Annotated in this window: 102 protein-coding genes and 2 riboswitches (2 of these 104 running past the window's edge); of the genes, 49 read left to right on the forward strand and 53 right to left on the reverse strand. The window is 72.0% G+C overall.

The features are described from left to right. From ACZ4TO_RS31630 to ACZ4TO_RS31655, 6 genes are all read right to left on the reverse strand, one after another. On the reverse strand, positions 1-434 hold the beginning of the coding sequence (locus tag ACZ4TO_RS31630; RefSeq protein WP_468026029.1) for a hypothetical protein. 466 nt of this gene lie to the left of the window's left edge; the window shows 434 of its 900 coding nt (coding positions 1-434); its start codon is at positions 432-434; its stop codon lies off the left edge, out of view. Between the two features lie 46 nt (positions 435-480). Continuing rightward, positions 481-1,461, reverse strand: a complete 981-nt coding sequence (locus ACZ4TO_RS31635; RefSeq protein ID WP_468026030.1) for a ScbA/BarX family gamma-butyrolactone biosynthesis protein — start codon at positions 1,459-1,461, stop codon at positions 481-483. A 10-nt stretch (positions 1,462-1,471) separates the two neighbouring features. Beyond that, positions 1,472-2,416 (reverse strand): nucleoside-diphosphate kinase, encoded by a 945-nt coding sequence (locus ACZ4TO_RS31640; RefSeq protein ID WP_468026031.1) that lies wholly within the window; start codon positions 2,414-2,416, stop codon positions 1,472-1,474. Then, positions 2,413-3,501, reverse strand: coding sequence for an SDR family oxidoreductase (locus tag ACZ4TO_RS31645; RefSeq protein ID WP_468026032.1), 1,089 nt, complete (start codon positions 3,499-3,501; stop codon positions 2,413-2,415). The genes ACZ4TO_RS31640 and ACZ4TO_RS31645 overlap by 4 nt, the downstream gene beginning before the upstream one ends. 113 nt (positions 3,502-3,614) lie before the next feature. Then, entirely contained in the window at positions 3,615-5,267 is a 1,653-nt protein-coding gene (locus tag ACZ4TO_RS31650; RefSeq protein ID WP_468026033.1) for a nucleotidyltransferase family protein, read from the reverse strand. Beyond that, positions 5,264-8,146, reverse strand: a complete 2,883-nt coding sequence (locus ACZ4TO_RS31655) for a phosphoenolpyruvate synthase (protein WP_468026034.1) — start codon at positions 8,144-8,146, stop codon at positions 5,264-5,266. The genes ACZ4TO_RS31650 and ACZ4TO_RS31655 overlap by 4 nt, the downstream gene beginning before the upstream one ends. A gap of 505 nt (positions 8,147-8,651) precedes the next feature. Here ACZ4TO_RS31655 and ACZ4TO_RS31660 point away from each other — a divergent pair. After that, entirely contained in the window at positions 8,652-10,544 is a 1,893-nt protein-coding gene (locus ACZ4TO_RS31660) for an arabinofuranosidase catalytic domain-containing protein (protein ID WP_468026035.1), read from the forward strand. 206 nt (positions 10,545-10,750) lie between these two features. Continuing rightward, entirely contained in the window at positions 10,751-11,608 is an 858-nt protein-coding gene (locus tag ACZ4TO_RS31665) for a ribonuclease BN (RefSeq protein ID WP_382778651.1), read from the forward strand. Between the two features lie 40 nt (positions 11,609-11,648). Here ACZ4TO_RS31665 and ACZ4TO_RS31670 read toward each other — a convergent pair whose 3' ends face one another. The 5 genes from ACZ4TO_RS31670 to ACZ4TO_RS31690 form a co-directional block, all read right to left on the reverse strand. Next, entirely contained in the window at positions 11,649-12,482 is an 834-nt protein-coding gene (locus ACZ4TO_RS31670) for a hypothetical protein (RefSeq protein WP_468026036.1), read from the reverse strand. Positions 12,483-12,649: 167 nt separating this feature from the next. Next, complete coding sequence (locus ACZ4TO_RS31675) at positions 12,650-13,066, reverse strand: hypothetical protein (RefSeq protein WP_468026037.1); 417 nt, start codon at positions 13,064-13,066, stop codon at positions 12,650-12,652. After that, positions 13,000-13,980: a hypothetical protein gene (locus ACZ4TO_RS31680; protein WP_468026038.1), complete on the reverse strand. Its 981-nt coding sequence runs from the start codon at positions 13,978-13,980 to the stop codon at positions 13,000-13,002. The genes ACZ4TO_RS31675 and ACZ4TO_RS31680 overlap by 67 nt, the downstream gene beginning before the upstream one ends. Positions 13,981-14,128: 148 nt before the next feature. Next, positions 14,129-14,866 carry a YoaK family protein gene (locus ACZ4TO_RS31685; RefSeq protein ID WP_468026039.1) on the reverse strand — a complete coding sequence of 246 codons (738 nt, stop codon included), beginning with the start codon at positions 14,864-14,866 and terminating at the stop codon, positions 14,129-14,131. Positions 14,867-14,981: 115 nt separating this feature from the next. Further along, a complete protein-coding gene (locus tag ACZ4TO_RS31690; protein WP_382778655.1) occupies positions 14,982-16,103 on the reverse strand; it encodes a PP2C family protein-serine/threonine phosphatase in 1,122 nt (373 codons plus the stop codon). A 203-nt stretch (positions 16,104-16,306) separates the two neighbouring features. Here ACZ4TO_RS31690 and ACZ4TO_RS31695 point away from each other — a divergent pair, with 203 nt between their 5' ends. Both ACZ4TO_RS31695 and ACZ4TO_RS31700 read left to right on the forward strand, forming a co-directional pair. Next, the gene (locus ACZ4TO_RS31695) at positions 16,307-20,041 is read left to right on the forward strand and encodes a S8 family serine peptidase (RefSeq protein ID WP_468026040.1); all 3,735 of its coding nucleotides are present in this window, start codon (positions 16,307-16,309) and stop codon (positions 20,039-20,041) included. 137 nt (positions 20,042-20,178) lie between these two features. Further along, complete coding sequence (locus ACZ4TO_RS31700; protein WP_468026041.1) at positions 20,179-21,186, forward strand: helix-turn-helix domain-containing protein; 1,008 nt, start codon at positions 20,179-20,181, stop codon at positions 21,184-21,186. Positions 21,187-21,369: 183 nt separating this feature from the next. On the opposite strand, the gene ACZ4TO_RS31705 is transcribed toward ACZ4TO_RS31700, so the two are convergent. Beyond that, positions 21,370-23,397, reverse strand: a complete 2,028-nt coding sequence (locus ACZ4TO_RS31705; protein WP_468026042.1) for an AfsR/SARP family transcriptional regulator — start codon at positions 23,395-23,397, stop codon at positions 21,370-21,372. A 154-nt stretch (positions 23,398-23,551) separates the two neighbouring features. Here ACZ4TO_RS31705 and ACZ4TO_RS31710 point away from each other — a divergent pair, with 154 nt between their 5' ends. Further along, positions 23,552-24,433, forward strand: a complete 882-nt coding sequence (locus tag ACZ4TO_RS31710) for an alpha/beta fold hydrolase (RefSeq protein WP_468026043.1) — start codon at positions 23,552-23,554, stop codon at positions 24,431-24,433. A gap of 211 nt (positions 24,434-24,644) precedes the next feature. Here the strand turns inward: ACZ4TO_RS31710 and ACZ4TO_RS31715 are convergent, their stop codons facing one another. Further along, a complete protein-coding gene (locus ACZ4TO_RS31715; RefSeq protein ID WP_468026044.1) occupies positions 24,645-26,243 on the reverse strand; it encodes a glycerol-3-phosphate dehydrogenase/oxidase in 1,599 nt (532 codons plus the stop codon). After that, a complete protein-coding gene (locus tag ACZ4TO_RS31720; RefSeq protein ID WP_382778661.1) occupies positions 26,240-26,839 on the reverse strand; it encodes a TetR/AcrR family transcriptional regulator in 600 nt (199 codons plus the stop codon). The genes ACZ4TO_RS31715 and ACZ4TO_RS31720 overlap by 4 nt, the downstream gene beginning before the upstream one ends. Positions 26,840-26,911: 72 nt before the next feature. On the opposite strand from ACZ4TO_RS31720, the gene ACZ4TO_RS31725 reads away from it, so the two are divergent. Beyond that, positions 26,912-28,501: an FAD-binding oxidoreductase gene (locus ACZ4TO_RS31725; protein WP_468026045.1), complete on the forward strand. Its 1,590-nt coding sequence runs from the start codon at positions 26,912-26,914 to the stop codon at positions 28,499-28,501. Positions 28,502-28,636: 135 nt separating this feature from the next. Further along, a complete protein-coding gene (locus ACZ4TO_RS31730; protein WP_468026046.1) occupies positions 28,637-29,518 on the forward strand; it encodes a YegS/Rv2252/BmrU family lipid kinase in 882 nt (293 codons plus the stop codon). A 28-nt stretch (positions 29,519-29,546) separates the two neighbouring features. Here ACZ4TO_RS31730 and ACZ4TO_RS31735 read toward each other — a convergent pair whose 3' ends face one another. The 3 genes from ACZ4TO_RS31735 to ACZ4TO_RS31745 all read right to left on the reverse strand — a co-directional run bounded on the left by ACZ4TO_RS31735 (position 29,547) and on the right by ACZ4TO_RS31745 (position 33,364). Then, positions 29,547-30,488, reverse strand: a complete 942-nt coding sequence (locus ACZ4TO_RS31735) for a L,D-transpeptidase (RefSeq protein ID WP_382778664.1) — start codon at positions 30,486-30,488, stop codon at positions 29,547-29,549. 221 nt (positions 30,489-30,709) lie between these two features. Beyond that, positions 30,710-31,645, reverse strand: a complete 936-nt coding sequence (locus ACZ4TO_RS31740; RefSeq protein WP_451076109.1) for a GNAT family N-acetyltransferase — start codon at positions 31,643-31,645, stop codon at positions 30,710-30,712. Positions 31,646-31,906: 261 nt separating this feature from the next. After that, positions 31,907-33,364 (reverse strand): MFS transporter, encoded by a 1,458-nt coding sequence (locus ACZ4TO_RS31745; RefSeq protein ID WP_468026047.1) that lies wholly within the window; start codon positions 33,362-33,364, stop codon positions 31,907-31,909. Between the two features lie 250 nt (positions 33,365-33,614). On the opposite strand from ACZ4TO_RS31745, the gene ACZ4TO_RS31750 reads away from it, so the two are divergent. After that, a complete protein-coding gene (locus tag ACZ4TO_RS31750; RefSeq protein WP_382778667.1) occupies positions 33,615-34,409 on the forward strand; it encodes an SAM-dependent methyltransferase in 795 nt (264 codons plus the stop codon). A 403-nt stretch (positions 34,410-34,812) separates the two neighbouring features. Here the strand turns inward: ACZ4TO_RS31750 and ACZ4TO_RS31755 are convergent, their stop codons facing one another. The 9 genes from ACZ4TO_RS31755 to ACZ4TO_RS31795 form a co-directional block, all read right to left on the reverse strand. Beyond that, on the reverse strand, positions 34,813-35,352 hold the full coding sequence (locus tag ACZ4TO_RS31755) for a DUF6328 family protein (protein WP_468026048.1): 540 nt from the start codon (positions 35,350-35,352) through the stop codon (positions 34,813-34,815). A gap of 42 nt (positions 35,353-35,394) precedes the next feature. Beyond that, positions 35,395-35,721 (reverse strand): plasmid stabilization protein, encoded by a 327-nt coding sequence (locus ACZ4TO_RS31760; RefSeq protein WP_468026049.1) that lies wholly within the window; start codon positions 35,719-35,721, stop codon positions 35,395-35,397. A 135-nt stretch (positions 35,722-35,856) separates the two neighbouring features. Continuing rightward, positions 35,857-36,393, reverse strand: a complete 537-nt coding sequence (locus tag ACZ4TO_RS31765; protein WP_468026050.1) for a DUF3618 domain-containing protein — start codon at positions 36,391-36,393, stop codon at positions 35,857-35,859. Further along, on the reverse strand, positions 36,390-36,761 hold the full coding sequence (locus tag ACZ4TO_RS31770; RefSeq protein ID WP_382778885.1) for a phage holin family protein: 372 nt from the start codon (positions 36,759-36,761) through the stop codon (positions 36,390-36,392). Before ACZ4TO_RS31770 ends, ACZ4TO_RS31765 begins: the two co-directional genes overlap by 4 nt. Before the next feature lie 175 nt (positions 36,762-36,936). Next, positions 36,937-37,350: a hypothetical protein gene (locus tag ACZ4TO_RS31775; protein WP_382778671.1), complete on the reverse strand. Its 414-nt coding sequence runs from the start codon at positions 37,348-37,350 to the stop codon at positions 36,937-36,939. A gap of 60 nt (positions 37,351-37,410) precedes the next feature. Further along, complete coding sequence (locus tag ACZ4TO_RS31780) at positions 37,411-37,722, reverse strand: hypothetical protein (RefSeq protein WP_468026051.1); 312 nt, start codon at positions 37,720-37,722, stop codon at positions 37,411-37,413. Positions 37,723-37,960: 238 nt separating this feature from the next. Then, positions 37,961-38,992: an NAD(P)/FAD-dependent oxidoreductase gene (locus tag ACZ4TO_RS31785; protein ID WP_468026052.1), complete on the reverse strand. Its 1,032-nt coding sequence runs from the start codon at positions 38,990-38,992 to the stop codon at positions 37,961-37,963. Beyond that, positions 38,989-39,528, reverse strand: coding sequence for an isoprenylcysteine carboxyl methyltransferase family protein (locus ACZ4TO_RS31790; protein ID WP_382778674.1), 540 nt, complete (start codon positions 39,526-39,528; stop codon positions 38,989-38,991). The genes ACZ4TO_RS31785 and ACZ4TO_RS31790 overlap by 4 nt, the downstream gene beginning before the upstream one ends. A 40-nt stretch (positions 39,529-39,568) precedes the next feature. Beyond that, the gene (locus tag ACZ4TO_RS31795; RefSeq protein WP_468026053.1) at positions 39,569-40,627 is read right to left on the reverse strand and encodes a type III polyketide synthase; all 1,059 of its coding nucleotides are present in this window, start codon (positions 40,625-40,627) and stop codon (positions 39,569-39,571) included. 142 nt (positions 40,628-40,769) lie between these two features. Between ACZ4TO_RS31795 and ACZ4TO_RS31800 the strand changes: the two genes are divergently transcribed. Further along, positions 40,770-41,642 (forward strand): UbiA family prenyltransferase, encoded by an 873-nt coding sequence (locus ACZ4TO_RS31800; RefSeq protein WP_468026054.1) that lies wholly within the window; start codon positions 40,770-40,772, stop codon positions 41,640-41,642. A gap of 196 nt (positions 41,643-41,838) precedes the next feature. Here the strand turns inward: ACZ4TO_RS31800 and ACZ4TO_RS31805 are convergent, their stop codons facing one another. Next, positions 41,839-42,420, reverse strand: a complete 582-nt coding sequence (locus ACZ4TO_RS31805; RefSeq protein ID WP_385047150.1) for a lamin tail domain-containing protein — start codon at positions 42,418-42,420, stop codon at positions 41,839-41,841. Positions 42,421-43,261: 841 nt separating this feature from the next. Next, on the reverse strand, positions 43,262-43,465 hold the full coding sequence (locus ACZ4TO_RS31810) for a cold-shock protein (RefSeq protein ID WP_037622929.1): 204 nt from the start codon (positions 43,463-43,465) through the stop codon (positions 43,262-43,264). Positions 43,466-44,063: 598 nt separating this feature from the next. Between ACZ4TO_RS31810 and ACZ4TO_RS31815 the strand changes: the two genes are divergently transcribed. The 7 genes from ACZ4TO_RS31815 to ACZ4TO_RS31845 all read left to right on the forward strand — a co-directional run bounded on the left by ACZ4TO_RS31815 (position 44,064) and on the right by ACZ4TO_RS31845 (position 57,368). Beyond that, positions 44,064-45,575, forward strand: a complete 1,512-nt coding sequence (locus tag ACZ4TO_RS31815) for a hypothetical protein (protein ID WP_382778678.1) — start codon at positions 44,064-44,066, stop codon at positions 45,573-45,575. A gap of 257 nt (positions 45,576-45,832) precedes the next feature. Beyond that, a complete protein-coding gene (locus ACZ4TO_RS31820) occupies positions 45,833-50,011 on the forward strand; it encodes a molybdopterin-dependent oxidoreductase (protein WP_468026147.1) in 4,179 nt (1,392 codons plus the stop codon). A 65-nt stretch (positions 50,012-50,076) separates the two neighbouring features. Next, the gene (locus ACZ4TO_RS31825) at positions 50,077-50,658 is read left to right on the forward strand and encodes a dihydrofolate reductase family protein (protein ID WP_468026055.1); all 582 of its coding nucleotides are present in this window, start codon (positions 50,077-50,079) and stop codon (positions 50,656-50,658) included. A 481-nt stretch (positions 50,659-51,139) separates the two neighbouring features. Further along, entirely contained in the window at positions 51,140-52,951 is a 1,812-nt protein-coding gene (locus ACZ4TO_RS31830) for a methylmalonyl-CoA mutase family protein (protein WP_468026056.1), read from the forward strand. Further along, positions 52,951-55,125 carry a methylmalonyl-CoA mutase gene (scpA, locus tag ACZ4TO_RS31835; protein WP_451076250.1) on the forward strand — a complete coding sequence of 725 codons (2,175 nt, stop codon included), beginning with the start codon at positions 52,951-52,953 and terminating at the stop codon, positions 55,123-55,125. Before ACZ4TO_RS31830 ends, scpA begins: the two co-directional genes overlap by 1 nt. Then, complete coding sequence (gene meaB, locus ACZ4TO_RS31840) at positions 55,122-56,105, forward strand: methylmalonyl Co-A mutase-associated GTPase MeaB (RefSeq protein ID WP_382778683.1); 984 nt, start codon at positions 55,122-55,124, stop codon at positions 56,103-56,105. The genes scpA and meaB overlap by 4 nt, the downstream gene beginning before the upstream one ends. Before the next feature lie 411 nt (positions 56,106-56,516). Next, a complete protein-coding gene (locus ACZ4TO_RS31845; protein WP_385047130.1) occupies positions 56,517-57,368 on the forward strand; it encodes a COG4705 family protein in 852 nt (283 codons plus the stop codon). Between the two features lie 84 nt (positions 57,369-57,452). On the opposite strand, the gene ACZ4TO_RS31850 is transcribed toward ACZ4TO_RS31845, so the two are convergent. The 3 genes from ACZ4TO_RS31850 to ACZ4TO_RS31860 form a co-directional block, all read right to left on the reverse strand. Beyond that, positions 57,453-58,211 (reverse strand): CbtA family protein, encoded by a 759-nt coding sequence (locus ACZ4TO_RS31850; protein ID WP_468026057.1) that lies wholly within the window; start codon positions 58,209-58,211, stop codon positions 57,453-57,455. Between the two features lie 20 nt (positions 58,212-58,231). After that, positions 58,232-58,453, reverse strand: coding sequence for a CbtB domain-containing protein (locus ACZ4TO_RS31855; RefSeq protein ID WP_355775546.1), 222 nt, complete (start codon positions 58,451-58,453; stop codon positions 58,232-58,234). A 71-nt stretch (positions 58,454-58,524) separates the two neighbouring features. Further along, positions 58,525-58,635, reverse strand: a riboswitch (cobalamin riboswitch). 64 nt (positions 58,636-58,699) lie between these two features. Then, a complete protein-coding gene (locus ACZ4TO_RS31860; RefSeq protein WP_468026058.1) occupies positions 58,700-59,830 on the reverse strand; it encodes an enoyl-CoA hydratase/isomerase family protein in 1,131 nt (376 codons plus the stop codon). Between the two features lie 667 nt (positions 59,831-60,497). Here ACZ4TO_RS31860 and ACZ4TO_RS31865 point away from each other — a divergent pair. Beyond that, a complete protein-coding gene (locus ACZ4TO_RS31865) occupies positions 60,498-63,029 on the forward strand; it encodes a CHAT domain-containing protein (RefSeq protein ID WP_468026059.1) in 2,532 nt (843 codons plus the stop codon). A gap of 61 nt (positions 63,030-63,090) precedes the next feature. Here the strand turns inward: ACZ4TO_RS31865 and ACZ4TO_RS31870 are convergent, their stop codons facing one another. The 3 genes from ACZ4TO_RS31870 to ACZ4TO_RS31880 all read right to left on the reverse strand — a co-directional run bounded on the left by ACZ4TO_RS31870 (position 63,091) and on the right by ACZ4TO_RS31880 (position 64,541). Then, positions 63,091-63,315, reverse strand: a complete 225-nt coding sequence (locus tag ACZ4TO_RS31870; protein WP_468026060.1) for a hypothetical protein — start codon at positions 63,313-63,315, stop codon at positions 63,091-63,093. Beyond that, positions 63,312-63,977 (reverse strand): DUF6338 family protein, encoded by a 666-nt coding sequence (locus ACZ4TO_RS31875; protein ID WP_468026061.1) that lies wholly within the window; start codon positions 63,975-63,977, stop codon positions 63,312-63,314. Before ACZ4TO_RS31875 ends, ACZ4TO_RS31870 begins: the two co-directional genes overlap by 4 nt. Positions 63,978-64,148: 171 nt before the next feature. Continuing rightward, positions 64,149-64,541 (reverse strand): RDD family protein, encoded by a 393-nt coding sequence (locus ACZ4TO_RS31880; RefSeq protein WP_382778690.1) that lies wholly within the window; start codon positions 64,539-64,541, stop codon positions 64,149-64,151. Between the two features lie 342 nt (positions 64,542-64,883). On the opposite strand from ACZ4TO_RS31880, the gene ACZ4TO_RS31885 reads away from it, so the two are divergent. Beyond that, positions 64,884-65,399, forward strand: coding sequence for a DUF6210 family protein (locus tag ACZ4TO_RS31885; protein ID WP_468026062.1), 516 nt, complete (start codon positions 64,884-64,886; stop codon positions 65,397-65,399). Positions 65,400-65,459: 60 nt separating this feature from the next. On the opposite strand, the gene ACZ4TO_RS31890 is transcribed toward ACZ4TO_RS31885, so the two are convergent. After that, positions 65,460-65,969 (reverse strand): cupin domain-containing protein, encoded by a 510-nt coding sequence (locus tag ACZ4TO_RS31890; protein WP_468026063.1) that lies wholly within the window; start codon positions 65,967-65,969, stop codon positions 65,460-65,462. A gap of 139 nt (positions 65,970-66,108) precedes the next feature. Here ACZ4TO_RS31890 and ACZ4TO_RS31895 point away from each other — a divergent pair, with 139 nt between their 5' ends. The 12 genes from ACZ4TO_RS31895 (at position 66,109) to ACZ4TO_RS31950 (ending at position 78,216) form a co-directional block, all read left to right on the forward strand. Next, positions 66,109-66,543 (forward strand): RrF2 family transcriptional regulator, encoded by a 435-nt coding sequence (locus ACZ4TO_RS31895; protein WP_468026064.1) that lies wholly within the window; start codon positions 66,109-66,111, stop codon positions 66,541-66,543. A gap of 95 nt (positions 66,544-66,638) precedes the next feature. Then, positions 66,639-67,547 carry a DsbA family oxidoreductase gene (locus ACZ4TO_RS31900; RefSeq protein WP_468026148.1) on the forward strand — a complete coding sequence of 303 codons (909 nt, stop codon included), beginning with the start codon at positions 66,639-66,641 and terminating at the stop codon, positions 67,545-67,547. A 723-nt stretch (positions 67,548-68,270) separates the two neighbouring features. Continuing rightward, positions 68,271-69,845 (forward strand): ABC transporter substrate-binding protein, encoded by a 1,575-nt coding sequence (locus ACZ4TO_RS31905; RefSeq protein WP_468026065.1) that lies wholly within the window; start codon positions 68,271-68,273, stop codon positions 69,843-69,845. Positions 69,846-69,876: 31 nt separating this feature from the next. Beyond that, positions 69,877-70,905, forward strand: a complete 1,029-nt coding sequence (locus ACZ4TO_RS31910) for an ABC transporter permease (RefSeq protein ID WP_382778695.1) — start codon at positions 69,877-69,879, stop codon at positions 70,903-70,905. Positions 70,906-70,907: 2 nt separating this feature from the next. Next, on the forward strand, positions 70,908-71,804 hold the full coding sequence (locus ACZ4TO_RS31915; RefSeq protein WP_468026066.1) for an ABC transporter permease: 897 nt from the start codon (positions 70,908-70,910) through the stop codon (positions 71,802-71,804). Beyond that, positions 71,801-72,847 carry an ABC transporter ATP-binding protein gene (locus ACZ4TO_RS31920; RefSeq protein WP_468026067.1) on the forward strand — a complete coding sequence of 349 codons (1,047 nt, stop codon included), beginning with the start codon at positions 71,801-71,803 and terminating at the stop codon, positions 72,845-72,847. Before ACZ4TO_RS31915 ends, ACZ4TO_RS31920 begins: the two co-directional genes overlap by 4 nt. Next, positions 72,844-73,671 (forward strand): ABC transporter ATP-binding protein, encoded by an 828-nt coding sequence (locus ACZ4TO_RS31925; RefSeq protein ID WP_382778698.1) that lies wholly within the window; start codon positions 72,844-72,846, stop codon positions 73,669-73,671. The genes ACZ4TO_RS31920 and ACZ4TO_RS31925 overlap by 4 nt, the downstream gene beginning before the upstream one ends. 29 nt (positions 73,672-73,700) lie before the next feature. After that, positions 73,701-75,041 carry an LLM class flavin-dependent oxidoreductase gene (locus ACZ4TO_RS31930; RefSeq protein ID WP_468026068.1) on the forward strand — a complete coding sequence of 447 codons (1,341 nt, stop codon included), beginning with the start codon at positions 73,701-73,703 and terminating at the stop codon, positions 75,039-75,041. 130 nt (positions 75,042-75,171) lie between these two features. Further along, on the forward strand, positions 75,172-76,248 hold the full coding sequence (locus tag ACZ4TO_RS31935; protein WP_468026069.1) for an LLM class flavin-dependent oxidoreductase: 1,077 nt from the start codon (positions 75,172-75,174) through the stop codon (positions 76,246-76,248). Position 76,249: 1 nt separating this feature from the next. Next, positions 76,250-77,026: an alpha/beta hydrolase gene (locus ACZ4TO_RS31940; protein WP_385047091.1), complete on the forward strand. Its 777-nt coding sequence runs from the start codon at positions 76,250-76,252 to the stop codon at positions 77,024-77,026. Between the two features lie 204 nt (positions 77,027-77,230). After that, entirely contained in the window at positions 77,231-77,788 is a 558-nt protein-coding gene (gene ssuE, locus ACZ4TO_RS31945) for an NADPH-dependent FMN reductase (RefSeq protein WP_468026070.1), read from the forward strand. A gap of 62 nt (positions 77,789-77,850) precedes the next feature. Next, complete coding sequence (locus ACZ4TO_RS31950) at positions 77,851-78,216, forward strand: YciI family protein (RefSeq protein ID WP_468026071.1); 366 nt, start codon at positions 77,851-77,853, stop codon at positions 78,214-78,216. Between the two features lie 99 nt (positions 78,217-78,315). Here ACZ4TO_RS31950 and ACZ4TO_RS31955 read toward each other — a convergent pair whose 3' ends face one another. The 10 genes from ACZ4TO_RS31955 to ACZ4TO_RS32000 form a co-directional block, all read right to left on the reverse strand. Beyond that, entirely contained in the window at positions 78,316-78,987 is a 672-nt protein-coding gene (locus ACZ4TO_RS31955) for a hypothetical protein (RefSeq protein ID WP_468026072.1), read from the reverse strand. Between the two features lie 224 nt (positions 78,988-79,211). Then, complete coding sequence (locus ACZ4TO_RS31960; protein WP_468026073.1) at positions 79,212-80,339, reverse strand: MsnO8 family LLM class oxidoreductase; 1,128 nt, start codon at positions 80,337-80,339, stop codon at positions 79,212-79,214. A 67-nt stretch (positions 80,340-80,406) separates the two neighbouring features. Beyond that, positions 80,407-81,783, reverse strand: a complete 1,377-nt coding sequence (locus ACZ4TO_RS31965) for an NtaA/DmoA family FMN-dependent monooxygenase (RefSeq protein WP_468026074.1) — start codon at positions 81,781-81,783, stop codon at positions 80,407-80,409. A gap of 19 nt (positions 81,784-81,802) precedes the next feature. Further along, positions 81,803-83,014, reverse strand: coding sequence for an LLM class flavin-dependent oxidoreductase (locus ACZ4TO_RS31970; protein ID WP_468026075.1), 1,212 nt, complete (start codon positions 83,012-83,014; stop codon positions 81,803-81,805). 73 nt (positions 83,015-83,087) lie between these two features. Beyond that, entirely contained in the window at positions 83,088-83,201 is a 114-nt protein-coding gene (locus ACZ4TO_RS31975) for a putative leader peptide (protein ID WP_382778708.1), read from the reverse strand. Between the two features lie 104 nt (positions 83,202-83,305). Next, positions 83,306-84,091 (reverse strand): GNAT family N-acetyltransferase, encoded by a 786-nt coding sequence (locus ACZ4TO_RS31980; protein ID WP_468026076.1) that lies wholly within the window; start codon positions 84,089-84,091, stop codon positions 83,306-83,308. A gap of 93 nt (positions 84,092-84,184) precedes the next feature. Further along, the gene (locus tag ACZ4TO_RS31985; RefSeq protein ID WP_382778710.1) at positions 84,185-85,210 is read right to left on the reverse strand and encodes an ABC transporter substrate-binding protein; all 1,026 of its coding nucleotides are present in this window, start codon (positions 85,208-85,210) and stop codon (positions 84,185-84,187) included. Positions 85,211-85,358: 148 nt separating this feature from the next. Then, positions 85,359-86,123: an amino acid ABC transporter ATP-binding protein gene (locus ACZ4TO_RS31990; RefSeq protein WP_468026149.1), complete on the reverse strand. Its 765-nt coding sequence runs from the start codon at positions 86,121-86,123 to the stop codon at positions 85,359-85,361. Positions 86,124-86,275: 152 nt separating this feature from the next. Further along, the gene (locus ACZ4TO_RS31995) at positions 86,276-87,280 is read right to left on the reverse strand and encodes an amino acid ABC transporter permease (RefSeq protein WP_382778711.1); all 1,005 of its coding nucleotides are present in this window, start codon (positions 87,278-87,280) and stop codon (positions 86,276-86,278) included. Between the two features lie 418 nt (positions 87,281-87,698). After that, positions 87,699-87,833, reverse strand: coding sequence for a hypothetical protein (locus tag ACZ4TO_RS32000; protein WP_382778712.1), 135 nt, complete (start codon positions 87,831-87,833; stop codon positions 87,699-87,701). Positions 87,834-87,990: 157 nt separating this feature from the next. Next, a riboswitch (SAM riboswitch) is annotated at positions 87,991-88,136 on the forward strand. Between the two features lie 36 nt (positions 88,137-88,172). On the opposite strand from ACZ4TO_RS32000, the gene ACZ4TO_RS32005 reads away from it, so the two are divergent. Then, complete coding sequence (locus ACZ4TO_RS32005; RefSeq protein WP_355773383.1) at positions 88,173-88,238, forward strand: putative leader peptide; 66 nt, start codon at positions 88,173-88,175, stop codon at positions 88,236-88,238. Between the two features lie 112 nt (positions 88,239-88,350). After that, positions 88,351-89,142, forward strand: a complete 792-nt coding sequence (locus tag ACZ4TO_RS32010) for a glutathione S-transferase C-terminal domain-containing protein (protein ID WP_468026077.1) — start codon at positions 88,351-88,353, stop codon at positions 89,140-89,142. Between the two features lie 152 nt (positions 89,143-89,294). Here the strand turns inward: ACZ4TO_RS32010 and ACZ4TO_RS32015 are convergent, their stop codons facing one another. Continuing rightward, on the reverse strand, positions 89,295-89,585 hold the full coding sequence (locus ACZ4TO_RS32015; protein ID WP_468026078.1) for a hypothetical protein: 291 nt from the start codon (positions 89,583-89,585) through the stop codon (positions 89,295-89,297). Positions 89,586-89,786: 201 nt separating this feature from the next. On the opposite strand from ACZ4TO_RS32015, the gene ACZ4TO_RS32020 reads away from it, so the two are divergent. Further along, a complete protein-coding gene (locus ACZ4TO_RS32020) occupies positions 89,787-91,082 on the forward strand; it encodes an acyltransferase family protein (protein ID WP_468026079.1) in 1,296 nt (431 codons plus the stop codon). 38 nt (positions 91,083-91,120) lie between these two features. Beyond that, positions 91,121-92,086, forward strand: a complete 966-nt coding sequence (locus tag ACZ4TO_RS32025; RefSeq protein WP_468026080.1) for an expansin EXLX1 family cellulose-binding protein — start codon at positions 91,121-91,123, stop codon at positions 92,084-92,086. 15 nt (positions 92,087-92,101) lie between these two features. Here ACZ4TO_RS32025 and ACZ4TO_RS32030 read toward each other — a convergent pair whose 3' ends face one another. The 5 genes from ACZ4TO_RS32030 to ACZ4TO_RS32050 all read right to left on the reverse strand — a co-directional run bounded on the left by ACZ4TO_RS32030 (position 92,102) and on the right by ACZ4TO_RS32050 (position 95,936). Continuing rightward, positions 92,102-93,340, reverse strand: a complete 1,239-nt coding sequence (locus ACZ4TO_RS32030; protein WP_382778717.1) for a PP2C family protein-serine/threonine phosphatase — start codon at positions 93,338-93,340, stop codon at positions 92,102-92,104. 91 nt (positions 93,341-93,431) lie between these two features. Further along, positions 93,432-94,190: an IclR family transcriptional regulator gene (locus tag ACZ4TO_RS32035; RefSeq protein ID WP_385044885.1), complete on the reverse strand. Its 759-nt coding sequence runs from the start codon at positions 94,188-94,190 to the stop codon at positions 93,432-93,434. A 349-nt stretch (positions 94,191-94,539) separates the two neighbouring features. Further along, positions 94,540-94,983: a MarR family winged helix-turn-helix transcriptional regulator gene (locus ACZ4TO_RS32040; RefSeq protein WP_385044882.1), complete on the reverse strand. Its 444-nt coding sequence runs from the start codon at positions 94,981-94,983 to the stop codon at positions 94,540-94,542. A gap of 83 nt (positions 94,984-95,066) precedes the next feature. After that, the gene (locus ACZ4TO_RS32045) at positions 95,067-95,426 is read right to left on the reverse strand and encodes a DUF6204 family protein (protein WP_385044879.1); all 360 of its coding nucleotides are present in this window, start codon (positions 95,424-95,426) and stop codon (positions 95,067-95,069) included. 153 nt (positions 95,427-95,579) lie between these two features. Continuing rightward, the gene (locus ACZ4TO_RS32050; protein WP_382778721.1) at positions 95,580-95,936 is read right to left on the reverse strand and encodes a hypothetical protein; all 357 of its coding nucleotides are present in this window, start codon (positions 95,934-95,936) and stop codon (positions 95,580-95,582) included. Positions 95,937-96,298: 362 nt separating this feature from the next. Here ACZ4TO_RS32050 and sigK point away from each other — a divergent pair, with 362 nt between their 5' ends. From sigK to ACZ4TO_RS32090, 8 genes are all read left to right on the forward strand, one after another. Then, positions 96,299-96,901, forward strand: coding sequence for an ECF RNA polymerase sigma factor SigK (sigK, locus tag ACZ4TO_RS32055; RefSeq protein WP_468026081.1), 603 nt, complete (start codon positions 96,299-96,301; stop codon positions 96,899-96,901). Further along, positions 96,898-97,632, forward strand: coding sequence for an anti-sigma factor (locus tag ACZ4TO_RS32060; RefSeq protein ID WP_468026082.1), 735 nt, complete (start codon positions 96,898-96,900; stop codon positions 97,630-97,632). Before sigK ends, ACZ4TO_RS32060 begins: the two co-directional genes overlap by 4 nt. A 246-nt stretch (positions 97,633-97,878) precedes the next feature. Next, positions 97,879-98,724, forward strand: a complete 846-nt coding sequence (locus ACZ4TO_RS32065) for an MIP/aquaporin family protein (RefSeq protein WP_382778724.1) — start codon at positions 97,879-97,881, stop codon at positions 98,722-98,724. A gap of 24 nt (positions 98,725-98,748) precedes the next feature. Beyond that, a complete protein-coding gene (gene glpK / locus ACZ4TO_RS32070) occupies positions 98,749-100,266 on the forward strand; it encodes a glycerol kinase GlpK (RefSeq protein ID WP_382778725.1) in 1,518 nt (505 codons plus the stop codon). 290 nt (positions 100,267-100,556) lie between these two features. Further along, the gene (locus ACZ4TO_RS32075) at positions 100,557-101,048 is read left to right on the forward strand and encodes a peptidylprolyl isomerase (protein WP_468026083.1); all 492 of its coding nucleotides are present in this window, start codon (positions 100,557-100,559) and stop codon (positions 101,046-101,048) included. A 377-nt stretch (positions 101,049-101,425) separates the two neighbouring features. Beyond that, positions 101,426-102,013: a hypothetical protein gene (locus ACZ4TO_RS32080; RefSeq protein ID WP_451076268.1), complete on the forward strand. Its 588-nt coding sequence runs from the start codon at positions 101,426-101,428 to the stop codon at positions 102,011-102,013. A 289-nt stretch (positions 102,014-102,302) separates the two neighbouring features. Further along, positions 102,303-102,740 (forward strand): DUF485 domain-containing protein, encoded by a 438-nt coding sequence (locus tag ACZ4TO_RS32085; RefSeq protein ID WP_468026084.1) that lies wholly within the window; start codon positions 102,303-102,305, stop codon positions 102,738-102,740. Then, on the forward strand, positions 102,737-104,347 hold the full coding sequence (locus ACZ4TO_RS32090; protein ID WP_468026085.1) for a sodium/solute symporter: 1,611 nt from the start codon (positions 102,737-102,739) through the stop codon (positions 104,345-104,347). The genes ACZ4TO_RS32085 and ACZ4TO_RS32090 overlap by 4 nt, the downstream gene beginning before the upstream one ends. 129 nt (positions 104,348-104,476) lie before the next feature. Here the strand turns inward: ACZ4TO_RS32090 and ACZ4TO_RS32095 are convergent, their stop codons facing one another. Together ACZ4TO_RS32095 and ACZ4TO_RS32100 are read right to left on the reverse strand one after the other, a co-directional pair. After that, positions 104,477-105,970, reverse strand: a complete 1,494-nt coding sequence (locus tag ACZ4TO_RS32095; protein ID WP_468026086.1) for a long-chain-fatty-acid--CoA ligase — start codon at positions 105,968-105,970, stop codon at positions 104,477-104,479. After that, a complete protein-coding gene (locus ACZ4TO_RS32100) occupies positions 105,967-107,175 on the reverse strand; it encodes a TauD/TfdA family dioxygenase (protein ID WP_468026087.1) in 1,209 nt (402 codons plus the stop codon). Before ACZ4TO_RS32100 ends, ACZ4TO_RS32095 begins: the two co-directional genes overlap by 4 nt. Positions 107,176-107,331: 156 nt before the next feature. Between ACZ4TO_RS32100 and ACZ4TO_RS32105 the strand changes: the two genes are divergently transcribed. The 7 genes from ACZ4TO_RS32105 to ACZ4TO_RS32135 all read left to right on the forward strand — a co-directional run. Next, a complete protein-coding gene (locus ACZ4TO_RS32105) occupies positions 107,332-108,333 on the forward strand; it encodes an AraC family transcriptional regulator (protein WP_468026088.1) in 1,002 nt (333 codons plus the stop codon). 407 nt (positions 108,334-108,740) lie between these two features. Next, positions 108,741-109,793, forward strand: coding sequence for a beta-keto acid cleavage family enzyme (locus ACZ4TO_RS32110; protein WP_382778733.1), 1,053 nt, complete (start codon positions 108,741-108,743; stop codon positions 109,791-109,793). Positions 109,794-110,122: 329 nt separating this feature from the next. Then, a complete protein-coding gene (locus ACZ4TO_RS32115; protein WP_382778734.1) occupies positions 110,123-111,097 on the forward strand; it encodes a quinone oxidoreductase family protein in 975 nt (324 codons plus the stop codon). A gap of 68 nt (positions 111,098-111,165) precedes the next feature. Further along, positions 111,166-112,074, forward strand: coding sequence for a TauD/TfdA dioxygenase family protein (locus ACZ4TO_RS32120; RefSeq protein WP_382778735.1), 909 nt, complete (start codon positions 111,166-111,168; stop codon positions 112,072-112,074). Between the two features lie 120 nt (positions 112,075-112,194). Continuing rightward, positions 112,195-113,481 (forward strand): MFS transporter, encoded by a 1,287-nt coding sequence (locus ACZ4TO_RS32125; protein WP_468026089.1) that lies wholly within the window; start codon positions 112,195-112,197, stop codon positions 113,479-113,481. Next, a complete protein-coding gene (locus tag ACZ4TO_RS32130; protein WP_468026090.1) occupies positions 113,478-114,140 on the forward strand; it encodes an RBBP9/YdeN family alpha/beta hydrolase in 663 nt (220 codons plus the stop codon). Before ACZ4TO_RS32125 ends, ACZ4TO_RS32130 begins: the two co-directional genes overlap by 4 nt. Positions 114,141-114,170: 30 nt before the next feature. Continuing rightward, a protein-coding gene (locus ACZ4TO_RS32135; protein WP_468026091.1) for an acetoacetate--CoA ligase crosses the window boundary here: on the forward strand, positions 114,171-114,315 show its 5' portion. 1,856 nt of this gene lie beyond the right edge of the window; the window shows 145 of its 2,001 coding nt (coding positions 1-145); its start codon is at positions 114,171-114,173; the stop codon falls past the right edge of the window.

Consider the following 114,315-nt stretch of genomic DNA (forward strand, 5'->3'; position numbering starts at 1 on the left):
GCGGGGAACCGCCGCTCCAGCGGGGCGAGGAGCAGTCCGTATCCGAGGGCGGCGAGGATCAGCAGGACGTCGGTCACCGAGCGGACCGCGTTCAGACCGGTCACCCCCACGGTGATCACCGCCATCGCGCCGCGCAGTTCGCCCGCGGTGATCGCGCCGGTGACGAGCGGCCGGTCCGGGTGGTGGACACGGTCGTGGTCGAGGTCCTTCTGTTCGTCCAGCATCCGCAGGAACAGCAGGGCCAGGACGACGCTGACGACCCGGATCGCGGTGGCGCCGGAGGGACGCCAGGCCGCACCGGTCGCGGTCACCGCCACGCCCTCCAGGGCGAGGACCCACAGGAGTCCGTACGTGACGTAGATCTGCGGCCGGAACATGCGCAGCACGAACCGGCCCAGCCGGGCGGGGACGTGGGGCGCGGCGACGGTGGTCACTCCGGAGACCTTCCGGTCGGGTGCGGATCGGTTCGGTGGCGGGAACTCATGCGGCCCTGTGGGTGGTTCGCGCCGCGAAGCCGCGCGCCGGTCCGGCGTCCGCGTCGGCGAGCCGGATACGGGCCTCCGCGGCCAGGGTGCCGGGCTGGCGCAGGGTGCACTCGATGTCGGCGCCGGGCCGGGCCGGAGCGGTGCGGCACTCCAGCGGCAGGTCCATCTCGGCGAAGCGGCGGAACCGCGCGGCCAGGGCGACCGGCAGCGGACTGGGCGTGCGGACGGTCCCGGCGGACACGCAGGCGCGTACGGCGAGTTGGCGGAAGGCCTCCAGCTCCAGCATGCCCGGAACGTGGTCGACCCAGTGGTCGTAGAGGGTGGGGTGGTCGGTCTCGGCGAGCAGACGTGCCGTGTGGGTGCCGTCCTCCTCGGCGCGCGGCGGGGAGATCACCGTGTTGGCCCGGGCGCGGCGGCCGACGAGCGCGGGCTCGGCGTGGGGTCCGCGCAGTGCGACGGGCACGGCGGGCAGACCGAGCGCGCCGCGCTGTCCGGCCCGCAGCCTCGTCCACTCCTCGGGAGGCATCCAGGAATAGTCGATACGGGCCAGCAGGGCCTGGCGGCCGCCGATGGCGAGGGCGAAGCGGAGCCGCAGACCCCGCACTCCGGCCGGGGTCCGGAACCGCCGCTCGATCCGGGTGGCGACGACCGCCTCGGTGTGCCTCTCGCCCCGGGTGAGGGCGGCCGGGTCCGGCACCTCGAACCCGACCTCCCGGAGCAGGAATTTGTGGCCCGGCCGGACGCCGAGGTGCCGGTGGGCCACCACGAAGATGCCCTGCCGGCACGCCTCCAGGAGGAGGAAGGGGTCGAGCCGGTCGCCGGGGCCGAGCGTGTCGTCGTAGAAGGCGTGCCGGCGCGGGAAGCGGGCCGCCAGCAGCATCTCGTCCTCGCCGCGGCGCTCCGTGTCGGTCAGGAAGACCTCCGCGACGGCGGAGCGGTGCACGAGATCCTTGGGGAGTGTCCGGGTGAACTGCATGGGCCGCTCCTCACTTCGCGGTGGCGCGGACGGTGTCCAGGTGGCGGCGCCAGGTGTCGGCGTCGGCTCCGTCCAGCACGGGCGCTCGGCCCGGCTGGCGCATGGGGAGCACCTTCGAGCCGACGATGACGGCGTCCCACGGGTCGAGGTCGACGCCCAGGCGCCAGGCGGTCTCCAGCAGGGTGCGCGGGCCGGCGGAGGGATCGGCGCCCCCGTGCCGGGCCACGGTGTCGCGCAGGCGCGCGACGGCGGGATCGAAGGCGAGGTCCCGGGGTTCGGTGGCGGCGTACAGCAGACCGGTCAACTCGCTTGCGTGCGCGGCCCGGTCCTCGTCGGCGAGGGCCGAGCGGAACAGCCGGTCGCGCTCGGTCTCGTCGAAGTGGACGGCCAACTCGCGCAGGACGTCGGCGGGTTCGTCGGGGGTGTGCACGAGGTTCAGCAAGTAGCTGTAGCGGCCCAGGAGATGACGGAGCTGGCCGGGCCGGCGGGCGTCCGGGTCCGTGGGGCCCTTGAGCCGGGTGAGTTCGACCGAGGCGGGTACGTCCAGGTCGTGGAGAGGCCGCACCAGGAGCACGAGGGCGTCGGCGTCCTCCAGGAAGAGCGCGGCCAGCCGCCTGCGGTAGGGGGTGGCGAGGTTCCACTGGAAGTACCAGAGGGAGCGGATCATGGTGCGGGTCAGGCGGGTGACGGCCGCGCCGACGATCCTGAAGCCCTGCCCGGCCAGCCAGTCCGCGGCCGCCTCCAGCCGGCGTGCCACGACGGCGTCGGGCTTGAGCAGCAGCAGCGCGTGCCGGTGGGCGAAGCCGGTGATGTCGCCGGTGAGCTGGGCGAGTTGGCCGTGGCTCTCCTGGTAGTAGGTGTCGGCGCCGTACAGCCGCTGTTTGTCGGGGTGACACGTCAGCAAGGGTGGGACGGGTATGCCGTACGAGGGTTGGGCCAGGTGGGCGGTGGTCATCGGTTCGCGCTCCCGTCGGGTCGGGCGGCCGGCTCCCTGGGCGGGGGCGGGCCGAGATAGCCGGTGGCGAGGCAGTGGTCGAGGAGGCGGCGCAGATAGGCGCGCGCGCCCGTCGCGGGCGGGCGGTGGCCGAAGGCCTCGGCGTGGGTGGTGTCGAAGCGGACGCGGCGCCGGAAGTAGGGGGCGTACAGGGAGACGACGCGGTCGTAGTACGGGCGTTCGCGGCCGGGCAGGGCCGTGGCCGAGAACGCGGACGGGGGGACGAACCGCGGCACGTGGAGGGACGGGTACTCCGCGAGGACGTCGGACATGTCCCGCAGGGTCAGCTCGTGGCCGACGGCGTGCAGGGTGCGCCCCTCGGCGTCCGGGAAGCGGGTGGCGGCCTCGGTCACCAGGTCGGCGACCCGGTCGACCGGGACCAGGTCGAGGACGGCGTCCAGGTGGCCGGGCACCGTGCGCACCAGTCCCCTGGTCAGTACCCGGAGCACGGGGTAGATGGTCTTGAGGTCGCGGACCCGGCCGGTGCGGTCGGCGCCGGTGACGATGCTCGGCCGGACCACGGTGACGGGCAGGCCGTCCGCCGCGGCCTTGCGGACCAGGGTCTCGGCGGCCAGCTTGCTCTTCTCGTAGTCGTTGCCGGGGCGTTGGCCGAGGTCGAGTTCGTCCTCGTACGCGGTGCCGTCGCGTTCGCCGCACACGTAGGCGGTGCCGACGTGGACCAGGGGGGTGCGGGTTGCGAGGGCCTGGCCCAGGACGTGCCGGGTGCCCTCGACGTTGACGCGCTCGTACCGGCCCGGTGCCAGTCCGAAGTCGGTGACGGCGGCGCAGTGGACGATCCGGTCGGCGGTGGCGGCGAGCCGCAGGTCGGCACCGCTCAGCCCGAGGCCGGGGCGGGTGATGTCGCCGGTCATCCGGGTCACGGCGCCCGGCCCCGGGTCGAGCTTTCTGCCGTTGTTGCGGACGAGGTCGCCGTTGCGGTGCAGGACGGCCAGCACGGTGTGGCCTGCGGCGGTGAGCCGGGCGGTCACCTCGGCACCCACGAACCCGCTGGCGCCGGTCACCAGCACGGTCATCGGATCGGACACCGGAGCACCTGCCGACCTGGCACGAGACGCCTCGGGACCTGGGTTCTTCGGTTCGGACATCGGTGGATCCTCCGCACGGGACGTCGGGTGGGATGCTCGGGCGCTCGGCGCCGTCACCGGGCCTGGTGGGGCTGGGCCCCGTTGCCGGCCAGCAGGTCGCGGGCCTCCTCGATGGGCAGCTCCGCGCCGAGGTGGGCGCCCATGCGCAGCCAGTCGTGGCCGAGCTGAAGGGTGGCCCGCCAGGTGTACGCGGAGTCGAACGACAGCGGGAAGGAGTCGGCGCCCACGGCAGCGCGTACCCGGGCGATGAAGCGGCGCAGTTCCGCGCGCAGCGCGTCGCCGTCCTCCGCCGAGTCCACGCCGTGCCCCAGCAGCTCCACGGCGTGCGCGCCGATCGGCAGGGTGGCGGCGGGCAGCAGGTCCATACGGCGTACGAGGTCGGCGTCCGCGGGCAGCGGGTTGACCCCGTGGGCGCTGAACAGTCCGCGCAGCGCCGCGTGCACGGCGCGGCGCGCGGTGATTTCGGCCACCCTGTGCTGGCCGCGCCGCAGTGCTCCGGTCAGGTCCTCGACGGCGTTCTCGACCACGACGTTGGACCACACCAGGGCCATGGCCGCGGCGGCGAACCGGTCGGCGGGCAGGGGCATCAGGTCGACCGAGCGGGGTCCGCCGACGGCGGCGCCGCGCACCGACAGCAGCGGCTGGGCGGTGGAGGTGGGCGGGGTCAGGGGGCCGGGCGGGGCGGCGAGCGGAAGTGCGGGGGTGACGGCTCCGCCGCCCTTCCAGGCGAGGCGCACCAGCCCGTAGCGCAGGAACGCGGCGAGCAGCGGGCCGGGTTCGTTCACGCCGGTGGCGGCGCCGTCGGCCAGTACGCGGGGCAGCGGCCTGCCCAGGACGAGGGAGCGCCAGACGGCTCCGGCGTCGGCGCCGAGAGCGAAGACGTCGCGTCGGCCGCGTACGACGTGGATCCGTTCGCCGGTCTGCCAGGTGGTCACCTGGGCGACGCGTTCGACGGTGAGCCGCTCGGGCCGCCGGGGGACCTTCGCGAGTCCGAGGTCCTCGGCGAAGTCGAGGCAGGCGGTCAGGTGGGCCTGTGCCGCCTCGGCGTCGCCGGGCCGGACGACGGCGGATTCCAGCTCCCAGTAGCGGTCGCGCACGTCCGCCCGTCCCGCCCGGTCGAGCTGCAGGGACAGCCACTTGGGTTCCAGATAGGTCTCGCCCCGGCCGGCCGCCCAGGACTTGACGCTCTGCACGAGGGCGGCGCGGGTCCAGTCGACCGCCTCGTCGCTCTCGCCGAGGCACTGGAGGGCCGTCGCGTGCCGGAGGGACTGCCGGGCCCGGTGGGCCCACCAGTCGGCGGCGATCCGGCGGAACCGCTCGACCGGCAGCAGCGCCTTCACCTCCTCGATGAGGGCGTGGCCGCGCAGCGGGTGGCTGTGCAGGATCCGCTGGCAGCGGTTGAGGAGGTCCTCGGAGAGCCGGCCCGGCCGTCCGGCTCCCTGCTCCACCGCCGTGAACTGGTCGGCGAGTTGGCGAACCGAGCGGGTGCGGATCTCCACCCGCCTGCCGTCCACGAACAGCAGGGACGGCATGGTCGGCGGCTCGTCGTCGGAGCGGCTCACGAGCAGGAAGTCGATGTCGGAGGAGGGGTTGCCGAACCCCTCGGCTATGGAGCCTTCCAGGGTCACGGCCCATTCGGTGTCCGGGGGGAGTTCGGCGAGGGACTTGTCGAGCAGGTCCTGCAGCCGTTCCTCGGTGAGAATCACGGGTGCCTCTCCGTTCGCGGGCCGTCCGGGGCGGTGGCCATGCCGTCGGGGGCCGGGTCGGCCAGGACGACGGCCGATCCTTCGGGGGCCGGGTCGGCGAGGACGGCGGCCGAGTCGTCGCGGGCCGGGTCGGCGAGAGGGGTGACCGTGCCGTCGGAGGGCGGGTCGGCGAGGACCGTGACCGTCCCGGCGGCCCCGTCGACGCGCAGCCGGGCGCCGGTGCGGATCTCGGTGGTGGCGCCCTTGACCTGGACCACGGTCGGGATGCCCAACTCCCGTGCCACGACGGCCACATGGGTGAGGGGACTGCCCCGTTCGATGACGAGTGCGGCGGCCGAGGACAGCGCGGTCACCCATCCCGGGTCGGTGCGGTAGGTGAGCAGGACGCCGCCGCCGACGTCACGCGGGGTGTCGGTGACGACGGCGGGTCCTTCGGCGACACCGGGGCAGCAGGGGACTCCGCTCAGTTCCCGGGCTCCGCTGGGGGCGGCCGGACCACCGCTCCAGCCGGCCCTTTCGAGGTTCCCCCACCAGTAGGGCGCGCCGCGGGTGGTGAAGCGGGAGGGGGCGTGCAGTTCGGCGTCGGCCGCCTGTCGCCGGCGGCGCAGCCCGACGAGGTCCCGCAGTTCGGTGTGGACGATCGTGCCTTCGTAGGCGCCCTGGATCTCTTCGAGGCGCAGGTAGAAGACGTCGTCCCAGGTGTCGACGGCGCCGGCCCGTGCGAGATCGCGGCCGAGGGCGCGCAGCATGCGCTTGGCCGCTCCGAAGGCGCGGGTGCGGCAGAACCTGAGCCGTTCCCGGTCGGTGAGCGCGGTGCGGGCCTTGCTCCTCACCCGTTCGTACACAAGGCGCCGCGGCCGGCTGAGGTGCTCGTCGAGGTAGGCGTCGGCCTCGCCGCCGCGATCGGACGCGCCCGGGCCCCCGCCGTCGCCGGTGTCCGGCAGGACCTCGCGCAGCAGCGTGAAGACGCCCGCCGGGTTCTCGCGCAGGTCGGGGACCTCCAGCTTGAGTTCGTCGGGGCTGCGGTAGCCGTAGTCGGCGATGTACGCGTCGACGGACCGCAGGAATCCGGTGTACCCGGCGTCGAGCAGGGCCTGGCGGGCCTCGGGGTCGGGGGTGCGTTCCAGCAGCGCCAGGATCCCGGCGTCGGCGCGCGCCTGGACCGCCAGCTCGCGCAGGGCCCATACCGGCTCGGCGGACTCGATCGCGCCGCCCGGGGCCGCCGCGGCCCAGGTGAACCACTCCGGCGCCTCGGGCAGCCATCTGCGGGTGAGCAGGGCGAGGAGTCCCACGGAAAGCAGGATCGTCGCGTCGAGGGTCTGCATCGGGCCCCATTTCTCGATGAGTTCCCGCTGGAGCCGCCGGAATCGGCGGTAGGTCTCGTCCCCCGGCAATGCGTCGTAGTCGACGTTGTTGAATACCGTGTACGCGCGATAGAAATCTCGATGAAACCTGTCCACGGATTTTCGGATGGTGAGAAATCTTCCGGCAAAGATGACCGTACGTGTCAGCCGCGCGGCTCGGTCGCGCAGTCCGGACCGGGGTGTGAACGGATGGAGCGTGTCGGCGAGTTCGTCGGAAATACTCTCGGCGACCCCCAGGGATTTCTCCAGGACGCGCCGGTTCAGCGGGTACAGCGGCGCGAGACGCACCATGCGGTACCAGTGGAAGAGGTTGTAGTAGACACGTCCGTGGACATGACCGAGGAGGTACGGGGTCCACTCCCGCACCTCGCGCAGCCGCTCCCCGCGGACGCCCAGGGCGCGGGCGTAGCTGTCGTATACCTTCGCGTAGGTGTCGGCGGCGAAGCTGAAGGTGAGCGGGGAGACGACACCGCTGAAGCTCTCGATGATGTTGGAGTTGTCCCAGAGCCGCAGGTTCCGTTCGGGCTCCGCAGTGGAGCCCGCGGCCGGGCCGAGGGTGGTGACGGGCCGGCTCTGGAGGATCCACAGGGCGTCGTCGTCGATGGCCCACTCGATGTCCTGAGGGGCGCCGTACACGGCGGTGACGCGCGCCCCGGCCGCGTGCAGCCGGGCCAGATGGGCGGCCGTCAGCGCGGGTCGGCCGCGGTCCTCGTCGGCGACGGGTGACACCTGGCAGCCGGGGCCGGATCCGGCGTCGTAGCGCTCCCGCTTGTCACCGACGACCGTGGTCAGCGGCTCGCCGGTGGCGGCGTCCAGGACGACGGTGTCGGCGTCGACGGCGCCCGAGACCAGCCCCTCCCCCAGTCCGTGGACGGCGCTGACGACATGCCGGTCCGTCCGTCCGCTCGCCGGGTCGGCGGTGAACAGGACACCGCTGAGCTCGGCGGCCACCATGCGCTGCACGATGACGGCGACGCCGCTCGTGTCGATCGCCAGCCCGTGCCGCGCTCGGTAGCGCAGGGAGCGCTCACAGAAGGCGGAGGCCCAGCAGCGGCGGACGTGGGCGACGACCTCGTCGAGGCCCCGGACGTTGAGGAAGCTGTCGAACTGGCCGGCGAACGAGTGGCGCGCGCCGTCCTCCTGCACGCCGGACGACCGCACGGCCACCGCGCCGCCACCGGCCAGACCGTAGGCCAGTCCGATGGCGTCCATGAGGTGGTCGGCGAGCGGCGCGGCCTCGACGAGGCCGGCGATCTCGGCGGCGATCCGGCCCGCCTTCGGCTCCCAGCCGTCGGCGAGCAGCCGCTTCAGGTGCCCGTCGAGGCCGCTGCCGCGGCTGAATTCGGCGAATACGTCCAGGCCGATGATCGACCAGCGCGGTACCTGAAATCCGGACGCGGTCAGCGTGTAGAGGTTCTTCCCTTTTCCGCCGGCCCATTCGGTGATAAGGGATGCGTCGCTGGACGGTGTGAGGACGTGCGGGGACCGGCGTTCGGATCCCGTGGTGGGCGACAATGCGTTTCCCCTCCGAGGGTGGTGCTCGACCTCGCTCGAATGTTGCACAGCAGGGCCGGTCGAAAAAACTCCGGCGGCCCGTCACCGGCGTTTTTCGGTCGTTGTATCCCTTTCAAATTCCGATCGCCCGCCGCTGTTCAGGAGGAACACCGGCGGCCGGGACGGAAACGGGATGATCCAGCCGAAGTAGGTCCGCCCGGCCCCCGCGACGGGTCGCCCCACGGCGGCGATACGCGCCAGTAGCACCGCGTACGTCCTCCTCGCCCCCCACGCCGACGGCGGGAGGAGGCCGGGCCGTCGCGGACCGGAGCGGGGGCCGTCATGGACCAACAGGGGCCGCAAAGCCACACGTTCGGACACCGGACGAGGGTCGAGCAGAAAGGAAAGCAACAAATATTGACGCAATCAACCAGCGCTTGTAACTTCCGTCTCAGTCGCCAGGCAGCCCTGATCTCGGCTGTCCCGAGGGCGAGTTGTAGCTCCACCCTCCACTCCGGGAGCACACATGCGCAGAAGAAGATCTGCCTCCTCGCGTCTCTTCCCCTCCCCCACGGCCGGGGCGTTACCCCGGCTGCGCCGCGCCCTGCTGTCCGTCGGGGCCGTCCTCGGCCTCCTGGTGACCGTCCTCGTCGGCATGCCCGGCATCGCCCAGGCCGCCGGTTCCCAGCCCTGCGACATCTACGCCGCGGCCGGCACCCCGTGCGTGGCCGCCCACAGTTCGACCCGTGCGCTGTTCTCGGCGTACAACGGCCCGCTGTACCAGGTCACCCGCGTCTCCGACGGCGCGACCGCCGACATCGGGCTGCTGGCGGCCGGCGGCTACGCGAACGCCGCCCAGCAGGACAGCTTCTGCGCGAACACGACGTGCAGCATCTCGAAGGTGTACGACCAGACGTCCCGCCACAACGACCTGTTCCCCGGTCCCGCGGGCACGGCCGGCATGGGTGCCGACCGGGGCGCGGACGCCGGTGAACTGTCCGTCACGGCGGGCGGCCACAAGGTGTACGGCATCTGGATCTCCCCCGGCGTCGGCTACCGCTCGCACGGCGCCGCGTCCGGAACCGCGGTCAACGGCCAGGCGGAAGGCGCCTACATGGTCGCCAGCGGCACCCACGTCGGCTCCGCCTGCTGCTTCGACTACGGCAACGCCGAGGCCACACCGGCCGACACCGGCAACGGCCACATGGACGCCGTCTCCATCGCCACCACCTGCTACTTCGCGCCGTGCAGCGGATCCGGGCCCTGGATCGAGGCCGACCTGGAGAACGGCATGTTCCAGGGCGACAACGGCTCCAACACCGCGAACAAGGGCAACAGCAGCACGTACGTGACCGCCGTCCTCAAGAACAACGGGCAGACCACCTACGCGCTGAAGGGAGGCAACTCTCAGTCAGGGGGCCTGACCACCTGGTGGGACGGAGCACTGCCCTCACGGGGCGGCTACCGGCCCATGCAGCAGGAGGGCGGCATCATCCTGGGCACGGGCGGCGACAACAGCAACTGGAACATGGGCACGTTCTTCGAGGGTGTCATGGTGTCCGGCTATCCGACCGACGCGGCCGAGAACGCCGTCCAGGCGAACATCGTCTCCGTGGGCTACTCGGGCCAGACCAACGTCCCCAACGGTCCGCAGGGCACCATCGGCGGCCCCGGCAACCAGTGCGTCGACGTCGCCGCGGACGACACCGGGGTGAACGGCGCCGCCGTACAGCTCTGGAACTGCCAGTCGTACGCCGAGGACCAGTTCTGGACCCACAACGCCAACGGATCGCTCGGCACCATCGGGCGCTGCCTGGACATCGTCGGCAACGGCACCGCCAACGGCGCCCAGGTCGAGCTGTGGGACTGCAACGGGGTCGGTGGCCAGAAGTGGGTGCAGCGCGCCGACGGTTCGCTGTTCAACCCCCAGTCGGGCCGCTGCCTCGACTCCCCCAACGGCGCCACGGCCAACGGCACCCGTCTGCGGATCTGGGACTGCAACGGCTCCGCGGCCCAGAGGTTCGCGGTCAACGCGGGCGCGCCCGTCATCGGGCCCGGCACCACCTGCGCCGACGTGGCCGGTGACGACAACGGCTCCAACGCGACCGCCGTACAGCTCTGGAGCTGCCAGTCGTACGCGGTCGACCAGCACTGGTTCCACAGCTCGGACGGCCGGCTGCACACGCTGGCCCGCTGCCTCGACATCGTCGGCAACGGCACCGCCAACGGCACCCAGGTCGAACTGTGGGACTGCAACGGTGCGGGGGGCCAGGTCTGGCAGCAACAGGCCGACGGCTCGCTGCTCAACCCGCAGTCCGGCCGCTGCCTCGACTCGCCCAACGGCGCCACGGCCAACGGCACCCGGCTGCAGATCTGGGACTGCAACGGAGCCGCCGCCCAGAAGTTCGCACTGGGCTGACCCCGCCGCTCCGCCCGTCGGCCCGGCCGGACCTCGAGTCCGGCCGGGTCCGCGTGTCCCGGGCTCGCGCGTCTCGGGCCCGGCCCGTGACCGTTACCGTGACCGTGACCGTGCGCGTCGCGTCGCGTCGCGTCTGCCGAGGCTGACGGTGTGTCGGCCGCCCCTGACGCTGTCTGCTCCGCGACCGTCTGTGGTAATCGATCTGTATGCCGAAAAATACCCCGCCGGACGCGGACGACCACGACCGGACCTCCGCGCGGGTACGGCTGTCCGCGGCGCTGCGCGACTCCTCGGTCGGCCGGGGATGGCGGCACAGCAAGGACATCGAACTGGGCCAGAGGTCGCTGGGCTTCGCGGCCCTCGGTTTCCTCACGCTGGTGCCCCTCCTGATCGTCGTCTCCGCGGCCGATCCGGCCCACGGGCGTGGCTTCGCGCAGTGGCTGGGGGACGGCCTCGGGGTGTCCCGAGCCGCCAGGGACGAGGTCGCGCGGCTGTTCGCCGGGCCCGCGCAGGTGCGGCAGACGACGACGGCCTTCGGTCTCGCCGCGCTCGCCGTCTTCGGTCTGAGCTTCGGCGCGGCGGTGCAGACCGGTTACGAGAAGGTGTGGGAGCTGCCCGCGGCCCGCTGGCACGCGCGATGGCGCCACGTCCTCTGGCTCGCCGTGCTCATCGGCACCATCTACGTGACGGCGACGACCACGCTGTGGCGCCACTCGGTCGCCGGAACGGTGACCGCGACGCTGAGCGCCATCCTGTTCTTCTGGTGGTCGCAGTGGATGCTGCTCGGCGGCAGGATCGCCGCCTGGTCCCTGCTGCCCGGCGCCGTGTTCACCGCTCTCGGCCTGCTCGGGCTGCGGTTCTTCTCGCGTCTGGTCTTCTCTCCCCTGATCGCCTCCAGCACCGTCAACTACGGCCCTTTCGGCACCGTCCTCGTCGTCCAGTCCTGGCTGGTCGGTGTCGGCGTCGTCGTCTTCGGCGGCGCGCTGCTGGGGCGGCTGGCGCACGAGGAGATCAACACCGCGACGGAGACCATGCTGCGGCGGGCCCGGCAGCGCGGGCGGTGAGTCCGGGCGGACTCCCCCTCGAACTCCGCCTCTCGTCAGGTCAGTTGGGTGCGCCGAGCGGAGGGGTGACCTCCTTGCCCGGCGTGGGTGCGGCGGACGGCTCCCGGTCCCAGCGCAGGACGAGGATCGTGGCCGGGACCGCGATGAGGGCCCAGATGACCACGGTCATGACCACGGCCGTCCAGGTGTCCCAGAAATGCCCGGCGCAGATGGCCGCGACGAAGGGCAAGGCCACCACCCCCACAGGCGTCGCCTTGGCGAACGGGACCCGGGGTACGACGGGCCGGCCGGTGGCGAGGCGGCGGGCCCGGCGGGCGCTGCCGAACGCGGCGACGAAGGCCAGGGCCGCCGACCCGACGACGACCAGGGCGGCCCCGACGAAGGTGATGGGGCCATCGTCCGGCAGTCCCGCGAGCCGCTCGCGCACCCCGCCCCGGCTGACGGAGACCACGTCGTTCCGCCAGGTGGTGACGTCCACCCGCCCGCCCGGCCGGACGAGTTCGGAGAGGTCGCCGTTCCTGTCGAGGTCGATGAACTGATCGGCGGGGGCGGGAACGGGCGGCCGCAGCCGTATGCGGAAGACCTTGGTCCTGCCGCTCTTGACGGTCTGGGCGGAGAGGACCGTACCTGTGATCGTGCGCAGGCAGCTCATACCCTGATCGCCGGCCCCGGCTCCCCCGGTGCACGGCCGGGCGTCGTGGAAGGCCGCCTCCGTGGCGACCTTTCCGGGGACGTAGAGACTCGGTCCCACCGCCACCGTCGACAGGGCCAGCCCGAGCAGCGTCCACGCCACCGCGCGCCACCACTCCTGCCGGATCCGTGCCGAGAGCCACCGGTCCGCCGAGAGCCCCCGGTCCGTCGTCTGCGCAGCCACCGCTGTGCCTCCTTCGTTCCCGAGCATTAGGTCATACGTGTCCGGCCTGCCGACACGGCAGGTTCCGGAAGCGTCGGCCCCGGGCTGAGCTGCCGGATTCCGGCAAGATCGGAGAAACTCGGGGCCGGACCCGAGCGGCGGTGGCCATGGCCCGAGCGGCGTCCCGGTTAGCCGGAGTTGTAGCCCCAGCGGGCGCGGCCGTCCCGGCCCATGAAGCACTTCGCCGGGCGTCCGTCGGCCGTCGTCGCGGTGGCACCGACGGGCGAGCAGTACTGCCCGAACCCGATGCCGGACCCGCCGCCCGTGCTTCCCGTGCTTCCGCCCGAGGTGCCGGAGGAGCCACCGGAGGAACCGCCCGTGGAACCACCGCCGCCACTGCCTCCTGACGTGCCGCCCGTCGTGGTGGAGCCACTCGTGCCCCCGGCGCGCGGCTTGGGCTTCGGCTTGGGCTTGGGCTCGGGCTTGGGCTTGGGCTTCGGCTTCGGGCTGGGCTTGGCGCACGAGTCGTCCGGACCGATCAGCCACAGGTCCGCCCGCGTCGACGGCGTGACCTCACGGTCGGGTTCCGGCCGCTGCCGGCACACCCGCCAGTCCTCCAGGTCCCCGGTCCCGCCGCCGAGGCGCTCGCCGGTGTGCGCGTGCCAGGCGGCGGTGTACGTGAACCCCAGGTCGTCGAGGGTGCCCGAGGCCGCGCGGTAGCTCTCGCCCGGAGGTCCGGCATGACCACCCGTCGGGGGGCGAGGAGGCTCGTGGGGCACGCCTCCTTCTCGGGGACGGCGTAGAGCGTCAGCGCGCGGACGGCCGGGCGGACCTTCTCCTGCGCGGAGGGTGTCTGGAAGCAGACCTTCCAGCCGGGCCGCGTGTCCGTCACGGGCCGGAAGGACGAGGTGGCGTCGGCCGTCGTCACCGACATCCAGGACTGGCGTCGTGCGTCCGCGACGGCCGTGGTGAGGGCCGTCCCCTTGAAGTCCCGCACCGCCACGGAGCGGTCGGCGCCGGCGCGGGCCGACGAGTCGTGTCCCACTCCCCAGGCGGTGGCGAGCACGGTGGCCGCGAGCATGCAGGCGAGGACGGGGTGCCGGTGGGCCCACTCCAACACGCGTGCTCCGCCGCGCGGATCGGCCGAGGAGCCGGCGGGCACGGGTTCACCGCGCGCCGCGAGGAGTTCTCCCCCGGGATCGATCCGCGATCCCCAGACGGTGATCCGTCGTCCGTCCACGGCCAGGTCCACGCGTGACGCGGCCCCGTAGGCGCGGCGCAGGACCACCGGGGGCCGCGCGATCCGCGAAGGCTCCTCACCGCTCAGCAGGATGAGCGCGCGATCGGTGAGAGCGGCGTACCCCAGCCCCTGGTGATAGAGGGCCAGCACGTGTTCTCCGGACCGGAGGGTACGGAGCAGCGCCTTGGCCTTGGGGAGCGGAAGGGCGACCTCGCGGGCGCCCACTTCGGCGGTGCGCGGGTCGTCACGCAGCAGACGCTGCGCAGCGGTTGGGGACATACGCGGAGATTAGCCGCTGTCGATCTTCGACTGAAACCCTGCCCCCGAACCGATGCACGGCTGTGACCTGCGCAAATGATGCCACCGGCATCACGTCCCGCGTCAGTCCCCGGCCGAACGGCTCCGTCCCGCCCCCGCGACGGTGAGGTCAGCCGATCAGTTCCGGCGCGAGCCGGTGATACCGCGCCAGGAGCACGTTGAGCGCCGCGATGACCAGGACCGCGGCGGCGATGGCGAGCAACGCGCGGCCCGTGCCCCAGGGGGTGATGAGCGTGCCGAGGGCGCCGCCCACGAAGATGCCGAGGACGGTGGCGACGAGCCGGGGACGGATCGTGTGCCGCTCGGGGGTCGCGGGGACGGCCCCGGTGAGACCGTGGATGAGACGGACCAGCGACACCTGGACGAGCAGGGTGGGCATACCGGGAACGGCCGCGCGCAGTGCGGTGTCGGCACGCAGTCCCATGGCGAAGCCGACGATGGCGATGACCAGGCTGTCCGGGTGCTCGGTGAGCGAGCCGGAACCGTGCCGCCACAGCGCGGTCGCGCCCGCGAGCGCCAGCAGGACGCCCTCCACCGCCAGCGCGGCCGCGAACCAGTGCCGGTGGTGTGCGACGAGACCCTTGGTGGTCAGGGCACCGGCCAGGGCACCGAGGACGAAGGCCATCAGGGCGATCGCGGGGCGGGCCACCGGCACCTGTCCCTCACCGGCGACGGCGAAGGACAGGAAGAGCACGTTGCCCGTGGCCAGCGCGGTGAAGACGTGCCCCATGGTCAGGAAGCTGACCGCGTCCGCGGCGCCCGCCAGGACGGTGAGGGTCGCCATGACGACCGTCCGTTGGCGTTCGCGTCGTTCGGCGTCCGGGCGCGGTACGGATTCTTCACTCATCCGGTCAGTCTCGGCAACGGCGGCCCGGCAACCGCGGTGTCCGGGCCGACACGCGCCGGCCGTGCCGCCAATGGACGCCGCGCCGGGGCCCGCGGCCGCCCCGGACAGCCGGGGATCAGACCGCCAGGCGACGGATGGCGACGACGGCCGCGTCGTCGCCGAGATGGCCGTGGACGTGGAGCAGCAGGTCGGTCTGGAGGCGGCGCAGGAGTTCGTCGGGGTCGTCCTTCGTCCACTGGGGCGCCCGTTCGGAGAAGGGGTAGAAGGCTCCGTCGGTGTCGCGGGCCTCGATGACGCCGTCCGTGTAGAGCAGCAGGAGGTCGCCGACCTCGAAGGGGAAGGTCTGGACGTCGTACGTGGCGATGCCGAAGGCCCCGCCGAATCCGATCGGCAGGTGGCTCGCGTCGGCCGTGAGGGGGGTGAGGTCGTTCCCGCGCAGGAGGAGCGGCGGCGGGTGGCCGCAGGTGATGAGGTGGACGACCGGATCGTGGTCGGGGATGTCGAGCAGCGTCACGGTCGCGAAGTCCTCGTTGGTGTCCTGCTCCGCCGGTGCCCGCCACTGGCTGGTGTCCCAGCGGAACGCGGCGTCCAGGTGGACGGCGAGGCGAGGAAGGGTGGCCTGCCGGTGGGCGGCCGCGCGGAAGGCCCCGAGGAGCAGGGCGGCGTTGTTGATCGCGGCCAGACCGCTGCCGCGTACGTCGCCGATGAGGAGCCGGGTGCTGTGGTGGACGGTGCGCGCGGCCGCGTACAGGTCTCCGCCCAGATCGGCCTCCTCCTCGGCGGGGATGTACAGGCCGGCGATCCGCAGCGGACCGGCCTGCGTCGGCAGCGGCCGCAGCAGCACGCTCTGTGCCGCCACGGCCACCGAACGCACCCGGTGCAACTGCCTCTCGTTGCGGTCCCGCACCACGCAGACGGTGACGCAGACGACGGAGACGATGATCAGGGCCGCGATCTGGGCCTGGATGTTGGCGGTGGCCAGGACGCCTCGGATCGCGCCGATCAGTACTTGGGCCGCCACCGCCAGAACGCCCATCAGCGCCGTGACCCGGGCCCCGGCGAACGCCACCGTGATCGCGGGCGCGGCCACCAGGAGCGGACCGAGGTGGATGTGCGGCGGAGCCAGCACGTCCACGACACAGACCGTGACGATCAGCGCCAGGGGGATCACGACCAGTGCGGGCGCGTGACCCGGCCGCCAGGAACTCCGCAAGTCCAGCCATGGTCGAAGAGCCATGCCGCAAGCCTTCCACTTCCTTCCGCGGACGGGGATGTCCGCCGCTCCCGTGACCGGGAGCCGGATCCGGCGATCCGCGAGGACCGGGACGACCTCCTTCGTACGGTTGCCCGCGGTTTGTCGCTGGCAAGTCCTTGCCATGGCGAGGACTTGCCGTCGCTGTGCCTTCTCGTCGGCCGGGACCGGCCGATAGACCCAGGGGCATGGTCTCTTCCTCCCACTCCGCCGCCTCCTGGCGCAGGCGGCGGCATCTGATATCGGCTGCCGCCGTGGCCTCGTTGCTGGCGTCGGGGCTCGCGGTTCTGCACGAGCCCGCACATGCCGCCCCGCGCAAGCCCATCGTTCCCGCCACGTCCACGGCGACCCACAAGGTCACTCTGGTCACCGGCGACGTCGTCACGGTCACCACATCGGCCGACGGCGAGCAGACGGCCGACGTCGACCGGCCCGACAGCGCCGTCGGCGGCGTGAAGATGCAGACGGTCCACGGCGATCTGTTCGTCATCCCCGACGAGGCGGTGCCGCTGCTGGGAGCGGGCAAGCTGGACCGTCGGCTGTTCGACGTCACCGACCTGATCGAGATGGGGTACGACGACGCGAAGACGTCCTCCATGCCGCTGATCGCGACGTACGCCGCGTCGAAGTCCCGCGCGGCCGTCGAGCCGGCGGCTCCCCGGGGCAGCAGGCTGACCCGCACCCTCAAGGGCATTCGCGGTGCCGTGCTCAGCGCGCAGAAGCGGCGGGCCCGCACCTTCTGGAACACCGTCGTGCCGCGGGGCGGCAAGGCGATGGGCGCGGGAGTGGCGAAGCTGTGGCTCGACGGCCGGGTGAAGGCCGACCTGAAGGAGAGCGTGCCGTTGATCGGCGCGCCCGAGGCGTGGGCGGCCGGATACACCGGAAAGGGCGTCAAGGTCGCGGTGCTCGACACCGGCATCGACGTCAACCACCCCGACTTCGCCGGTGTGATCGACGGCACGGCCAGTTTCGTACCGGGTGAGGCCATCACCGACCTCAACGGGCACGGCACCCACGTGGCGTCCACCATCGTCGGTTCCGGAGCCGCCTCGGGCGGTGACTACAAGGGTGTGGCTCCCGGCGCCGACCTGTACGTCGGCAAGGTGCTCGGTGGCGCGGAGGGCTCCGGCCAGGACTCCTGGGTCATGGCCGGTATGCAGTGGGCCGCCGAGTCCGGTGCGGACGTCGTGAACATGAGCCTCGGCGACTCCTACCCGACCGACGGCAGCGACCCGATGTCGCAGACGGTCGACGCGCTGTCGGCGAAGTACGGCACGCTGTTCGTCATCGCCGCCGGCAACGCGGGTCCGGAGAGCATCTCCGCCCCGGGGGCGGCCGCCTCGGCGCTGACCGTGGCCGCCACGGACAAGCAGGATCAGCTCGCGTCGTTCTCCAGCACCGGTCCGCTGGCCTCCTCCGGCGCCCTGAAGCCGGACATCGCGGCCCCGGGCGTCGACATCACCGCGGCCCGCTCGCAGGAGATGACCGACGGCGGGACGGGCATGTACCGCACGCTCAGCGGTACCTCCATGGCCACTCCGCACGTGGTCGGGGCGGCGGCGATCCTGGCCCAGCGGCATCCGGACTGGACCGGCGCCCAGCTCAAGGAACAGCTCATGAGCACGGCTAAGGGCCTGGACGCTGGGTATTCGCCGTACGAGGTCGGCACCGGCCGCGTCGACGTGGCCGGTGCGGTGCGCACCACGGTCCGCGCCACCGGATCGCTGTTCTTCGGCAACCACACGTGGCCGTACGACCCGAACGGCACGGCCGTCACCAAGGACCTGACCTTCACCAACAGCGGACCCTCCGACGCGACGCTCGACCTGGGTCTGACCGACGACGGCGGCCCGTTCACCCTGGGAGCGAGCAGGGTGACCGTCCCGGCGGGCGGCACCGCGACCGTCCCGGTCACCGGCGACCCGCGAGCCGTCCCGGCGGGCCGGCACGTCGGTTACGTGACGGCGACCGACGCGGCCACCGGGAAGCCGGTGACCCGCACGTCCGTGGCGCTGCTCAAGGAGGACGAGCGCTACGACCTGAACATCAAGCTGGTCGGCCGGGACGGCAAGCCGGCCGCCGGCTGGGTCGGCATCAACCTGGCCGGCGACGTCTGGCCGTGGAACGTCTACGTCGACGGCTCGACCACCCTGCGCATGGCGCCCGGCACGTACACCGTCGCGGGCTACGTCGACGTGGCCGGTGAGAAGGCGGATCGCTCCGGTCTGGCCGTGCTGGTCGCCCCGGAGACCGTGCTCAAGGGCGGCTCCAAGGACGTGGTGCTGGACGCGAGCAAGGCGCGGCTGCTGAGGACCCGGGCGCCGCAGCGCACCGAGGACCGCCAGCGCAAGGTCGACTTCAACGTCCACTACGAGGGCCAGGACCCGTACACGGACTATCGCAGCGCGTACGTGCTGCCGCCGACGTACGACGACGTCTACGTCTCGCCGACGAAGCCGATGAAGCACGGCGAGTTCGTCCTGACGACCCGCTGGCGCAAGGGCGAGCCCCGGCTCGCTCTGAGCACGCCGGGCGGCCGGCTGCGCTTCGACACGCTGGTGCAGGCGGGCAGCGCCCTGGGCACCGCCACGCAGACCCTGGGCGCCGTCTACGCGGGCGACGGCTCGGCCGCCGCGTACGCGAAGGTCAGGGCCAAGGGCAAGGTCGTCGTCGTCGAGCGCGGTGACGGGGTCTCGCCGCAGGAGCGTGCCGAAGCCGCGGCGGCGGCCGGCGCGAAGGCGCTGATCGTGGTCAACGACGGCGTCGGTTCCCTGATGGAGTACGTCGGCGAGTCGGCCCTCCCGGTCGCCACCGTCCACCGCGACGCGGGCAGGGCCCTCGTCTCGATGGCCAAGGCCGGCGTCTTCAAGCTGACCGTGAAGCAGACCGAGTACACGCCGTTCGTCTACGACCTGACGCGGAACTACCCCGGCCGGGTGCCGGACCGGCCCCTGGTCTACCAGCCGGCCCGGCGTGACCTCGCCCGGATCGACGCCCGCTACTACTCGGCCACGGACGGCAAGGCGGCGGAAGGCTACCGGTCCGACTTCACTCTCAGCCCGTCGTTCAACCTCCCCGAGGCCGAGTGGCATCCGGGCACCCGCACCGAATGGGTGACGCCGGGCCAGGTCTGGAGGGAGTTCCACGCGCAGGGTGTCGACGGAACCCTGCCCTGGGTGATGGTGTCGGGCGACAACACGTACGCCAAGGGCAGCACCACCCGTCTGGACTGGTTCGCTCCGGCGACCCGCCCCGGCCAGAGCGAGTCCTTCGGCGTGTACAACTCCCGCTGGCAGAACTACATGACCTGGAACGTGCAGGCGTGGGCCTCCGCCAGCCGGAACATGCGGCTGGGCGGCTACCTGCCGTGGGGCGAGACACCGTCCCACCTGCAGATCTTCCAGGGCGACACACGGATCTACGACAACCCGGTCAGTGGGGACATGCAGTGGCAGGAGGTACCGGCGGGCAACCTGCCCTACCGCGCCGTCCTCGACGTGGAGCGGCCCGGTGACGACTTCCGGCTGTCGACCCGCACCCACAGCGAGTGGACGTTCATGTCCGACACCGTCGACTCGGACTCCTTCGAGCCCTTCTCGGTGCTGAACCTGGACTACGAACTGGCGTCGGACCTGCACGGTGACGTGAAGGCGGACGCGACCCAGCGGATCGCCCTCAGGCCCGTGTCGATGGACCTCGGCACCGTACCGGGCAAGGTCACCACGGTGAAGCTCGACGTCTCGTACGACGACGGCGCCACCTGGCGGAAGGTGACCTTGACCAAGGGCGCCGGCGGCTACTGGAAGGGCTCGTTCAGGACGGCCAGGAAGCCCGGCGGCTTCCTCTCGGTCCGCGCGAGCGCCGAGACGAGCAGCGGCTTCGGCGTCAAGAACGACATCATCCGGGCGTACGGCCTGCGATGAACCACGCAGATCGGCCCCGGGGAGGCAACTCCCCGGGGCCTGCCGCGGCACACGCGCTTCCACCAGGGACTATTCGGAGTCTGCCACCATGGCGCATACTCTCCCCGCTGCGACGAGCGGAGGAGAGTCGGTCGCCGATGCTGGATGTCCTGGGCCTGGAACCGGATGATGAGCGCGTCTACCGGGCACTCCTCGGACGGCCGAGCTCCACCGCGGTGACCCTGTCGGAGCTGCTCTCCCTGACGCGGGATCAGGCCGACAACGCCCTGTCCCGTCTGGTCACATGGGGACTGGTGACCGGATCGGCGGACGACCGGTTCACCGCCGCCCCGCCCGCCATGGCGCTCGGCGCCCTGATCACCCAGCGCCGGGACGGGCTGCGCGCTGCCGAGCACGCGCTGGTCGCCCTGGCCGAGGAACACCGGGCGGCCACCACCGCGACCGGCATCGGCGATCTGATCGAGGTCGTCACCGGCGTCGACGCGATCCGCCATCGCTACCTCCAGGTACAGCAGGCGGCCCGCACGCAGGTCCGCACCTTCATCACCGCACCGTTCGTCGCCCTGCCTCCGGGCGAGAACACGGCCGAACCGCTGGCTCTCGGTCGTGGCGTGAGGTTCCGGGCGGTACTGGACCGGGCCGTCCTGGAGGAACCGGGCATCATCCACGACGCGATCGACTCCCTGCGCAACGGGGTGCAGTTGCGGGTCGCCGACCAACTGCCCATGAAACTCATGCTGGCCGACACCGAACTCGGCCTCGTCCCGCTCGCCACCACGCCGGCCGGTGAGCCCGGAGCGGTGCTGCTGCACCGCAGCGGCCTGCTGGACGCGATGGACACGCTGTTCGAGACGGTGTGGCGCACCGCCCACCCGCTGGCACTGCCCGTCGACGAGGACGGACCCGAATCCACCGTCGAACTGGAGCCGGAGGGCCCGACGGCCCTCGATCAACGGATCCTCGCGCTTCTGCTGGCAGGTGCCACCGACCTGACGGTGGCGACACAACTCGGCCTGTCACCGCGCACGATGCACCGACGACTGCGCCGCCTCATGGACCTGGCCGGAGTACGCACCCGGATGCAACTCGGCGGCCACGCCGTCCGGCACGGCTGGGTGGAGGCGTCGCCGACGAGGCAGCCGTGAGGACGTTCGCCGCATGGCTCGACGGCGGTCGGTCCCGAGGTGTTCCGGCAGCGGGCACGGCAGCCGGACCACCGCATGGTGCGCGAGGCGACTCGCCGGCGGCACAGCACAGTCGGCGAGAGGCTGCCGGCGGCCTTCTCGCGGCTGCCTGACGGTCCGGGGCCTTCCGCGCCACGCGGGGGGTCACCCGACGCCGAGGGCTGCTTCGGCCTTTTGGACGTGGTGTTCGACCGGCCCGAACGAGATCAGACCGCTCCCGGCACCGGCCCGCTCTCCCGCGGCGGCCGAGAGTTCGTCGCGGGCCCGGCGCAGGACCGGCCGGTGCCCGGCGGTCGCCGCCGCGCGGGCCAGTACACACCACAGCGCCTCCTGCAGGAGGTCGTGCGGAGGCCGGGGTACTTCCGTGAGCGCCTGCCGGGCCTGTTCCACGGCACCGGACTCGGCCAGCAGGAGAGGGTCGAGCCACGGCCGGTAGGGACCGGCGTCGAGGTGGGCGAAGTCCTGGGGGTCGAGCGGGGTGTCACCCCGCATCACCGGGACCAGCGCCACGAGGACGGCGGCGCCCTGGACGAGGCCGGGCATGCCGCAGTCGGCGGTCTCCGCCAGGACAGCTGCGTAGGGGGAGCGGGCGGCGGGCCAGCCCTCGGTCTCGCAGGTCCGCAGGGCGCGGTACCAGGCGGTGAACACTCCGGCCAGCGGCCGTTCGTTGCGGTGCGCGAGCCGGTCGATCTCCTCGGCCTCGGCGTCCGCCGCCGCGAGGTCACCGAGGCCGGCGAGAGCCTGGAGACGGACGATGCGGCCCAGAACTTCATGGCCGGGCATCTGGTGCTCGACGGCCAGCCGGGTCAGCTCATCGCCGAGGGCGTCTCTGGTCGCGGCCGACCCGCAGTCGGCGAACGACTGCATGAAGGCGCCGTTGAGCGCGAACGCGAGGAGCGCGGGGTCGCCCAGACGGCGGGCGATCCGGACGGCCTCCTCCGCGGCGCGTTCGGCGCGCCGGCGCCACGGTTCGGTGGCGCGGGCGTCGCCGGCCCGGGACAGCGGCGCGTCGGCGGCGGCGTCGCCACGTGACTCGACCGCCACGACGGACAGCAGCCGGGCGCGCAGCGCGGCCGGCCCGTCGGAGCCGAACCGGGCGGCGGCACGGGCGGCGGCCCGGGACAGCTCGCCGGCGTCGTCGGGGTCGTCGGCGCGGGTCCACACCGCCGGGACGTCGTAGGAGCCGATGATCCTGGCGGCCAGCTCCGTGTCGCCGGTCGTCTCGGCCGCCGCGACCAGATCCCGTCGGTGCCGACGGGCCTCCTCGAGGCCGTCGGGGCCGGTCACCGCGAGGTCGCGGAGCAGACCTGCGGTCGCGTGCAGCCGGGCCTTGGAGCGAGCGGGCACCGTGCGGTCCCACGAGGCCGCCGCCCGGTCCCAGACACTGTCGGCCGTCCCGGCCGGTTCGGCCGCGGAGCCTGCCGTACCGCTGAGGATGCGCGCCTCGGTCCGTGCCAGGGCACCCCCGGAGACAGGCCCACCTCCCCCGCCGGCGAGAGCGTCGCGGGCCCGGTTCAGCGCCTCCAGCGCCTCACCCCGCCGCCCGGCACGATCGAGCGCCGTAGCCAGCAGGACCCAGCCGTCCTCCCGGCCGGGGTGGGCGGCGACGTGGGCGCGCAGGTCGGCGACGGCGTCGCGGGCGGCGCCGGTGGCCAGCAGGGCATCGGCGCGCCGCTCGACCGCGTCCAGGCGGAGCGCCTCCAGCCGCACCTGTTCGGCGGCGGCCCACGCGGCGGCGGGGAAGTCGGCCAGCACCGGCCCCCGCCAGCGAGCGAGCGCCTCGTCCCACAGGGCGACGGCGGCGTGGGGCGGTGCCCCGGCGGCGCGCGCGGCGGCGTCCTCGAACCGCCAGGCGTCCACCGCCCCGCGGCCGGCACGCAGGACGTAACCGGGGCCGTCGGTGACCAGCAGGCGCGAGGGCTGCCGGGGAGGTCGCGCGGGTTCCAGGGCGCGGCGCAGTGCCGCGACGAAGGTGCGGACCGCGCCCACCGCACCCGCCGGAGACTCGTCCTCCCACAGGTCCGCGACGAGCCGGCCGACCGGCACGACCCGGCCCCGGGCGATCAGCAGGCGCCCGAGCACCTCGCGGTGGCGGGGCGCTCCGAGGGGGAGGGCCGAGCCGTCGGCGGCCCAGGCGGCCACCGGTCCCAGCAGTCCGAACTCCACGCCCACGGCAGGGTCCTTTCGCGGGCGGTGCCGTCTCCGGGCATACCGCGTGTGCACTCATCGATCGCTGATCCGGGGCCCGCAACCTGGGTGACGTCCCCGGACGACACGGACCGCCGAGTCCGGAACGTCCACTCTGCCACGAACCACAGGAGTCGCTGTGACACCCCCGAGCATCACCGGTTTCACCGACCACCGCGTGCGCGTCGACGACGGCGTCACCCTGAACGCCGCCGTCGGCGGCACGGGCGCGCCGGTCGTCCTGCTGCACGGCTTTCCGCAGACCCACCTGATGTGGCGGCACGTCGCCGCCGACCTCGCCTCCGACCACACCGTGATCTGTCCCGACCTGCGCGGCTACGGTGCCAGCGACAAGCCGGCCGAGACCGGTCCCGGCGTCTACTCCAAGCGGACCATGGCCCAGGACGTGGTGCGCCTGGCCGCCGACCTGGGACACGACCGGTTCGTCCTGGCCGGTCACGACCGCGGCGCCCTGGTCGCCTTCCGCGCCGCGATGGACCACCCGGACACCGTCTCCCGCGCCCTCTTCCTCGACGTCCTGCCCACCCTGGACATGTGGGACGCCCTGCACGGGGTCTCCGCCGCGGTCGGCTTCCACCTGTACCTGATGGCACAGGCCCCTGGGCTGCCGGAGGAGATGATCCAGGCGAGCGCCGACCCCTTCTTCGCCTACTTCCTCGATGCCTGGACCAAGGACCCTGAAGCCATCCCCGCCGACGTCCGCGCGCACTACCTCGCCGCGTCCGCGGCGGCCGTGCCCTCCATCGTCGCCGACTACCGCGCCTCGGCCGGTGTGGACGTGGACCACGACACCGCCGACAAGGAGGCGGGCAACCGGCTCGCCATGCCGGTGACCGTCCTCCAGCAGGACTGGGGCGCCGCCCTCGGCTACCACGCCCAGGGCCTGTGGAGCGCCTGGGCCGACGACCTGCGCCACCGCACGGTGTCCTGCGGCCACTTCATGGCCGAGGAGGACCCGAACCTGATCGCCGACGAGATCCGTGCCCTGACCGACCGCTGATCGAGACCCGCTGATGCCCCGGCGGCGACTGGCCTTGAACGGACGGCCCGCTTAGCCGGCCCGGGAGCTCCACGACCGTCCGGTACAACAGCCCTTGATTCAGAGGGAGTTGGGCCGTGATGCGACGGCGGGGATCCGGCACGCCGATCCGTTCACGGTCGGCCGGCGGCGCGCCGGGGCGCCATCCGCTCGGTGCGGTTCCCGGCCCGTGTCAGGCGGGCCGGGCTGCGGCCTCGTCGAGGGCCTCTCGGGCGGCCGTCTCGGCGGCCGCCCGGTCCTCGGGGATCAGGCCGATGCGGGTGCGGCGGTCCAGGAGGTCGGCCTCGTCCAGGGCGCCCTCGTGCAGCACGGCCCACAGCAGCGCGGCCCGGGTGACCGGGTGTCCGGGCACCACGGCCTCACCGAGCCGGGGGTCCCGGGCGGCGAGGGCGTGGACGGCGGGAGCCTCGGCGCCGTACCGGCGGATCAGATGGCCGGGGGCGGCCAGTGATCCGAGCCGGTGCGGGGCCGCCGCGCCGACCAGCGGCAGGGAGGCGGTCGTCGAGGGACCCGCGCGCAGTCCCCGGGCCACGACCGCCGCGTCCACGGCGTCCTGGGCCATGCGCCGGTAGGTGGTGAGCTTGCCGCCGACCACGGTGGTCACCCCGTCGTCGGAGGTGAGGACGGCGTGACGACGCGAGATGTCGGAGGTGCGGGCGGCCGCTCCCGAGCGTCCGGGCGCGGTGTCGAGCAGGGGGCGCAGCCCCGCGAAGGCGCCGACGACGTCGTCGCGCCGCACCGGGACGTCCAGGGCGGAGCCGACGACGTCGAGCAGGAAGCCGACGTCCGACTCCGGCACCTCGGGCACGTCCGGGAGGTCCCCGTCGACGGGTTCGTCGGTGAGCCCGACGTACACGCGGCCGTCGTCCTGCGGCAGGACGAGGACGAACCGGTTGCTCTCACCTGGGATGGGGATGTGCATCCCAGCGGGCAGCGGTCCGAACAGGTCGGCGCGCAGCACCAGATGGGTTCCGCGCGAGGGGCGGATCCGGATGCCGTCGACGAGGTCGCCCGCCCAGACGCCGGAGGCGTTGACGACCGCGCGGGCCCTGATCTCGCCCTCCTCCCCCGTCAGTTCGTCGCGGACGCGGGCGACGGTCCCGCCGGTCCCCAGAACCCTGACGCGGGTGAGGATCCTGGCGCCGTGGGCGGCGGCGGTGCGGGCGAGCGCCGTGACGAGCCGGGCGTCGTCGGTCACCTTGCCGTCCCAGGACAGCAGCCCGCCGCGCAGCCCCGCGGGTCGCACCGACGGCGCCAGATGACGGGCCTCCACCGCGGAGAGGCGGCGCGGGGCGGGCAGGGTGGCGCGGGAGGTGCGGGCCGCGAGGCGCAGGGTGTCACCGGCCCGGAACCCGGCCCAGGCGAGGGAGGCCTGACCGCGTGACACCAACGGGGTCAGGGGCAGGACGAAGGGCTGGGCGCGTACGAGGTGGGGGGCGGTGCGCTCCATGAGGACGCCACGTTCGACCGCGCTCTCGTGGGCGACGTCGAGCTGGCCGGAGGCCAGGTAGCGCAGTCCGCCGTGGATGAGCTTGGAGCTCCAGCGCGAGGTGCCGAAGGCGAGGTCGTGGGCGTCGACGGCGACGACGCTGAGTCCGCGCGCGGCAGCGTCCAGGGCGACTCCGGCGCCGGTGGCGCCGAGTCCGATCACCAGGACGTCCACGGTGGCGCCGCCCACGGCCTCGGCGAGTTCACGGCGGCGGCGGGCGGCGGAGAGCGACGATCCGGCCGCCGGGGCCGCCGGGCCGGACGGACTGCTTGTGGGACTCATGGCGTGAGGGTCCTCTCCAGAAGGGTGCGCAGTTCGTCGAGGAAGGCCGTGCTGGTCAGTTCGGGGTCGTCCTCGTCGGTCATGGTCCGCAGCGACAGGGTGAAGGACTGGACCACGAGCAGTACGGCACGGGCCTGTCTTCTCGTGGGGGCGATCCGCACCGAGCCGTCGGCGTGCCCCTCCGCCAGGGCGTCGGCGAGCAGTTCCAGGAGGGCTTCCTGGCTGGCTCCGCGGCGGTCCAGTACGTAGGGGAGCAGGAGTTCGGGATCGACGTCGATGATCTTGCGGAAGAGCGGGTGGGCCCGGAAGCCCTCCACGCCGGCCACGAGACCGTCCACGATCCGGGTCCGCGTCGGCTCGTCCGGGTGGGGCTCGGGCATCGCGCCGGTCGCCACGTCGATCCACTCACGGGTCATCAGGTCGCCGACCAGCGAGCGCACGTCGGGCCAGCGGCGGTAGAGCGTCATGCGCGAGACGCCGGCGCGGCGTGCCACGTCGGTGAGGGTCGTACGCCGGACTCCGACCGCCAGGACGCAGTCGCGTACGGCGTCGAGGACGGGGTCGCCGTCCGAGTGCTTGTGACGAATAGGCGCCATGTGTCACAGTGTAACGCCCCGTGCGGCTGTGCGGGAGACGGCACGTCGCCACCGACCGATGAGGACTAGTTCATGGACATGCTGTGGAGCGGCTGGGGCGACCCGGCCAAGGCGGCGCCTTTGCCCGACTCGGTGACCGGCCTGCTGCGGGACCTGCTCGGCGTCAAGCCGCGGGACACCGCCGCGCACGCCCTCGATGAGATCGCCGTTCCCGAGCCCCTGCCGGACCCGGCCCTGGACGCGCTGGCGGAGGCCGTCGGCGGCGCGGAGCACGTGCGCGCCGACGCCGAGTCGCGGATCAGGCACACCCGCGGGAAGTCCACGCCCGACCTGCTCAAGCTCCGCGCGGGCGACGCGGGGGACGCTCCCGGGGCCGTCGTCCTGCCCTCCACCCACGACGAGGTACTCGCGGTCCTGCGCGTGTGCGCCGAACACGGCCTCGCCGTCGTGCCGTTCGGCGGTGGCACCTCCGTCGTCGGCGGCCTGGCCCCGGAGCGGAGCGCCTTCGTCGCCCTCGACCTGCGCCGTATGAACGCGATGCTCGGCATCGACCCGGTGTCGCGGACCGCCACGCTCCAGCCGGGCCTGCGCGCACCGGACGCGGAGGCACTCCTGGCCGAGTACGGCTTCACCCTCGGGCACTTCCCCCAGTCCTACGAGTGGGCGACCATCGGCGGGTTCGCCGCCGCCCGGTCCAGCGGCCAGGCCTCGGCCGGTTACGGCCGCTTCGACGAGATGGTCCTCGGGCTCACCCTCGCCACCCCGGAGGGCACCCTGGACACGGGCCGCGCCCCGCGTTCGGCGGCCGGCCCCGATCTGCGCCAGCTCGTCCTCGGCTCGGAGGGCGCCTTCGGGGTCATCACCTCCGTCACCGTACGGATCAGGCCGCTGCCGCAGACACGCGTGTACGAGGGCTGGCGGTTCGCCTCGTTCGAGGAGGGCGCCACCGCGCTGCGCCGGCTCGCCCAGGACGGACCGCGCCCCACGGTGCTGCGGCTGTCCGACGAGACCGAGACCTTCGTCGGACTCGCCCAGCCCGACGCCATCGGTTCGGCCGACGCGGCCACGAGCGCGGGCTGCACCGCGATCGCCGGATACGAGGGGACCGAGGAGGAGACCGCGCGCCGCCGCGAGGAGGCCGCTGCGGTCCTGCGCGCCGCCGGAGGCACCTACCTCGGCGCCGAACCCGGCGACCGCTGGGCGCACGGCCGCTACTCGGCGCCGTATCTGCGCGATGCGCTGCTCGACGCCGGGGCCTTCGCCGAGACCCTGGAGACCGCGACCTTCTGGTCGCGCGTCCCCGAGCTCTACGCCGCCGTCCGCACCGCCCTGACCGAGACGCTGACCGCCGCGGGCACCCCGCCCCTGGTCATGTGCCACATCTCGCACGTGTACGAGAACGGCGCCTCGCTCTACTTCACGGTGGTCTCCGCGCAGGGCGAGGACGCCGTCGCCCACTGGACGCCGGCCAAGGAGGCCGCCAACGAGGCCGTGCTGAACGCGGGCGGAACCATCAGCCACCACCACGGGGTGGGGACGGACCACCGCGACTGGTACCTCCGGGAGGCGGGACCGCTGGGCGTCGAGGCCCTGCGGGCCGTCAAGGAGCGGCTGGACCCCGACGGCGTGCTCAACCCCGGGATCCTGCTGCCCGTGGACTGACGCCCGCCGCGATGATCCGGCGGCGGCCGGGGGCCGCCGCCGGATCATCCGCACCCGCACGCCTGCCCGCCCGGCGCCGTGCACGCTTCACCCCCTGCCCGCTCCGTCCCACCGTCACTGCCCGGAGGCACACCGATGCGACAGTTCACCGCCGTCGTCAATCCCACCGCGGGCGGCTCCACCGGGGCGGCGGCGCTGCTCCCGGTCGCCCGCCTGCTGCGGGAGGCCGGAGCCGGCCTGGAGACCGAGTACAGCCGCAGCCTCGCCCACGCGCAGGAGCTCGCGCTGCGCGCAGGGGAACAGGGCCGGGTCGTGCTGGCCGTGGGCGGCGACGGGATCGCGGGTGGGATCGGCGGCGCGCTGAGCGGGACGGACACCGTGCTGGGCCTGGTCCCGGCCGGGCGTGGCAACGACTTCGCCCGCGCGCTGCGCCTGCCCACCGCCGCCGAGGACCTGGCGCGCGTCCTGCTGCACGGCGAGCCCCGGCGCGTCGACACCATCGAGGTGGAGTCCGCGGTGCATGCGCGCACCGTGGTTCTCGGCAGTGTGTACGCGGGCGTCGACGCGCTGGCCAATCAGCACGCCAACCAGGCGCGCGTGCTGCGCGGGGCCGCCTCGTACTACGCCGGCGGGCTGCGCGCGGTCACCGGGTGGCGTCCGGTGTCGTACCGCGTCACCGTCGACGGGGAGGAACACTTCCACCGCGGCTACACCGTCGTGGCCGCCAACTCGGCCTACTACGGCTCCGGGCGCATCATCGCCCCGGCGGCGCTGACGGACGACGGCCTGCTGGACATCGTCATGATCCGCCAGGCGCCGCGGCGGTTGTTCTTCACCCTCATGAACGAACTCAAGACCGGCGCGCACACCGCGCGGCCGGAGGTGGTGATCCTGCGGGGCCGGGAGATCCGTATAGAGGCCGACCGGCCCGTTCCCTACGGAGCCGACGGGGAGGTCGAGGCCACCCTCCCCGTCACGGCCCGGGTGCGGCCGGGTGATCTGGCGATGCTCTTCTGATCACCCGGCCCGTGCACGCCGTTCGGCGTCAGCCCGCGGTGGTCTCCCCGGCCGCGCTGCCCGCCAGCCACTGGTCCCAGCTCAAGTTGAACGAGGCGTAGCCGTTGTCGGCCGGGGCCTTGGCGCGCGGGGAGCCGGTGACGGACACCGGGTCGCCCTGCTTGACCTGGCCGTAGAACCACTTGGCGTCCGTGATCGACAGGTGGACGCAGCCGTGCGAGCCCCGGGCGCTGCCGCTGCCCGGGTTCGGGTCACCGGTCGAATAGTGGACGTAGGTCCCGGACTGGGTCAGGTGGACGTCCCAGGGAAGGGTCAGGTCGTAGTAGTTCGCGTCGCCCTTGTTGCAGCTGATGCCGACGCTGCACGAGGTCATGTGGACCTTCTCCTGCTTGTCGATCACCGCCATCACGCCGTTCCACGTGGGGTATTCGGCGCTGCCCGCGTTGATGGAGAGGGTCCGCACCGGCGCGCCGTTCTTGGTGACCTTCATCGTGTGACCGGTGACCGACACGTCCGCGCGGACGTCGTCGCCGACCGTGAAGTCATGGACGTAGGAACGCGTGCCGTAGCGGCCGTTGCCGTTCGCGACACCCTTCAGGTCGGCGGTGACCTTCACCTTCGTACCGCTCGCCCAGTACGACTTGGGCCGCCAGTCGGCGCGCCGGTCACCGAACCAGTGCCACGCGCCGGTCATCGGCTGCGAGCTGGTGACCTTCATGTGCTTCTCGATGCCGGCGCGGGCCTTCTGGGCCACCGGATTGGTGAAGATGACCGAGATCGGCATCGCGACACCGACCGTGGCACCGGTCTGCGGCGTGATCGTCTCCAGCAGCATCGGCGGCCCGGCGGGCTTCGATGGAGACGGCTTCGCGCTGGCCGTCGGCTTCTTCGCCCCGGCCTTTCCGTCGTCTGAACTCGCCTTCGGCGTACCCCCGCCGCAGGCACTGGCCCCCGCCAGCACCGCAACCATGACGAGTGCCGTCGTTATCCCGCTACGTCGCTTCACTTTTACCCCGGCTCACAATCGTGCCTGCCTCACTTCTCTCTTGGACTGCGGGCACGCGTCCACGGTTGCAGTTGATGTGTAAAGCGCGATTCAAAACCCGACTCGGGAGGCTCACACCCGCACGGATCGGACGCGAGGCGTGAACGGTTGCTGAGCGTTCGTCACAGTGCGGGAGCGGCCCCCGGTCACCACCGGAGGGTGAACTCCTGGCGGTCGGCGAAGTTCTCGTAGCCTGCCCGTTCGAAAGCCGTGATCATGGCGGTGTTGGCCGCGTCGCAGTCACCGCGGATCTCCTCGGCGCCCGCTTCGACGAGCAGCCGCGTGCCGCGGGCCACCACCGCCGTCGCATAGCCGTTGCCGCGGCAGGCGGGAGACACCGCCACCAGGCCGATCACCGCGACCGAGGGGTTTCGGGCGGGGAGGCTGAGGGCGGCCGGCGTGCCGTCCGGAGCGAAGCCCAGTTCCCACCACGAGGGCTCGTACGAGAACTCCTCCATGTCCGCGAAGAGGCCTTCCGCGGCACGCCGGGCGCCATGCCGGGCGACCTTGGCGGCGAGTTGGGCGTCGGCGCTGGTCGGCAGCGCCTCGGCGAGGAGGGCGATGAACGGCTCACGGCCCAGAGCGGGCAGGGACTGCCAGGTCAATCGGTCATCATGCGAGGTGAGTTCAACCCCGGGGCGACGGCGGAAGCGGCGACCGTCACGGGCCCGCTCGAAGCCCGCCAGGCGGAGAAGCTCGGCCCGCCGTTCCGGCTCCGCCTGGTACTGCGGCGGCTGCGTGGGCGAGTCGGTGACGTGCTCCAGCTCGGTGGCGCCGAGTTGGGCGGCCAGGGCGACGGCCTCGGCCAGCAGCGCCCGGCCGGTGGCCAGGCCGGGTTCGTCCCACGGCGCCTCAAGGAGCACCAGGGCCATCGGGACGTCGTTCCCGGGGAGGGTCCACAGCGCGGTGGCCGCCGTGAGCCGACCGGCCTCGTCCTCCGCGACCAGGCACCACTCCGGCCGGGTGCACTTCTTGGCCAGCAGGTCGGTGAGGTAGGCGGCCGTCCCGGCGTTGCGCTCGGGCTGGTCGGAGTACTGGACGAGGGCGGGTAGTTCCTCTGGGCGCGCGATACGTACGGGCATGTACGGGGATCATCCTGTCTCTCGATGACGTGGCCGGCTTCGCTCGAAAGCGCCGGATCGCGTCGGCCGGTCTCCGGCTCGGGGTGCGTGCCCTTGCCGACGCCGGAGCGGCGGGCCGGTTCCATGGCTTTCCGCCCCTGGCGTGCCGGTGACGCATGTGCCGTGACCCGATCAGCGTTCCATAAACAGAACGTTCTGTAAACGGAACGTTCGTGTCGGCGCACACGCACCGCGGTTCGAGCGGGGCTCGGACTGCCTCCTCTAGGAGCGTGATCGCGGGGCCGCGTCGACTCCTTCCGGTGCCGCCGCCGGCGCTTTCGCGGGCGGCGCGGTGCCGGATCTGACGAGGGGGACCAGCACCGCCGCGCCGGCCACGGAGAGCAGGGCGACCACGCGCAGCACCCCGTCGATCGCCGAGCCGTCGGAGGCCGCGCCGCCGGTGGAACCGCTGACCTCCTCCAGTACGGTCGCGGCCACGGTCACGGCCACCGCGCCCCACAGCACCAGCGAGGTGAGCACCAGACCCGACGCGGCGGCGAGCCGTCCGGCGGACACGTACGACTGGGTCGCCGCGTTGGTGAGCGCCCAGCCGAGTCCGACGCCCGCTCCGACGACGGCGAACACGGCGGCGTAGAGCGGCAGCGGACGGGCCCAGGTCAGCGCGCCGAGCGCCACCCCGCTGAGCAGCAGCCCCACCGCCATCAGCACCTCCGCCCGCCACCGCCGCGCCAGATGCCCGGACCAGTAGCTCGCCGCGCCGACTCCCGCGGACAGCGCCAGGAACACCACTCCCGACTCCAGCGGCGACAGTCCCCGTGCCTGCTGGAGATACAGCGCGGCCAGTACCGCGACGAGGCAGTACACGATGTTCGACACCGTCCCGGCCGCCGTCACGGTCACGAAGGGCCGGTTGTGCAGCAGCGACAGGTCGATCAGCGGTTCCGCCGACCGCCGCTCGACGACGACGAACAGGGCCAGCAACGCCGCGCCCCCGGCGAAGCACACCAGGGTGGCCGCCGAGGCCCAGCCCCAGTTCGAGCCCTGGTCGACGCCGAGCATGACGGCGGTCAGGCCGGCGGCCAGCGTGACGGCGCCCGGCAGGTCCATCCCCCCTGCTGCTCCCTCGTCCCGCGACTCCGTCACGTAGCGCAGCATGAGCAGCACCGCCAGCGCACAGAACGGCACGTTCAGCAGGAACACCGCGCGCCAGCTCACGAGTTCGGCGAAGGAGCCCCCGACGAAGGGGCCGAGGGCCGTGCCGACCGCGCTGAAGGCGAGCACGGTCCCTACGGCCCGGCCCTGACGGGCGTCACGAAAGTGCGCCGTCACCACCGCCACCGCGATCGGCAGGACCAGTGCCGCCGTCATCCCCTGGACCACGCGTCCCGCGGTCAGCCACGCCGCGTTCTGCGCGGCACTGCACACGACCGACATCACGGCGAAGCCCGTCAGCCCGAGGACGATGATCCGTCTGCGGCCGTAGAGGTCGGCCGCCCGCCCGCCGACGATCATGAGTGCCCCGAGGGTCAGCATGTAGCCGCTCACGAGCCACTGCAGGTTCGTGGCCGGTGTCCCGAAGTCGCGGGCGATCACGGGCAGCATGAGGTTCAGCGCGAACCAGTCCAGCTCCACCAGCAGCATCGCGATCGAGGCTGCGGCGATGACGGCGCGGTCCTGGCGCGAGAACAGCCGCGTCGTCCGGCCTGCGGATCCGCTCACGACGACCATCCCCTGGCGCGGGTCACCCCTCCAGCCAGCGTGCGGGCGCGCGCGGGGCACCGCAACCGGAGCCCGGACCGGCCGGCCGCGCCGCCCCGGGTCCTCTCCGTACCCGCGCCGCGCCCGGCGCGTGCCGTGCGGGCGTCTCCTCGCTCTCTCAACTCCCGTACCGTGCCGACCACATGACCGCTCCGAGTAGGATGATCGAACATTTGGCCTGCCGCGTTTCCGTGGTGCGATGGGAGCTAGCATGACGATCGACCGACAGTCGTTTCCGCCGCTCGACACCAGCAAGGCGCATCCCGCGCGGGTCTACGACTGGCTGTTGGGCGGCAAGGACAACTACCCGGTCGACGAGGCGGTGGGAGAGAAGCTTCCGCCCGAGGCGAGGGACGCCGCCCGGCAGAACCGCGAGTTCATGCACCGGGCGTCCGCCTGGCTCGCCGGGCAGGGCATCGACCAGTTCCTGGACATCGGCACCGGCATCCCCACCCAGCCGAACCTGCACCAGATAGTCCAGAACATCACGCCGTCGGCGAAGGTCGTCTACACCGACAACGACCCCATCGTGCTGCGTCACGCCGAGGCGCTCCTGGTCAGCCGCCCCGAGGGCGTCACCGACTACATACAGGCCGACGTGCGGCGGCCGGAGGACATCGTCCAACACGCCCGCCACGTCCTGGACTTCAGCCGGCCGATCGCGCTGTCGCTGATCGCGCTGATGCACTTCATCCCCGACGAGCAGGACGCGCACTCCATCGTGCGCAACCTGGTCCACACGCTGCCGTCGGGCAGTTACCTGGTGCTGTCGCACGCCTCCTCCGACGTGTTCCCCGAGCTGTCCGCCCAGGTCACCGCCGAGTACGCCAAGGGCGGCATCCAGCTCGGCTTCCGTACCCGGTCCGAGGTGGAGCGCTTCTTCGACGGCCTCGACCTCGTCTCCCCCGGCCTGGTGACGGCGACGCAGTGGGTCCAGTCGGGCGAGGTACCGGCGCCGGCGCCGGAGGACAGCGGCATCTACACGGCCGTGGCCCGCGTGCGCTGAGCGGTACGGGGACGGCGAACGGCGGATCGCCGAGCGGCACCGGGGACGGTCGACGTGCCGTGCCCCGGTGATCCGTGCGGCGCGGACCGGTATCGCGTCCATGCGGGTGGCGTATGGGGCGGCGGCGAGCCCCCGGCGGCATGACCGGCGTTGTGCAGGATGCCAACTCACGCTCCGTCAGAGAGGACGTCCTGTGCGTCGAACCATGCTGTTTTCTGTCTGTGCTCTCGTCGCCGCCGCTGCCACCGGGTTCTTCACCACCAGCGCCATCCGCAACCGCTGACCGCGAGAGGCCCCGCGCGGCTCCGGGCGGCGCGCGATCGGACGGCGCGCGACCCGGCGGCCGCCGGGTGGGACGGCTCCCGCGGCCGTCCCACCCGGGGCATGTGCCGGGACAGCCCGTTCAGTCCGCGGCACCGTCGTCGGGGCCGGCCCCTGAATCCGAGTCGTCGGCCGCGTGGCGCCCCAGGCGGATCCGGAGAACCACGGGGATGACGAGCCACCACAGGATGTACAGCGCCGCCACGCCCGCGACGATCCAGGGCACGTACCCGTCGTCGTGGGTGGCCGTGCGCAGCACCAGCAGCAGAGCGGCGGTCATCGTGAGCAGCAGGAGCAGCAGGCCGAGCAGCGTCAGCCTGGACGCCCACACGACGGCCTCCGGCTTGATGAAGCGGCCCGTCACGATGCGGTGGAACGCCACCGGGGCGACCAGCGCGCCCACGGCCGTGGCGCCGAGGACGATCGTCACCATGTAGAGCGTCTGATCCGCGTCGGACAACCGCCGGTAGGACGGCTGGAACACCACGGTCAGCAGGAAGCCGAACAGGATCTGCACGCCCGTCTGGGCCACGCGGATCTCCTGGAGCAGGTCGACCCACTTGCGGTCGGCCCGCTCCTCGGGCGACTCGTCGCGGCCGTCCTTCCGGACGTCAGCCTGCATCGGCGGTCCCTCTCCTGGTCGTGCGGCGCCGGTGCGCGCCCCTCAGCGGCCCAGCGCGTTCTTGAGCTGCTGCTTGCTCATGGACGAGCGCCCGTGGACGCCGCGTTTCCTGGCCTCTTCGTACAACTGGTCCTTGGTCGGGCCCCGCGCGCCGGAGTGCGAGCGTTCGCCGCCCCGCTGCGACGCCGATTTGGGGTCGCGCAAGGACGTCTCGCTCGCCGTCTTCGACTCGCCCGCCCTGGCCCGTTCCTTGTTCACCGTGCGGGCCGCTATCTCCTCGGCGCGCTTCGTGGACTCCCCGCGTTCCTGTGCGCTCTCCTTGATGTGCTCGTACTGCCGCTCGCGCTTCCTGTTCGATCCTGCGGGCATGGTGCACCTTCTTCCTGGACGCGGCCTGTCCGGTGCGCGCGTGCCGCCTCGCGCCCGTTCGTGGCTCGTGAGCCCGGGTCCCCGGTGAGGGGGCGGCCGAACGCGACCCGTCGGCGCCGCGCGGGCTCCGGCCGTTCACCCCTTCCGGTGGCGGACTGTCAGCCATACGAGGACGGCGGCGCTCGCCCCGGCCAGGATCAGCATCCGGTTCTCGCGTGCCAGCCGCGCTCCCTGGGCCGTCTGCTGCCGCAGCGCTTCGGGGGCCTTCTCCTGCCACACGCCGCCGGCCTTCGCGGCCGTGTCCCGCACCTGGTCGGCGGCCTGGGCCGCCCGGTCCTTGACGGGGTCGGGCACCCTGTCCTGGACCGCGTGCGCGGCCTTCGACGCCTTGTCCCTCAGCTCGCCCGCCTTGGCGGCGGCCTGCCCGGCGACCTCCGCGGTCTTCTCCTTCGCCTGCCCGGCGACCTCCGCGGTCTTCTCCCTCGCCTGCCCGGCGACCTCCACGGTCCTCTCCTTGACCTCGGCGCCCTTGTCCTTCGCACGGGCCTTGACGTCGGCCTTGTCGGCCAGCGCCTGGACCGTCTCCCCCAGCTCGGCACGGGTCCGCTCGACCTGTTCACGCACCTCGTCGGGTGTCGTGGCCGTCTGCTTGCCGTCGGACTGTTCGTTCATCGGTGCGCACTCCTCTTGATCTCGGCCACGTCGGCCTTCACGTTCTCGATCGCCTGCTCCGGCTTGGGCGGTGCCGCCCGGCCGGCCTGCTTCTTCCCGGTCAGTGCCATGGCGGTGGCGACGGCGCCCAGGAGGGCGGTGACGATCAGTGCCCCCGCCCACACCGGCAGGGTCACGGCGAGCGCGGCGATGGCGGTGGCCACCAGGGCCTGAAGTGTCAGGAAGCCGACCACTCCGGCGCCCCCGAACAGGCCGCCGCTCTTCCCGTACCGCCTGCCCTTCTCCTTCATCTCCGCCTGCGCCAGACGGAGTTCGCCCCGCACCAGTTCGGTGAGTTGCTGCGAGGCCCGCTGGACCAGCTCACCCACCTGATCCGATCCGTTCCCGCGTATCGGCTCGGCTGTTCCGTCGGTCGTCGCCCGTACATCCGACACGGTGATCACCTCCTGTCCGCTTCTTCGATCCGGGCCGGGCACTTCGGCGTGCTCCGGCCGTCGCTGACGCACCGGGTACCCCGAACCAGGCGGTCCAGGGCAGGTGCGTTCATTCCCGGCCGGACGAGTCCGGGCCGGGCGGTTCGGGGTCGACGGCGGTGTCCGGGGTGCTTCGGCCCGGCTGCCGTTTGGCCCCGAGCCGCAGGTCGACCTCCTTCTCCTGGTCCCCCGACGCGGTGCCCCGCTCCTGCACGGCGAAGGCGCCGTTCAGCGCCTCGCGCAGGAGGTCCACGGCGAGGTAGCCGCCCTGCAGCGTCGCGCTGACCGGGCCTTCCAGCGGGGCCGGACCGGTCGGGATGCGGTCGTCGGCGGGCGCGAACTCCGCGGTCCACACGGCGGGACGGGATCCGGGCGGATCCTCGGGGACGGTCGAGGACCGGTCGGTGGGGAAGGCCGTTCGCAGCACGTCGAAGACGGTGGCTGCGTCCTCCCTGGACGTTCCGGTGAGGGACACGGTGACCACAGGCCACTCTCCTTTCGCTGGGGTGCGACGGTGCGTCACCCGCCCGAGCGCCCGCGGACGTCAGGCGGACGGCTCGTCCGGCACCGGCTGCTCGGGGCGGGAGCTGCCGGAGCGCGGGGCGCCCCTGGGGCCGGTGCCCGCCTCGTCCGTGTCGGGGACCTCCGTGCCGGACTTCTCCGCGTCGTCGGCCTCGCCGTCCGGACCGCGGCGCTCCGCCCCGGTGCGGCGGCTCCCGGTCGATGGCCTGGGTACGCCGACCACGTCCAAGGGGTCCTCGTCGGGTGCCGCCTGCTGATCGGGCAGATCCCTCGGTACGGGCTTCGGCATCGGCCCGTCACCGGTCCCGGGGCCTTGCGGGCGGGGCTCGCTCACGACGTCCTCTTTTCCTCGCGCGGGTGGGGTGTGACGCGTCGCAAGTACCCCTCTCGGTCGTGATGAAGCAGGTGGCCGCCGGAACGCCGGACCGCTCCGCGTCAGGTCCGGCGCGGGGCGCGAAGCCCCAGCGTGTCGGCCTCGGGCGCGGGAAGGCGCGAGCGGCGGCGGGGTCCGCGTGGGCCCGGCCGCCCCCGGACGCCGGATCCCGAACCGCGGGTCCGGGCGCTCCGGCGTGCTACTGGAGCGCGCGGACGGCGGCGGTGAAGAGCGGGGGGAGGCGGGACGCCGCAGGGACGACCAGGCGGGCCGTGCCGGGGCGGCGGCTGGCGGCCAGCAGGGCGCCGGTCAGCAGGCGGTGCCGCCGGGTGAGCAGGGCCCACGCCCGCTCGTACTCCCCCACCCGACCTGCGGCGACACAGCGTACGGCGGCACCGGCCGTCGCGAGGCCGAGGGCGATCCCCTCGCCCGTGAGGGCGTCGACATAGCCCGCGGCGTCGCCGACCAGCAGGACGCGTCCGGCGACCCTGCGGCGCACCCGCTGGAGCAGCGGCCCTGCACCGCGGACGCCGGTGGCTCCTTCCCCGGCCGGAGCACCGGCCGCGCGCAGCGAAGCGGTGAGGTCGGGGAAGTCGCGCAGGTGCTCGTCGTACCCGCGCCGGACCCGGCTGAGGACCGCGACGCCGACCAGGTCGTCGGCGACGGGGGTCACATAGGCCTCGCCCCGGCCGGACCAGTGGACCTCGACGAAGTCGGTCCAGGGCTCGACGCGGTAGTGCCGGCGCAGCCCGTAGCGCCGGTGCGTGCCGCCGGGAAGGTCCAGGCCCAGGCCGCGGCGGACGGTGGAGTGCAGTCCGTCGGCGGCGATCAGCCAGCGCGCCGTGAGACCCACGGCGCTGACCGAGTCCGCGCTCTGACGCACCTCCCCCACCCTGCCCGGCACGATCCGTACGCCGAGGCCTAGCGCGCGTTCGTGCAGCGCGCGGTGCAGCTCGGTACGGCGGATGCCCAGGCCGCCGGGCCCGAGGAAGCACGCCTCGGCGCGGGCGCTGCCGGCCACGTACCGGATTCCGCGCAGTTCCCTCCCCGCGGGCTCGACGCCCAGCACCCGCAGCCCGGCGACTCCGCTCGGCATGACGCCCTCCCCGCAGGCCTTGTCCACCGGGGCGGTCCGCGGCTCAACGACCACCGCCTCCAGGCCGGCCAGCGCGCTGTGGATCGCGGCGGCCAGACCGGCGGGGCCGCCACCGGCGACCAGGACGTCGATCACGCCGGAACGGACCCGATCGAGGGAGCACCGGCCACACCGGCCAGGGCCCGGTTCTCGCATCGGATGCGTACCGTGAGCACGACGGCGTTGACCAGCGTGAACAGCACCGCCGTGACCCAGGCGGTGTGCACCAGCGGGAGGGCGACCCCCTCCGCGACGACCGCCACGTAGTTCGGATGACGCAGCAACCGGTAGGGGCCACGCGCCACGAGCGGCAGACCGGGTACGACGATCACCCGGGTGTTCCAGCGGAACCCCAGGGTGGCGATGCACCACCAGCGCAGGGCCTGGGCGCCCATGAGGACGGCCAGCATGGACCAGCCGAGCGCCGGGACGAAGGGCCGGTCGGCCAGCCACACCTCGGCGGGGCAGCCGAGCAGCAGGGCGGTGTGCAGGGCGACCATCGCCGGGTAGTGGCCCCGGCCCGCCTCGATCGCGCCGCGCGCTCTGCTCCAGCGTTCGTTGCGACGGGCGACGACGAGTTCGCCGACCCGTTCGGCGGCGACGGCGGCCACCAGCAGTGCGTACCAGTCCATGTGTCCGTGTCCCACCGTTCCATGTCGTGCGCCGGGCGGCCTACCAGCGCAGGAGCACCATCTCGCAGGCGAAGCCCGGTCCCATCGCCAGCAGCAGACCCGGAGTGCCGGGGGGCGGGCGGCGGGTGGCCAGGGTGTCGCGCAGGACGTGCAGGACGGACGACGAGGAGAGGTTGCCCACGTCGGCCAGATGACGCCACGTCACATCCAGCGCTCCGTCCGGCAGTTCGAGCGCCTCGGCGACGGCGTCCAGGATCTGGGGGCCGCCGGGGTGGCACACCCACGCGCTCACGTCCTTCGTCTTCAGACCGTGGTCGCCCAGGAACCCCTGGACGTCGTCGGCGAGATGACGGCGCACCACGTCGGGGATGTCGGCGTCCAGAACGACCCGGAAGCCCGAGTCCTCGACCTCCCAGCCCAGGATGCGGCTGGTGTCGGGATACAGCCGGCTGCGCGTGTCCACGATCGTGGGCCCCTCGGCTTCGCCCGTACGACCGGAACCGCACACCACCACCGCGGCGGCGCCGTCACCGAACAGGCCGGTGGCGACCAGGTTGGCCAGGGAGGCGTCGTCACGCTGGAAGGTCAGCGAGCACAGCTCCACCGACAGCAGCACCGCCACGTGTCCGGGCCGTCCCAGCAGACAGTCGTGGATCCGCGACAGGCCCGCGGCGCCCCCGGCGCACCCCAGGCCGAACATCGGCACGCGCCGGACGTCCGGCCTCATTCCGAGGCGGCCCGCCACCCGGGCGTCGACGGAGGGCGCGGCGACGCCCGTGACGGAGGTGAAGACCAGCAGGTCGACGTCGGTCGCGGACAGACCGGCCAGACGCAGCGCCTCCCGGACCGCCTTGGCGCCCATGTCCGTGGCGGCCTGGATGTAGACGTCGTTCGCGGCGCCGAACCCGTCCAGTGCCTCGTACGCCTCGAGCGGGAGCGTCATGTGGCGGCCGCGGACCTTCGCGGCGCGGTGCAGCCGGTCGAGCGCGTGGCGGTCGGCGCCCTCGCGCAGACACCTGCGGGCCACCATGTCGGTGATCTCCGACTGGTCGTAGCGGTGCGGCGCGAGGCTTCCGTGAACAGCGGCGATCCGCGTCATAGGGCTCCCGTCCGAACCGGCTGGGGTGGGCTGCCCAACAGGCCTTCCCCGGACCGGCGCCGCGCCACCAGGGATCGCCCGTCCGGCCGTTCGCCCCGTGGCGCGCCCCGGCCGCGTGGACGCGGCCTCCTACCATCGCCGGGTGGGTACTCCCGAGCACATGACGGCCGGTGACGGCGCGGGGCGCGGGAGCGGCCTGCCGGCCGGTCTGGCCCGGGCGTGCCACCCGGGCGCCGTCCTGGCCGTCACCTCGCTGACGGCGGCGCTGGCCGTGATCAGCGGCCGCGGACCCGCGGGTTGCGTGCTGGTGTGGGCCGCCGTGCTCGCGGGGCAGTTGTCCGTCGGCTGGTGCAACGACGCGTTCGACGCGCGGCGGGACATCGCGGCCGGCCGCCGCGGCAAGCCCGTCGTGGCCGGCGCGATCGGCGCGGGCCGGGTGTGGACCGCCGCCTACGCGGCGCTGGCGCTGTGCGTACCCCTCTCGCTGCTCTGCGGCCTCGGGGCGGGCGCCGTGCACCTGGCCGCGGTCGGTGCGGCGTGGGCGTACAACCTGCGGCTCAAGACCACCCGTTGGTCCTGGGCGCCCTACGCCCTGGGGTTCGCCGCGCTGCCCGCCTTCGTGCGCCTCGGGCTGCCCGGCCATCCGTGGCCGCCCTGGTGGGTGCTCGGCGCCGGGGCGCTGCTGGGGATCGGAGCGCACCTGGGTGATGTGCTTCCGGACATCCGCGGCGATCTGGCGACGGGGGTACGGGGGTGGCCGCAGCGTCTGGGACCCGACCGGGCCCGGCTGCTGCTGCCGGTGCCGCTGGTGATCGCGTCCGCGCTGCTCGCCCTGGGACCGGCGGGACCGCCCGGCCGACGCGAGGTGACGGCGCTGGTCCTGGTCCTCCTGGTGGCGGTGACGGGGACGGTGCTGGGACGGCGCCGGGAGCGGCTGGCGTTCGTGACGGCGGTCGTCGTGGCGGCGGTGGATGTGATCCTGCTGCTCGGCGGCACCGGGATGGGGCCCACCTGAGACACCCGGCCCCCCGGACACCCGGGCACCTGGCCCCCGGACACGCGGACACGCGGAAGACCCGCACCGTGCGGTGCGGGTCTTCCTCAGCGATTCCGTCCGGCGAGCCGAGCGATCACGGGGTCTGGCGGCGTCCGGCACCCGGCCGGTCGTCCTCCATCACCCGGCCCCGAACGGGGGTGCCGTCAGGGGTCGTTCAGCGACCGTCGTGACCACGGTGGTCGTCGCGGTCGTGGCCACGGTGGTCGTCGCGACCGTGGCCGCGGTTGTCGTCACGGCCGTGACCGCGGTGGTCGTCACGACCGTGGTTGCGGTCGTGGTGCCGGCCCCAGGAGACGCTGTCGACGAAGCGGCCGCGGTCGGTGCGCAGCGTGGCCTCGTCGGAGCGGTTGTCCCACACCTCGTTGCGGCGGTCCTGGTAGACGTCGCGGCTGGTGTCACGGCCGTAGCCGGTGTGGACCCGGACGGTGGCACGGCCGCCCAGGGTGAAGTGCCGGAACGTGTACCGGTTGCCGTCCTCGTCCGACAGCGTCCAGCCGTTCAGGTTCACCCCGTGGCGACCCGAGTTGGTGATTTCCACCCACTCCGCGTTCAGGGAACGGGCGGAGCGGTCGTCAAAGCCCGGCGCGTCGCTCTGGACCCTGCTGATGTCGACGTGGGTCCGCTCGAAACGCGGCTCGGCGGCCGAGGCGGAGACGGACGCGGAGCCGACCAGGGCGCCGGCCGCGAGAGCGGCGGCGACGAGGCGGCGGACAGTGACAGACGTGGAAACGGACATGAAAGCTCCTCAAGGTTCGAGAGCCGGCACACCCCGTGCGGGCGCCCCTTTCGGGGAACCCGCACGGTGCGACCCTGTGCGAGTCCCGGCCCGGTGGCCGAGGACTCATAACTTGCTGCACATCCGCGCCCTGGACGTGCGACACCCGACCGCTGTTACGAATTACGGACATGTCGGTTACAGATGCTTGTATCAGCCCTTTAACCGCCGAAAGCCGATGAGTGATGGCTCGTCATCGCCAACTCCCGTACTCCTACAGCATGTAGGCCGTAGCCGGACATCCCTCACGTCAACATGGCAAACCGGGCGCTCACCCTAAAGTGAGTAACGTCGTTCCGGTCCGGATCGGCGTGTGCAACGGGTCCGAGAAGCACGGCGGAAGGCCGGGGACGGGATCCGAGCGGCGATTCTCGGGACACGGGACCGGGATCCGGGATCGGCAGGACCGGGATCCGGGATCCGCGGGACCGGGTGACAGGTGCCGGCGAAACAGGAACACCGTCGAGCTGGTGGGGGAATCATCGCCGCGACGAGCGGGCGTCGGCGGGACCGTCGTCGAGCGACGGGCCGCGAGAGTTCGTGCGCCTCGGCACGACCTGCGCGAGGTGGTGGGGCGCTGACGAGGGAGGACGGCGCCGCGAGGGGGCCGTCGGAGCATCGGCGCCGGTGGCGCCGGAAGGGGCGGGTTCGTCCCCGCGCGCGGGCGTGTCGCACGCTGCCGCGGTGTCCGTGCACGGACCGGCCGCCCCTCTTGGGAGGACGGGGGCCCGGGTGGTCCGCCGACCGCACGGCGCCTCGATCGCGGATGTGCGACGAGGCGCCGTGCCGGCGTGACGCGGGATCAGGCGGGGGTGATGTTCTCCGCCTGCGGGCCCTTCTGGCCCTGGGTGATGTCGAACGTCACGGCCTGGCCTTCCTGGAGCTCACGGAAGCCAGTGGCGTTGATGTTGGAGTAGTGGGCGAAGACGTCGGGGCCGCCGCCGTCCTGCGCGATGAAGCCGAAACCCTTTTCGGCGTTGAACCACTTGACAGTTCCGCTGGCCATGCCAGTGCCTCTCACTCGATGACGGGTCCGCACCGCGCGGACCCGGAGGTAGTCGTCCTGGTCCTCGGGCACTGCACAGCAAAACGCCCGCACCACGGCGCGGGCAGGTACTGCGAACCACGACATCTGGCGGCGACGTTACACGGCGAGAGCGCCTCTCACCAGAGAGCGAGGGCCGTCAGGTGGAGCGCCACTGCAGCCACACACACCCCACCATGGCCGGATGTCCGCATTCGGCCGCGGTCGTCGAGGGACGTCGCGACGCGGTCGGCCCATGTCCCGGGGTCACGAACCACCCGTCAGGTCGGCGCCGAAAGGGAGCACCGGCCGGGTCCGTCGCACGCGACGCAGGACATGGCATGAAGGCCCGATCGGCCACGGCGGCATCGGTCGGCGCGGTGCGGGGCGGGCGGCGCGACGCGCGGGGCCGCTGTCGGCCGGTGTGGTGAGTGGGTCGTACAGGCTGGATGCGGGCTCTGTCGCCGGTCGCTGACTGTCCGTACGCTGACAAGTCAGGTAGCTTCAGGCGTGATCGACGGGGGGAACCGTCATGTCCTGGGATCATCAAGGTGCTCGTGACGGCTTTGTCGTGCCGCCGATGCCGACCGCGCCACCGCCCGGTCCGGCGCATCCGTGGCGGGCCGTCGCGGTGGCGCTGCTGAACCTCAGCGGGCTCGGGCTCGGATACGCCGTGTTGCGCCGCTGGGTGCTCATGGCCGTGTGCTGGGTCGCGACCGGGCTCCTGCTGCTGGTGGCCCTGCCCGCGGACCCCGACGGGGTCCCCGGTACGGCGGTCGTGCTCTATCTGGCCTTCCTCGTGCTGGCCGCCGCGCACGGCGCGTCCGTGGGCCTGCGGAGCCGGCTCGCGCTGCTGCCGAGCGCCCTGATCGCGGCCGTGCTCGGCGTCGTCCTGCTGGCCGTGCCCGCCACCGGCGTCGTCCTGTACGACGGGGCGCGTGACGAGGCGACGGAGCAGATGCTCCTCGACCGGCTCGACCGGGCCGACGAGCTGGTCGTCCGCTCCGGGAAGTCGGACTTCGCGAACGGCGAGGCCGGCTATCGCCGTGCCCTGTCCGCGTACAACGCGCTGCGCGAGGACCACCCGGACTCCCGCGCGGCCTCGCGTGTGCCCGGGCGGCTCAAGACGTACTACGCCACCGTCGGCGCCCCGTACACGCGCAAGGACTACTGCGCCGCCGTCCAGCCCCTGAAGTACCTCCGTACGGTGCCGAGCACGATGGACAAGAAGGCGGTGGGAGACCTCGCCGACTGGCCCGACGACCGGCTGGCGACGTCGCTCTACGAGTGCGCGGCCGCGTCGCTGAGCGGCGGGAACGAGGGCTGGACCGCGCAGTTCGGCGAGCTTCTGTCGACCTTCCCCAGGTCCGCGCAGGCCGGGAAGGTCGAACCCGCCGTGAAGAGCGCGGTCGACAAGGCGGTCGGCTCGGTGGGCGGCGACGACCCGTGCGACGCCGTGAAGCAGCTCGACGGCCTCGCCACCCAGGTCCGGGGACTGCCCGGGGACGAGGCCGGTCTGTCCGACGCCCTCGGCAAGGACGCCGACCGCGCCTCGCGGAGCGCGAGCACGGGCGGATACGCCTGCGGCCTGGACCAGTACAAGGACAAGAACTTCGGTGACGCCGTCACCACCATGAACGACTTCGCCAAGAACAACCCGCACCACAAGAACCGGGCCCGCGCCCAGAAGATCGCCATCGCCGCGGAGGTCGCGCAGACCGTGCCGGCGGCCGGCAAGCGTCTGCCGACCACCGCGTCGGGTGGCAGCATCGCCGTCACGGTCAAGAACGACAGCCCCGACGAGATCACCGTCCTGTACACGGGACCCGTGACGGGGAGCTTCAACCTCAAGGCCTGCAAGGGCTGCACCTCGTACTCGCTGGGCAGCACGCTGGGGATCGGCTTCAAGCCGTGCAGCGACAGCGGCAAGCACTACCCGCAGCGGACCATCCGGCTGCCCGTCGGCACCACCTACTTCGTGCACAAGTCCCGCAGCGCCACGGGCAAGTCCCCCGCCTCGGACACCGCCAAGCTGTCGCCGGGCTACATCTACACGGAGTGCGCGTACACCACGTCGAGCTTCGGCTACTGACGCGACGGCGGGGCGTCCGGCACCGGACCGGGCGTCCCGCCGTCGGCGCAGGCCACACCCACGGACACCACCTCACAGGGCTCGCGGTGGCGGTGTGTGGGGCGCGTAACCGGTGGTGATCGAGTCGCGTGACAACCGCGTAATGGGATCTTCGTAGCGTCGGTGGAGACAGGTGCCGATCACACGGAGGGCCGCTCGTGACCACGACCACCCAGCAGGTGCGGACGGTCTGCTCGTACTGCGGTGTCGGCTGCGGGATGGTCCTCGACGTCGCGATGGGTCCCGACGGACGGCGTACCGTCCTGAAGGCGTCCGGAGACAAGGCGCACCCCGCCAACTTCGGGCGGCTGTGCACCAAGGGAGCCACGACGGCCGACATGCTCGCCGCCCCCGGACGGCTGGCCTCGGCGCTGGTGCGGACCGAGCGGGGAGCGGAGGCCGGGCCCGCCCCGCTGGACGCCGCGATCGCCGAGACGGCCCGCCGGTTCAGGGCGGTGATCGACGAGCACGGCCCCGACGCCTTCGCCCTCTACGTGTCCGGACAGATGAGCCTGGAGGCCCAGTACCTGGCGAACAAGCTGGCCAAGGGGTTCGTCGGGACCAACCAGATCGAGTCGAACTCCCGGCTGTGCATGGCCAGCGCGGGCACCGGATACAAGCTGTCGCTGGGCGCGGACGGCCCGCCCGGCTCGTACCAGGACTTCGAGCACGCCGACGTCCTCCTGGTGATCGGCTCCAACATGGCCGACTGCCATCCGATCCTGTTCCTGCGCATGATGGAACGGGTCAAGTCGGGCGCCAAACTGATCGTCGTCGACCCCCGGCGCACCGCGACCGCCGACAAGGCCCACCTGTTCCTGCCGGTGCGGCCCGGAACGGACCTGGCGCTCCTCAACGGTCTGCTGCACCTGCTGTACGAGAACGGGCACACCGACCCCGCGTTCATCGCCGCGCACACCGAGGGGTGGGAGGCGATGCCGGAGTTCCTGGCCGACTACCCGCCCGCCGCCGTCGCCGCGATCACGGGCGTGCCGGAGGACGACATCCGCGAGGCGGCCCGGCTCATCGGCCAGGCCGGGGAATGGACGAGCTGCTGGACCATGGGCCTCAACCAGTCCACGCACGGCACCTGGAACACCAACGCGCTGGTGAATCTGCACCTGGCGACCGGCGCGATCTGCCGGCCCGGCAGCGGCCCCTTCTCGCTGACCGGCCAGCCGAACGCCATGGGCGGCCGGGAGATGGGGTACATGGGTCCGGGACTGCCCGGCCAGCGGTCGGTCCTGGTCGCGGAGGACCGATCCTTCGTCGAGGAGCTGTGGGAGCTGGCCCCCGGCACGCTCCGCGAGGACGGGGCGGGCCAGGGCACGGTCGACATGTTCCGGAGAATGGCCGACGGGGAGATCAAGGCCTGCTGGATCATCTGCACCAACCCGGTCGCCTCCGTGGCCAACCGCAGGACCGTGATCGAGGGCCTGGAGCGGGCGGAGTTCGTCGTGGCCCAGGACGTCTTCGCCGAGACGGAGACCAACGCGTACGCGGACGTCGTCCTGCCGGGAGCGCTGTGGACCGAGACCGAGGGCGTCCTCGTGAACAGCGAACGCAATGTGACCCTCGCCCGGCCCGCGGCCGATCCCCCCGGGGAGGCGACGGCGGACTGGCGGATCATCGCCGCCGTCGCCCGCGCGATGGGCTACGAGCGGGGTTTCACGTACGACAGCGCGGAAGAGGTCTTCGAGGAGATCAAGCGCGCCCACAACCCCAAGACCGGCTACGACCTGCGCGGCGTGAGCTACGAGCGGCTGCGGTCCACGTCCGTGCAGTGGCCCGCCGCGCGGGAGGACGGCCCCGACCGCAACCCCGTCCGCTACGTGGACGGGCAGGGCGGCGGTCCGGTCTTCCCGACGGCGAGCGGCCGTGCGGTGTTCCACGCCCGCCCGCATCTGCCGCCCGCCGAGATGCCGGACGACGACTACCCGTACGTCCTGAACACCGGCCGGGTGCAGCACCAGTGGCACACCCTCACCAAGACCGGCAGGGTGGCCAAGCTCAACAAGCTCAACCCCGGGCCCTTCGTGGAGCTGCACCCGGAGGACGCCACCGCGCTCGGTGTCGCAGACGGCGACTCGGTGGAGGTCGCGTCGCGGCGCGGCCGGGCGGTGCTGCCCGCGGTGGTGACCGACCGGGTGCGGCCCGGCTGCTGTTTCGCGCCCTTCCACTGGAACGACCTGTTCGGTGAGTACCTGAGTCTCAACGCCGTCACCAGCGACGCCGTGGACCCGCTGTCCTTCCAGCCGGAGTTCAAGGTGTGCGCGGTGTCGCTGGCCAAGGTGGCGACTGCGGTGTCGGTCGTCGCGCCGCACACCGCCGGGGTCGCGGCGACGGGCACGGCCGCCGGGGCCGGTACGGCGGTGAACGGGGCCGGTGTCGAGGCGCGTCCGGCCGGCACTCCGGGCGCCGCGTCCGCAGGGACTGCCGTTCCGGCCGCCCTGGCCACCGGTCACGCCGGTCCGGCCGGTCACGCCGATCACTCCGGTGCCTTCGGGCTGGCGCCCGCCCCGCCTCCGGTCCTCGCCGAGCACGAGCGGCAGTACCTGATCGGCTTCCTCGCCGGTCTCGAATCGGGCGCCCCCGGCGTGCCGGTGCTGCCTCCGGGCGCGCCGTTCAGCGCCGAGCACGCGCTGTGGGTGAACGGCGTGCTCGCCGGCATGTACTCGCGGACGGCTCCCGCGACACCGAACCCGGCCCCGACCCTCGCGACCGCCGGCCCCGTCCGGGAGGTCGTCGTCCTGTGGGCCTCGCAGACCGGCAACGCCGAGGAGTTCGCCACGGCCACCGCCGACCGGCTCACCACCACGGGGCACAAGGCCACGCTGGTCGGCATGCACGACGCCCACCCGGGCGAACTGCCCGCCGGTGCCGACGTCCTGCTGATCACCAGCACCTTCGGGGACGGCGACGCGCCCGACAACGGCTCGGGGTTCTGGGACGCGCTGGCCGCACCCGACACACCCCGCCTGGACGGCCTGCGCTACGCCGTCCTCGCGTTCGGCGACTCCTCCTACGACGACTTCTGCGGGCACGGCCGCCGCCTCGACCAGCGCCTCGACGAACTCGGGGCCGTACGCCTCGCCCCGCGCACGGACTGCGAACCCGACTACGGGCCCTCGGCCACGGCCTGGCTCGACCAGGTCCTCGCCTCCCTGACCGACGCCACCGAGGCGACCTCTCCAGGGACGCCGAGGGCACCGGCTCCCCCGGCCCCTCCGTCCCCCGCACCGCCGTCTCCCGCACCCCCGTCCGCCGTGCCGATGAAGCGGCCGGACCCCGTCACGGCCCGGCTCACCGGAAATCAGCTCCTCAGTCTGCCGGGCGCGGGCAAGGAGGTCCGGCGCTTCACCTTCGACACCCGCGACAGCGAGAGCCCGCTCCTCTACCGGGCGGGCGACGCCCTCGGCGTACGCCCCGTCAACTCCCCCGGTCTCGTCACGGAATGGCTGGCCACCACCGGGCTCGCGCCGGACGGCACCGTGCGTCTGGAAGACACCGGGGAGCTCCCCTTCTTCGACGCGCTGCACCGGCACCTGGACATCACCCGGATCACTCCCGGGCTGCTGCGCTTCGTCGCCGAACGCACCCACGACCGGGTCCTGAAGAAGCTGCTGCGCCCCGACAACAAGGACGAACTGGCCCGGTGGTCCTGGGGCCGTCAGGCGGTCGACCTCGTCGCCGAGCACCCGGTCCGGGCCGACGCCCAGGAGTGGGCCGACGTGCTGAGGCCGCTCCAGCCCCGGCTGTACTCCATATCGTCCAGCCCACTGACCGACCCCCACCTCGTCTCGCTGACGGTCTCCGTCGTCCGCTACGAGACCCCGGGCGGGCGGCCGCGCCAGGGCGTCTGCTCCCCCTTCCTCGCCGACGCGCCCCTCGGCACACCGGTGCCGGTCTTCGTGCAGTCCTCTCCGAGGTTCACGCCGCCGGCCGACCCCGACACCGCCATGGTGATGGTGGGCCCCGGCACCGGGATCGCGCCGTTCATGGGCTTTCTGGACGAGCGGCGCGCGCTCGGCCACCGCGCGCCCAACTGGCTGTTCTTCGGCGAGCAGCACCGGGCCACCGACTTCTACTACGAGGACGAGCTGGACGCGTTCCTCGCCGACGGCACGCTCAGCCGGCTGGACACGGCGTTCTCCCGCGACCAGCGGGCCAAGGTGTACGTCCAGGACCGGATGCGCGAACGCGGTCCCCAGCTGTGGTCCTGGCTCCGCGACGGGGCGCACCTGTACGTGTGCGGCGACGCCTCCCGCATGGCCAAGGACGTCGACCAGGCCCTGCGGGACATCGCGGTCGCGCACGGCGGGCTCGGCCAGGACGGCGCCGCCGCGTACGTCAAGCAGCTCACGGCGGAGAAGCGGTACGTGCGCGACGTGTACTGACGCGTGAGCGACGTGACCTCACGACACGGGTAATTTGGGACACCTCAGAGCAAAGGAGGGCCTCCGTGGGCAAGGTGGTCATGTACAGCTCGGTGTCGGTGGACGGCTTCGTCGCGGACGAGGACGACCAGCCCGGGCCGCTGTTCGACTGGCTGTCCAGCGGTGACGTCCCGTTGGACGACAGCGGCGCGGTGAAGGTGTCGCAGACGTCCTACGACTACACCCGGCCGTACTGGGACCGGATCGGGGTGACGATCGTCGGCCGCCACGTCTTCGACCTGACGGACGGCTGGGAGGGCAAGCCTCCGGGCGGGATCGACCACGTGGTCGTCGTGACGCACCGGCCGGAGCCCGCGGGCTGGGACCCCGAGGCGCCGTTCCACTTCGTCGACGGCGTCGAGGCGGCCATGGCCGCGGCGCAGGAGCTCGCGGGTGACCGCATCGTGGAGGTCGCCGCCGGCGACGTCGGTGGCCAGGTGCTCGCCGCGGGGCTGATCGACGAGGTGCGCATGGACGTCGTACCCGTCGTGTTCGGGTCCGGCAAGCGCTACTTCGGGTCGGTCCAGGCGCAGCACCTGTTGGAGGATCCTGACGTGGTGATTCAGGGCGACCGGGTGCTTCACCTGCGCTACCGGGTGCGCCGTTGACCGATCCGAGCCGACATGGGGCCCGACACCATCGGACGGCTCAACCGCGCGTCACCGGAGGTCGACGGGTGTCGTGGGCGGGCCGTCGCGTCGTACGGCGGCGAGCAGTTCCGGCAGCCGGGGCGGCCACAGCGGCTCGCCGGCGCCCGAGAGCTCGCGCGGCGACCACCATCTGCCCCCGAGAATGCCCTCCGCCGCCTGCCTCGGTGTCCGCGTCCGTTCACCCTCGCAGAGCGGGAACCGGCTGTCGATCGGGCCGCGCGGGGGCGGGAGCAGGGGGTCCCTCGGGGGCGGGAGCAGGGGGTCCCGCGGGGGCGGGTGACCCCGCGGAGAGGGTGCCCGGTGTGATGGTGTGACGGCCGGTTCCGGCGGGCCGCGGGCCTCCGCCGGACGGCTGAGATCTGGATCACCGACAGCAAGAGGTCAAGGTCACAGCCTGGGCCTCTGCTGTCGCCCTAGTGCTCTGACCTAGCATCCGAGCATGACAGTCCTGCCCAACGACGGGCTCGCGCTGGCCGCCGAGTTCCCTTCCGCGACCCATGACCAGTGGCAGCTCCTGGTAGAAGGTGTGCTGCGCAAATCGGGCAAGGAGGTCTCGGGCGCGGCCGCCGAGAACGCACTGTCCACCTCCCTCGAGGACGGGCTCACCACCAGGCCCCTGTACACCGCGCGTGACACGGCGGCGGACGCCGGCTTCCCCGGCTTCGCCCCCTTCGTCCGGGGCGGCAGGCCCGAGGGCAACACCGTGGCCGGCTGGGACGTACGGCAGCGGCACACGGCGGCGGACAACTCCCTAGTCCTCGGCGACCTGGAGAACGGCGTCACCTCGCTGTGGCTCACGGTGGGCGAGGGCGGCGTTCCTGTCTCCTCGCTCGAAGCGGTCCTCGACGGCGTCTACCTCGACCTGGCGCCCGTCGTCCTCGACGCGGGACGTGACGTCGAGGCCGCGGCCCAGGAGTTGCTGCGGCTGTACGCGGCGCGCGGCGTCGCACCGGGTGCCGCGCGCGGCAACCTCGGCGCCGACCCGCTCGGGCACGAGGCCCGTACGGGCACGGCGATGGACTTCGCCCCGGTCGTCCCGCTCGCCCTGCGGTGCGCCGACGCGTACCCGGGACTGCGCGCGCTGACCGTCGACGCGCTCCCGTACCACGAGGCGGGCGGCTCGGCCGCGCAGGAGCTCGGCGCCTCGCTGGCCACCGGTGTCGCCTATCTGCGCGAGCTGACCGAGGCGGGCCTGACCGTCGAACAGGCCTGTGCGCAACTGGAGTTCCGGTACGCGGCGACCGCCGACCAGTTCCTGACGATCGCCAAGCTGCGGGCGGCGCGCAGGCTGTGGGCGCGGGTCGCCGAGGTGTGCGGCGCTCCGGCCGCGGGTGCGCAGGTGCAGCACGCCGTGACCTCACCGGTGATGATGTCGCGCCGCGACCCCTGGGTGAACATGCTGCGCGCGACGGTCGCGACGCTCGCGGCCGGTGTCGGCGGCGCCGACTCCGTCACCGTCCTCCCCTTCGACCACGCCCTCGGCCTGCCGGACGCGTTCGCGCGGCGCATCGCCCGCAACACCTCGACGATCCTCATCGAGGAGTCGCACCTGTCCCGGGTGATCGACCCGGCGGGCGGCTCCTGGTACGTGGAGAAGCTGACCGACGAACTCGCCCACGCGGGCTGGGAGTTCTTCCAGGGCATCGAGGCGGACGGCGGCCAGGCCGCGGTCCTGCGCTCGGGCCGGCTGGGGCGCGACCTGGCACAGACCTGGGCGGCCCGCTCGGTGAAGCTCGCCAAGCGGCGCGAACCGATCACCGGCGTCAGCGAGTTCCCGCACCTGGCCGAGCGCCCGGTGGAGCGCGAGCCCGCTCCCGAGGCACCCTCCGGGGGCCTGCCGCGGGTGCGGCGCGACGAGGCGTACGAGGCGCTGCGGGCCCGCTCCGACGCGCATCTGGCCGCCACCGGGGCCCGCCCCCGCATCTACCTCGCCACGATCGGCCCCGCCGCCGCGCACACCGCGCGGAGCACCTTCGTCGCGAACCTGTTCCAGGCCGGCGGCATCGAGCCGGTCACCGACGGCTCGTTCGAGGACAGCGGCGCCACCGAGGCGGTCCTGTGCTCCAGCGACGCGCTGTACGAGGAGCAGGCGGCGAGCACGGCCGAGGCCCTCGCCGCCGCCGGTGCCCGGCACGTCTTCCTGGCCGGCCGCCCCGCGGACCACGCCGGGGTCGACTCCTACGTCTTCGCGGGCTGCGACGCCGTCGCCGTCCTCTCCGCCACCCTCGACCGCATGGGAGTGTCCTCCTGATGGGAATCCCCGACTTCTCCGGGATCGACCTGGGGACCCCCACCACCGACGGCGGCGCCGACGAGTGGAAGGCCGCCGCGGGCAAGGCCACGGGGGCCGGTGACGCGTTCTGGGAGACCCCGGAGGGCATCGCGGTCAAGCCGCTGTACACCGGGCGTGACGTGGAGGGCCTGGACTTCCTGGAGACCTACCCGGGCATGGCGCCGTATCTGCGCGGCCCGTACCCGACGATGTACGTCAACCAGCCCTGGACGATCCGCCAGTACGCGGGCTTCTCCACGGCCGAGGAGTCCAACGCCTTCTACCGCCGCAACCTCGCCGCGGGCCAGAAGGGCCTGTCGATCGCCTTCGACCTGCCCACGCACCGCGGTTACGACAGCGACCACCCCCGGGTGACCGGCGATGTCGGCATGGCGGGCGTGGCAATCGACTCCATCTACGACATGCGGCAGCTCTTCGACGGCATCCCGCTGGACAAGATGACCGTGTCGATGACGATGAACGGCGCCGTGCTGCCCGTGCTCGCGCTGTACATCGTGGCGGCGGAGGAGCAGGGCGTACCGCCCGAGAAGCTGGCCGGAACCATTCAGAACGACATTCTGAAGGAGTTCATGGTCCGCAACACCTACATCTATCCGCCGAAGCCGTCGATGCGGATCATCTCCGACATCTTCGCGTACACCTCGCAGCGGATGCCGCGCTACAACTCCATCTCCATCTCCGGCTATCACATCCAGGAGGCGGGCGCGACGGCCGACCTGGAGCTGGCGTACACCCTCGCGGACGGTGTGGAGTACATCCGGGCGGGCCGCGAGGCGGGCCTGGACGTGGACGCGTTCGCGCCGCGGCTCTCGTTCTTCTGGGCGATCGGCATGAACTTCTTCATGGAGATCGCCAAGATGCGGGCCGCGCGCCTGCTGTGGGCCAAGATGGTCCGGCAGTTCGACCCGAAGAACGCCAAGTCCCTCTCCCTGCGCACCCATTCGCAGACGTCGGGCTGGTCGCTGACCGCCCAGGACGTGTTCAACAACGTGACGCGGACGTGCGTGGAGGCCATGGCGGCCACCCAGGGCCACACCCAGTCGCTGCACACCAACGCGCTGGACGAGGCGCTCGCGCTGCCCACCGATTTCTCCGCGCGGATCGCCCGCAACACCCAGCTCATGATCCAGCAGGAGTCCGGAACGACCCGGGTCATCGACCCGTGGGGCGGCAGCGCGTACGTGGAGAAGCTGACGTACGACCTCGCCCGCCGGGCCTGGCAGCACATCGAGGAGGTCGAGGCCGCGGGCGGCATGGCGCAGGCCATCGACGCCGGCATCCCGAAGCTCCGGATCGAGGAGGCGGCGGCCCGCACGCAGGCCCGCATCGACTCCGGCCGCCAGCCGGTCATCGGCGTCAACAAGTACCGCGTGGAGACCGACGAGCAGATCGACGTGCTCAAGGTCGACAACTCCTCCGTGCGCGCGCAGCAGATCGAGAAGCTGCGCCGGCTGCGGGCCGAGCGTGACGGCCAGGCGGTCCAGGAGGCGCTGGAGGACCTGACGCGGGCGGCGGCCGGTGAGGGCAACCTGCTGGAGCTGGCGGTGCGCGCGGCCCGCGCGAAGGCCACCGTCGGCGAGATCTCCGACGCCCTGGAGAAGGTGTACGGGCGGCACGCCGGCCAGATCCGTACGATCTCCGGGGTGTACCGCAACGAGGCAGGGGAGTCCCCGTCCGTGGACCGTACCCGGGTGCTGGTGGACGCGTTCGAGGAGGCCGAGGGCCGGCGCCCGCGCATCCTGGTCGCCAAGATGGGCCAGGACGGTCACGACCGCGGCCAGAAGGTGATCGCGACGGCCTTCGCCGACCTGGGCTTCGACGTCGACGTCGGCCCGCTGTTCCAGACGCCGGGTGAGGTCGCCCGTCAGGCGGTGGAGGCGGACGTGCACATCGTGGGCGTCTCGTCGCTGGCCGCCGGGCACCTCACCCTCGTACCGGCGCTGCGCGAGGAACTGGCGGCGGAGGGCCGGGAGGACATCATGATCGTGGTCGGCGGGGTCATCCCGCCGCAGGACGTGCCGACGCTGCTGGAGATGGGCGCGGCGGCGGTCTTCCCGCCCGGGACGGTGATCCCGGACGCGGCGTACGACCTCGTCCAGCGGCTCTCTGCCGACCTCGGGCACGACCTGTGATCCCACTCGACACCTATGTCAAGGGTGTGCTCGACGGGAAGCGGGCGCTGGTCGCCCGCGCCATCACGCTCGTCGAGTCCACCCGGCCCCAGCACCGCGCGCTGGCGCAGGAGTTGCTGACCGAGCTGCTCCCGTACAGCGGGAAGGCCCGGCGCATCGGCGTCAGCGGGGTGCCGGGCGTGGGCAAGTCGACGTTCATCGACGCGTTCGGCACGATGCTGACCTCGCTCGGCTTCCGGGTCGCGGTCCTCGCCGTCGACCCGTCCTCCACCCGTACGGGCGGCTCGATCCTGGGTGACAAGACCCGTATGGAGCGGCTGGCCGTGGACCCGGCCGCGTTCATCCGCCCCTCCCCCACGGCCGGGACGCTCGGCGGGGTGGCGAAGGCGACCCGCGAGTCGATCGTGGTGATGGAGGCGGCCGGCTACGACGTGGTGCTGGTGGAGACGGTCGGCGTCGGCCAGTCCGAGACCGCGGTCGCGAACATGGTCGACTCCTTCCTGCTGCTGACGCTGGCACGTACCGGGGACCAGTTGCAGGGCATCAAGAAGGGTGTCCTGGAGCTGGCGGACGTGATCGCCGTCAACAAGGCGGACGGCCCGCACCAGCGGGACGCGCAGTCGGCGGCACGCGAACTGGCGGGCGCACTGCGGCTGATGCACGGCAAGGACGCCGTCTGGACGCCGCCGGTGCTGAGTTGCAGCGCCCGCGAGTCGGCCGGTCTGGACACTGTCTGGGACCGCCTGGAGCAGCACCGGACGCTGCTCGACTCGACCGGCCGCCTCGCCGAGAAGCGCCGTGACCAGCAGGTGGACTGGACCTGGACGATGGTCCGGGACGAACTGCTCGGCCGCCTGCACGCCGATCGAGCCGTACGGGAGGTGGCCCCCGACCTCGAACGCCAGGTCCGGGAGGGCGAGTTGACGGCCACGCTCGCGGCGGAGCGCATCCTCAAGGTGTTCGGCGGCGAAAGCCGCTGAGTCGGACGGCGGTGGCGGGGCAGGTCGGAGCCCGGCCACCGCTCGAAGCCGCGTGCGCGGGCCGGCCGCAGCGGTGTCGGTCGGCCGCGCGCACGGTCCACAACCAGCCCTGTCCATGCGGGCGTTGCGGCGGTCCGGCCATGAACACGGCACGCGTGGCCACCGTACACAGGAGCACCGGAAACCTTCCGGTGCTCCCGCTCTTGGGCCCTCCTGTGCTCCCCACGGGTCTTCGAGCCCGGCGGGCGTCGCTACCGAGCGAGGTACAGATGGTGCCGAGAACCAGAGTGGGATCACCGCGGGCGCGGTACGTCAATACGCCTGCCGCGCGCGTTCAGGACGCGTTCAGGTTGACCTTGTCAAGGTTCGACCGAGATCGAATCCCCCACACACCGCAGGAGCACCCCTTTGATGACGAAATCGGTGATGAAGAAGCTGCCAGAGGTGACGCTGGCCTTCTGGATCATGAAGATCGCCGCGACGACCCTGGGTGAGACGGCGGGTGATCTGTTCGCCCAGACCCTCAAGCTCGGCTACTTCGTGACCACGATCGTGCTGTTCCTGCTCTTCGTCGTGACGCTGGTCGTCCAGCTCAGGTCCCGCCGGTACAACCCGTTCTTCTACTGGACCGTGATCCTGTCGACCAGCATGGCCGGCACCACGATGTCGGACTTCATGAACCGCGATGCCAGCGCCAAGTACCTCTCGGGCGGCGCCTCCTCGCTCGGCTGGGGCCCACAGGGCCTCGGTCTGGGCTACCCCGAGGGAGCGGCGATCCTCGTCTCGCTCCTCCTGGCGATCTTCCTCGCCTGGAAACTGAGCGGGATGACCTTCCAGATCCGGGACATCGTCACCTTCCGCGGCGAGGCTCTGTTCTGGTCGGCGATCCTCGTCTCCAACACCCTCGGTACGTCTATGGGGGACTTCCTCTCCGACAGCTCCGGCCTCGGCTACCTGGGCGGGGCGCTGCTCGTCACCGGCGTGCTGGCGGTGCTCGTCGCGCTGATGAAGGTGCCGACGGTGTCGAACGTCCTGCTGTTCTGGATCGCCTTCGTCCTCACCCGGCCGCTGGGCGCCACCGCGGGCGACTTCCTCACCAAACCGCTCGCCAAGGGAGGTCTCGACCTGGGCACCGCGGGCTCGTCGGCCGTGCTGCTCGTCGTCCTGCTCGGCCTCATGGCCTACGCACAGGTCCGGGAACGCCGAGACGCCGGGCCCGGCCCGGAGGCGGAGGCGCTCCGGCAGGAAGCCGGCCGTCGATGAGACCGGCCTCGGGCATGTCTCCAGGGCCCTGACGCGAGAGAGCCCCTCGGAACATCCGAGGGGCTCTCCCGCGTTCCGGACCGGTCAGCTCGCGGCCGGGACCGAGTGCCCGGAAGGTACCTTCGCGGGCTTGGGGTTGAGCATGCGTTCGGCCAACTCGCCGAAGACCAGGCCGAATCCGCCCCACAGGACGGTCTGGATGGCCAGGGCGGAGAGCCTGAAACGCCACAGCAGGGTGGCCGGGAAGTCCGTGGGCACCTCGTTGACGGCGGGCAGGAACGCGTAGGCCAGGCCGATCACCACGGCGAACGCGGCCACCGCGACGACGGTGGCGTACCAGGTGCCCAGAGCGGGAGCCAGGCGCTTGCCGAGGATGGTGGCGGCGACGGCCAGCAGCACGCTGAGGACCATCATCAGGAAGTACAGGGCGGTCCGCTTGCCGATGGTGTCGGGGTCGCCGACCGACGGCGGGTTGGCCGGGTACTTCAGGAACGGCACGACGTACACGGCGAGGAGCGCGGTCCCGGACAGCAGGAGCGCGGTCGCGCGCGGGCCGAAGCGGCCCACACGGCCGAGGGCGAAGCAGTAGGCGAGCGCCGCGATGCCGCCGAAGGAGACACCGTAGACCAGGACACCGGTGGCCAGGCCCGCGGTGGACTGGAGGCTGCGGGAGACGAGTTCGACCTCGTGCCCGTGCGCGTGGGAGTGCGCCTCCTCGAAGCCGATGGCGCTGTCGACGCTCGGTTCACCGAGCAAGTAGGCGACGACCAGGGCCAGTACACCGGCCGCGAGGCCGGCGAGCATGCCGCGTACGAGGAGGTTTCTTACCGTTGCGGAGTTCATGACGAGTGCTCTCCCTCGCGTCAGTGGCAGGGGAAGCCGAGCAGGTGGCGGGCGTCGTGCACCCACTCGTGGACGTCCTCGCCGGAGACGACGGAGGTGGCGCCCTGTTCGGCGCCGACGAAGTACAGCAGGACCAGCATCAGGATGCCGAAGAAGGCCGCCCAGGGGACGATCGCGCCGATCGGCAGCTTGGCGGGGAGAGCGGGGGTGGTGGCTGTCGGCGGAGCGACGGTCTGCGCCATGGCAGGACCTCCTCGGGAGTTCGCGTCCCATCTCGGTGGTGCACAGGATGCCGCCTACGGGTCTGACTCACGAGGTCCCGGCGTGGCCGGGACGGCTCGTTCACAGTGGCGCGACCGTGCCGGATTTGCACCGGCTTCCGTCTTGACGTCATCGATATCGGACCGACCGTACCGCGTGGCGCGTACCTGGCCAAGACCGCGCCGACCGGGGTGATCTTCCTCTCGTCCCAGGTGACACGCCCGTCCTCAGCCTTCTTCCGCCCCCGCACCCGTGCCGGACTCGCCCTCGGACAGCCCGAGTTCACGCTCGCCCAGCGGCGTGAAGAAGCGCTCGACGTCGGTGTCGGTGACCTCGGCGAGTGTGGCCGGGAACCAGCGCGGCCGGCGGTCCTTGTCGATGATCTGGGCCCGGACGCCCTCCACCAGGTCGGGGGCGGACAGGGCGGCACAGGAGACGCGGTACTCCTGGTCGAGAACACGCTCCAGCGATCCGAGCCGCCGGGCGCGGCGCAGGGAGGCCAGCGTGACCTTCAGAGCGGTGGGCGAATTGCCGAGCAGGATCTCCGCCGTCTCCTTCGCGGCCGGGTCGTCGGTCGCGAGCAGCCGCCGGACGATCTCCTCGACCGAGTCGGCGTCGTAGCAGGCGTCGATCCACCCGCGCCGCTCGGCGAGTTCGGCCGGCGGGGCGGGCCGGGCGTGAGCGGCCACGGCCTCGGCCACGGGCCGGTCGGCGAGGTCGGACACGAACCCCTGGAGTGAGGAGGACGGCAGGAAGTGGTCGGCGAGGCCGCACAGCAGCGCGTCCCCGGCGCCGATCGAGGCGCCCGTCAGGGCGAGATGGGTGCCGAGTTCGCCCGGGGCGAGGGCGAGCAGACGGGTGCCGCCGACGTCGGGGACGAAACCGATGCCGGTCTCGGGCATGGCCACGCGCGAGCGCTCGGTGACGATCCGCACGCCGCCGTGGGCGGAGATCCCGACGCCGCCGCCCATGACGATGCCGTCCATGACCGCCACGTACGGCTTGGGGTAGCGGGCGATGCGGGCGTTGAGGTGGTACTCGTCGCGCCAGAAGGCGGCCGACGCGGTGCCGTCCCCGTCGCGCGCGTCGTCGTGGACGACCCGGATGTCGCCGCCCGCGCATAGGCCGCGCTCCCCGGCCCCGGTGATGACGACGGTCTCGACGACGGGGTCGTGTTCCCAGGCGGTGAGCGCCCGGTCGATCCGCCGCACCATCGCGTGGTTCAGGGCGTTCAGCGCCCTGGGCCGGTTGAGGGTGATGTGGCCGACGCGTCCTTCGGTGCGCAGCAGGACGGATTCCTCCACGCCGGAAGCCTGGGTGCCGGACGCCTCGGGGCCGGATGCCTGGGAGCCGCTCATCCGAACGCCTGCGCGGAGCGACGGGTCACGATGACACGCATGATCTCGGTGGTTCCTTCCACGTCCCTGCCGCGCGGGTCACCACGGCCTCCGGGCCACCGTACCCACCACACCCGTCCCGCGATCGAACGGCCCGCACGGTCAGTCCCTCCGGCCTGGCTGCGGCATGGACGCGGATCACACGTCCACCGGGAGCCTGCGGAGCGAGGTGTCACCGCCGTCCGGGACGCGGCCCCTCGGCACCGGAAGGACGACACCAGGGCGCCGGCGACTTCGGCCCCCGCCCCGGCCACCGGGCTGACGGCGGTGGGGTGCGTCGGCGCCGGGCGGGGCGCAACCGCTCGAGCACGTCTCGCCTCCAGCCCGCCAACTGCCCCAACTACCCCAGTTTCACCACCCCTTCGACCGTCCCAGGCCCTGTCGTGGAACCGATCAGGTGTGCCCAGGCGCAACCGAGCGTGGCTCTGGTCCAGGTGGGGAATGGTTGGCTGCGTGGGCGGGGTACCGGCGTGGTGTGCGATCACGGAGCACCCATCGAGGCTGGAAACGATCACCGATGGGAGGGTCGGCGGGGTCTGGCCGAGGGGCCTGCCCGGCGTGGCTCGGGCTGTAGGGAGTCCGGTGTGGAAGCCGCCGCCGATTGCCCGTGCACGGGTGAGCCGAGGGGATGCTGCTGATGATTGACCCAGGTCTGGCCGCGCGGGCGCGGCAACTGCTCGCCCATCACCCGCAGCGACTCTCCGATGACGAGTTCCTCGCCGAAGCCACAACGCTCCACGACCTTGTAGAGGACCCTCCTACCGAGCAGCCGGCCTACGAGGCGGTCTTGTTGCGACGCCGGATGACGCAGATCTGGTCGCGGTCCGAGCAGACCGCGATGCCACCCGTTGAGTTCCGGTATGGACTCTTTCGTGCGGGGCACCTCGACGAGCCCGGGCCGTTCCGGCAGTTGAGGGGGCACCTCTACTGCGCGACGGTCAAGTTCCATCGCGCGCTGAGCGGGGAGCGGCGGTGCCTGCAGTCGGCCGAGATGCACTGCCGGGATGCCCTCCTGATCGGGCGCCAGAACAGCGCGCAGCGGCACCCGAGCTGGACCGAGGCCGGGGACGAGAGCAGGATGACGCTCGCAGCCATCCTGTGCTGCCTCTACGAGCAGGACCGTGAGCTCCTGGCCGCCGGCGGACCGACGGCCCAGCGCATCCGCGCCTACGTCGACGAGGCGATCGCACAGACCGAGCAGCCGCCGGCCATGCCCCAGATGATCCACTCGTGGCGTGCCGTGCGTGGGCGCGCGCTGGTGTACCGCTGGTCCGACGCCGACCCCGCAGTCCGTGATGCTGCCGACATCGAAGGGGGGATCTCACTGCTGGAATCCGCTGCGGCCCAGCCGGGCCATGAGGGGCTCGGGAGCCAGAAGCTGCTTGCGGATGCCCTCATCGAGCGCCGCGGCCACGGCGACCTGGTGCGGGCCATTGAGATACTTTCCGCGTGGATCCGCCAGGTACCAGCGGAAATGGCGCCTGCGGCGGAGCAGAGCCTCGCCCAAGCCCGTATGTTGCTCAGCGGCGACGATCAGCTCTTCGACGCGTCATACAGGGATGCCCTCGCAACCGGTCGGCTGCGCATCGCGTGGGACACGAAGACACAGCACGCCGGCTGGCTGCGGACGGCGGGCAGGACACGCGAGGCGGCACATGCCTACCTCGCGGCCTTCCAGGTGCTGCCTGGACTCGTCGGGCTTCAGGGCGAGCGCCCGGACAAGGAAGTGGTTCTCCTTCACACCGGTCGCGCTGCGTCCACTGCCGCCACCGACTTGATCCGCTCCGGCAGCCGTGACGATCTCATTGCCGCGGTCATGCTGCTGGAGGCATCCCGGGCGGTCATGCTCGGCGAGATGCTGGACCTGAGCGGGCCTCAGGCAAAGCCGGGCGGTCCCGAGCGAGCTCGGCTGGCACGACTGTCGACCGAAATCGTGGCCTTGGAGAATGGCACCGCCGGTGGGCAGCTCAGTCCCCGGCAGATCGCCGAACGCCTCGAGCGCGCGTACGGCGACCACGCCGCACTCACCGGGAACGGCACACACAGCCCACCCACGGTGGAGGTCGCCGGGCAGTCGACGTGGCGTACCGTTTGCCGGGCCGCGCAACCGGCACCTCTGGTGTACTTGACCGCCGGCGACAGCGGCGGCGGTGCGGTGATCGTTCCCAGCGGTCTCGCCGACAAGAATCAGCAGCCCATCGGGATCAGCCTGCCCCGCCTCGACCACCCGACCGTGCTCGAACTGGTTGCCCTCCTCCGGCGGATGGACGAGTTGCAGGGGCAGAACCTGGATCCGAAGACGGGCGAATCTCGGATTCAGATCATGACGCGGGTCCTGGAAACGCTGTGGGACTGCGCCATGGAGAAGGTCGTGGAGGAACTGGGCGGTACGCGGCTGGCGGTTCTCCTCGCAGGTGGTCTTCTCGGCATGCTGCCGCTCCATGCCGCCGGCGAGATGCCGCAGGAACGACCGCAATCGTGGCGCTTCGCGCTCGACTCCATGGCGTTCACCTACGCCCCGACCGTGGCGTCCATGACCTGGGCACGCGCACACCGCAAGGATGCCTCCCGGTGGAAGAGCCTTTTCGTGCTCGCTCCTCCGGACGACTCGCCCAGGCCGATGAGCCGCGAGGCCGAGCTCGAAGCCCTCTCCCGGCTGGACGGTCTGGTACTTGAGAAGATCGACACTCTGGAAGACCGCAGGACGATCATGGGGGCGTTGAGGCGCCACGACGTCTTCCACTTCGCAGGCCACGGCTGGCCCTCCGCGACGGACCCGTTGTCCGGAGGTTTGTACCTCTCCGCAGGGCAGACTCTCCAGGTCGCCGCGTTCCTGGCAGAGCCCCCTCTTCCGGGCCGCGTGGCGATGATCCCAGGATGTTCCACCGCCATGATCGGAGACCATCTGCCGGAGGAGAGCGTGGGGCTGCCCACCGCGTTGCTCCAGGCAGGCTTCACCGACGTCATGGCGACGCAGTGGAGCGTCGAGGGTGGCCTGATGGCCGGTTTGATCGACGGGCTCTACCGCCGGTGGCGGGAGCCGGGAACGCACCCCGCCTTCGCTCTCGCAGGGATTCAGCGTGAGCTGTTCCGCACCGGCGACAACGGCCGGCCCCTTCACCCGCTGTACTGGGCGCCCTTCACACACACCGGGGGATGACCGTCCCACGAGGGTCGCCGACCGCCCGTGCCCGCCGCGGGGCCAGGCGGTCGGCGCACCGTCACTGCGCGGCCGTACCTCCGGAGGCGTCCGACGGCTGCTGGGACGGAGCCTCGTCCGCCGGGGGCGCTGTAGCCGCCGGGGGCGCCACGGCCGCCTGCGGAATGTGAGTCATCTCCGCGGGGGTCTTCTCGGACTGGCCGTGGCCACGGCCGTCGGTGTTGTCGAAACTCGCGAAGCCCGGCGCTCGCTGGTCGTCGTCCCTGCTCACGTTGTCCTGGGTCATGTCCCCGGCTCACCCCAAATCACTTCCATGAAGCTGATCTCCTCCCAGGAGATCAGGATTCCGATGTTCCGCAGCTGAGGGCGGTGGTCCGTCCCGAGCACGAACAGGCCGTCCTCGTTACAAATGGCCGTGTCGCAGAGGTAGAGATCCTGCGGCTCGGGATACCCGGATGCACGGGAGTCCAGGAAACCTCGCGCGTCACGCGCGAACGCCCCCAGGACCCAGCCGTTGCAGCCGCCCGCCGTGTCCTTGAGCCGTAGCCGCAGCCACAAGCTCGGCTGGTGTCCGAACAGAGCGTCCCAGGCGCGCGGCTCGGGCGTCCGACCGTGAACGCGAAGCGCCCAGCTCCGGTTTCTTCGGATACCCGCCCCGACCACACTGCCCGCGAAAAGCGGAAGGACCAGGTAGGGCAGCGGTGCCCACCACAGCATCCACGGCACAGGTGGCCGCGTCACTCGTCCACCCGCCCAGACGTCCTGGTAGAGCCACAGCGTCAACGGCGCCAGAGCGAAGTGGAAGAACACCGACACCGCGGCCACGCGGAGCGCGCGATCAGCGAGTCCAGCACGCGTGATCCCTGTCTGCCGCTCCACGGCGAAGATGTAGAGGGCCCCAGGAAGGACCGCGATCACAGTCACCGCCAGCGCCTCGAACGTGCTCACAACAAGGCCCCCGCTCTGGAGCCCCCTCCGACTCCGGCCACGTGTGCATGCGGCTCAACGCTCCTGCCCCGGCGCTCCACACAGACCCCGAATCCCGGACTGCCAACGATCAGAGGCGGATCTGGAACGCCCACCTGACATCGCTCCGACGAGGATGCTGACGGCACATCATCATCGAATCTTGACCACGACGGTGCCACAGATCTTGTCGGCGAACGTCTGACCCTTCACATCCCACGTCGGGCGCAGATAGCCGATCATCGTCATGGAGTCCGCGAAGTGCGCCAACTGACGGAGGATCGCGACCCTGAGACCGATCGGTGCGAAGTCGCGTTCACGGACCAGCTTGATGCCGACCAGCTTCATCCCGATGGTCTGCCCCTTTGCGTGCTCATGCAGAAAGGTAGCCGCACTTACGATGGACAGCACACCGGAAATCGTCTGCAGAGTTACCCCGATGCCAATGTCTCGCAGCAGGGTGAATGCGAAGAAATCCACCGGGATGAGCTCAATGGTGAGGCCGATGAGTAACGCCCCTACGCGAGACCCCCAGCTCGCGTACATCGGCCTGATCGGAGCTCGCTGAGGTGGATACGGCACCGGATAGCCGGGATAGGGAAGCGCTCCAGGATACGGCGGCCCGGGATAGGGAGCTCCAGGATAGGGAGGCCCGGGATAGTTGGGCCCGGGAGGGGGAGCTCCGGGGTAGGGATACGGGTCGGGCCCCCGGCGCCCGTCTGGGTTGTATGGGTTGTATGGGTTGTACATGCGTCCCCCCGGACCAGATTCGCCATGTACACGACGGCCCAGTGACTCCAACCGCCCGCGCCAGTCAATTCAACCGCAAAACCAGCGCCCGCAGGCGAACTCATCCAGAACAGCCGGTATTTACTATCTTCAGGTGATATGAGATATCGGATCGGCGACAGTGGTGAGAACATCATGGGCATGACTGATACGGATGGAGCGACGCACAGGAGGAGCCGGGCTGCAGCCGATGGCAAGAGACGCGTCTTCCTCGACATCGACGAAACCGGATCCGGCTGGATGTTCGTCGTGGTGGCCGCGCCGACCGGCGTCATCTACCAGACTCAGGGCGGAGGTCACGGCTGCATTCCCTACGAGCAGGAAGGCTACCTGCTGCCCTTCTACGTCCCCGGTGCGGACGCCGGCCTGAGCGATCTGTTCGTCGGTGACCTCAAAGGCTGGGGATCGAGACAGTTCGACTGGCCGCGAAACCTGCTCGACCGGCTACGCCGCGAGGTCGCCGACCTGCACATCTGGGGGTCGGCCAACCAGGATGACCCAGTGCCCACTCCTCTGGTCCTCGACGAGTCCCGACTCGCGGAGTCCGACGAAGCCTGGATTCCCGTTCTGACTCCGGACGGGCCGGGGTTTCTCGTCTGGCAAAACTCCGACTGACGTCCGGTCAGGACCGACCGTATCCACCGCACCCGTCCCGCGATCGAACGGCCCGCGCGGTCAGTCCTCTTCGGCGTCCTTCAGCACGTACAGCCCCGGCAGGTTGACCACGATCGCCTCCTGGGTGCTGCGGGCGATCACGACGACCGCCTCCTCGGCGGGGTCCGGGTTCTCCTCGCGGTGCGGCACGAACGGCGGCACGAAGATGTAGTCACCGGGCGAGGTGCGCAGCCGTACCTCCTCGGGCGTCTCGCCGGCGTCGTCGAGGAAGACGAACTCGGGGTGCCCGCTGACCACGTAGATGGCGGTCTCGGATGCTCCGTGGTGGTGGTCCGAGGAGGCGGTGGAGGGGGCGACGTGGGTCTGGCCCATCCACAGCTTCTCGGAGCCGACGGTGGTGCCGCTGACGGCGGCGAATCTGCGCATGCCTCCGCTCTGCGCCGTGTCGCCGTCGAGGGCGTCGGCGCGGATGTGGTGCAGGCGGCTGCGCAGGGGACGTACGGACTGCCCTTCGGCATCCGGGAGATGGGGGTGGAAACCTTCGCCGGGGGTCGTCAACGGCTCGCTCATGGACGGGGACGCTAGAGCGGCCCGGAAAAGGATGTCAAGAGGTATCCATTGCGCTTCACCTGCGGCAATGTTCCCGCAATGAACGTGGGGAACCGGTGGAGACCCGCTCGGCGGACAGCGTGTCGGGCATCATGGGCCCATGCATATCTCCGCGAAGGCGGACTACGCCACGCGGGCTCTCCTGGAGCTCGCCCGCGAACCGGCCAGCCCGCTCACCTGTGAGGCGATAGCGTCCTCGCAGCAGGTCCCGTTCCGGTTTCTGAAGTCCGTGGTGGGCGAGTTGCGCAGGGCCGGACTGGTGCGCAGTCAGCGTGGCTGCGAGGGCGGCTACTGGCTCGGCCGGCCCGCCGACGAGATCACCCTGCTGGACGTCGTACGCGCCGTGGACGGCGAGCTGATCACCCTCAGGGGCGAGCCGCTGGCCGGGCTCGACTATCCGGGGCCCGCCTCCGGGCTCCCCGGGGTGTGGCGCCGCATCGAGGCGGACGCGGCGGCGGTGCTGGGCGGCACGACGCTGGCCGCGCTGCTGCCCGCCGGGACGGCCGAGCGGCTGGACCGCAAGGGAGCCGCGTGACCCGCGCCCCGCACCGGACGGCGCCGGACGCGGTGAGGACGGACGGCGGCACGGACCCGGCGGCAGTGGTGGACTCCGCGGACACGACGCAGACGGTGGAGGCGGCCGGCGTGGTGGAGGTCGTGGAGTACACCGACCCGCTGTGTCCCTGGGCCTGGGGCTCGGAGCCGGTGTTCCGGGGGCTGCGTGCCGCGCTGGCGGGCCGGGTGCGCTGGCGACGCGCGTACTGCGTCCTGTTCGATGACGACGACGACCCGCCGCCCGATCCCGCGGCGGAGACCGTCTGGTACGCGCGGTACATCGAGGACGTCGTCGCCCACACGGGCGCCCCGCGGGCGCGGCGGCTGATCCGGGTCGCGGCGAGTTCCTGGCCGTCCTCGCTGGCCGCCAAGGCCGCGGAGCGACAGGGCGGCGAGGTGGCCGAGCGGGTGGTGCGGCGGCTGCGGGAGAGCGTGTTCGTGCTGGGGGAACCTGCGGACACGGTGGCACTGGCGCTGTCCGCGGTGCGGGGGGTGCCCGGCCTCGACCATGAGCGGCTGGCGTCCGACGTAGCGTCAACCACCGTACGGGAAGCGGTACTTGCCGACCGTGCCGAGGCGCGGCGGCCGGTCGCCGAGGTGCTGTCGGTGCGCGGCGGCTCGCCGCATCCCGGTGCCGCGAAGGAGACCGCCGAGGGCGGGTACCGCTACGCGCTGCCGACGCTGCTGGTGCGCTCTCCCGCAGGGCTGCGCATCGTCCCGGGCTGGCGGCCGTACGAGGAGTACGCGGCGGCGTTCGAGGAGCTGAGCCCCGGGCTGCTGACCGTGCCCGCGCGGCCGGCGCCCTCGGAGGCGCTCGCGCGGTACCGGAGTCTGACCGGCCCGGAGGCGGCAGTGTTGAGCGACGGGCCGTGGCCTCCCCGGGACGCCGTGCGCGTCGAGACCGGCAACGGCCCGCTCTGGCTGCACCCGGACGAGGCCGCCGTACACCCGGCCCGCGACCTCGGCACGCCTGCCACGCCCTGACGTTGCTCGGCCCGGACGGTCCGAGCGGTCCCCCGGCACCGCCTGGATGACGGTCCTCCGGCCGAAGGCCTGACGGTCCCCGAGGGTCGGCTGCGTGACGGTCCCCGAGGGTAGGCCGCCTGACGGTCCCCGAGAGTCGCCGGCCCCGCGGTTTCCAGCCGCCCCGGATGACGGCCCGCGGGCCGGTGCTCGAGCCGTCGTGACCGGCGCGAGGCGCATCCGCGCACCTCCGCGGCCTTCTGATCAGCGGTCAGAACCCGTCCCGCCCAATGAGACACCAATTGGTGTCCATTGACAGCCGCCGAGAACCGGCCCCAGGATGTGCACCATGCTTACGACGCACCCCGCCGTGGAGTGCCGCTACGTGGACCTGCGGCGCACCTGCAGCGCTCTCTGTCGCTGACCGCCCGCCAGCCGCGGCCCCCAGGCGCCTGACGTCCGTCCCGCCGGCTCCGGCACCGGCCCCGAGCCGACCCGCCGTCCGGCCCCCGTCATCGCGCGCCGTCCTCCCAGCGTTTCGTCGTCTCCGCTCCCCCGGCCTCCCGGCCCTCCCCGCGATCCGCCGACGCCTCCTGCCCTGAACGCGGCATGCCCCGTGCGCACCGAAGCGCACACCGGCATGCGCCTCTCCGGCATGCGCGGCGTCCGTCCGCGGGGTGAGCCGCCCTCGCTCCGCGCTGCGCCGCTCCGGCGTGGGCGGGAGCCTTCGCAGAAAGAACTCCGATGTCCGGACGTCTCACGCCCCGCACCCCCGCCACGGCCTTCCGCTCCGCCCCGCGACCCGGCCGGCTGCGCGCCGCCGCCCTGGGCACCGCCCTCGCCACTGTGCTCGTCCCCGCGCTCGCCGCCTGCGGCGGCGAGAGCTCCGCGTCGGCCGGCTCCGCCGCGCTGAAGTGGACCTCCTCCTACTTCCCCGCCCACTGGGACCCGGTCGTCAGCGGAAGCGGCGCCCAGTTCCGCGAACTCGCCCTGGTCTACGCCTCGTTGACGCGGACGGACGAGAACGGGAAGGCCGTCCCGGACCTGGCCAAGAGCTGGGACTACAACGCCGAGGGTGATGTGATCACCTTCCATCTGCGGCCGAACCTGAAGTTCAGCGACGGCGCGCCGGTCGACGCCGCCGCCGTGAAGGCCGCCATCGAGCGGGCCAAGAAGCAGAAGAACTCCGCCCTGTTCGGCGACCTGACCTCGATCACGTCGGTGGACGCCAAGGGTCTCGACGCGGTGATCCACCTCAGCCAGGTCGACTACCAGATCCCCCAACTGCTGGGCGAGCGCGTCCTGCAGATCGCCAGCCCGAAGGCGGCGGCGTCCCCGGACAAGCTGGACCAGAGCCCGGTCGGCGCGGGCCCGTTCATCGTCACCCAGCTCGTCCCGGGCACCAAGGCCGTCCTGAAGAAGAATCCGGACTACTGGGACGCCAAGAACATCCACATCGACAACGTCGAGCTCAGCTCCGCCCCCGACGCGTCCACCGTCGTCTCCGGACTGCAGACCGGCGTCTACAACTTCGCCGACATAGCCCCGAGTCAGGCCGAGGCGGCCAAGAAGGCCGGGCTCGACGTCTTCGTGCAGCCCGGCTTCAACGCCTCCAACCTCAGCCTCAACACCAACAAGGCGCCGTTCGACAACGACAAGGTCGTCGAGGCGGTCCGCTACGCGATCAACCGTCAGGAGTTCGTCGACAAGCTGACGTTCGGCTACGGCTCGGTGACCAATCAGCCCTTCCCCAAGGGGTACGTCGCCTACGACCCGGAGTCCGAGAACGCGTACGCCTACGACCCCGCGAAGGCCAAGAAGCTGCTGAGCGAGGCCGGTTACAAGGCGGGCGCCCTGAAGCTGAGCCTGGTCATCCCGGCCGAGGACCCGCAGGCCGAGATCGTGCAGGCGCAGTTGGCGAAGGTCGGCATCACCGTCACGATCAGGATCGACAAGAACTGGGCCACGCCGTTCTTCGCCAAGAACCTGACGTTCTCGCTGTACGGCACCACCGGCCGTGACTCCGCGGCGCAGACCCTCACGGCCCACTTCGGCCCGAACGGCCCGCTCAACCTCAGCTCGCCCTACGAGCCGGCCGGCTTCGAGGCGGCCATCGCCAAGGTCCGCCGGACCCCGCTCGACTCGCCGGACTACGCGAAGGTCCTCCAGGCGGCGACCCGGGCCGGCCTCAAGAGCAAGGCGCTGGTGTTCACGTACTCCTCGCCCAATCTCATCGCCAAGAGCAAGTCCATCTCCGGCCTGCCGAAGAACCCCGCCCACATCGACTGGACCGGCGTGACCATCGCCGGCGGCAACTGACACCCCGCCCACGACAGAGAGGGGGCAACCCATGACGACGACGGTGGCAACGGCCCCGCCCGACGTCCGTCTCCCGGCCGCCGCGGCCAGAACCCGGCACACCCTGGGCCGCGTCCTGGCCACCCTCGCCCGGTCGGTCGCGATCTTCGTGCCCGTCTTCCTGGTCGCGACGTTCGTGACGTTCGCGCTGCGGTCGCTGAGCGGGCTCAGCCCGGCACGCATCCAACTGGGCGAGGAGGCCACTCCCGAGGCGGTCGCCCGCGTCGAGGCGCAGTGGGGCCTCGACCGGCCCTTCCTCGTCCAGTACGGGGACTGGTTCGGCGACGTCCTGCACGGCCGGCTCGGCACGAGCTGGACCAACGGCGCAGACATCTCCACCCTCATCGGCCTCGGCCTGGGCGTGAGCCTGTCGGTGGCGACGTTCGCGCTGATCATCGGAGTCGTCGCGGGGTTCGGTCTCGGCACCCTCGCGGCGCTGCGCCGCACCACCTGGGTCGACCGCGCGATCACCGGCTTCGTGACGGTGATCTCGGTGATGCCGGCCTTCGTCGTCGGCATCGTGCTGGTCGCGGTGTTCTCGGTGGGACTGCATCTGTTCCCGTCCGCCGGATACGTCCCGGCGGACCAGGGGTTCGGGCCCTGGCTGGCCCACATCACGCTGCCCGCGGTCGCGTTGAGCTTCGATGTCGTCGCCGACGTCGCCCGCCAACTGCGCGGGGGGCTCGTCGGGGCGTACGGCGAGAACTACGTGACGGGCGCGGTGGTCCGCGGGCTCGGCCCGCGCCGGATCTTCTTCGGCCATGTGCTGCGCAACGGCATCGGTCCCGCGCTCGCCACCCTCGGCCTGAAGTTCCCCGCCTTGGTCGGCGCGTCCGTCGTCACGGAGTGGATCTTCGGACTCCAGGGCTTCGGACGCTTCGCCAACGACTCCGCGCAGGCCGGGGACGTACCGGCCGTGCAGGGGGTCCTCGTGGTGTCGATCGTCCTGGTCGTCGCGTTCAACCTGCTCGTCAACCTGGTGCTGGCCCGCGTCACGCCGGCCTCGCGACGGGGGGTGTGACCATGGTGCGCCGCGTTCTCGCCCTCACCTCCGGCCGCATCGCCCTGGCCGTCCTCGCGGTGATCGCCGTACTCGCCCTGTTCGGGCCGCTGCTCGCACCGCACAACCCGCTGGCCACCGGTGACCAGCCGCTCGCGGACGCGTCCGGCGCCCACTGGCTGGGGACCGACTACCTCGGCCGTGACGTGCTGAGCCGGCTCCTCGACGGCTCCCGCGTCAGCGTCCTCGGCTCGCTGGAGGTCGCCTTCACGGCCCTGGCCATCGGCGCCGTCCCCGGCATCCTGTCGGTCCACCTCGGCCGGGCCTTCGAATGGGTCACCCTCCGGCTCGCCGACACGCTGGTCGCGCTGCCGTTCCTGCTGTTCGCCGTCGCCGTCGTCGCCCTGCTCGGCAACGGTCTCACCCAGGCGATGCTGGTCACGGGGGCGCTGGTGTCCCCGTTGTTCTACCGCGTGGCCCGCGCCGCCACCCTGTCCGTCGCCCGTTCCCCGTACGTCGAGGCCGCGATCATCGCGGGTGCCTCGACCGGCTGGATCGTTCGCCGTCACATCTGGGCCAAGGTGCTTCCGCCCATCGCGGTCGCGCTCGCCCAGACGGTCGGCGTCGGGTTCGTCATCGTGTCGAGCCTGACCTTCCTCGGGATCGGGGTCCAGCCTCCCGCGCCCACCTGGGGCGGCCTGCTCGCCTCGGATCTGGGCTATCTGACCCAACAGCCTTGGGCTCCGCTCGTACCCGCCCTGCTGATCATGATCACGGTCTGGGCCTGCAACCTCCTCGCCGACGCCATCCGTGACGTCTCCGGCGAAGCGGGCCAGACGCCGGCCGCCGGCCGTGGCACGCGCGCCGGCCGGCGTGTCGAGGCCGACCCCGCTCCCGCTCCCGCCGGAGGTGCGCGATGACCGCCCTGTCCGAGAAGCTCCTCGCCGAGGCCGAGAACACCACAGAGACCACAGAGACTGCGGATACCACGGGGACCGCAGAGGCCGCGGAGACGCGGGAATCCGCGCAGGCCGCCGGTGCCGTTCCCGGTGCCAGTGCCAGTGCCAGTGCCGTTCAGGGTGCCGGTGCCCTTGCCGGTGCCGAGGAGACCGCCGCCGATGCCGGTACCGGAGAACCGCCGCGCTCGCAGGCCCCCGTGCTCTCCGTACGCGACGTCCGCATCGGCGACCCTGCCGCCGGCCAGGACATCGTCCACGGCGTGAGTTTCACGCTCACGCCCGGCCGGGCCGTGGGCATCGTCGGCGAGTCCGGCAGCGGAAAGACCCTCACCTGCCGCGCCGCGCTGGGCATCCTGCCCGCCCCCTTCACCATCACCGGCGGCTCGGTGGAGATCGACGGCGGCGACATCGCCGGGCTGTCCCCCGCACGGTGGACCGACCTGCGGGGCACGACGATCAGCGCGGTCTTCCAGGACCCGGCGTCGTATCTCAACCCCTCGATCAAGGTGGGGGCCCAGATCGCCGAGGTCCTGCGGGTCAAGAAGGGGCTGAAGCGGCGCGCGGCGCGCCGGCGGGCGGTCGAGCTGCTGCGGTCGGTGCACCTGCGCGACCCGGAACTCGTCAGCTCGCAGTACCCGCACGAGCTGTCCGGCGGCATGCTCCAGCGGGTCCTCATCGCCGTGGCGATCGCCGCGGGACCGCGGATCCTCATCGCCGACGAGGCCACCACCGCGCTCGACGTCACCGTCCAGGCCGAGATCCTCGACCTGCTCGCCGATCTGCGCGAACGGACCGGGCTGGCCCTCGTCGTGGTCTCCCACGACCTGGCCGTCGTCTCCCAGCTCTGCGACGAGGTCCTCGTGATGCGCCACGGCGAGGTGGTCGAGCAGGGCCCCACGGAGGACGTACTCCACCGTCCGCGCCACGAGTACACCCGGCTGCTGATCGCCGAACACCAGCAGTACGGCCTGGAGAAGTTCCTCGCGCCCGGGGAGGACGCATGAGCACCGAGCCCGTCCTGGAGGTCACCGGCCTCGAAGTGCGCTACGGACCGCGCCGGCGGCGCCGGAACGCGCTGCGCGGTGTCTCGCTCACCGTCTCGCCGGGCGAGACCGTCGGGATCATCGGCGAGACGGGATCGGGCAAGACCACCCTGGCACGCGCCGTGCTGGGCCTCGTCCGCGCCTCCGCGGGTTCCGTCGTCCTGGACGGCGAGGACGTCACCGCGTACGGCGGGCGCCGGTGGCGGGCGCTGCGCCGCCGCGGTGTGATCCAGTACGTCTTCCAGGACCCGCTGCGCAGCCTCGACCCGGATCTCACCGTCGAGGCCTCCCTGGCCGAACCGCTGCTGGTCCGCGGGGTCTCCCGCGAGGAGGCGGCTCGCCGTGTCCGCGCCTTCCTCCCCCGCGTCCAGTTGTCCGAGGACCTCCTCGACCGGCTGCCCGGCCGGCTCTCCGGCGGGCAGCGTCAACGCGTGGCCGTCGCCAGGGCGTTGGTCACCGAGCCCCGCCTGGTCATCCTCGACGAGCCGGTCAGCGCCCTGGACTCCGCCAACCGGGTCCAGATCCTGCGCATCCTCCAGGAACTCCGCGACGACGGAGTGGCGCTCGTCTTCATCTCGCACGACCTCGGTTCCGTCGCCGGGGTCGCCGACCGGATCGCCGTGCTGTACCAGGGCGAACTGGTCGAGACCGGCGCCGCCGGCGAGGTCATCGCCCGGCCCCGGCACCCCTACACACGCCTGCTGGTCCGCTCCGCGCCCACGCTGCACGCGGCCCCGGCCGACCGGGCCGAACGCGCCGCCCTGCGGGCCCTGCTGAACGTCTGAACCCCTCGAAGAGACAGGAAGAAAACGCCATGCCCCGCACCATCCATCTCGCCCTGCACCCCTACGGCGTCGGCGGTCCCGGCCAGCACGGTCTGTGGAAGGACCCGCGCGTGGCGAAGAACGCCAGCATCGACATCGACTACTACATCCGGCTGGCGAAGGCGGCCGAACACGCCCTCTTCGACGCCCTGTTCATCGTCGACAGCCAGTTCATCAACGCCACGTACCCGGCGCACTATCTCAACCGCCTCGAACCGCTGACCCTGTTGTCCGCGGTGGCCACCCACACCCGGCACATCGGCCTTGTGGGCACGGCGAGTTCGACATACAACTCGCCGTTCAACCTGGCCCGCCGGTTCGCCTCCCTCGACCACATCAGCGGTGGCCGGGCCGGCTGGAACGTCGTCACCAGCTTCGACACCGGTACGTCCCGCAACTTCGGACTCGACGAACACCTCGACTACACCACCCGGTACGGCCGCGCCCTGGAGTTCGTCCAGGTCGCCCGCGGCCTGTGGGACTCCTACGAGGACGACGCCTTCCCGGCGGACGTGGCCCGGGGCGTCTTCCTCGACCCGGCCAAGCTGCACTCGCTCGACCACGAGGGCGAGCACTTCAAGGTGGCGGGACCGCTCAACCTCTCCCGCTCCCCGCAGGGCCAGCCGGTCATCTTCCAGGCCGGGGTCTCCGAGGAGGGCCGCGACCTGGCGGCGCGGGTCGCCGAGGGCATCTATGCGCCGGGCGGGACGCTCCAGCAGGCCCAGGAGTACTACACGGACATCAAGCGGCGCACCGCCTCCTACGGCCGCGACCCCGAGCACATCAAGATCTTCATCCACGGAAGCCCGGTCGTCGCCACCACCGACGAGGCGGCCCGGCGACGCGAACGGGAGATCTTCGAGGAGGACAACGACTTCGACCGCAACCTCGCCCTGCTCGGCCGGTCCTTCGGCGCGTACGACTTCAGCGCGCACGACCTCGACGCGCCGTTCCCCGACGTCGCGCACCTCGCGGAGAAGGGCGGCCGCACGGGCGCGTCGGCGCTCATCGAGCGGGCCCGCACCGAGAACCTGACGCTGCGCCAGGTCGGCGAGTCCGTCAACCAGTTCCGGACCTCGCCGTTCGTCGGGGCCCCGGAGACCGTCGCCGACACCATCGAGAAGTGGTTCGACGCCGGCACCTTCGACGGCATCAACCTCGCCTTCCGCACCGAGGACGAGCTGAACCTGTTCGTCGACGGCGTCGTCCCGATCCTCCAGAAGCGCGGACTGTTCCGTACCGAGTACGCGGCCGACACCCTGCGCGGCAACCTCGGCCTGCCCGTGCCGGCCAACCGTCACACCCGCGAGCCGCAGCTCGCGAACGACTGAGACCCCACCGCGACCGGCCGGTGGAGCAGGACCCGTCCTCCACCGGCCGCGCCCGGCGGCCCCCTCACCCGGGAACCGTCCGGCACGGCGCCCCGAAGAGAGACGACCCGCACGGAAAGGCCGACATCCCATGACGAGCGAGCGACCACGCTTCAGGCTCGGCTTCCTCACCCACGTCCAGGGACGCGATCAGGACATCGCCCGTACCTACCGCAACGCGCAGGAACTGTTCGCCGTCGCGGACGAGCTCGGCTTCGACGTCGGCTGGGTGGCCCAGCACCACGTCGCCCTCGGCGGCGGCGGACTGTCCTCGCCCTGGACCTTCCTCGCCCACGCGGCCGCGAGGACCGCCCGGATCCGGCTGGGCACGGCCGTCACCGTGCTCCCGTTGGAGGACCCGGTGCGCCTCGCCGAGGACATCGCCACCGTCGACGCCCTCAGCGGCGGCCGCGTCGAGATCGGCGTGGGCAGCGGATCGAGCGCCCTGGAGTACGCCGCGTTCGGCAAGGACGCCGACCGCAAACGCGAACTGACCAGCGAGAACCTCGACGTCCTGCGGCGGGCCCTGGCCCACGACGAGGTGGGCACGGCCGGCTTCCGCATCCAGCCGCGCCCCGGTGGCTTCGACCGCCGCGTCTGGCAGGGCGTGTTCAGCGCCCAGGGTGCCTCGTACGCGGCGCGCCGCGGCTCGAACCTGCTGCTGAACCGGGCCGCCTACGGGTTCGACTCCCCCACCGACGAGGTGCAGCGGCCCTGGGCCGACGCCTTCCTCGCGGCCTGGGACCGGCCGCACCGCCCGCGCATCGGCCTGTCCCGCTTCATCTTCCCGGCCAAGGACCGGCGCACCGCGCTCAGCGCCATCGGCGACGACGTGCACCGGGCGGCGCTGCGCATGGCCGAGAGCGGCGCGTTCCCCAAGGGCCTCGACAGAAACGAGGCGCTGCGCCGCTTCCACTCCTTCTACGGCCATCCCGACGACGTCGTCGAGGCCCTGGGCCGGGAGAAGGTCCTGCCCGTGGCGACCGACCTGATCGCGCAGTTCAACCCCGCCGTCCCCGACCACGACGCCGCCGTCCGAGCCCTCGAACTCATCGCGACCGAGGTGGCGCCCGCGTTGGGCTGGAAGCCGGCGCACACCGGCGAGCCCGCGCACACCGTCGAGTCCGCACCCGCACCCGCACCCGCACCCGCACCCGCAGGAGCCTGAGATGACCCAGTACACCGACCACCACGGGCCCGAGGGGCTCCTCGTCCGCGGCACGATCCTCGTGGTTCCCGGCCGCGGCGAGACCCGGGCGACCTACGCGCGCTTCGGCGGACGGCTCGCCGCCGACGCCTACCGGGTCCGGGTGGTCGACCCCCCGGCCCTCGACGCCGGGGACCCGGCCGCCTCCCTGACCGAGCTGGAGGCCCGGCTCGCCGAGGCCGTCGAGGACACCGCCTCGCCGGACGGTGTCGCCCGGCCGGTCGTCCTCGTCGGGGCGGACTCGGGGGCCCTCGCGCTCGCGGCGCTCCTCGGCGGGGCCCGGACTCCGGCCGCCTGGTGGCCGAACGCGCTGGTACTCGCCGGGCTTCCCGGCCCGTCCGCGAGGACCGCTGCCGCCGGCGGGACATGGGACGCCGAGCTCGACGTCCGTACCTCGTGCCCCACCCATCGGGGCCGCCTCAGCCAGGACCCCGGGGTACGGCGCGGGTCGCTCGACGACGCGCTGCCGGACTCCCTGATCGGCGCGGCCTACGACAGCGAGTCGCCCCTGCCCACGCTGCTGCTCGTCGGCGACTCCGATCCGCTCGCCGACGACGAGGCGCTCGCCCGCCTGGCCAAGTCGCTTCCCCTGGCGCGTCTTTCGGTGGTGCACGGCGCTCACCACGACGTCCTCAACGACCTCCAGCACCGTTCGGTGGCGGCCGAGGTCGTCAGCTTCCTGGAAGCACTCCGGGGGGACCTGCGGCCGCAGGTCAGCGTGCGGTCCAGCGCCTGGTGACCGGCCCGCCGGGCGGGGCGCCGTATGCCGCCGTCGAGCTCCCGTCCCGCCCGGCACCCCGCACCACGACCACGCACGCCGGCACCGCCACCTTGCCATCGCCATCGCCATCGCCACCGCCACCGCCACCGAACCGCCCACTCCCCCCGGCAGTTCGCCGCACACCCGCCTCACGCAACCGAATCCCGACCCGGAAGGTCCGCCATGGCCACGATCGTGTCCGTCTCCGGAAGCCCCTCTCCCACCTCCCGCACCACGCGCCTCCTGCGCCACCTCGACGACCGGCTCCGCCTCCAGGGGCACGAGGTCATTCCCTTGGATGTCCGTACGCTGCCCGCCCACGCGCTCCTCGGAGCCGACTTCCGGCATCCGGCGATCGTCGAGACGGCGGCCCTGTTCGAGAGGGCCGACGGCGTGGTGATCGGCACGCCGGTCTACAAGGCGGCCTACTCCGGCCTGCTGAAGTCGCTCCTCGACCTGCTCCCGCAGTACGCGCTGGCCGGCAAGACGGTGCTGCCCCTCGCCACGGGCGGCAGTACGGCCCATGTCCTCGCGATCGACTACGCGTTGCGTCCGGTGCTGAGCTCCATGGGCGCGTCGCACATCGTGCCGGGCTGGTTCACTCTCGACAAGGACGTCACCGCGGACGCGGACGGCGCACCCGTGATCGCGGCCGCCGCGGCCCAGGCGCTGGAGCAGGTGACCGACCACTTCTCGGCAGCACTGGGCGGCCGTACGACCGCACTCGCGTCGACCGGCTGAACCGGTCCCCCGGCATCGCCCCGCGTCTCGGGAATGTCAGTCCCCGATGCCAGGCTGGAGCCATGAAATACATGGTGCTGATGTACGCCGATCCCGCCGCGACCGAAACGATGACGGCGGAGCAGCGGACCGAGGTGTTCCGCTGGCACGAGGCCCTCCACAAGGATCTGGAGGGCTCGGGCGAGCTGCTGAACGGAGCGGGGCTGGCCTACCCGCGCGACACCACGACTCTGCGCTGGAGCGCGGAGGGGCCGGCCGTGGCGGACGGCCCGTTCGCCGAGGCCGACGAACACCTCACCGCCTACTACGTGATCGAGTGCGCGACCCCCGAGCGGGCGCGCGCCATCGCCGAGCGTGTACTCGACTTCCACGTCGTGGCGGTGGAGGTGCGGCCGATCCACGACGTGTTCGGCATGGGGGACGCCTGATCGCACACCCCGTCCCCGCGCCGCGTGCGCGCTCACCGGTGGCGGCTCGGCGCGGGGACGGCGCGGGAGGCTGATCCTGGCAGGGCAGCCGTCCGGACTTCAGTGCGGGCCGCAGGTCAGCCGGTAGGCCTCCTGGATCCAGGGCTCCTTGGTGTGGGGGTGCACGCCGCAGGCCAGGGACGCACCGGAATGGCCGAACCAGGTGGTGACGCTGCCGTAGACGTCATGGCCGGCGCAGGTCACGGTGAAGCTCGCGTCGACGGTCTGGACTCCCTCGGCCTCGACGAAACGCCCCGCGTGCCCGAGGAAGTCGGTCCTGACGGGGGTGCGCGGACGGTCGGCGGACTCCTCCCCCGGGGCGGCCAATTCCTCGAGGTCCCACCACTTGAGGTGCTTGGCGAGCGCGGCGAGGACCTGACGCTCCGACACGCGGTCGTCGCTCGTGCTGACCTGGGGCACTATGGTGCGCACGAGCCCGGGGTGGAACGTGACCCAGCCGTCGCTCTTGCTGACGTTCACGACCGGTGACACCTCGGTGAGTCGCCGCTCCCGGTGGACGGAGGTCCACCGGAAGGCCCCGCCCGCGCAGGAGGGTGCGGAGGCGGTGCTCTTCTTCCGTGCTCCGGCCTCGGTCGTCTTCCCTGCCGCCGACCGGTCCGTGGCCGTCGGTCGCTCCGTCGCCGTCGTACAGGCCGTCGCGGACGGCATCACCGCGCACAGCAGCGCTGCTATCGCCCACCCGTGCCGTCGGGTCATCCCGCTGCGTGCCATGCGCTGCCGTTCCGCTCGTTCGAAGGCCGGCCCCGGCCGTTCCGGCCATGGGTCCAAGATCCGGGAGCCTGCGAATATAAGCTCTCTGACCAGCGAAAACGGAGTTCGTGATGCAGTCGTGACGCTCGGGCGCGATGTTCGTGGCGCCCGGGTGGGCACGACGGGACGGGCGGGCCGCAACCACGGCCCGCCCGTCCCGAACGTCACCCGGCGGTCGACGCCGGCTACCGCGTGCGCCACTCCTCGGCCAGCAGCTCGTACGACCGCACCCGGTCCGCGTGCCGGTGGGTGATCGTGGTGATGAGCAACTCGTCGGCCCCGGTCGCCTCCTGGAGCCGCTCCAACTGGCCGGCGACCCGCTTCGGGGAGCCGACGAACTGGGTGTCGAGACGGTCCTGGACGAGTGCCCGGTCGGCGTCCGACCAGGTGTGGGCACGCGCCTCGTCCGGGGTGGGGAACTGGATGGCGCCCTCGGCGGTACGGATGCTGCGGACCCACAGGCCGTAGCCCGTGGCGAGTTCGCGGGCCTTCTCGTCGTCCTCGGCGACCACGACGTCCGCGGACACGCTGACGTACGGCTTGTCGAGGACGTCGGAGGGCTGGAACGTGGCCCGGTAGCCCTCCACCGCCTCCAGCACGGTCGCGGGGCTGACGTGGTAGTTCGCCCCGAACCGCAGGCCGTTGCGGCCCGCGACCTCGGCGCTCTGCCCGCCGCTGCTGCCGAGGATCCAGACCTCCAGATCGGCGCCCTCGCCCGGGACGGCGTGGGCCTCGACTCCGTCCGCGGAGCGGTAGGTGCCCGCGAGCAGCGCGAGGATGTCGTCGATCTGCTCGCCGTAGTCCTGCGACTCGGCGTGGGGCTGCTGGAGGAGGGTGCGCTGCAGGGCCACCCGCGGTGAGCCGAGAAGGTGTTCGTAGGAGAAGCGGGCCGGTATGCGGAGCCCGTTGGGGGCACGGCCGTCGACCACGGGGGTCGCGGTCGCCGGCGGGGCGGCGGACTTGCCGGACGGCCGACCGCCGGAGCGTCCGAGGCCCAGGTCGAAGCGCCCGGGGTGCAGTGCGTCGATCAGGCCGAACTCCTCGACCGTGGACAGGGCGGTGCGGTGGCCGAGTTGCACGGCTCCAGCGCCGAGCCGGATGGTCGAGGTCGCGGCGGCCGTCAGGCCGAGGACGACGGCGGGCGAGGTTCCGGCGACACCGGGGTTGAGGTGGTGTTCGGCGAACCAGTAGCGGCTGTATCCGAGGTTCTCGGCCCGCTGGGCCAGGTCGATGGAGTTGCGCAGGGCGTCCGTGGCCGTGGAACCCGAGGAGATCGGGATCAGGTCGAGAACGCCGAGAGGGATGTCGGACATGTGCGGAGGCCTCCTCAGCGCTCGGCGGCTGTGCGGATCGGTACGGGAACGGGCCGCGTCGGCGACGTCACGACGCCGCCCGGCCGGCGTACGCCTCGGCGTCGGGGTGGGCCAGGCCGAGGTGGTCGCGCAGGGTGGTGCCCTCGTACTCGGTGCGGTGGACACCGCGTTCCTGGAGGAGCGGGACGACCTGGTCGGCGAAGGCGTCGAGGCCGCCCGGGGTGATGTGCGGGACGAGGATGAAGCCGTCGGAGGCGTCGGCCTGGACGAAGTCGTTGATGGTCTCCGCGACCGTGGCCGGGCTGCCGACGAAGGCCTGCCTGCTGCCGGTCTCGATGACGAGGTCGCGGATGGACCACTTGTTGGCGGCGGCCCGCTCGCGCCACTCACGGACGGTGGCCAGCGGGTCGCGGTACATGCGGACCTGGGCGCGGCCGCGGGCGACGGTGTGTTCGCCGAGGTCCGGGTCGATGTCGGGAAGCGGGCCGTCGGGGTCGTACGCGGACAGGTCCCGGTTCCAGACGAACTCCAGGTGCTTGATGGCGGTCGCGCCGCTGACCTGGAGGCGCCGGACCTCGCGGGCGTGTTCCTCGGCCTCGGCGTCGGTGTCGCCGAGGACGAAGGTCGCGGCCGGCAGGATCAGCAACTGGTCGGAGCGGCGGCCGTACCGGGCGAGCCGCGCCTTGACGTCCGTGTAGAAGGCCTGGCCCTCCTTGAGGGTGGAGTAGCGGCTGAAGATGGCGTCGGCGCTCGACGCGGCGAACTCGCGGCCCTCCTCGGAGTCTCCGGCCTGGAAGATCACCGGGCGGCCCTGCGGGGAGCGCGGGACGTTGAACTGCCCCTCGATGTCGAAGTGCTGTCCGTGGTGGACGAAAGCTCCGGCCTTGGCGTCGTTCAGGAAGGTGCCGCCCACCCGGTCGGCGAGGATCTCGTCGCCGCGCCAGGAGTCGAAGAGTTCGTTGGCCGTGGCCAGGAACTCCTTGGCCCGCGAGTAGCGCTCCTCCTGCGGCAGGAAGCCGCCGCGGCGGAAGTTCTCGCCGGTGAAGGCGTCCCAGGAGGTGACGACGTTCCAGGCGGCGCGTCCGCCGGAGAGATGGTCGAGGCTGGCGAACTGGCGGGCCACCTCGTAGGGCTCGTTGAAGGTGGAGTTGATGGTGCCGGTCAGGCCGAGGTGTTCGGTGACGGCGGCCAGGGCGGCGAGGACGGTGAAGGTGTCGGGCCGTCCGACGACGTCCAAGTCGTAGATGCGGCCGCCCTGTTCGCGCAGCCGCAGGCCTTCGGCCAGGAACAGGAAGTCGAACTTCGCGCGTTCGGCGGTGCGGGCGAAGTGCGCGAAGGAGCTGAACTCGATGTGGCTGCCGGCCTCGGGGTCGCTCCACACGGTGGTGTTGTTGACACCGGGGAAGTGCGCCGCGAGGTGGATCTGCTTGAGCGGCTTGCTCATGGTCGGGGGTCCTTCCGGCTCAGGCGGTGGTGGCGGCGTAGCGGTTCGCGGGCCGGGCGAGCCCGAGCAGTCCGCGCAGGGTGTCGGCCTCGTAGGCCTGCCGAAAGGCGCCCCGGCGCTGGAGTTCGGGCACCAGTCCCCGCGTGATGGCAGGGAGGTCGTGTCCGGCGACGGCGGGCCTCAGCCGGAATCCGGACAGTCCCGCCTCGCTCAGCTCCTGCAGCAGATCGGCGAGTTCGGCCGGGGTTCCGGTGAAGATCCGGGCGTCGCTCGTGTACGGGTGGCCCGCGAGGGCGTCCAGTCGCTCGCGGCGGGTCTCGGCGGCACCGGGGGTGTCGTCCAGGAAGACCACGAGGTCGCCGAAGACGTGCACGGTCTCGTCCGCGCGGCCGGCCGTGGTCTGTTCGGCGCGGATCTCCTCGACGACGGCGCGTGCCTGTTCGGCGTCGTGCGGGGTGACGTAGCCGACGTCGGCGGCCCGGGCCACCAGCCGGTACGGGACGGTGGCGTGGGCGAGAGCGCTGACGATCGGCTGGCCCTGGGGCGGCCGGGGGGTGATCGAAGGGCCCTTGACGCTGAAGCGGCGGCCCTCGAAGTCGATGTAGTGGAGCTTGTCGCGGTCGATGAAGCGGCCGGTAGCGACGTCGCGTATCTCCGCGTCGTCCTCCCAGCTGTCCCAGAGCCTGCGGACGGCCTCGACGTGGTCGGCCGCCTCGTCGAAGAGGTCGGTCACGAGTCCCTGCCCGGCGGGCGTGCCGTAGTCCTCGAGGCGGAACGGCGGGAGCGTACGGCGGCCGAAGTGCGCGGCCTCGTTCTGGCGGGCCGAGACCTGGACACGCACGCCGGCACGGCCGGTGCTCACATAGTCGAGGGTCGCGATCGCCTTGGAGATGTGGAACGGCTCCGTGTGCGTGGTGACGACGGTCGGCACCACGCCGATGTGACGGGTCTGCGGGGCGATCCGCGCGGCGACGAGGACGGCGTCCAGGCGGCCGCGGACCTGGTCGGTGCGGCCGTCGGGCTCCGTGGGCGAGGAGGACTGGAGGCCGAGGGAGTCCTCGATGGTCACGAAGTCGAGCAGGCCGCGCTCGGCCTCGGTGACGAGATCGGCCCAGTAGCCGGCGGTGAGTAGCTCACCGGGCCGGGCGACGGGCTCGCGCCAGGCCGCCGGGTGCCATCCGGCGCCGTCGAGGGCCACGGCGAGGTGCAGAGGAGAGGGTGACGAGGACACGGGAGGTGCCTTCCTGATCGACCGTACGAGGAATCGCGCCCCGGCGAGCGGGGCGTGGCTGCGTGACAACGGGTCAGGGGCGACAGAGCGCGCCGGCGACCCGCAGCAGATCGATGTGCGGCCGGCCGTACAGGTGCAGCGGTGGGGGCGCGAGCGGCCTCGGCGCGCGGCGGGACCCACGACGCATGTGTCCCACCTCCGCCCTCTCGGCCCGGTGCTCCCCGGCCCCTCGTCCGCCCGGCCCGTGCGGGTCCCCGCCGGGGTGCCGCACGGTCCTGAACAAGCCCAACCTCACTGGTGCGCCGTTTCTTCCTGCCGACCGGTCTCTTCCTGTCCCGCGTCAACGGCCGGCTGTCCGCCGGGTGCGCGGACGAGCAGGAACCGGGTACGGCTGCGCAGGGTGAACCCGATCGACTCGTAGAGCCGGATGGCGTTCGTGTTGTCGGCGGCGGCGTGGAGGAAGGGGGTGTCCCCGCGCTCCCTGACGCCCGCCGCGACAGCCCGGACGAGGCGGGTCGCCAGACCTCTGCCGCGGTGGTCGGGATGGGTGCACACGGCGCTGATCTCGGTCCAGCCCGGCGGGCGCAGGCGCTCTCCGGCGAGGGCGATCAGCCGGCCGCCTTCCCGGATGCCGAGGTAGGTGCCGAGTTCGACGGTGCGGGGCAGGAAGGGACCCGGCCGGGTGAGGGCGATCAGGTCGAGGATCTCGGGCACGTCGTCGGGGCCGAGTCGTACGGCTTCCGGCGCGGGCTCGGAGCGCAGTGCGGTGGCGGTCAACTGAACGCCTACGCCGCTGTGTTCGACCGTCCAGCCGTCGGGCACGGACTGGACCGCGGTGACCGGGGTGACCGCTCCCGGACCCACCAGCTCGGCCAGGTCGTCCCATGAGCGGGGGTCGGCGGGATCGGAGAGCGCGGTGAACGGGGACACGTCCGTGGGATAGCGGGCGGCCCGGCCGACGCGCTCGGCGAGGTGTGCGTGCGGACCGGTCAACGCGGCCCACGCCGCGTTGTCGAGGACGTGCGGTGCGGTCGGAGGCGAGGAAGGGGCGGGTGCGGGATGGACGCTGGTGGACATGGCGGTGCGGGTTCTCCGTCTCTGGAACTCGGCCGGACGCGCCCCGGGACTCCGCCGCGGCGCGGCGGAGTCCCTTGGGTGGGCACGGGTGGTTCAGGAGTTGTCGAGCGGCAGGCCGGGAGGGTTGACCTCGGAGGTCTTCACGGCCTCGTTCGAGAGGTTCCAGGCGGCCAGCCACTTGGCGTACTGGCCGTTCTCGATGAGGTAGTTGATGGCGTCGGCGACCGGCTTGGCGAGACCGCTGTCCTTCTTCGCGGTGGCCGCGATGAGCCCCTGGATCGTCGCGCCCGCGCCGGAGAACTGGCCGGCGTTGCGGGTCGGGTGGGGCGACTTGGCATTCTGCGTGACGTGGTAGGCGACCGCCGGGTTGGGGCCGAACGAGGCGTCGATCTTCCCGCTGTTCAGCGCCAGGGCCGTGGCGTTGTTGTCCTGGTAGTACTTGACGGTGAGCTTCTTGCCCGCCTTGGCCAGCTTGTCCTTCCACTCCAGCAGGATCTTCTCCTGGTTGGTGCCGGCGCCCACGGCGACCGTCTTGCCGGCGAGGTTGCGGTAGTCGCCATCGAAGTTCCACGTGCTCTTCTTCGGCACCTCGAAGGCGAGGTTGTCCTGACGGTACGAGGCGAACTCGTACTTCTTCTTCCGCTCCTCGGTGTCGGTCACGTTGGAGAAGGCGACGTCGACCTTGCCGCTGTCGATGCCGACGAACAGGTTCTCCCAGGTCGAGTTCCGCACCTCCGGCTTCAGCCCGAGGACCGCGGCGACCAGCTTGCCGAGGTCGGGTTCGCTGCCGGTGAGCGTTTTCTGGTCCTGTCCGACGAAGTTCAGCGGCGGCGACCCCGCGGGCAGTGCGCCGATGCCCACCACCAACGTGCCTCTCCGGGCGACGGACTTGGGCAGCTCCGCGCTGATCGACTTCACCTCGGAGACCTTCAGCGTGGTCTCCTTCGCGGCCCCGTTGGAGAGCGCACCCACGGTCACGGTTCCGGCCGTGTCGGTCTTCGTCCGTGTGGCGGCGTCGCTGTCCGCGCCGCAGGCGGCGAGGGAGACGGCGAGCGAGGCGACGGCGGCGGTGGCGGCGACGCCGCGGAGGGCTGTGCGGTTCGGGCTGAGGGTGCGCATGGCTGTCCTTGTCGAGTGTGCGATGAGAGATGTGGGGGAACGGTCCCGGCGGGCCGCCGAATCGGGGGGCTCGCCCCGCTGTGGGTCGGGGCGGTGGGGCGGGAGACACCCCGTGGAGCGGTGTCTCCTGGTGTGAAGTGCGAAGCGGTCAGAGGACCTTGCTGAGGAACTCCCTGGTGCGCGCTTCGCGCGGATGGTCCAGCACCTGCTCGGGCGGGCCCTGTTCGACGATGCGTCCGCCGTCCATGAAGACCACGCGGTCGGCGATCTCGCGGGCGAAGCCGATCTCGTGCGTGACGATGACGAGTGTCGTGCCGCTGTGCGCCAGGTCCTTGATGACCGCGAGGACTTCGCCGACCAGTTCGGGGTCGAGCGCGGAGGTGGGTTCGTCGAAGAGGATGACTCCGGGACGCAGGGCGAGGGCGCGGGCGATGGCCACACGCTGCTGCTGGCCGCCGGACAACTGCCGCGGGTAGGCGCCGGCCTTGTCGGCGAGGCCCACCCGGCTGAGCAGGTCGCGGGCGAGCTCCTGCGCCGCGGCCCTGGACAGCTTCCCGGTCGCCACCGGCGCCGCGGCCACGTTGTCGAGCACGGTCAGGTGGGGGAAGAGGTTGAAGTTCTGGAACACGAAGCCGATCCGGCTGCGCTGGGCCAGGATGACCCGCTCGCTCAGCTCCTTGAGACGGTCGCCGTGCCTGCGTACGCCGATGAGCTCGCCGTTCAGGCTGACGTGGCCGACCTCGGGCTTCTCCAGGTGGTTGATCACCCGCAGGAGGGTGGACTTGCCGGAGCCGGACGGGCCGAGAACGACCGTCACCTCACCGGGGCGCACGGTCAACTCCACGCCGTCCAGAACCCGTTGGGCCCCGTACCACTTGTGCACATCGTGCACCTCGACGGTGGCGGGCTCCACCTGGAGCCCGCCGGCGACCTCGCCCGCCGAAGCCGTGTCCGCCCCCTTGGCCGACGCCGACGCCGACGCCGACGCCGACACCGACGCCGTCGGCACCACGTCCGCGACCGGAGCCGTCCGCGTGCTCACCGTCGTCACCTTCGTCTCGCCGCTCATATCGCCGTCTCCCTCCGGAACCGGGCCCGCACGTCGCGCAGACCGTTCCGCGCCTTCTGCAACGGAGTCGGCGGCAGGGTGCGCAGGGCGCCCCGCGAGTAGTGCCGCTCGACGTAGAACTGGATGACGGACACCACGCTGGTGAGGATCAGGTACCAGGCGGTGGCGACGAGGAGCAGCGGCACGATGTCGCCGGGGTAGGTGCTGCCCATGCTCTGCACGGAGCCGAAGAGGTCCAGCAGGGACACGTAGAAGACCAGCGAGGTGCCCTTGATCAGGCCGATCAACTGGTTGACGTAGTTGGGGGTGATGGAGCGCAGCGCCTGCGGAAAGACGATTTTCGCGAACTGGTACCGCCTCGGCAGACCGAGTGCCGACGCGGCCTCGTGCTGGCCCTGGTCGACGGAGAGGATGCCGCCGCGGACCACCTCGGAGGCGTACGCGGCCTCGTTCAGGCTCAGTCCGACGACGGCGACGGCCATGTCGGTCGCCAGCCGGGACTCGTCGAAGGTGAAGAAGGCCGGCCCGAACGGCACTCCGACGCTCACCGTCTGGTACAGCGCGCTGAAGTTGTAGAGGAAGAGCAGGACCACGATCAGCGGCACCGACCGGAACAGCCAGGTGTAGACCCAGCTCACCGCGCGCAGCACCGGGCTCCGGGAGAGCCTGGCCAGGGCCAGCAGGACGCCGCCGAGCAACCCCAAAAGCGCACTGTAGAAGGCGACTTCGAGGGTGATGAGCAGGCCGTCGAGAATGGTCGGGCGCAGGAACCAGTACTGGAAGCGATCCCACTGGTAGAAGGGGTTGGTCACCAGTCCGTGGGCGATCTGGGCGACGAGCACGAGCACGACGGCCGTGACGATCCAGCGGCCGGGCCGCCGGAGCGGAAGGACCCGCTGGGCCGCCGGACGGTCGGACGCGCCGGGGAGGTCGAGACGGGGGACCGCCTCGGCGGGCGGCGCCGATCCCAAGGACACGGCGGCGCCGGGTGGTTGACTCATGGAGGACTCCAGCGGATTCGGACACCCCGGACCACGGAGCGGCGGCGCACCGCCGAGCGGGACGGCTCGGTACACGGCGATGCGCGCGGCCCACGTGGGACGAGGGCTGGACGGGGAAGGGGCGTTTTCACGACAGCGGTGGTCGCCGAAGGCTCGATGGAGCGGATCGGCGCGTGGCCGTCGAGGACCTGACGGAATCTCAGCTCGTGGCCGTCGAAGGCCGGCGAATCCTCAGCTCGTGGCCGTCGAGGACCCGACGGAACCCCTCAGCTCGTGAGCGCCGAAGACCCGGAGGACCGCCCTGTCCGTGATCGCGGGGGATTCGGACGGGCCGTCGTTTCCCGATCGCCGAAGACATGAGCGCCGAGGGCTCGAAGGAGCCGTGCGCGAGGGGCCGTCGAGACCCCGGAGGGGGCCGTCAGCCTCGGCTGAGGGACAGACACATGCCCGTACACAGGGCGCTGTTGACACGCAGCAGGTCCACGGCACGGTCGGCGCAGAGCACGTTGCGGCCGAGGCGCCGCCATGCGGCCGTCCCGTCAGCTCCGTGCATCGTCGTCACCATTTCTTCTCCGGCCGAAAAGGCATCCTGTGGTGCGCCGCAGGTTAGGCCCGGCCCGAAAACAATGTCAATGCGGGTGACCACCAGGTGAGACCGTGCGTACGGCCTTCTTGACGCCGCAACAGGGCGCACCGAGACTGGCATGGACGGTCACGATTGTCAGCGCCCACGGAACGGGTACACCCCGCTCCAGTGGTCATCGGCCCCGGCCCGCTGACAGGCAACCCTTCCACCGCGACGGGGTGCCCCGGGTGACGACCGGGTCCCGCCGGTGCGGCGGGGCAAGCGTGGTCTCGCGTCTCGCGAGCCCTGAGCCGGGAACGGTGGGAATTGCCCAAGAGCGGTTTGACGAGGCGCCTGCACATCGACCTCCTGCGCGTCTCCAGCGCTTACTGATCGCGGCCGGTCCGTTCGATCCGGACCGGTGCGACAAGCGCAGTCAATCCGCATCAAGCTGCCCGCGCGCCCACAAAGCGGCGGTGGCTTCCGTCTTCCCCCAGGGAGAGTCATGCCCGAGACAGCTTCGCGCACGTCCAGCACTGCCAACTCACGCCCCTGTGACCAGATTTCGCTCCCCTCGGCCCTTCGGCTCAAGCCGGCGGCGACGCCGGCCGCGCTCCCCCACCGTGTCGACAGCCGCATCGGCGTGGGCCTCGCCGGGGGCTTCTACCCGGCTCCGCACCGCTACGAGCTGTATCTGTCGCGGAGTTGTCCGTTCTCGCTGCGCATCGCCATCACGCTCGGGCTGCTCGGCCTGCGGGACTCGGTCGCCACCACACTCCTGGCCGACCCCGCGCGGACACCCGAGGCCTTCGCGTCGCTGCGCCGTGCCTACGAGGCCACCGAGCACCACTTCGACGGGCCGCTCACGGCGCCCGCGCTGTGCGACCGGTGGAGCGGACGCATCGTCAGCAACCACCCGCCCGCCATCCTCCGCGATCTCGCCGGGCTGCTCTCCGGTCACACCACGACATGCCCGTCCTCGCTCCGCCCTCCGTCGCTGGCCGCCGACATCGAGGCGCTCCGGGATCTGCTGGACCGCGACGTCACCCCGTCCGCCGAACCTGCGGGGCTCGCGGCGGCCCTGGACCTGCTGGACTGCCACCTCGCGGGTCGCACCTACGTGTTGGGCGACACCCTCACCGCGGCGGACGTGGACGCGTGGACGGCGCTCACCGGTCTCGGCCGGTCCCGCGCCCTCGGCGCCCGCCCCCGGCTGCTGGACTACGTACGCCGTCTCGGCGATCACCCGGCCTTCCGGCACGCGCAGGACGTGGTGCCACTGACGGCAGGGGTCTGACGCTTCCGACGGAAGCCTGGGTGCCGGGCAGGTGGGTGGCTCCTCACGATCGGCGATCGCCGATCCGCGCCCATCGGCCCGGCGTCCGCACCGGTCACGCGCGCGAGCCACGACCGGCACCGGTCAAGGGCGCGAAGCCACGTCGACACCGGTCACTCGCGCGGAACCAGCAGGATGCTGACGCCGTTCACGGTCGAGGTCCACCGCCGGCCCTGATCCAGTACCTCGCGCCCCGGACCGAGGATCCGTTCCTGGAGCACCAGCGCCGACGCGCGAAGTTCCTCCCACGGCTCAGGCGTCTCGAAGGCACGCCGGGACCGCTCCACGGAACCGACCAGAGAACGGCAGGCCGCTTCCACGTCGGGGACGTTCTGGCCCGCCGATCCGACGCCTTCGAGCGACCACGTCATCCACAGGTGGCCCATGCCATCACTCTGTCCCATCCCCGGGAACGACGCATTCCCAGTACGCGGAGCGACCGGTGCTCCGATGCGTGACCGGCTCGCACACAGGCACCTCCGCCGAAAATAGGCGATCCTGGCGAAAACCGTCTCCTCAGGGCGTGTCCCGACTCGCGCCGTCAGGGGTCCGCACTTCGATGTGGACTCCACGGCCCACAGGACCCGGTCCAGGCAGGCGTCTCCATGAAACACGCACCCCACCTTCTCCCGCCGCCTTCACCGGTACCGCGTCCACCCGCGGCACCCGGATCCACCGGGTCCCCGCGGCTGGGCCGGCTGGACGCCCTGCGGGGGATCGCCGCGCTTCTCGTGGCGGTCGACCATTCCTCGTACTCCTTCATGCCGGAGTTCCGGGAACGGGTGATGCCCGAGCTGAACGTCGGCCGGTACGGGGTCATGCTGTTCTTCCTGGTGAGCGGTTACGTCATCCCCGCCTCGCTCGAGCGCCGGGGCTGCGTCAGGAGCTTCTGGATCGGGCGGGCCCACCGCGTCTACCCGCTGTGGGCCGTTGTGGTGGGCTCGGCACTGGTGCTGAACCTCCTGGGCTTCACGCGTCTCGGCGCTCGCTTCGAGGGGCGGAACCCCCTCACGGTCGCCGTCGCGCACGCCACCCTGCTCCAGGAACTGCTGGGGACGCCGAGTGTCGTCCTCGTCCTGTGGACGCTGTCGTACGAGCTGGCGTTCTACCTGCTGGTCGTCGCCCTGTTCACGGTCCGGCTCCACCCGCGCTCGGGGACCGTCTCGGTGGTCCTGGGCGTGCTCGCCGCCGTGAGCGCGACGGTGGCGTTCGTGCCACCGGCGTCCGCACTGTCCTTGGCCGTCGGCACGGGGCCGCTGGTCGCGCTCGCCTCCGCGGCGCTGGTGTTCGCCGTCCTCTGCGGGAGCTCCGGCAGGTACGAACTGCGGGTGACGGGGGCCGTGGCGGGAGGTGTGCTCGCGCTGGTGCTGGTGCCCTTCAACGGCACCGTTCCGCTCTGGGAAGGCCTCGTGATCCTGGCCGTGATGTTCCTCGGCACCGCCGTCCGGCGGGCGGAGAGCGGGGAGAGCACCTGGCCGCGCGCGGCCCGCACGGCCCTCGTGGTGGTGGTCTGCGCGGCGGGGAGCGCGTACCAGCACGGCGACACCGCCACGTTCGCACGGCGCGGCTGGATCACGGCCTTCCTGCTCGCCGTGCTCACCTTCGGTGCCGCCCTCGCGCTGCGCGGCACAAGGTTTCCTCGCGCGCTGACCTGGCTGGGGACGGTCAGCTACTCGGTGTACCTGGTGCATCCCGTCCTGCTGGCGGTGAGCGACGGCGTGATCGGGCGGTGCCGCCACGACAGTCTCGTCCTCGAAGCGGTGTTCCTCGCCGTGCTGCTGCCGTTGTGCGCGCTGACCCACCGCTTCGTCGAGGTGCCGGGTCAGGCCCGGGGCCGGGAACGGATCCGCCGCCTCGCCGAGGGAACGGGCGGCAACCTTTTCGCTTCCGGCGGCGACTGACGAGGACACCATCGGCTCGATCCTCGGAACGGACGCCCATGAAGGAAACGAGGCAGGCCGCGCGACGGCGCGGACGTCGGCCGTCGCCGAGGGCCCTCACCCCGATCGCCGTCGTCGCCCTGGTCGCGGTCGGTGCCCTGGTCTGTCTGGTCGTGGCCTTCCGGCCCGGCCATCAGGCCGCCACGGGAGACGGCGCGGGCCCGGCGGTCGCCGGTTCCCGCGGTACCGCGACTCCGGGCCGGACTCCTTCGGCCGCCTCGACGTCACCCGCGGCGACCCGGTCGCCCAGCCCTGCCGCCTCCCCGACCGCGACGGCACGCCCGTCCACCGCGTCGGCGCGGCCCTCGGCCGCGAACACCTCCCGCACCACGACGGCGACCGCTTCACAGGCGGGACGGATCCGTCCGGGCGTCGCCCACCAGGGTGTGGCGACCATGTACGACGCCGGAAGCGGCGACGGCGCCTGCTCGTACGGTCCGACGGACGACGTCATGACCGCGGCGATGAACCACACCGACTACGAGACGTCCAAGGCGTGCGGGGCCTATCTGCTGGTGCGGGCCGCCGGCGGCGCGAGCGTCACCGTCCGGATCACCAACGAGTGCCCGACGGGCTGCGCCCCCGGCCAGCTCGACCTCAGCACCCAGGCGTTCGCCCGGCTCGCGAACCCGGTGGCCGGCCGGATCCCGATCACCTGGAAGCTGCTGAGCCCCGCCGACTCGGGCACACTCGCCCTGCGCTACAAGACCGGGTCCAGCCGCTACTGGTGCGCGCTCCAGGTGATCGGCCACCGCAATCCGGTGGCCCGCCTCGAACTCCGCTCCGGCGGTGCGTGGCGGCCGCTTCCTCGCACCGAGTACAACTACTTCCTCGCCGAGGACGGCGGCGGCTGCGGTGGCGCGGTCCGGATCACCGACATCTACGGTGAACGCCTGACCGTCGACGGCATCGCGCTGCGCCCCGACGCCGTGCAGACGACCCGGCTCCAGTTCGCGCGCCACTGACCCCGTCCGGGCCGGCTACTCCGCGCTCCTTCCGCAGCGCACACCCGTGGCGGGCGGCCCCGGCGGGGAGGGAACGGTGACCGAGCCACCACCCGCGGCGACCACGGGTGCCGACTCGACGGGTGCCGGCTTGCGCAGCAGGAGCAGGGCCGCGTCGTCGTGCAGCCGACCGCCCACATGGGCCTGGAGCTCGGCGTCGAGCGCGGCGAGCGTGGACGCCGGCTCGTCGGACACGTGGCGGGCCAGTCCTTCGGCGAGGGCGTAGAACTCCCGGCCGTGGTCGCGGGCCTCGGTGACCCCGTCCGTGTACAGCAGGAGCTGATCGCCGTCGGCCAGGGGCAGCACCTGGAGGCTCGGGATCTCCCCCGTCAGGGCCCGCAGTCCGAGCGGCGGAGCGGGGTTCACGGGGTCCACCGACACGACCTTCCCGGACGCGCTGACGTGCAGCGGGGGCGCGTGTCCGCAGTTGACGACCTCCAGCCGGTCCGGTTCCGGGTACCCGGCGACCACGGCGGTCACGAAGTCGTCGTATCCGAGGTTGCGCGCCAGACTCCGTTCGATCCGGGCCACGACGGTGAGAAGGTCGGGCTCGTCGTAGGCGGCCTCGCGGAAGATGCCGAGGACGAGCGCGGCGGTGCCCACGGCCGGCAGACCCTTGCCCCGGACATCACCGATGATCATGCGGACCCCGTACGGCGTCGGCACCAGGGCGTAGAGGTCCCCGCCGATCCGGGCCTCGGCCGCAGCGGCGCTGTAGCGGACGGCGACCTGGAAGGGGCCGACGCTCGAGGGTATGGGGGCGAGCAGAGCGTGCTGGGCGGCCTCCGCGACGGAGCGGACGGCGGCGAGGACCCGTTCCCGGCGCCAGCGCAGCGCGCTTGCCAGGGCGCTCGCCCCGGTGACGGCCGCCAGGGCGGACAGGACGGCGAGGATCTCGGCACCCGGGACACCGTCGCGGGTACCGAGCAGAGCGCTCAGCACCGCCGCCAGGAAGCCGACGCACAGAACTCCGAGCGGTCGGCTGGTGGTGGCCGCCAGCGCGGGTCCGGCGGCCAGCAGGGGCAGCCAGATCACCCCGGCTCCGCCGGCCAGGTCGATGAGCACGATGGCTCCGACGACCAGTAAAGGCAGCACCGGGGTGCCGAAGGCGAGGTGGGCGGCGCGCTTGCGGGCCGCCGCTCCGGAACCGACGCCTCGGTTCCCGAACGTCCGTTTCGGCCAGTGCTCGCTACCGTGCTCTCGGGCCTGACTCATGCTCGTCCGCAGTCCTCACCTGGGTTCATCCCTGAAATGTCCGGTTGGTCTAGGAAAGACGTTCGAGACCTGATCCACAAGCGCGGGGATTTCAAATAGTGAGCGACAGGCTCCTAGTCACCCGGTTCGCGGTCGGGATCAGCCGGGTGAGGACGTCGTTCAGCCGGGACAGCCGCTCGGCGGGGAGTGAGACACCCAGCGAGCCGAGCGTGTCCCCGCTGTAGACGGGGACGGCGACACAGACCGTGCCCAGAGCGTACTCCTCCAGGTCGGTGACGGCCGGGGCCACCGGCGACGAGGCCAGATGGCGCAGCAGTTCCCGCCTGCTGGTGATGGTCCGCGGGGTGAGGTCGGGGAGGGCGTGGCGGGCGAGGTAGTCGTTGCGGGACTCCTCGTCCATCTCGCGCAGGACGGACTTGCCCAGCGCGGTGGCGTGTCCGGCGTCCTCGAACCCGACCCACAGATCGACCCGGGGTGCTCGCGGCCCGTCGACGATCTCGGCGACCCTGATCTCGCCCTCCTCGTAGAAGGTGAGGTAGGCGGCCGAGGCGAGTTCGTCACGCAGAGCGGCGAGCGTGGGGCGCACCCGGCTGAGCAGCGCCTGTCCGCGGCCCTGGGTCCGCAGTGTCTGCATCTTGTCGCCGAGGATGAATCCGCCGTCGTCGAGTTTGCGGATGTAACCGTCGTGGACGAGGGTCCTGAGCAGGTGGTACGCGGTGGCGAGGGGCAGCTCGGTCTCGCGTGCGAGCTGTTTGGCGGGCGCGCCGTTCTCGTGCGCGCTCACCGCCTCCAGCAGGCGGAAGGCCCGCTGAACGGAGGTGATGAGCGTGGGCCCGTCGCGAGCTCCCATGCCCCCAGCGTGCGCCGCGCCCACGAGACAGGCAAGGCGTCACCCGTAACCCACCCGATCCGCACCCCATCGCGTGACGGCGTACGACGCGTCCCGTCACCCCCGGCCACCAGGATCCCGCGGCGTCCCGGGCGGGGTGCACCGGGATGGCACCACCGCACCGACGGGACGGAGGACGAAGGCGAACCGCGTGGGCCGGCGCGCCCCCGCAGGACACCCGTCCCGGGCGTGGTGCGGCCGGCGCACCCGGCCGCCGCCCGGCCCGGGCAAGGTGCCCGCGGCGTCCGAGCCCAGCGGAACGCCGGTCCCGGGCAGAACGCCCGCAGGGCGCCGCCCGGGACCGGCCGGCTCAGGAGGCGGGGAACCCGGTGCCGCCGAGGCGGGCAAGGAGGCCGGCGAGGCGTGTCGTGTCCTCCTTGGTCCACGCCGGCTCGGCGAACACCTCCTCGGCGACCCGTTCGGCGGTCACGAGCATCTCCGCCAGACGCTCCCGGCCGGTCTCGGTCAGGGCCGCGTAGGCCACCCGCGCGTCCCGGGCGTCCGGGTCCCGTCGGACCAGGCCGATGCGCTCCAGCGGTACGAGTCCGCGGGTGACGCCGGAGGCGGTCAGTCCCAGCGCCTCCGCCAGGTCCACCCGGCGCATGCGGTCACCCGGCGCCTCGGACAGGCGCAGGAGCATCGTGAAGTCGGCCAGGCTCACCCCGTGCAGTCCGCCGAGGCTCGCGTCGAACCGCTTCACCAGGGCGGCCTGCGCCCGCACCAGACGCAGCACCGCGTCCAGCCCTCCACTCATCGGCATCTCCTTGACATCTCTTTGATAGGTCCTTGACTACTCAAGCATCTATGAAGCATGAGATCCCCTTGGTCTTCGAGAGGTCAGGGGGTGTTCTGGGCGATGGCCCGCCGCTGTCGCTTGCCGAGGGGCGCCTGGGAGAGATCCTCGGCCTGGGACTTGAGCCGCTTGAAGCCGTAGCCGCGCTCGGTGAGCCAGGCCGTCGCGGCGGCCTCGGCCCGTTCGACGGCCTCCAGGATGTCCTCCTCCGCCTCTCCCGAGTCCAGGTAGCGGAAGGTGAAGGCCGGGCGGGCGGCCAGGTCGTAGCTGAGGTGCCCCTCTTGGGTGAAGGCCGCCCTCAGGACGTCGTGTTCCGGGGCGTGTGCCAGAAGTTCGGCACGCTGGTCGGCGCTGAGTCCGTCGAAGACACCGCGAACGGTGACACGGAAGGTGCGTGTGGTCATCGGACGAGCCTAACCAACGGGATCGGCCCTGTTCCACCGCGTTTCCGTCAGTCACTCGGTCGGCACCCGGGGCGCGCCCGGATCGGATCACGGCGACGAGCGGACCGGGCGCGGGGGTGACCGCACCCGGTCCTCACGCAGCTACGGGGACGCTCAGTGGACGTGGTGCCGGCAGTCCCAGTGGGCCTTGACCCACACCTTGTCCCAGTGACCGGGAACGTAGACCCACTTCTTCACCCAGCCATGAGTGTGGTGACCGTGGTGCCAGGAGTCGTGGTGGACCCACTTCTTGACCCAGTGTCCGGGCACCCACTTCTTCTCCCAGTGGCCCTTCTTCCACTCGCAGCGGTCGTGGTGACCGTGATGGTCGGGGGCCGTCGCCGACGGTGCGGGCGGCGGCGCCGGACTGGCGGCGGCGGCACCGGACGTACCCAGGGCGGCCCCTCCGGCCAGCAGCGCCGTGGCGGCCGCACCGGCGAGCAGCCGCCGGGGACTGATGCGTGCGGTCATCGGACTCACCTCCCTCGCAATGTGATGGACGTACGCAACGGGGGCCGGTGTCCGTGGTGTTCGCGCCGAAGCTGACGGGACGTTTCCAGGCCCTCGTTGCGCGGGACATAAGGTATTCGGAGCGACGAAAGGTATGTATGAGGATAGACCTGGGTGTGTTTTCGGTACGAGTTTTCGACAGGGGTCGGCCACGGCCGGCCGTCGGGAACGTACGGGCCCTTCGGCTCATCCACGCGCCGGGTGGCTACGAATACACGGTGACGAGGCCCCCACTTCGCGGGACCTGCCCTCGACCGCACCGGCCCCGCGCCTGCCGAACACGACGGACGGGCCGGGCGAGCAGGAAGCGACGGACGGATTCTGTGAGCGATGCCAAGACCGGCCGGGACGGACAGGGTTCGCGACGGCACCCGTCGGCGGAGGTGTGGCTGGACGCACGGCTCGAACGCGCCGCACAGGGCGACCAGGACGCGTTCGCGGAGGTGTACGACACCCTCGCGCGGCCGGTCAAAGGCCTGATCTGCCGCGTCCTGCGGGACGAGGCCCAGGCCGAGGAGGTGGCACAGGACGTGATGGTGGAGATCTGGCGGACCGCGGACCGCTACCGCCCCGAACTCGGCACCGCCCGGGGCTGGGTCCTGACCCTCGCGCACCGGCGGGCCGTCGACCGGGTCCGGCAGGTCCAGGCCCGTTCGGAACGCGAGCGGCGCAGCGCCCTGCTCGCGGAGGACCGCCCCTTCGACGAGGTGGCCGAGGCCGTGGAGCGGCACGAGGAGCACGATCGCGTACACCGTTGTCTCGCCGACCTGGAACGGCATCAGCGCGTACCGCTGGTGCTGGCCTACTACCAGGGCATGACCTATCTGGAGGTGGCCGCCTGCCTGGCCACCCCGGCGGGCACCGTGAAGTCCAGGATGCGCTCCGGCCTGAGGCTGCTGCGCAGATGTCTGGAGGCCGGCCGATGACCCCCGCCGACGACCCGCATCAGCTCGTCGGGGCGTACGTCCTGCACGCCCTGCCCGCGGCCGAGGAGGCCTCGTTCGAGAACCACCTCGCCGGCTGCGCCGCGTGCCGGGACGAGGTGGCGGAGCTGTCCGAGGTCACCGTGCGCCTCGCGTCGGCCCAGGACGCGACGCCGTCCCCCGAACTGCGCCACAACGTCCTCGATCGGATCGCCCACACGCGCCAGGAGCGTCTTCCCCGCGCCCTTCCGGTTCGCCGGCGGGCCGCGCGATGGGCGCTGGCGGCGTGCCTGGCCCTGGCGGCCGCGCTCGGCGGAACCGCCGTCTGGCAGCACGGCCAGGCCGAGGACGCACGGGCGGAAGTCGCCGCCGGTGAGGCGCGGGCCACCGCCCTCTCCGACGTCCTCACGGCCCCGGACGCGAAGATCAGCACGCAGCGGCTGGACAACGGGGCCGACGTCAGCGTCGTCGCCTCCCGTTCCCAGGGCCGGGCGGCCTTCATCGCCTCGGACCTGCCCCGCCTCGGGAACGACCAGGTCTACGAACTCTGGTACGCCGCCGGTTCCGGTGACCTTCGCCCGGCGGGCCTGCTCACGGGCTCCGGCGGCGGGCAGGCGCGTCTGCTCCACGGCTCCCTGAAGGATGTCAGCGCCGTGGGCATCACGGCCGAACCGGCGGGTGGATCACGGCAGCCCACGAGCGAGCCGCTCGGCATCGTCACGGTGCCGGCCTGATGCCCCGAGCCCACTACGACGAAGGCTCCCCGGCCCGCATCGAACAGCGCCTCCCGAGCCCACGCCGAAGAGCGCGGGCACCGATCCCCGCGAACCGCATCAAACTTGAGAGTTACCGGATATGACGCATCAAAACGGGATAGTTAAGTATTGATGCAATTCATCCTTGATCATCCTATGCTGATGTGAGGGAGGGCTCGGGCGGCGGTCGACGGCCGGTCCTGGACCGGCGGGAAGCGGGCTTCCATGACTGAGCGGTTCAAGATGTCGGGGATCATCGGCGAGGTGTCCGGTGAGTTCCTCGGCACGATGATTCTCATCCTGTTCGGGTGTGGCGTGGTGGCCCAGGTGGTCGCCGGCGGTGCACTCACGACGCCGCCGGGCGGCCTCGGCAACCACGACAGCATCGCGTGGGCCTGGGGCATCGGCGTCACCATGGGCGTCTACGTCGCGGCACGGCTGAGCGGCGCCCACCTCAACCCCGCGGTCACCGTCGCGCTGGCGACGTTCAAGGGCTTCCCGTGGCGCAAGGTGGCCCCCTACGTCCTGGCCCAGACCCTCGGCGCGTTCGTGGCCGCGCTGATCGTGCGCTGGAACTACACGGAGGCACTCGCGAAGGCCGACCCCGGCCACACCATCAAGACCCAGGGCGTGTTCTCCACACTGCCCGCCAACGGCAACCCGAACCTGCCGGTCCACGAATGGGGCGCGTTCCGCGACCAGATCATCGGCACGGCCATCCTGCTCCTGGTGATCTTCGCGGTCACCGACCTGCTCAACACCCCGCCCGGCGCGAACCTCGGACCGTTCATCATCGGTCTGCTGGTCGTGGGCATCGGCATGGCATGGGGCACCCTCGCCGGCTACGCGATCAACCCGGCACGTGACTTCGGACCGCGTCTGGCCAGCTTCCTCACGGGATACGGAGGGGCCTGGCGAGATCAGTACGGCAACTTCTACTTCTGGGTGCCGATCATCGGTCCGCTGATCGGAGGCGTGCTCGGCGCAGCCGTCTACAAGCTCTTCATCGGCCGGTTCCTGCCGACCGCGGAGCCCGAACCCCCCGGACGCATCCCGGCCCCCAAGGACTGACACACCCTGCAAAGGCGGCATCCCATGGCTGACTTCGTGGGCGCGGTGGACCAGGGGACCACCAGCACCCGATTCATGATCTTCGACCACGCGGGCAACGAGGTGGCGAAGCACCAGATGGAACACGCCCAGATCCTTCCGCGCTCCGGATGGGTCGAACACGACCCGGTGGAGATCTGGGAACGCACCAACTCGGTGATCCAGAACGCGTTGCGGCACAAGAACCTGAGCGCCGAGGACCTCGCGGCCATCGGCATCACCAACCAGCGGGAGACCACGGTCGTGTGGGACCCGCGCAACGGCCGGCCGTACTACAACGCCATCGTCTGGCAGGACACCCGCACCGATTCCATCGCCGCGGCCCTGGAGCGTGACGGGCGGGGCGACGTCATCCGCCGCAAGGCGGGGCTGCCACCGGCGACGTACTTCTCGGGCGGCAAGATCCAGTGGATCCTGGAGAACGTCGACGGGGTCCGCGAGGCGGCGGAGCAGGGGCACGCCCTGTTCGGCAACACCGACGCCTGGGTCCTGTGGAACCTGACCGGCGGCCCGGACGGCGGCGTCCACGCCACCGACGTGACCAACGCCAGCCGCACCATGCTCATGGACCTCGAAACCCTCGACTGGGACGACGAACTCCTGGGCTTCTTCGGCGTGCCGAGGGCCATGCTGCCCAGCATCAACCCCTCGTCCGACCGTGAAGCGTACGGCACGGCACGCACCTCCAGGCCCCTGCGCGCCGCCATCCCCATCACCGGGGTGCTCGGCGACCAGCAGGCCGCCACCGTCGGACAGGTCTGCTACGCGCCCGGCGAGGCCAAGAACACGTACGGCACCGGCAACTTCCTGGTCCTCAACACCGGTACGGAACTGGTCCGTTCACAGCACGGCCTGCTGACCACCGTGGCCTACCGGTTCGGCGGCGAACCCGCCGTGTACGCGCTGGAGGGCTCCATCGCGGTCACCGGGTCCGCGGTTCAGTGGCTGCGCGACCAGATGAAGGTCATCAAGGACGCGGCCGAGAGCGAGACCCTGGCCCGTACGGTGGAGGACAACGGCGGGATGTACTTCGTGCCCGCGTTCTCCGGGCTGTTCGCCCCGTACTGGCGTTCCGACGCACGCGGCGCGATCGTCGGACTCGCCCGGTACAACAGCAACGCCCACCTGGCCCGGGCGACGCTGGAGGCCATCTGTTACCAGAGCCGCGACGTCGTCGAGGCGATGGAACAGGACTCCGGCGTCCATCTCGACGTCCTCAAGGTCGACGGCGGTGTGACCGCCAACGACCTGTGCATGCAGATCCAGGCCGACGTCCTCGGCGTGCCCGTCAGCCGTCCCGTCGTCGCCGAGACCACCGCGCTCGGCGCCTCGTACGCGGCGGGTCTGGCCACCGGGTTCTGGCGCGACACCGACGAACTGCGCACCCACTGGCAGGAGTCCAAGCGCTGGGAGCCGCAGTGGTCCGAGGACCGGCGGCAACAGGGGTACGCGGACTGGAAGAGGGCGGTGGAGCGCACGCTCGACTGGGCGAAGGTGGAATAGCCGCTCGCGCCGGTCGTCCCGGTGACCGACGGCGCTCCGTTCGGCTCCCGACCCGTGTCGTGTCGGGGGCCGATCGCCGCCGTGAGCGCGTTCCGGGTGTGCGGTCGCGAACCCGTCCGGTCCCTCGCGAGGGCGCGGCGGCCGGGACGTTTCGCGGTGCGCGCGCCACCGGCGGCCCGGCGTTGCGTTCCCCGGGGCCACACGCCGAATGATCACCCCCGGTCACGCGTCCACCACCTCGTCTTCTCTATGCTCGGGGGCGAACCTTCGCATCCATGAGGAGCAGAGCAATGAGCGAAAACGTCTTCTTCGAGGTCACGGCCGACGGCGAGCCGCTGGGCCGCATCGAGTTCAAGCTCTACGACGACGTCGTCCCGAAGACCGCGCAGAACTTCCGTGAGCTCGCCACCGGCCAACACGGTTTCGGTTACGAGGGCTCGCCGTTCCATCGCGTGATCCCGGACTTCATGCTCCAGGGCGGCGACTTCACCCAGCAGAACGGCACGGGTGGCAAGAGCATCTACGGCGAGAAGTTCGCCGATGAGAACTTCAAGCTCAAGCACACCAAGCCGGGTCTGCTGTCGATGGCCAACGCGGGCCCGAACACCAACGGCTCGCAGTTCTTCATCACCACGATCGTCACCGGCTGGCTGGACGGCAAGCACGTCGTCTTCGGCGAGGTCGTCGAGGGCATGGACGTCGTGAAGGCGATCGAGGCGCTGGGCAGCGGTTCCGGTGCCACTTCCAAGAAGATCGTCGTCTCCAAGAGCGGCACCGTCTGAGCGGTCCGGCAGCCCCGTCCGGGTCCGTCCCGCGGGCACGTGCCGGAGGGAGCGGCGGGTGACGTACCCACCGCTCCCTCCGGGCGGCCCGCCGCACAGGACCCCGCGGCCCCCGGAACCGATCGTGCCCCACGCGCAGCGGCGCCTCGAAAGGGTTCAGCCGGATTCGTGGCCGGATCCCGTACTCCAGGGGACCGGCCCGCCCGCGAGGGGTAGCCCTCCCCGAGCACGCCGAAGCGTGTGGGGGTTGGGGGGAGCTGGCCCGAGTGAGTTGGTGGGGGCGGACACCGGGTAAATGCTTGTCAGCACGCGCGCAGCGGCGCGGAGCCGTCCGCCGACTGCGTGCGGAAGGGGCCTACGGGCCCGTCCTTCGCGACGTGCTGCCCGCTCTCGCGGGGGTCGTCGTCACCTTGTGCGCGGTCGTGGCGGGACTCGCCTTCGGCTACCGCGTGGCCGGGATCGGCGTGCCCGTCGCCGCTCTGGCCGTCCTGGCCGTCGTGACCCCCGCCGCGGTGCGGCGGCACCGGCCGACGGCCCGCCGGCGCCACGGCATCTACACACCCGAGGAACTCGCGGAGCTGGACACCCAGGGCCTGGCCCTGGCCGTCTCGCGGATGCTGCGCCGGGACGGCTGGCGCGTGCTCCCGCCGCGCGGAACCGAGGACCGCGTCCGTGTCCGCGCCCGGGACCGTCAGGGTCACCGGCTGGAGGTCGCCTTCCGGCCCGTGGCCGAGCCGCTGCCGGACGAGGAGGCGCCCTCGCGTTCGGGGCGTCCGGGCGGTCCGGCCCCGCCGCTGCGGCTCGTGGTGCACCGCGGGGCCTTCACCCGGCGTGACGTGCGGTGGGCACGACGCCAGGGCGGTGTCCGTCTGATCGACGGTTCGTGCCTGCGGCACTGGGCGCACGGAACCCCGCTGAACGAACTGGGCGACGGCTCCTGGAGCCCGTACGAACCCTCGTCCTGAGCCCGTACCAAGCCCTCCTCCCGAGCCCGTACGGATCCGTCTCCCGGGCCCGCCCGGACCGGCCCGCGTCCGCTTCGCCCCGACCACAGGCCTCACTCCGAGCTCGTGCGCAACAGCGGTTTCTTCGGCAACAGGCGAGGTCAGCGGCCTGTACACGTTCCGACCAGGTAGTTGAAGGAAAGCCCTTCGCACGGGCCGACCGGCCGCATAGCGTGCGAGGACCCGAGCCGTTCCCCCCACTGTCCCGCGGCCCGTGCACGCCGGGCCCGCACCCCACCAGGAGGCCGGCATGTCGTACGACAGATCAGCCCCGAGGCCCGCGCGACCGCCGCGGGGACACCACAACTCCTTCGCCCCGCACGTCCCCGACCCGGCCGCGGCGGAACCCTTACGCGGCGGGGCAGCACCCCACGCCTGGACCGGGCACCACCGCGATCTGCGCATCCTGCGGCGCGCCTACCGCCGCCAGCGGCGCGTGACCACGTTCGCGGTGCTCGGCTGCTTCACCCTCTTCCTCGGGCTCTGCGCCGGATACCCCCGCCTGATGGACCGTCCCGTCGCCGGCGGTCTCTCGGCCGGCCTCGTCATCGCCCTCTGCCAGATCCCCGCGACCTGGCTCGCCGTGCTCGTCTACGAACGCACCGCCCGCCGCTTCGTCGACCCACTCGCACACCGTGTGAACCGGAGTGTCCCGTGGGCGAGCGGCGAGCAGGGGCGGAAGCGGTGAGCGGCCTCGCCGGCTCCACGCAGTCCTGGTCCCTCGTCGCCTTCTCCATCGCCGTCACCGTCACGCTGCTGCTGTGCGTCCTCACCGGCCCCGACAGCGACGACCTCGCCGAGTTCTACACCGGATACCGCTCGCTCTCCCCGTTGCGCAACGGGCTCGCCATCGCGGGCGACTACATCTCCGCGGCGACCGTCCTGACCATCGGCGGTGTGATCGCCCTGTGCGGTTTCGACGGGGTCGTCCTGGCCCTGAGCACCCTCCTCTCGCTGCTCGTGCTGATGTTCCTGCTCGCCGAACCCCTGCGGAACACGGGCACGTTCACCATGGGCGACGTGCTGGCCCGCAGGATGCCGGGCCGGGCCGTACGGATCACGGGGTGCGCGGTCACGATCGCGGCTCTCGTACCGATGATGCTCGTCCAACTCGCCAGTACAGGACAGTTGTTGGCGTTCATCCTCGGTTTCACGGACAGTTCGATGAAGACGGGCTGCATCGTGGGCGTCGGCACCCTGATGATCACCTACGCGGCCATCGGCGGCATGCGGGGCACCGCGCTGATCCAGCTTCTGAAGATGGTCGTGCTTCTCGGTTCCGGAATCACCGTCGCGGTGCTGATCCTCGGCCAATTCCACTGGAACCCGGGGGCGTTGTTCACCACGGCGGCGCACCGCAGCGGCTCACCGGACGCGTTCCTGCACGGCGGACTCCAGTTCGCGGGAGGTCCGCATCCTCGCCTCGACATGATCAGCACCCAGTTCGCCATCGTGCTGGGCGGTGCCTGTCTGCCGCACGTGACCATGCGCATGTTCACCGCCAACAGCGCCCGCCAGGTGCGGCGTTCGATGTCCTGGGCGGTGTCCTCGGTGGCGTTGTTCATGCTCGTGGCGGGCGTCGTCGCGATCGGCGCGACGGCGATGATCGGCCGGTCCGGCGTCACCGCCGCCGACCCGCGCGGGCACACCGCCTATCTGCTGGGCGCACGTGCCGCGTTCGGCCCCGTGGTGTCCCGGGCCGAGACCCTGGTGCTGACCACGGTGACCACGGCCATCTTCCTCACCCTGCTCGCCTCGGTCGCCGGCATGACCCTCGCCTGCGCCAACTCGCTCGCCCACGACGTCTTCGCGGGCGGCGGCACCGCCATGTCGTCCCAGCGGGAGACGGCCTTCGCCCGGGGCTCGGCCCTCGTCTCCGGCGCGCCGGTGATCGCGCTGGCGGTCCTCGTCCAGAACCGGAGCCTTCAGCCGCTGGCCACGATGTCCTTCTGCGTGGGCGCCTCGGCGATCGCCCCCGCCCTGGTCTACAGCCTCTTCTGGCGCCGCTACACCCGCGCCGGTCTGCTGAGCACGCTCATCGGCGGCACGCTCGCCGTCCTGGTGCTGATGCCGGGCACCCGACTGGTGTCCGGCTCCCCGACGTCCGCGTTCCCCGCCGCCGACTTCAACTGGTTCCCGTTCACCACAACGGGACTGGTGTCCATCCCGCTCGGCTTCCTGTTCGGCTGGCTCGGCAGCATGCTGTCCGGACGCCGCGCGGCGGACCGCGAACGCGGGGTGTACGAGAGTGTCGAGAGCCTGATCCTCGCGGGGCCGCGGCCGAGGGACCGGTGAGGGTCACGGGCCGCGGCCGAGGGACCGGTTAAGAGCCGCGGATCGCGGCGGCGGGAGCGGTGAGAGCCGCGGGATCGCCGCCACCCTCACCGGGGAGTCGCCCTCTGTCCGACCCGTGCCGTCCTCGGTTCAGGAGCCGTCGACCACGATCTCCCGCTTGAGGATCTTGCCGGTGGGCCCCTTGGGCAGTTCGGCCGCGATCGTCACGAGGCGCGGGTACTTGTACGCCGCGACCCGCTCCTTGGCGTGCGCGCGGATCTCCTCGGGCGTGGCCGCGACGCCGGGCCTGAGCGTGACCACGGCCGCGACCTCCTCGCCGTGCAGGGGGTGCGGCACGCCCACGACGGCGGCCTCGGCGACGGCGGGGTGCTCGTACAGCACCTCCTCGATCTCGCGCGGGTAGACGTTGTAGCCGCCGCGGATGATCATGTCCTTCTTGCGGTCGACGATGAAGTAGAAACCGTCCTCGTCGACGCGGGCGAGGTCACCACTGTGGAACCAGCCGTCGCGGACCGCGTCCGCGGTGGCGTCCGGGCGGTTCCAGTACCCGGTCATGACGTTCTCGCCGCGGATGGCGATCTCGCCCACCTCTCCGGGTGCCGCCGTGCCCCCCTCCTCGGTGACGAGCCGCATCTCGACCCCGCGGATGGGCACGCCGATCGAGCCCGCCTTGCGCGGACGGTCCGGGTGGTTGAACGCGGCGACCGGTGACGTCTCGGACAGCCCGTAGCCCTCCAGGACCGCCGCGCCGAAGCGCTTCTCGAATCCGTGCAGGACCTCGACCGGGAGCGCGGCCCCGCCGGAGACGGCCAGCCGCACCAGCCCGGCGTCGAAGCCGTCGGGGAGTTCGGCGTGCAGCAGCGCCGCGTACATCGTCGGCACGCCGAGGAAGACGGTGACCTTGTCCCGGGCGATGACCTCGAGGGCGCCGCGCGGGTCGAACCGGGGCAGCAGGGTCAGCGTGGCCCCGGTCGCGACGGCCACGTTGAGCGCGCAGGTCTGGCCGAAGGCGTGGAAGAGGGGCAGGCCGCCGAAGAGCACGTCGTCCGGTCCGACCTGGAGGAGGGTCTCGGCCGTGGTGAGGGTGTTGCTCGCCAGGTTCCGGTGGGACAGTTCGGCGCCCTTGGGCGTTCCGGTGGTGCCGGAGGTGTAGAGGATGAGGGCGGCGTCGTCGTCTGCCCGGTCCGGGGTGTCGCGCGACGGCTCGTGGCCGCGCAGCAGGGCGTCGAAAATCTCGGGGTCCGTCACCAGGCAGTCGGTGCCCGTCTCGGCGGCGGCCTTCGTGACCTCGTCGGCGAACAGCGGGAACACCAGCGCGACGCGCGCTCCGCAGTCGCGCAGGGTGAAGGCGACCTCGCGCGCCTTGAGCAGCGGGTTCATCGGGACGACGACTCCGCCGGCGCGCAGGATGCCGTAGTAGAGGACGGGGAACAGCGGGACGTTGGGCATGGTCAGCGCGACGCGGTCGCCCGGCCGGACGCCGCGGTCGCGCAACAGCGCGGCCACCCGCGCGCTCGCGTCGTCGAGCTCGGCGTAGGTGAGCGTGTGGTCGTCGTGGCGGACGGCGACGCTCCCGCCGTGGGCCGCGACGGTGGCGGCCAGAAGGGTGACGAGGTTGGTCATGCCGTGGATCTCCTTGCGTTCGTCGCGCGGGTCGCGGCGGTGCCGCGCGGTCGGATCACATCGCGAAGTGTGACCCAGGGATGTGGGTCCTGGCTGCCCGATCCCGGCGGGAAGGCCAGCCAGAGCCTCAGCAGGTGGCCTCGGTGCTCCGGCGGTCCATGATCCTCGAACGCGGTAGGGGCGTGCATCACCCGGTGGGTGTTGAGCAGCAGCAGGTCCCCGGCCCGCAGGTCGAGGTCGAGACGGTACTCGGGGGAGCCGGCCACGGAGTCGACGAGGTCGAAGAGCTCCCGGTCCGCCGGCGCCAAGCGGGGCACCTGGGGGAAGCGCTGGGCCGATTCGAGACAGCGTCGGTCGTACCGCATGCTAGGTGCGCCGTCGCGACGGGAGAACAGCGGTACGGCCGTGCAGGGCGGCTCACCGGGGGCGTGTTCCCCGCGGCGGTCGAAGTGGTACGTGCCGTACAGGCGCCCGGCGAGGTCGGGGCGCCGGTCCAGTACGGCGTTGTGGACGGCGGCCGAGCTGACGAGGGAGACGCGTCCGCCGGCGCGGGGCGTGCGCAGTGCCAGCAGGGCGAGGAGATCGGTGGGGTCGGTGTGGAAGGGCGATGCCGCCCCGCGCTCGGGCAGGACCGCCGGGGTCTCGTGACCGCGAGCGGCGGGGTCGCTCCGGCCGGGTCCGGGGTCCCCGACGTGTCCGGTGTCCCCGACGTGCCCGAGGACGAGTCCGTCGGCGTTCTGCGGCACGGGGTGCCCCAGGTGCCGGCCGATCCCCCAGAACACGGTGCTCGCGGCCTTCTCGCCGAGCCGGTCGACCGGGAGGCCGCGGACGACCGCGAAGCCGCGTCCGTGTTCGAGTTCACCGGAGAGGCGGGCCAGATCGGGGCCGAGGCCGGGGAGCGGGAAGTCGCCGGCTGTCAGCCGGAGCAGGGTGAGGTCGCGTCGGCGGGTCTCGCGCAGGGCGGCTTCGATCTCGGCGAGCCCGCTCTCCGACAGGCGGGTCCGCCACCGCTCGGGGTCCGTGAGTCCGGGGCCCCTCCACACCGCGGGGCCCGAGAACGGCGTGGGCGGGGACGGCGTCTGGTCCGGGTCCGTGCCCGGGCGGGACGGTATCCGGTCCGCATCTGTGCCGGAGCGGGACGGTGTCCGGTCCGGGTCCGTGCCGGAGCGGGACGGTGTCCGGTCCGGGCCCGTCGGTCCTGTCATGTTCGCCTCCAATCCGTCGGGCGTTCACCTGCCGGTGAGCGGCCCCCCATGAGCGGCCCGGCAGGTGAACGGCGTCATGCTAGGTTCCTCGACCACCGCCGCGCTTGTCATGGCGGGACAGGAGACTTGGCTTTTCGGGACATCTGGAGTGCGCCCATGAGACCGCTGGTCCGCACCGCCGCCCTGAGCGGCTATGTCGAGCTGTGCCGCTCCCTGGACATCGATCCGCAGGCGCTGCTGAAGCGGGTGGGGCTGGACACCGCCGCCCTCACCGTCCAGGACCGGTGGATCTCGGGCACGGCCGCCGTCCAGGTGCTGGAGCTGTCGGCGGCCGAGTCGGGCCACGAGGACTTCGGGGTGCGGCTGGCGGAGTTCCGCCGCTTCTCCACGCTCGGTCCCATCAGCCTCGTGGTCCGCGAGGAACCGGACGTGCGCAGCGCGCTGGAAATGCTGATCCGCCATCAGTACATGTACAACGAGGTGCTGCACGCCCGGCTGTCCGAGGGCGACGGACTGGCCACGCTGAAGGTGGACCTGCGCCTCGGCGAGGCGATGGAGTCCCGGCAGGCGACGGAGCTGGCCGTCGCCGCCTTCCACCGCATCCTGAGCGACTTCCTGCACGCCCGCTGGCAGCCACTGTCGGTGTGGTTCCGGCACTCCGCGCCGGCCGACACCTCGGCGCACCGGCACGCGTTCGGGCCCATCGTCCAGTTCGACCGCGAGATCGACGGGATCGTCTTCTACGCGGACGACCTGGACGCCCCCAACGCGATGGCGGACCCGCTGATGCGCGAGTACGCCCGTCAGTACTTCGACGCCATCGCCGTGCCGAAGGACACCAGCGCCGCGGACCGGGTGCGCGAACTGATCGAGGTCCTGCTGCCGACCGGGCGCTGCTCGATCGAGCAGGTCGCGCGCAGCCTCGGTGTCGACCGGCGCACCGTGCACCGTCATCTCGCCGCGTCGGGCGAGACGTTCTCCTCGCTCCTCAACGTCACCCGACGCCATCTCGCGGAGCAGTTCGTGGCGAACCCCCGGCGGTCGCTGACCGAGATCTCCGACCTGCTGGGGTTCTCGTCGCTGAGCGGGTTCTCGCGGTGGTTTCGCGAGCAGTTCGGGTGCAGCCCGCGAGCGTGGCGGGGGAGCAGGACTCCGTAGGACGCTCCGCGAAGTCACCCCTGCCCGGGGCGACTTCGCGGACGCGTCACGGCAACTGCGCGGCCGGGACCGGTGGGACGGATGGGGCGCGCGGCTCGACCGTGGGCCGCCCCGGCGGCGTTCCGCACCGCGGATGTCCCCAAATGACAAATCATCTGTCCCCTGACGGCAAGCACGCCTCTGGGCTCGGCCCTACCTTTGCACCACCGCACAGCACGACGCGGTCGGCCGTCGGAGGGAGCCGAACCACTCCCCCGGACCCCCTCCGGACCGGCCGATCGCGGCGGGCCGCCTCGCGCCCGCTGTCACCGGTCACCCGCATCGATCCCCGCCGGACGTCCCAGGCCCGCGCAGCACGCGGCGATGCCCCCGGCGAGTGATCACCGATCCGACGAAGGAGACGGACCGTGCATTTCCACGACGACTCGCTCTTCCCCGAGAACCAGGAAAAACTCGTCATCCAGGCCGCCCCCTACGGGCCCGAATGGCTTCCCGGCGACGCCGACGACCTTCCCCTGACGATGGACGAGCACGTGCAGGCGGCCGTCGACTGCTACAACGCCGGTGCCACCGTTCTCCACATCCACGTCCGCGAGCTCGACGGCAAGGGCTCCAAGCGCCTGTCCATGTTCAACGAGCTGATCGGACGGCTGCGCGAGGCCGTGCCGGACATGGTCCTGCAGATCGGCGGGTCGATCTCCTTCGCCCCCGAGGGCGAGGGCTCCGAGGCCAAGTGGCTCGACTTCGACAGCCGTCACATGCTCGCCGACCTGGACCCGAAGCCTGACCAGGTCACCATCGCGATCAACACCAGCCAGATGAACATCGTCGAGATCATGACCGACGACGATCTGGAAGGCACCTCGATCGCCAAGCCCGACTACTACAAGGCCTACCGGGACATGTACCTGGAGGCCGGCCCGGACTTCTACCTGGAGCACCTCAAGCGGCTGGGCGAGAGCGGTATCCAGCCGCACTTCCAGCTCGCCACGCTGGCCCAGCTCGAGACCGTCGAGCGGCTCATCCGTTCCGGCGTCCACACCGGCCCGCTGGTCCTCAACTACGTGGCGATCGGCGGCGGTTTCGCCGGCCGTCACCCCGCCGACCTCATCGAGTTCGTCCGTCGCGTCCCCGACGGCGCCGTCCTCACCATCGAGAGCTCCATGCGTGCCGTGGCGCCCATGAACGCGATCGGCATCGCGCTCGGCGTGCACGTCCGGGTGGGCAACGAGGACAACCTGTGGCGGCGCAAGGGCGAGCGCATGTCGAGCGTCGAGCAGGTCGAGCAGATGGTGCAGATCTCCCAGGCGCTCGGCCGTGACATCGCGACGGGCGCCGAGGCCAGGAAGATCTACAAGATCGGCGAGACCTACGGGAGCACCGACGAGACCCTCGCCCGGCTCGGGATGGTGCCGAACCGCCGTCCGGGACAGCGCGGTTTCATGCTGCGCGACGCCTGACCCCACCGCTGCCCGCCACGCCAGAACCGCACCTGGGACACGGCCCGGCCGTGACGGCCGCCCGCCCGCGGGGACGGACTCCAGGGCGCCCCGCCCGGCAGCCGCACCGGCCGGCCCGACGGTCCGCCCCATGGGCGACGATCCGCCCGTGGGCGACGGCCCGCCCGTGGGCAACTCCCCGCCCGTGGACGACGGTCCGGCTGTAGGCGACGGCCCCACCGTGGCCGCGGTCACCACGCCACGGGGCCGCCGGGGCCAGACCCCCCGGTTCCGGCGGTCCCCTCCTCCTCCCCCCGACCACCAACCGACACGAACAACGGAGCGCCCCCGTGGCCCACGCCATTCGATTCAAGGAGACCGGCGGTCCCGAGGTCCTGCGCTGGGAGGAGGTCGTCGTCGGCGACCCCGGCCCCGGCGAGGTCCGGATCCGCCACCACGCCGTCGGACTCAACTTCGCCGACACCTACTTCCGCACCGGGCTCTACCCCGCGCCGCTGCCCGCCGGGCTCGGCGTCGAGGCGGCGGGCGTGGTCGAGGCGGTCGGCGCCGGCGTCGTCGGGTTCACGGAGGGCGACCGGGTCACGTACACCGGAAGTCCGCTCGGCGCCTACAGCACCGAACGTGTCATGCCCGTCGGCTCTCTGATCCGGCTGCCGGACGGCATCGGCTTCGAGACCGCCGCGGCGATGACCATGCGCGGTCTGACCTCCGCGTACCTGCTCCGCAGGATCCACCCCCTCACGGCGGGTGACTCGATCCTGCTCACGGCCGCGGCGGGCGGCGTCGGCCTCATCGTCTGCCAGTGGGCCAAGCTGCTCGGCCTGAACGTCATCGGCACGGTGTCCACCGAGGAGAAGGCCGAACTGGCAAGGGCGCACGGCTGCGACCACGTCATCCACCATCAGCGCGAGAACGTGGCCGAGCGGGTGCGTGAACTCACCGACGGCGCCGGGGTCCCGGTGGTCTTCGACAGCGTCGGCAGGACCTCGTACGCCTCCTCGCTCGCCTCGCTGCGACGGCGCGGCCTGCTCGTCTGCTTCGGCACCGCATCCGGCCCCGTCCCGCCCATCGACGCCATGCAACTCGCCGTCCAGGGTTCCCTGTTCGTCACCCGCCCGGCCCTCGCCGACTACATCGCGGACCCCGCGGAGCGGGCCGAACTCGCCGGTGAACTCTTCGAGCACGTCACCTCCGGGCGCATCCGCATCCGGGTGAACCAGCGCTACGCCCTCGAGGACGCCGCCCAGGCGCACCGTGACCTGGAGGCCGGCCGGACCACCGGATCGTCGGTCCTCGTCCTCTGACCACCGGCGTCCGCGCCGCCGACTCCACCCCGTTTCCCGGCACTTCACCGCCTCCAGGAGGAAGCACCATGGAACACACACTCGCTCCGCCCGAGGGCGCACCGGTCCGCGCCCACCACCGCGGCTCGATCCGGGTCGAACCGCTGACCTGCTCGATCGGCGCGGAACTGTCCGGCGTGAACCTCGGCGACGCCGCCCGCGACGACGACCTGTTCGCCGAGATCAAGGCCCTGCTGCTCCAGTACAAGGTGCTGTTCCTGCGCGACCAGGACTTCACCCGCGCCGAACACGTCGCGTTCGCCGAGCGATTCGGCGCGCTGGAGGACCACCCGGTGGCCGGCAGCGACCCCGAGCACCCCGGCCTGGTGCGGATCTACAAGGACCTGGACAGTCCCGCCGAGCACTACGAGAACGCCCTGCACACCGACGGCACGTGGCGCGAGAACCCGGCCATGGGTGCCGTACTGAGGTGTGTCGAGGGTCCCCCCGTCGGCGGCGACACGATCTGGGTCAACATGGCCGAGGCCTACCGTCGGCTGCCCGAGGAGATCCGCACCAAGATCCGGGGGCTGCGCGCCCGGCACAGCATCGAGGCCACGTTCGGCGCCGTCATGCCGCAGGAGAAGCGGCAGGCCCTCAAGGCGCAGTTCCCGGACGCGGAGCACCCCGTCGTCCGCGTCCACCCGGAGACCGGCGAGGAGATCCTCTTCGTCAACGCGTTCACCACGCACTTCGTCAACTACCACACGCCCGGGAACGTGCGGTTCGGACAGGACTTCGCGCCCGGCGCGAGCCTCCTGCTCAACTACCTGATCGCACAGGCCGCGATCCCGGAGTACCAGGTGCGCTGGCGCTGGACCCCGAACAGCGTCGCCATCTGGGACAACCGCTCCACCCAGCACTACGCCGTACAGGACTACTGGCCCGCCGTCCGCCGCATGGAGCGCGCGGGAATCGTCGGCGACAGACCGTTCTGACCCCTCCCTTTTCCCACAGCGCGTGAGGTGATGACAATGGAGTTGCACACCACTGCTGGCGCCATCCCCGGGACGGACCCGGCCGTATCGTCCGTCCCGTCCGTCTCTTCCGGATGGCCCGTGTCCCGACGCTATGCCTGGGTGGTCTTCGCCCTCAGTTTCGGCCTGCTGCTGTCCGACTACATGTCGCGGCAGGTCCTCAACGCCGTCTTCCCGGATCTCAAGAGCGAGTGGCTGCTCTCGGACGCCAGGCTCGGCACACTCAGCAGCGTCGTCGCCCTCATGGTCGGCCTGCTCACCTTCCCGATGTCGCTGATCGCCGACCGCTGGGGCCGGGTCAAGAGCCTGCTCCTGGCCGCGGTGATGTGGAGCGTGGCGACCCTCGGCTGCGCGCTCTCCGCGAACTACGACCAGATGTTCGTCGGCCGCCTCTTCGTGGGCGTCGGCGAGGCGGCGTACGGAAGTGTCGGCATCGCCGTCGTCCTGAGCATCTTCCCGATCGGGCTGCGCGCCACGCTCTCGGGTGCCTTCATCGCGGGCGGGGCCTTCGGTTCGGTGCTCGGCGTCTCGATCGGCGGCGCCGTCGCCCAGCACCTCGGCTGGCGCTGGGCGTTCGGTGTCATGGGCGTCTTCGGCCTGGTGCTGGCCGCGGTCTACGGTGTCGTCGTCACCGAGAGGCGACTGCGCCCGGAGGCCGCTCCCGCCGGGGCCGAGCCCGATCCGGGACCGCGTGGCCGGCTGCGTCTGCTGCTGCCCCGGCTGTTCTCCTCCGTCTCGGTGATCAGCGCCTACGTGGGCAGCGGGCTCCAATTGTTCATCGCCGCCTCCCTGATGGCCTGGCTGCCCAGCTACTTCAACCGCTACTACGACATGCCCACCGCGAAGGCCGGCGCGACGGCCGGCGTCTTCATCCTCGTGATCGGTGTCGGCATGATCGGCGGCGGCATCGTCTCCGACCGCGTCAGCCGGGCGTTCCCCCTCCGCAAATGGGCGGTGGCCATCGGGTGCAGCCTCGGCTCGCTCGCCCTGCTCATGACCGCGTTCCGGCTGCCGACCGGGCCGCTCCAGCTCATGGTGCTGGCGGCCGGGGCCCTGCTGTCGGCGGGCACGGCCGGGCCCGCGACCGCCATGGTCGCGAACCTGACTCCCGCGGCCATCTCCGCGACGGCCTTCGCCACCCTCACCTTCGCCAACAGCCTGCTCGGTCTGGCTCCGGGCCCCGCGGTCACGGGCGCGCTCGCCGACCACCTGGGGCTGCTCGGTGCCCTGCGGATCGTCCCGCTCGGTGCGCTCGCCGCCACCACCGCGTTCCTGATCGGCCGTCACTTCTACGAGCGTGACCTGCGGCGTCTGACGAGCGGCCCCGCCCAGGCGGCCGAGCCGGAGGACGCGGTGGTGACCGCGTGAGCGCCGGAAACGACCCGGCCGCCACGAGCGCCGGCCCGGTGGCCGCGGCGACCGGTCCGGTGGCGGTGAACAGGGACCCGGTGGGCGCGACGACGGATCCCGTGGTCGTGATCGTCCCGGGGCTGCGCGATCATGTCGCGGAGCACTGGCAGACCCTGCTGGCGGACCGGCTGGCGGAGGCGGGGCGCACCGTACGCACCGTGCCTCCGCTCACCGAGGACGGCCTGAGCCGTGAGGCCCGTGTCGCGGCGCTCGACAAGGTGATCACGGAGACCGAGGGCCCCGTCGTGCTCGTCGCGCACAGCGCCGGCGTGATCACCACGGTCCACTGGGCCCAGGGAACCGCGGACCGGGTGCGCGGAGCGCTGCTCGCGACACCGCCGGACTTCGACACCCCGCTGCCCGAGGGCTATCCGACCCCGGACGTACTCCGCGAGAACGGCTGGACGCCGGTGCCCCGGACCCCGCTGCCCTTCCCCAGCATCGTCGCGGCCAGCGCGAACGACCCTCTCGGCACGGCCGAACGGGTCGCCGCCCTGGCCCGCGACTGGGGCGGCACCCTGGTCGAACTCGGCGAGGTCGGCCATCTCAACCCCGCGTCCGGCCACGGTCCCTGGCCGCGCGCGGAAGAACTGCTCCGCGACGTGGAAACCGGCTGAACGGCCGCGTCCAGCCCAGGAAGGCACCCGATGAACACCGACACCGACCTGCTGTGGTCCCCCGGTCGCCGCGAGTTGGAGGACTCCGACGTCGCGCGCTTCATGGCCTGGCTGGGCGAGGCACGCGGGCTCCGCTTCTCCGACTACGCCGAGCTGTGGCGGTGGAGCTCCACCG

The organism is Streptomyces sp. NPDC028298 (assembly GCF_055565895.1).

Bases quoted from the DNA above. Each gene is read 5' to 3' on its own strand.
- ACZ4TO_RS31635 (WP_468026030.1), bottom strand. From the start codon at position 1,461: ATGCAGTTCACCCGGACACTCCCCAAGGATCTCGTGCACCGCTCCGCC.
- ACZ4TO_RS31640 (WP_468026031.1), bottom strand. From the start codon at position 2,416: ATGACCACCGCCCACCTGGCCCAACCCTCGTACGGCATACCCGTCCCA.
- ACZ4TO_RS31660 (WP_468026035.1), top strand. From the start codon at position 8,652: ATGCGCAGAAGAAGATCTGCCTCCTCGCGTCTCTTCCCCTCCCCCACG.
- ACZ4TO_RS31665 (WP_382778651.1), top strand. From the start codon at position 10,751: ATGCCGAAAAATACCCCGCCGGACGCGGACGACCACGACCGGACCTCC.
- ACZ4TO_RS31680 (WP_468026038.1), bottom strand. From the start codon at position 13,980: ATGTCCCCAACCGCTGCGCAGCGTCTGCTGCGTGACGACCCGCGCACC.
- ACZ4TO_RS31685 (WP_468026039.1), bottom strand. From the start codon at position 14,866: ATGAGTGAAGAATCCGTACCGCGCCCGGACGCCGAACGACGCGAACGC.
- ACZ4TO_RS31690 (WP_382778655.1), bottom strand. From the start codon at position 16,103: ATGGCTCTTCGACCATGGCTGGACTTGCGGAGTTCCTGGCGGCCGGGT.
- ACZ4TO_RS31695 (WP_468026040.1), top strand. From the start codon at position 16,307: ATGGTCTCTTCCTCCCACTCCGCCGCCTCCTGGCGCAGGCGGCGGCAT.
- ACZ4TO_RS31700 (WP_468026041.1), top strand. From the start codon at position 20,179: ATGCTGGATGTCCTGGGCCTGGAACCGGATGATGAGCGCGTCTACCGG.
- ACZ4TO_RS31715 (WP_468026044.1), bottom strand. From the start codon at position 26,243: ATGAGTCCCACAAGCAGTCCGTCCGGCCCGGCGGCCCCGGCGGCCGGA.
- ACZ4TO_RS31720 (WP_382778661.1), bottom strand. From the start codon at position 26,839: ATGGCGCCTATTCGTCACAAGCACTCGGACGGCGACCCCGTCCTCGAC.
- ACZ4TO_RS31725 (WP_468026045.1), top strand. From the start codon at position 26,912: ATGGACATGCTGTGGAGCGGCTGGGGCGACCCGGCCAAGGCGGCGCCT.
- ACZ4TO_RS31730 (WP_468026046.1), top strand. From the start codon at position 28,637: ATGCGACAGTTCACCGCCGTCGTCAATCCCACCGCGGGCGGCTCCACC.
- ACZ4TO_RS31735 (WP_382778664.1), bottom strand. From the start codon at position 30,488: ATGGTTGCGGTGCTGGCGGGGGCCAGTGCCTGCGGCGGGGGTACGCCG.
- ACZ4TO_RS31740 (WP_451076109.1), bottom strand. From the start codon at position 31,645: ATGCCCGTACGTATCGCGCGCCCAGAGGAACTACCCGCCCTCGTCCAG.
- ACZ4TO_RS31750 (WP_382778667.1), top strand. From the start codon at position 33,615: ATGACGATCGACCGACAGTCGTTTCCGCCGCTCGACACCAGCAAGGCG.
- ACZ4TO_RS31755 (WP_468026048.1), bottom strand. From the start codon at position 35,352: ATGCAGGCTGACGTCCGGAAGGACGGCCGCGACGAGTCGCCCGAGGAG.
- ACZ4TO_RS31760 (WP_468026049.1), bottom strand. From the start codon at position 35,721: ATGCCCGCAGGATCGAACAGGAAGCGCGAGCGGCAGTACGAGCACATC.
- ACZ4TO_RS31765 (WP_468026050.1), bottom strand. From the start codon at position 36,393: ATGAACGAACAGTCCGACGGCAAGCAGACGGCCACGACACCCGACGAG.
- ACZ4TO_RS31790 (WP_382778674.1), bottom strand. From the start codon at position 39,528: ATGGACTGGTACGCACTGCTGGTGGCCGCCGTCGCCGCCGAACGGGTC.
- ACZ4TO_RS31795 (WP_468026053.1), bottom strand. From the start codon at position 40,627: ATGACGCGGATCGCCGCTGTTCACGGAAGCCTCGCGCCGCACCGCTAC.
- ACZ4TO_RS31805 (WP_385047150.1), bottom strand. From the start codon at position 42,420: ATGTCCGTTTCCACGTCTGTCACTGTCCGCCGCCTCGTCGCCGCCGCT.
- ACZ4TO_RS31810 (WP_037622929.1), bottom strand. From the start codon at position 43,465: ATGGCCAGCGGAACTGTCAAGTGGTTCAACGCCGAAAAGGGTTTCGGC.
- ACZ4TO_RS31815 (WP_382778678.1), top strand. From the start codon at position 44,064: ATGCCGACCGCGCCACCGCCCGGTCCGGCGCATCCGTGGCGGGCCGTC.
- ACZ4TO_RS31820 (WP_468026147.1), top strand. From the start codon at position 45,833: ATGGTCCTCGACGTCGCGATGGGTCCCGACGGACGGCGTACCGTCCTG.
- ACZ4TO_RS31830 (WP_468026056.1), top strand. From the start codon at position 51,140: ATGACAGTCCTGCCCAACGACGGGCTCGCGCTGGCCGCCGAGTTCCCT.
- scpA (WP_451076250.1), top strand. From the start codon at position 52,951: ATGGGAATCCCCGACTTCTCCGGGATCGACCTGGGGACCCCCACCACC.
- ACZ4TO_RS31845 (WP_385047130.1), top strand. From the start codon at position 56,517: ATGACGAAATCGGTGATGAAGAAGCTGCCAGAGGTGACGCTGGCCTTC.
- ACZ4TO_RS31850 (WP_468026057.1), bottom strand. From the start codon at position 58,211: ATGAACTCCGCAACGGTAAGAAACCTCCTCGTACGCGGCATGCTCGCC.
- ACZ4TO_RS31855 (WP_355775546.1), bottom strand. From the start codon at position 58,453: ATGGCGCAGACCGTCGCTCCGCCGACAGCCACCACCCCCGCTCTCCCC.
- ACZ4TO_RS31860 (WP_468026058.1), bottom strand. From the start codon at position 59,830: ATGAGCGGCTCCCAGGCATCCGGCCCCGAGGCGTCCGGCACCCAGGCT.
- ACZ4TO_RS31865 (WP_468026059.1), top strand. From the start codon at position 60,498: ATGCTGCTGATGATTGACCCAGGTCTGGCCGCGCGGGCGCGGCAACTG.
- ACZ4TO_RS31870 (WP_468026060.1), bottom strand. From the start codon at position 63,315: ATGACCCAGGACAACGTGAGCAGGGACGACGACCAGCGAGCGCCGGGC.
- ACZ4TO_RS31880 (WP_382778690.1), bottom strand. From the start codon at position 64,541: ATGTACGCGAGCTGGGGGTCTCGCGTAGGGGCGTTACTCATCGGCCTC.
- ACZ4TO_RS31885 (WP_468026062.1), top strand. From the start codon at position 64,884: ATGAGATATCGGATCGGCGACAGTGGTGAGAACATCATGGGCATGACT.
- ACZ4TO_RS31890 (WP_468026063.1), bottom strand. From the start codon at position 65,969: ATGAGCGAGCCGTTGACGACCCCCGGCGAAGGTTTCCACCCCCATCTC.
- ACZ4TO_RS31895 (WP_468026064.1), top strand. From the start codon at position 66,109: ATGCATATCTCCGCGAAGGCGGACTACGCCACGCGGGCTCTCCTGGAG.
- ACZ4TO_RS31905 (WP_468026065.1), top strand. From the start codon at position 68,271: ATGTCCGGACGTCTCACGCCCCGCACCCCCGCCACGGCCTTCCGCTCC.
- ACZ4TO_RS31910 (WP_382778695.1), top strand. From the start codon at position 69,877: ATGACGACGACGGTGGCAACGGCCCCGCCCGACGTCCGTCTCCCGGCC.
- ACZ4TO_RS31915 (WP_468026066.1), top strand. From the start codon at position 70,908: ATGGTGCGCCGCGTTCTCGCCCTCACCTCCGGCCGCATCGCCCTGGCC.
- ACZ4TO_RS31920 (WP_468026067.1), top strand. From the start codon at position 71,801: ATGACCGCCCTGTCCGAGAAGCTCCTCGCCGAGGCCGAGAACACCACA.
- ACZ4TO_RS31925 (WP_382778698.1), top strand. From the start codon at position 72,844: ATGAGCACCGAGCCCGTCCTGGAGGTCACCGGCCTCGAAGTGCGCTAC.
- ACZ4TO_RS31930 (WP_468026068.1), top strand. From the start codon at position 73,701: ATGCCCCGCACCATCCATCTCGCCCTGCACCCCTACGGCGTCGGCGGT.
- ACZ4TO_RS31935 (WP_468026069.1), top strand. From the start codon at position 75,172: ATGACGAGCGAGCGACCACGCTTCAGGCTCGGCTTCCTCACCCACGTC.
- ACZ4TO_RS31940 (WP_385047091.1), top strand. From the start codon at position 76,250: ATGACCCAGTACACCGACCACCACGGGCCCGAGGGGCTCCTCGTCCGC.
- ssuE (WP_468026070.1), top strand. From the start codon at position 77,231: ATGGCCACGATCGTGTCCGTCTCCGGAAGCCCCTCTCCCACCTCCCGC.
- ACZ4TO_RS31950 (WP_468026071.1), top strand. From the start codon at position 77,851: ATGAAATACATGGTGCTGATGTACGCCGATCCCGCCGCGACCGAAACG.
- ACZ4TO_RS31955 (WP_468026072.1), bottom strand. From the start codon at position 78,987: ATGGCACGCAGCGGGATGACCCGACGGCACGGGTGGGCGATAGCAGCG.
- ACZ4TO_RS31960 (WP_468026073.1), bottom strand. From the start codon at position 80,339: ATGTCCGACATCCCTCTCGGCGTTCTCGACCTGATCCCGATCTCCTCG.
- ACZ4TO_RS31965 (WP_468026074.1), bottom strand. From the start codon at position 81,783: ATGAGCAAGCCGCTCAAGCAGATCCACCTCGCGGCGCACTTCCCCGGT.
- ACZ4TO_RS31975 (WP_382778708.1), bottom strand. From the start codon at position 83,201: ATGCGTCGTGGGTCCCGCCGCGCGCCGAGGCCGCTCGCGCCCCCACCG.
- ACZ4TO_RS31980 (WP_468026076.1), bottom strand. From the start codon at position 84,091: ATGTCCACCAGCGTCCATCCCGCACCCGCCCCTTCCTCGCCTCCGACC.
- ACZ4TO_RS31985 (WP_382778710.1), bottom strand. From the start codon at position 85,210: ATGCGCACCCTCAGCCCGAACCGCACAGCCCTCCGCGGCGTCGCCGCC.
- ACZ4TO_RS31995 (WP_382778711.1), bottom strand. From the start codon at position 87,280: ATGAGTCAACCACCCGGCGCCGCCGTGTCCTTGGGATCGGCGCCGCCC.
- ACZ4TO_RS32000 (WP_382778712.1), bottom strand. From the start codon at position 87,833: ATGCACGGAGCTGACGGGACGGCCGCATGGCGGCGCCTCGGCCGCAAC.
- ACZ4TO_RS32010 (WP_468026077.1), top strand. From the start codon at position 88,351: ATGCCCGAGACAGCTTCGCGCACGTCCAGCACTGCCAACTCACGCCCC.
- ACZ4TO_RS32015 (WP_468026078.1), bottom strand. From the start codon at position 89,585: ATGGGACAGAGTGATGGCATGGGCCACCTGTGGATGACGTGGTCGCTC.
- ACZ4TO_RS32020 (WP_468026079.1), top strand. From the start codon at position 89,787: ATGAAACACGCACCCCACCTTCTCCCGCCGCCTTCACCGGTACCGCGT.
- ACZ4TO_RS32025 (WP_468026080.1), top strand. From the start codon at position 91,121: ATGAAGGAAACGAGGCAGGCCGCGCGACGGCGCGGACGTCGGCCGTCG.
- ACZ4TO_RS32030 (WP_382778717.1), bottom strand. From the start codon at position 93,340: ATGAGTCAGGCCCGAGAGCACGGTAGCGAGCACTGGCCGAAACGGACG.
- ACZ4TO_RS32035 (WP_385044885.1), bottom strand. From the start codon at position 94,190: ATGGGAGCTCGCGACGGGCCCACGCTCATCACCTCCGTTCAGCGGGCC.
- ACZ4TO_RS32040 (WP_385044882.1), bottom strand. From the start codon at position 94,983: ATGAGTGGAGGGCTGGACGCGGTGCTGCGTCTGGTGCGGGCGCAGGCC.
- ACZ4TO_RS32045 (WP_385044879.1), bottom strand. From the start codon at position 95,426: ATGACCACACGCACCTTCCGTGTCACCGTTCGCGGTGTCTTCGACGGA.
- ACZ4TO_RS32050 (WP_382778721.1), bottom strand. From the start codon at position 95,936: ATGACCGCACGCATCAGTCCCCGGCGGCTGCTCGCCGGTGCGGCCGCC.
- ACZ4TO_RS32060 (WP_468026082.1), top strand. From the start codon at position 96,898: ATGACCCCCGCCGACGACCCGCATCAGCTCGTCGGGGCGTACGTCCTG.
- ACZ4TO_RS32065 (WP_382778724.1), top strand. From the start codon at position 97,879: ATGACTGAGCGGTTCAAGATGTCGGGGATCATCGGCGAGGTGTCCGGT.
- glpK (WP_382778725.1), top strand. From the start codon at position 98,749: ATGGCTGACTTCGTGGGCGCGGTGGACCAGGGGACCACCAGCACCCGA.
- ACZ4TO_RS32075 (WP_468026083.1), top strand. From the start codon at position 100,557: ATGAGCGAAAACGTCTTCTTCGAGGTCACGGCCGACGGCGAGCCGCTG.
- ACZ4TO_RS32085 (WP_468026084.1), top strand. From the start codon at position 102,303: ATGTCGTACGACAGATCAGCCCCGAGGCCCGCGCGACCGCCGCGGGGA.
- ACZ4TO_RS32095 (WP_468026086.1), bottom strand. From the start codon at position 105,970: ATGACCAACCTCGTCACCCTTCTGGCCGCCACCGTCGCGGCCCACGGC.
- ACZ4TO_RS32100 (WP_468026087.1), bottom strand. From the start codon at position 107,175: ATGACAGGACCGACGGGCCCGGACCGGACACCGTCCCGCTCCGGCACG.
- ACZ4TO_RS32105 (WP_468026088.1), top strand. From the start codon at position 107,332: ATGAGACCGCTGGTCCGCACCGCCGCCCTGAGCGGCTATGTCGAGCTG.
- ACZ4TO_RS32120 (WP_382778735.1), top strand. From the start codon at position 111,166: ATGGAACACACACTCGCTCCGCCCGAGGGCGCACCGGTCCGCGCCCAC.